94 protein-coding genes and 3 pseudogenes (1 of these 97 running past the window's edge) are annotated in these 115,343 nt (G+C 39.6%); 44 read left to right on the top strand and 53 right to left on the bottom strand.

The genetic code is table 11. The features are described 5' to 3' along the window. Positions 1-135, bottom strand: the start of a protein-coding gene (locus ISP07_RS12235; RefSeq protein WP_209327784.1) for a DUF2938 domain-containing protein. It extends 354 nt beyond the left edge of the window; 135 of the gene's 489 nt are visible here — the first part of the coding sequence; the start codon lies at positions 133-135; the stop codon falls past the left edge of the window. Between the two features lie 100 nt (positions 136-235). Between ISP07_RS12235 and ISP07_RS12230 the strand changes: the two genes are divergently transcribed. Beyond that, the gene (locus ISP07_RS12230; protein ID WP_209327783.1) at positions 236-1,117 is read left to right on the top strand and encodes a LysR family transcriptional regulator; all 882 of its coding nucleotides are present in this window, start codon (positions 236-238) and stop codon (positions 1,115-1,117) included. Here the strand turns inward: ISP07_RS12230 and ISP07_RS12225 are convergent. After that, on the bottom strand, positions 1,112-1,687 hold the full coding sequence (locus ISP07_RS12225) for a DJ-1/PfpI family protein (protein ID WP_209327782.1): 576 nt from the start codon (positions 1,685-1,687) through the stop codon (positions 1,112-1,114). The genes ISP07_RS12230 and ISP07_RS12225 overlap by 6 nt on opposite strands. Positions 1,688-1,813: 126 nt before the next feature. Here ISP07_RS12225 and ISP07_RS12220 point away from each other — a divergent pair, with 126 nt between their 5' ends. Next, a complete protein-coding gene (locus ISP07_RS12220; RefSeq protein ID WP_209327781.1) occupies positions 1,814-2,518 on the top strand; it encodes a hypothetical protein in 705 nt (234 codons plus the stop codon). Between the two features lie 38 nt (positions 2,519-2,556). Here ISP07_RS12220 and rmuC read toward each other — a convergent pair whose 3' ends face one another. From rmuC to ISP07_RS12200, 4 genes are all read right to left on the bottom strand, one after another. Then, positions 2,557-4,023, bottom strand: a complete 1,467-nt coding sequence (gene rmuC, locus ISP07_RS12215; RefSeq protein ID WP_138599771.1) for a DNA recombination protein RmuC — start codon at positions 4,021-4,023, stop codon at positions 2,557-2,559. A gap of 228 nt (positions 4,024-4,251) precedes the next feature. Further along, the gene (locus ISP07_RS12210; protein ID WP_209327780.1) at positions 4,252-7,395 is read right to left on the bottom strand and encodes a DEAD/DEAH box helicase; all 3,144 of its coding nucleotides are present in this window, start codon (positions 7,393-7,395) and stop codon (positions 4,252-4,254) included. A gap of 415 nt (positions 7,396-7,810) precedes the next feature. Further along, complete coding sequence (locus ISP07_RS12205) at positions 7,811-8,773, bottom strand: transcriptional regulator (protein WP_209327779.1); 963 nt, start codon at positions 8,771-8,773, stop codon at positions 7,811-7,813. 14 nt (positions 8,774-8,787) lie between these two features. Beyond that, a complete protein-coding gene (locus ISP07_RS12200; RefSeq protein ID WP_166341018.1) occupies positions 8,788-10,026 on the bottom strand; it encodes an AAA family ATPase in 1,239 nt (412 codons plus the stop codon). 769 nt (positions 10,027-10,795) lie between these two features. On the opposite strand from ISP07_RS12200, the gene ISP07_RS12195 reads away from it, so the two are divergent. Next, complete coding sequence (locus ISP07_RS12195; protein WP_054553336.1) at positions 10,796-12,010, top strand: hypothetical protein; 1,215 nt, start codon at positions 10,796-10,798, stop codon at positions 12,008-12,010. A gap of 53 nt (positions 12,011-12,063) precedes the next feature. Here the strand turns inward: ISP07_RS12195 and ISP07_RS12190 are convergent, their stop codons facing one another. Then, positions 12,064-12,939 carry a DNA replication terminus site-binding protein gene (locus ISP07_RS12190; RefSeq protein ID WP_209327778.1) on the bottom strand — a complete coding sequence of 292 codons (876 nt, stop codon included), beginning with the start codon at positions 12,937-12,939 and terminating at the stop codon, positions 12,064-12,066. A 433-nt stretch (positions 12,940-13,372) separates the two neighbouring features. Between ISP07_RS12190 and ISP07_RS12185 the strand changes: the two genes are divergently transcribed. Next, positions 13,373-14,722 (top strand): class II 3-deoxy-7-phosphoheptulonate synthase, encoded by a 1,350-nt coding sequence (locus ISP07_RS12185; RefSeq protein WP_209327777.1) that lies wholly within the window; start codon positions 13,373-13,375, stop codon positions 14,720-14,722. 63 nt (positions 14,723-14,785) lie between these two features. On the opposite strand, the gene ppsR is transcribed toward ISP07_RS12185, so the two are convergent. Beyond that, the gene (gene ppsR / locus ISP07_RS12180; RefSeq protein WP_209327776.1) at positions 14,786-15,595 is read right to left on the bottom strand and encodes a pyruvate, water dikinase regulatory protein; all 810 of its coding nucleotides are present in this window, start codon (positions 15,593-15,595) and stop codon (positions 14,786-14,788) included. 152 nt (positions 15,596-15,747) lie between these two features. Between ppsR and ppsA the strand changes: the two genes are divergently transcribed. Continuing rightward, the gene (gene ppsA / locus ISP07_RS12175) at positions 15,748-18,123 is read left to right on the top strand and encodes a phosphoenolpyruvate synthase (RefSeq protein ID WP_054553332.1); all 2,376 of its coding nucleotides are present in this window, start codon (positions 15,748-15,750) and stop codon (positions 18,121-18,123) included. Positions 18,124-18,217: 94 nt separating this feature from the next. On the opposite strand, the gene ISP07_RS12170 is transcribed toward ppsA, so the two are convergent. After that, complete coding sequence (locus ISP07_RS12170) at positions 18,218-18,427, bottom strand: PGPGW domain-containing protein (protein WP_054563100.1); 210 nt, start codon at positions 18,425-18,427, stop codon at positions 18,218-18,220. 147 nt (positions 18,428-18,574) lie between these two features. On the opposite strand from ISP07_RS12170, the gene ISP07_RS12165 reads away from it, so the two are divergent. After that, positions 18,575-21,619 (top strand): FAD-binding and (Fe-S)-binding domain-containing protein, encoded by a 3,045-nt coding sequence (locus ISP07_RS12165; RefSeq protein WP_209327775.1) that lies wholly within the window; start codon positions 18,575-18,577, stop codon positions 21,617-21,619. Positions 21,620-21,655: 36 nt separating this feature from the next. Here the strand turns inward: ISP07_RS12165 and ISP07_RS12160 are convergent, their stop codons facing one another. Then, complete coding sequence (locus ISP07_RS12160; protein ID WP_209327774.1) at positions 21,656-22,843, bottom strand: cation:proton antiporter; 1,188 nt, start codon at positions 22,841-22,843, stop codon at positions 21,656-21,658. Beyond that, the gene (locus tag ISP07_RS12155) at positions 22,843-24,054 is read right to left on the bottom strand and encodes a tyrosine-type recombinase/integrase (RefSeq protein ID WP_209327773.1); all 1,212 of its coding nucleotides are present in this window, start codon (positions 24,052-24,054) and stop codon (positions 22,843-22,845) included. Before ISP07_RS12155 ends, ISP07_RS12160 begins: the two co-directional genes overlap by 1 nt. A gap of 134 nt (positions 24,055-24,188) precedes the next feature. Here ISP07_RS12155 and ISP07_RS12150 point away from each other — a divergent pair, with 134 nt between their 5' ends. The 3 genes from ISP07_RS12150 (at position 24,189) to ISP07_RS20730 (ending at position 27,463) form a co-directional block, all read left to right on the top strand. Continuing rightward, positions 24,189-24,752 (top strand): YSC84-related protein, encoded by a 564-nt coding sequence (locus tag ISP07_RS12150; RefSeq protein ID WP_209327772.1) that lies wholly within the window; start codon positions 24,189-24,191, stop codon positions 24,750-24,752. A 617-nt stretch (positions 24,753-25,369) separates the two neighbouring features. Next, complete coding sequence (locus ISP07_RS12145) at positions 25,370-25,678, top strand: excalibur calcium-binding domain-containing protein (protein WP_209327771.1); 309 nt, start codon at positions 25,370-25,372, stop codon at positions 25,676-25,678. A gap of 225 nt (positions 25,679-25,903) precedes the next feature. Continuing rightward, positions 25,904-27,463, top strand: coding sequence for a methyl-accepting chemotaxis protein (locus ISP07_RS20730; RefSeq protein ID WP_209327770.1), 1,560 nt, complete (start codon positions 25,904-25,906; stop codon positions 27,461-27,463). A gap of 17 nt (positions 27,464-27,480) precedes the next feature. On the opposite strand, the gene ISP07_RS12135 is transcribed toward ISP07_RS20730, so the two are convergent. The 5 genes from ISP07_RS12135 to ISP07_RS12115 all read right to left on the bottom strand — a co-directional run bounded on the left by ISP07_RS12135 (position 27,481) and on the right by ISP07_RS12115 (position 33,055). Then, positions 27,481-28,530 carry a patatin-like phospholipase family protein gene (locus ISP07_RS12135; protein WP_209327769.1) on the bottom strand — a complete coding sequence of 350 codons (1,050 nt, stop codon included), beginning with the start codon at positions 28,528-28,530 and terminating at the stop codon, positions 27,481-27,483. Positions 28,531-28,557: 27 nt separating this feature from the next. Continuing rightward, entirely contained in the window at positions 28,558-29,967 is a 1,410-nt protein-coding gene (locus tag ISP07_RS12130) for an alanine/glycine:cation symporter family protein (RefSeq protein WP_209327768.1), read from the bottom strand. A 120-nt stretch (positions 29,968-30,087) separates the two neighbouring features. Then, on the bottom strand, positions 30,088-31,044 hold the full coding sequence (locus tag ISP07_RS12125) for a patatin-like phospholipase family protein (protein ID WP_063530327.1): 957 nt from the start codon (positions 31,042-31,044) through the stop codon (positions 30,088-30,090). A gap of 174 nt (positions 31,045-31,218) precedes the next feature. Further along, positions 31,219-32,214 carry an LLM class flavin-dependent oxidoreductase gene (locus ISP07_RS12120; protein WP_209327767.1) on the bottom strand — a complete coding sequence of 332 codons (996 nt, stop codon included), beginning with the start codon at positions 32,212-32,214 and terminating at the stop codon, positions 31,219-31,221. Positions 32,215-32,281: 67 nt separating this feature from the next. Continuing rightward, positions 32,282-33,055, bottom strand: coding sequence for a siderophore-interacting protein (locus ISP07_RS12115; protein WP_209327766.1), 774 nt, complete (start codon positions 33,053-33,055; stop codon positions 32,282-32,284). A 102-nt stretch (positions 33,056-33,157) separates the two neighbouring features. Between ISP07_RS12115 and ISP07_RS12110 the strand changes: the two genes are divergently transcribed. The 3 genes from ISP07_RS12110 (at position 33,158) to ISP07_RS12100 (ending at position 35,313) form a co-directional block, all read left to right on the top strand. Continuing rightward, complete coding sequence (locus ISP07_RS12110; protein WP_209327765.1) at positions 33,158-33,592, top strand: MarR family winged helix-turn-helix transcriptional regulator; 435 nt, start codon at positions 33,158-33,160, stop codon at positions 33,590-33,592. 63 nt (positions 33,593-33,655) lie between these two features. Beyond that, complete coding sequence (locus ISP07_RS12105; RefSeq protein WP_054552219.1) at positions 33,656-34,069, top strand: LexA family protein; 414 nt, start codon at positions 33,656-33,658, stop codon at positions 34,067-34,069. Continuing rightward, positions 34,057-35,313 carry a Y-family DNA polymerase gene (locus ISP07_RS12100; protein ID WP_209327764.1) on the top strand — a complete coding sequence of 419 codons (1,257 nt, stop codon included), beginning with the start codon at positions 34,057-34,059 and terminating at the stop codon, positions 35,311-35,313. Before ISP07_RS12105 ends, ISP07_RS12100 begins: the two co-directional genes overlap by 13 nt. On the opposite strand, the gene ISP07_RS12095 is transcribed toward ISP07_RS12100, so the two are convergent. The 3 genes and pseudogenes from ISP07_RS12095 to ybaK all read right to left on the bottom strand — a co-directional run bounded on the left by ISP07_RS12095 (position 35,310) and on the right by ybaK (position 38,237). Next, positions 35,310-37,130: a DUF4105 domain-containing protein gene (locus ISP07_RS12095; RefSeq protein ID WP_209327763.1), complete on the bottom strand. Its 1,821-nt coding sequence runs from the start codon at positions 37,128-37,130 to the stop codon at positions 35,310-35,312. The genes ISP07_RS12100 and ISP07_RS12095 overlap by 4 nt on opposite strands. A 45-nt stretch (positions 37,131-37,175) precedes the next feature. Continuing rightward, complete coding sequence (locus ISP07_RS12090; protein WP_054552216.1) at positions 37,176-37,658, bottom strand: DUF3015 domain-containing protein; 483 nt, start codon at positions 37,656-37,658, stop codon at positions 37,176-37,178. A gap of 118 nt (positions 37,659-37,776) precedes the next feature. After that, positions 37,777-38,237: pseudogene (gene ybaK / locus ISP07_RS12085) on the bottom strand (Cys-tRNA(Pro) deacylase). A gap of 456 nt (positions 38,238-38,693) precedes the next feature. On the opposite strand from ybaK, the gene ISP07_RS12080 reads away from it, so the two are divergent. Continuing rightward, a complete protein-coding gene (locus tag ISP07_RS12080) occupies positions 38,694-39,038 on the top strand; it encodes a DUF3302 domain-containing protein (RefSeq protein ID WP_054552213.1) in 345 nt (114 codons plus the stop codon). A gap of 3 nt (positions 39,039-39,041) precedes the next feature. Beyond that, complete coding sequence (locus ISP07_RS12075; RefSeq protein WP_187490382.1) at positions 39,042-40,172, top strand: HlyD family secretion protein; 1,131 nt, start codon at positions 39,042-39,044, stop codon at positions 40,170-40,172. Between the two features lie 62 nt (positions 40,173-40,234). Here ISP07_RS12075 and dnaJ read toward each other — a convergent pair whose 3' ends face one another. Continuing rightward, positions 40,235-41,374 (bottom strand): molecular chaperone DnaJ, encoded by a 1,140-nt coding sequence (gene dnaJ / locus ISP07_RS12070; protein ID WP_209327762.1) that lies wholly within the window; start codon positions 41,372-41,374, stop codon positions 40,235-40,237. 183 nt (positions 41,375-41,557) lie between these two features. After that, entirely contained in the window at positions 41,558-43,480 is a 1,923-nt protein-coding gene (gene dnaK, locus ISP07_RS12065; protein ID WP_138599790.1) for a molecular chaperone DnaK, read from the bottom strand. Between the two features lie 239 nt (positions 43,481-43,719). Between dnaK and ISP07_RS12060 the strand changes: the two genes are divergently transcribed. After that, positions 43,720-44,520, top strand: a complete 801-nt coding sequence (locus ISP07_RS12060) for a thioesterase family protein (RefSeq protein WP_209327761.1) — start codon at positions 43,720-43,722, stop codon at positions 44,518-44,520. On the opposite strand, the gene ISP07_RS12055 is transcribed toward ISP07_RS12060, so the two are convergent. Then, positions 44,509-45,285, bottom strand: a complete 777-nt coding sequence (locus ISP07_RS12055) for a substrate-binding periplasmic protein (protein WP_235373655.1) — start codon at positions 45,283-45,285, stop codon at positions 44,509-44,511. The two genes, ISP07_RS12060 and ISP07_RS12055, sit on opposite strands and share 12 nt — an antisense overlap. 140 nt (positions 45,286-45,425) lie before the next feature. On the opposite strand from ISP07_RS12055, the gene ISP07_RS12050 reads away from it, so the two are divergent. From ISP07_RS12050 to ISP07_RS12040, 3 genes are read left to right on the top strand one after another with little or no spacing between them, the layout of a single operon-like run. After that, entirely contained in the window at positions 45,426-46,664 is a 1,239-nt protein-coding gene (locus ISP07_RS12050) for a PqiA/YebS family transporter subunit (RefSeq protein ID WP_209327760.1), read from the top strand. Next, positions 46,661-48,316, top strand: a complete 1,656-nt coding sequence (pqiB, locus tag ISP07_RS12045) for an intermembrane transport protein PqiB (RefSeq protein ID WP_054552207.1) — start codon at positions 46,661-46,663, stop codon at positions 48,314-48,316. Before ISP07_RS12050 ends, pqiB begins: the two co-directional genes overlap by 4 nt. Next, positions 48,316-48,927, top strand: coding sequence for a PqiC family protein (locus ISP07_RS12040; protein ID WP_209327759.1), 612 nt, complete (start codon positions 48,316-48,318; stop codon positions 48,925-48,927). The genes pqiB and ISP07_RS12040 overlap by 1 nt, the downstream gene beginning before the upstream one ends. Here ISP07_RS12040 and ISP07_RS12035 read toward each other — a convergent pair. Then, positions 48,910-49,401 (bottom strand): GNAT family N-acetyltransferase, encoded by a 492-nt coding sequence (locus ISP07_RS12035; protein WP_209327758.1) that lies wholly within the window; start codon positions 49,399-49,401, stop codon positions 48,910-48,912. The two genes, ISP07_RS12040 and ISP07_RS12035, sit on opposite strands and share 18 nt — an antisense overlap. Positions 49,402-49,404: 3 nt before the next feature. Then, a complete protein-coding gene (locus ISP07_RS12030) occupies positions 49,405-49,809 on the bottom strand; it encodes an NUDIX hydrolase (protein WP_209327757.1) in 405 nt (134 codons plus the stop codon). Positions 49,810-50,097: 288 nt separating this feature from the next. Between ISP07_RS12030 and ISP07_RS12025 the strand changes: the two genes are divergently transcribed. Next, positions 50,098-51,480, top strand: coding sequence for a Na+/H+ antiporter NhaC family protein (locus ISP07_RS12025; RefSeq protein WP_063703701.1), 1,383 nt, complete (start codon positions 50,098-50,100; stop codon positions 51,478-51,480). 49 nt (positions 51,481-51,529) lie between these two features. Here ISP07_RS12025 and ISP07_RS12020 read toward each other — a convergent pair whose 3' ends face one another. Beyond that, positions 51,530-54,415 carry an insulinase family protein gene (locus ISP07_RS12020; protein WP_209327756.1) on the bottom strand — a complete coding sequence of 962 codons (2,886 nt, stop codon included), beginning with the start codon at positions 54,413-54,415 and terminating at the stop codon, positions 51,530-51,532. A 166-nt stretch (positions 54,416-54,581) separates the two neighbouring features. Between ISP07_RS12020 and ISP07_RS12015 the strand changes: the two genes are divergently transcribed. After that, a complete protein-coding gene (locus tag ISP07_RS12015; protein WP_209327755.1) occupies positions 54,582-54,995 on the top strand; it encodes an MAPEG family protein in 414 nt (137 codons plus the stop codon). 123 nt (positions 54,996-55,118) lie between these two features. On the opposite strand, the gene ISP07_RS12010 is transcribed toward ISP07_RS12015, so the two are convergent. Then, the gene (locus ISP07_RS12010; RefSeq protein ID WP_365995970.1) at positions 55,119-55,796 is read right to left on the bottom strand and encodes a peptidylprolyl isomerase; all 678 of its coding nucleotides are present in this window, start codon (positions 55,794-55,796) and stop codon (positions 55,119-55,121) included. Between ISP07_RS12010 and ISP07_RS20780 the strand changes: the two genes are divergently transcribed. The 3 genes from ISP07_RS20780 (at position 55,765) to ushA (ending at position 57,990) form a co-directional block, all read left to right on the top strand. Beyond that, positions 55,765-55,872 carry an AgrD family cyclic lactone autoinducer peptide gene (locus ISP07_RS20780; protein ID WP_365995968.1) on the top strand — a complete coding sequence of 36 codons (108 nt, stop codon included), beginning with the start codon at positions 55,765-55,767 and terminating at the stop codon, positions 55,870-55,872. The genes ISP07_RS12010 and ISP07_RS20780 overlap by 32 nt on opposite strands. A gap of 231 nt (positions 55,873-56,103) precedes the next feature. After that, positions 56,104-56,301, top strand: coding sequence for a hypothetical protein (locus ISP07_RS12005; RefSeq protein ID WP_054563072.1), 198 nt, complete (start codon positions 56,104-56,106; stop codon positions 56,299-56,301). Positions 56,302-56,376: 75 nt separating this feature from the next. After that, positions 56,377-57,990, top strand: coding sequence for a bifunctional UDP-sugar hydrolase/5'-nucleotidase UshA (ushA, locus tag ISP07_RS12000; protein WP_209327753.1), 1,614 nt, complete (start codon positions 56,377-56,379; stop codon positions 57,988-57,990). Positions 57,991-58,059: 69 nt separating this feature from the next. Here the strand turns inward: ushA and ISP07_RS11995 are convergent, their stop codons facing one another. Then, a complete protein-coding gene (locus ISP07_RS11995; protein ID WP_054552197.1) occupies positions 58,060-59,007 on the bottom strand; it encodes a hypothetical protein in 948 nt (315 codons plus the stop codon). After that, positions 58,994-59,896: a hypothetical protein gene (locus ISP07_RS11990; protein ID WP_054552196.1), complete on the bottom strand. Its 903-nt coding sequence runs from the start codon at positions 59,894-59,896 to the stop codon at positions 58,994-58,996. The genes ISP07_RS11995 and ISP07_RS11990 overlap by 14 nt, the downstream gene beginning before the upstream one ends. A gap of 218 nt (positions 59,897-60,114) precedes the next feature. Between ISP07_RS11990 and ISP07_RS11985 the strand changes: the two genes are divergently transcribed. Both ISP07_RS11985 and ISP07_RS11980 read left to right on the top strand, forming a co-directional pair. Continuing rightward, a complete protein-coding gene (locus ISP07_RS11985) occupies positions 60,115-60,978 on the top strand; it encodes a S1/P1 nuclease (RefSeq protein WP_209327815.1) in 864 nt (287 codons plus the stop codon). Positions 60,979-61,012: 34 nt separating this feature from the next. Next, positions 61,013-64,129, top strand: coding sequence for a TonB-dependent receptor (locus ISP07_RS11980; protein ID WP_209327752.1), 3,117 nt, complete (start codon positions 61,013-61,015; stop codon positions 64,127-64,129). Between the two features lie 462 nt (positions 64,130-64,591). Here ISP07_RS11980 and ISP07_RS11975 read toward each other — a convergent pair whose 3' ends face one another. From ISP07_RS11975 to ISP07_RS11955, 5 genes are all read right to left on the bottom strand, one after another. Further along, positions 64,592-65,602, bottom strand: coding sequence for an ABC transporter ATP-binding protein (locus ISP07_RS11975; RefSeq protein ID WP_209327751.1), 1,011 nt, complete (start codon positions 65,600-65,602; stop codon positions 64,592-64,594). A gap of 11 nt (positions 65,603-65,613) precedes the next feature. Continuing rightward, positions 65,614-67,113: an ABC transporter permease gene (locus ISP07_RS11970; RefSeq protein WP_054552193.1), complete on the bottom strand. Its 1,500-nt coding sequence runs from the start codon at positions 67,111-67,113 to the stop codon at positions 65,614-65,616. Beyond that, a complete protein-coding gene (locus ISP07_RS11965) occupies positions 67,113-68,153 on the bottom strand; it encodes an extracellular solute-binding protein (protein ID WP_209327750.1) in 1,041 nt (346 codons plus the stop codon). The genes ISP07_RS11970 and ISP07_RS11965 overlap by 1 nt, the downstream gene beginning before the upstream one ends. Continuing rightward, the gene (locus ISP07_RS11960) at positions 68,153-68,965 is read right to left on the bottom strand and encodes a hypothetical protein (RefSeq protein ID WP_209327749.1); all 813 of its coding nucleotides are present in this window, start codon (positions 68,963-68,965) and stop codon (positions 68,153-68,155) included. Before ISP07_RS11960 ends, ISP07_RS11965 begins: the two co-directional genes overlap by 1 nt. 95 nt (positions 68,966-69,060) lie before the next feature. Beyond that, positions 69,061-69,516: a MarR family winged helix-turn-helix transcriptional regulator gene (locus tag ISP07_RS11955; protein ID WP_209327748.1), complete on the bottom strand. Its 456-nt coding sequence runs from the start codon at positions 69,514-69,516 to the stop codon at positions 69,061-69,063. Between the two features lie 103 nt (positions 69,517-69,619). On the opposite strand from ISP07_RS11955, the gene hmgA reads away from it, so the two are divergent. Together hmgA and maiA are read left to right on the top strand one after the other, a co-directional pair. Continuing rightward, entirely contained in the window at positions 69,620-70,924 is a 1,305-nt protein-coding gene (gene hmgA, locus ISP07_RS11950; protein WP_209327747.1) for a homogentisate 1,2-dioxygenase, read from the top strand. After that, positions 70,924-71,553 (top strand): maleylacetoacetate isomerase, encoded by a 630-nt coding sequence (gene maiA, locus ISP07_RS11945; RefSeq protein WP_209327746.1) that lies wholly within the window; start codon positions 70,924-70,926, stop codon positions 71,551-71,553. Before hmgA ends, maiA begins: the two co-directional genes overlap by 1 nt. Before the next feature lie 53 nt (positions 71,554-71,606). On the opposite strand, the gene ISP07_RS11940 is transcribed toward maiA, so the two are convergent. Next, the gene (locus ISP07_RS11940) at positions 71,607-71,837 is read right to left on the bottom strand and encodes a TIGR02647 family protein (protein WP_054552187.1); all 231 of its coding nucleotides are present in this window, start codon (positions 71,835-71,837) and stop codon (positions 71,607-71,609) included. Between the two features lie 77 nt (positions 71,838-71,914). On the opposite strand from ISP07_RS11940, the gene ISP07_RS11935 reads away from it, so the two are divergent. Both ISP07_RS11935 and ISP07_RS11930 read left to right on the top strand, forming a co-directional pair. Continuing rightward, positions 71,915-72,214: a DUF1496 domain-containing protein gene (locus ISP07_RS11935; RefSeq protein ID WP_209327745.1), complete on the top strand. Its 300-nt coding sequence runs from the start codon at positions 71,915-71,917 to the stop codon at positions 72,212-72,214. Positions 72,215-72,270: 56 nt separating this feature from the next. After that, a complete protein-coding gene (locus tag ISP07_RS11930; RefSeq protein ID WP_209327744.1) occupies positions 72,271-72,537 on the top strand; it encodes a VF530 family DNA-binding protein in 267 nt (88 codons plus the stop codon). Between the two features lie 4 nt (positions 72,538-72,541). On the opposite strand, the gene ISP07_RS11925 is transcribed toward ISP07_RS11930, so the two are convergent. Next, positions 72,542-74,164 (bottom strand): diacylglycerol kinase family protein, encoded by a 1,623-nt coding sequence (locus ISP07_RS11925; RefSeq protein ID WP_209327743.1) that lies wholly within the window; start codon positions 74,162-74,164, stop codon positions 72,542-72,544. Positions 74,165-74,499: 335 nt separating this feature from the next. Between ISP07_RS11925 and ISP07_RS11920 the strand changes: the two genes are divergently transcribed. The 6 genes from ISP07_RS11920 (at position 74,500) to ISP07_RS11895 (ending at position 79,509) form a co-directional block, all read left to right on the top strand. Further along, a complete protein-coding gene (locus ISP07_RS11920; protein ID WP_138599809.1) occupies positions 74,500-75,030 on the top strand; it encodes a sigma-70 family RNA polymerase sigma factor in 531 nt (176 codons plus the stop codon). Beyond that, positions 75,027-75,716: an anti-sigma factor gene (locus ISP07_RS11915; RefSeq protein WP_209327742.1), complete on the top strand. Its 690-nt coding sequence runs from the start codon at positions 75,027-75,029 to the stop codon at positions 75,714-75,716. The genes ISP07_RS11920 and ISP07_RS11915 overlap by 4 nt, the downstream gene beginning before the upstream one ends. Before the next feature lie 122 nt (positions 75,717-75,838). Next, positions 75,839-77,431 carry a DUF4331 domain-containing protein gene (locus ISP07_RS11910; protein WP_209327741.1) on the top strand — a complete coding sequence of 531 codons (1,593 nt, stop codon included), beginning with the start codon at positions 75,839-75,841 and terminating at the stop codon, positions 77,429-77,431. A 14-nt stretch (positions 77,432-77,445) separates the two neighbouring features. Further along, on the top strand, positions 77,446-77,958 hold the full coding sequence (locus ISP07_RS11905; RefSeq protein ID WP_209327740.1) for an Ig-like domain-containing protein: 513 nt from the start codon (positions 77,446-77,448) through the stop codon (positions 77,956-77,958). Between the two features lie 39 nt (positions 77,959-77,997). Next, the gene (locus ISP07_RS11900) at positions 77,998-78,990 is read left to right on the top strand and encodes a tetratricopeptide repeat protein (protein ID WP_138599812.1); all 993 of its coding nucleotides are present in this window, start codon (positions 77,998-78,000) and stop codon (positions 78,988-78,990) included. A gap of 9 nt (positions 78,991-78,999) precedes the next feature. Beyond that, positions 79,000-79,509 (top strand): hypothetical protein, encoded by a 510-nt coding sequence (locus ISP07_RS11895; protein ID WP_138599813.1) that lies wholly within the window; start codon positions 79,000-79,002, stop codon positions 79,507-79,509. A 126-nt stretch (positions 79,510-79,635) separates the two neighbouring features. Here ISP07_RS11895 and ISP07_RS11890 read toward each other — a convergent pair whose 3' ends face one another. From ISP07_RS11890 to ISP07_RS11860, 7 genes are all read right to left on the bottom strand, one after another. After that, on the bottom strand, positions 79,636-80,253 hold the full coding sequence (locus ISP07_RS11890) for a TetR/AcrR family transcriptional regulator (RefSeq protein WP_209327739.1): 618 nt from the start codon (positions 80,251-80,253) through the stop codon (positions 79,636-79,638). 128 nt (positions 80,254-80,381) lie between these two features. Beyond that, a complete protein-coding gene (locus ISP07_RS11885; RefSeq protein WP_209327738.1) occupies positions 80,382-81,785 on the bottom strand; it encodes an efflux transporter outer membrane subunit in 1,404 nt (467 codons plus the stop codon). Further along, positions 81,785-84,916: an efflux RND transporter permease subunit gene (locus ISP07_RS11880; protein WP_209327737.1), complete on the bottom strand. Its 3,132-nt coding sequence runs from the start codon at positions 84,914-84,916 to the stop codon at positions 81,785-81,787. The genes ISP07_RS11885 and ISP07_RS11880 overlap by 1 nt, the downstream gene beginning before the upstream one ends. 12 nt (positions 84,917-84,928) lie before the next feature. Further along, complete coding sequence (locus ISP07_RS11875) at positions 84,929-86,092, bottom strand: efflux RND transporter periplasmic adaptor subunit (protein ID WP_054552174.1); 1,164 nt, start codon at positions 86,090-86,092, stop codon at positions 84,929-84,931. Between the two features lie 213 nt (positions 86,093-86,305). After that, entirely contained in the window at positions 86,306-87,394 is a 1,089-nt protein-coding gene (locus tag ISP07_RS11870) for a 6-phosphofructokinase (RefSeq protein ID WP_209327736.1), read from the bottom strand. A gap of 71 nt (positions 87,395-87,465) precedes the next feature. Next, positions 87,466-87,879 (bottom strand): hypothetical protein, encoded by a 414-nt coding sequence (locus ISP07_RS11865; protein WP_138599817.1) that lies wholly within the window; start codon positions 87,877-87,879, stop codon positions 87,466-87,468. Positions 87,880-87,966: 87 nt separating this feature from the next. After that, positions 87,967-89,661 (bottom strand): cyanophycinase, encoded by a 1,695-nt coding sequence (locus ISP07_RS11860; protein ID WP_209327735.1) that lies wholly within the window; start codon positions 89,659-89,661, stop codon positions 87,967-87,969. Positions 89,662-90,004: 343 nt separating this feature from the next. Here ISP07_RS11860 and ISP07_RS11855 point away from each other — a divergent pair, with 343 nt between their 5' ends. The 3 genes from ISP07_RS11855 to iadA all read left to right on the top strand — a co-directional run bounded on the left by ISP07_RS11855 (position 90,005) and on the right by iadA (position 95,656). Then, positions 90,005-92,932 carry a TonB-dependent receptor domain-containing protein gene (locus ISP07_RS11855; RefSeq protein ID WP_209327734.1) on the top strand — a complete coding sequence of 976 codons (2,928 nt, stop codon included), beginning with the start codon at positions 90,005-90,007 and terminating at the stop codon, positions 92,930-92,932. A gap of 142 nt (positions 92,933-93,074) precedes the next feature. Then, positions 93,075-94,478: a putative basic amino acid antiporter YfcC gene (gene yfcC / locus ISP07_RS11850; protein ID WP_209327733.1), complete on the top strand. Its 1,404-nt coding sequence runs from the start codon at positions 93,075-93,077 to the stop codon at positions 94,476-94,478. A gap of 11 nt (positions 94,479-94,489) precedes the next feature. Next, entirely contained in the window at positions 94,490-95,656 is a 1,167-nt protein-coding gene (iadA, locus tag ISP07_RS11845) for a beta-aspartyl-peptidase (protein ID WP_209327732.1), read from the top strand. A gap of 15 nt (positions 95,657-95,671) precedes the next feature. Here iadA and ISP07_RS11840 read toward each other — a convergent pair whose 3' ends face one another. The 4 genes from ISP07_RS11840 to ISP07_RS11825 form a co-directional block, all read right to left on the bottom strand. Continuing rightward, complete coding sequence (locus ISP07_RS11840; protein ID WP_054552168.1) at positions 95,672-96,958, bottom strand: hemolysin family protein; 1,287 nt, start codon at positions 96,956-96,958, stop codon at positions 95,672-95,674. Between the two features lie 138 nt (positions 96,959-97,096). Then, positions 97,097-97,789 carry a substrate-binding periplasmic protein gene (locus ISP07_RS11835; RefSeq protein WP_209327731.1) on the bottom strand — a complete coding sequence of 231 codons (693 nt, stop codon included), beginning with the start codon at positions 97,787-97,789 and terminating at the stop codon, positions 97,097-97,099. A 125-nt stretch (positions 97,790-97,914) separates the two neighbouring features. Beyond that, a complete protein-coding gene (locus ISP07_RS11830; protein WP_209327730.1) occupies positions 97,915-99,024 on the bottom strand; it encodes an arginase family protein in 1,110 nt (369 codons plus the stop codon). Positions 99,025-99,313: 289 nt separating this feature from the next. Next, complete coding sequence (locus ISP07_RS11825) at positions 99,314-100,093, bottom strand: DUF2189 domain-containing protein (protein ID WP_054552165.1); 780 nt, start codon at positions 100,091-100,093, stop codon at positions 99,314-99,316. Positions 100,094-100,238: 145 nt separating this feature from the next. Between ISP07_RS11825 and udp the strand changes: the two genes are divergently transcribed. After that, positions 100,239-100,994 carry a uridine phosphorylase gene (udp, locus tag ISP07_RS11820; protein ID WP_054552164.1) on the top strand — a complete coding sequence of 252 codons (756 nt, stop codon included), beginning with the start codon at positions 100,239-100,241 and terminating at the stop codon, positions 100,992-100,994. On the opposite strand, the gene cdd is transcribed toward udp, so the two are convergent. Together cdd and ISP07_RS11810 are read right to left on the bottom strand one after the other, a co-directional pair. Next, positions 100,991-101,923 (bottom strand): cytidine deaminase, encoded by a 933-nt coding sequence (gene cdd / locus ISP07_RS11815; RefSeq protein ID WP_209327729.1) that lies wholly within the window; start codon positions 101,921-101,923, stop codon positions 100,991-100,993. The two genes, udp and cdd, sit on opposite strands and share 4 nt — an antisense overlap. 163 nt (positions 101,924-102,086) lie before the next feature. Then, entirely contained in the window at positions 102,087-102,455 is a 369-nt protein-coding gene (locus ISP07_RS11810; RefSeq protein ID WP_209327728.1) for a hypothetical protein, read from the bottom strand. Positions 102,456-102,796: 341 nt separating this feature from the next. Here ISP07_RS11810 and ISP07_RS11805 point away from each other — a divergent pair, with 341 nt between their 5' ends. Beyond that, positions 102,797-104,827, top strand: coding sequence for an ATP-binding protein (locus tag ISP07_RS11805; protein ID WP_209327727.1), 2,031 nt, complete (start codon positions 102,797-102,799; stop codon positions 104,825-104,827). Here ISP07_RS11805 and ppc read toward each other — a convergent pair. Further along, positions 104,824-107,469, bottom strand: coding sequence for a phosphoenolpyruvate carboxylase (gene ppc / locus ISP07_RS11800; protein WP_166340936.1), 2,646 nt, complete (start codon positions 107,467-107,469; stop codon positions 104,824-104,826). The two genes, ISP07_RS11805 and ppc, sit on opposite strands and share 4 nt — an antisense overlap. A 423-nt stretch (positions 107,470-107,892) precedes the next feature. Between ppc and ISP07_RS11795 the strand changes: the two genes are divergently transcribed. Beyond that, positions 107,893-108,639 (top strand): SDR family NAD(P)-dependent oxidoreductase, encoded by a 747-nt coding sequence (locus tag ISP07_RS11795; protein ID WP_209327726.1) that lies wholly within the window; start codon positions 107,893-107,895, stop codon positions 108,637-108,639. Positions 108,640-108,649: 10 nt separating this feature from the next. Beyond that, a complete protein-coding gene (locus ISP07_RS11790; RefSeq protein ID WP_209327725.1) occupies positions 108,650-109,258 on the top strand; it encodes a flavin reductase family protein in 609 nt (202 codons plus the stop codon). A gap of 14 nt (positions 109,259-109,272) precedes the next feature. On the opposite strand, the gene ISP07_RS11785 is transcribed toward ISP07_RS11790, so the two are convergent. Continuing rightward, positions 109,273-110,352, bottom strand: coding sequence for a M24 family metallopeptidase (locus ISP07_RS11785; RefSeq protein WP_209327724.1), 1,080 nt, complete (start codon positions 110,350-110,352; stop codon positions 109,273-109,275). A gap of 129 nt (positions 110,353-110,481) precedes the next feature. On the opposite strand from ISP07_RS11785, the gene ISP07_RS11780 reads away from it, so the two are divergent. Further along, positions 110,482-111,702, top strand: a complete 1,221-nt coding sequence (locus tag ISP07_RS11780) for a M24 family metallopeptidase (protein ID WP_209327723.1) — start codon at positions 110,482-110,484, stop codon at positions 111,700-111,702. 152 nt (positions 111,703-111,854) lie between these two features. Next, the gene (locus ISP07_RS11775) at positions 111,855-113,261 is read left to right on the top strand and encodes a YfcC family protein (protein WP_209327722.1); all 1,407 of its coding nucleotides are present in this window, start codon (positions 111,855-111,857) and stop codon (positions 113,259-113,261) included. A 222-nt stretch (positions 113,262-113,483) separates the two neighbouring features. Here the strand turns inward: ISP07_RS11775 and ISP07_RS11770 are convergent, their stop codons facing one another. From ISP07_RS11770 to ISP07_RS20725, 3 genes and pseudogenes are all read right to left on the bottom strand, one after another. After that, entirely contained in the window at positions 113,484-113,813 is a 330-nt protein-coding gene (locus ISP07_RS11770) for a HigA family addiction module antitoxin (RefSeq protein WP_209327721.1), read from the bottom strand. 10 nt (positions 113,814-113,823) lie between these two features. Then, a pseudogene (locus tag ISP07_RS11765) lies at positions 113,824-114,061 on the bottom strand (type II toxin-antitoxin system RelE/ParE family toxin); the annotation flags it as partial. A 356-nt stretch (positions 114,062-114,417) separates the two neighbouring features. Further along, positions 114,418-115,060 (bottom strand): annotated as a pseudogene (locus ISP07_RS20725) (tyrosine-type recombinase/integrase). Positions 115,061-115,343 lie beyond the last annotated feature (283 nt).

Below are 115,343 nucleotides of genomic sequence, written 5' to 3'. Positions count from 1 at the left end.
GCCCCAACGGCCAACTAAACAAAAGTTTAATGACGGTATCTTAAACACTTTAGCCAGCAGAAAAGCATAAAGATCAATGAACAAAGTCGCCGCTATGCCTACAAAAGTTATCACATAAATATCATTAACACTCATAATTAGATGCTCTTAAATGATTTAATAAAAGACATGATATCTAATTGCAAAAATGCTAAAAATAGCAAGATAAACAAACTATGATTACATAAATGAGAACATGATTGACGATATTGCTCTATTCATACAGATTGTTAAACAAAGCGGCCTAAGTAATGCGGCTGAGAGCTTGTCGTTACCTACCGCGACAGTGTCGAGACGCTTACAACGACTTGAGCAACGCTTAGGTGAGCAGCTATTAAATCGCTCAGCAAGGCAATGCACATTAACGCAAGCAGGGGAGGTGTATTTTCAAAGTTATGTTGAATTAATTGAGCAATTTGAACAAACTCACCGCCAACTTAATGAGCAAAAAGCACAATTGTCAGGAAAGCTTAAAGTTTTAGCACCTCTGAATATTAGTCATGGTTTCTTAAAGCCGATGTGGCTCGCATTCACTAAACAGTACCCTGATATTCAACTTGAGCTACTGCTTAATAACCAACTTGAAGATCTCAGTAAAAGCCAAGCTGATATAGCAATAAGAGTAGGGCCGCAGGCTGATTCTATGCTCCATCAGAAAAAGTTAGGCAGTGTTGATACCTTATTTGTAAGCACTAAAGCATACCTTAATTCGGCATCTGCCATAGAAGAGCCTGCTGATTTAAAACAACATAGGTTAATTGGTACCACGTTGCGAAATAAGTGGCAGCTAACCAATACACAAACGAATGCAACTTATACTCACATGTGCCGATTTGCTAGTACTTTTAACGATACTGGATTTGTAAAATACTTAGTTTGTGATGAGCAAGGTATCGCTTTGTTACCTCGGTTTGAGGTTATAGATGAATTAAAATCTCAACAGTTAGTTCAAGTACTGCCACACTGGCGAGGGGAAAACCGCGACATTTATGCTATCTGGCCAAGCGCACGTTTACTGAGTAAAAAGGCTGTATGTTTAAAACAGTTTATAACCGATTACATTGCTGAGAAATTATAACGTCTGCCATTTATATTCCATCTGTTTAGCAGTTAGTAGTGCGTGTTCGTAACTAATAAACTCAGCGACTAATGCTAGGCTCATATCAATGCCTGCAGAAATCCCCCCAGAGCTGGTAAACTTACCGTCGGTGACCCAACGAGTATCTGCAATCACGGTAAGATCAGAAAACATAGCAGCCAGCTCAGGTTGATCTTGCCAATGAGTCGTGACATTTTTACCGTTTAAAAGCCCAGTTTTAGCAAGCAAAAACGCCCCCGTACAAACACTCGCAACACGCTTGGTGTTAGTGGCTGTGTGTTTTAACCAAGTAATAACCTCTGCTTTTTCGAGCTCTCGTGTATGGTCGCCACCAACCACAACAAGGAGATCAAGCAAAGGGCAATCAGCAAAGCTGTAATGGGGGTTTACACTATAACCACCACGGGCAAATACAGGCCTATCATTTTCGGCAATTAAACTCACTTGCCAGTCATTATTCGCTAGGCGCTTGGCAGTACTAAACACCTCAAACGGACCTGAGAAATCGAGCACTTCGGCATCATCATAGATGTAAATTCCAATATTCATACAATTGTTCCTATTACGTGGATTTATTTCTCAAGTAAAAAAACGTACTATGCCATTTTTGCAGTTCGTTAATGACATATTATTAAATTGCGCACTGTATACAAACAAAACTTCAAGGCATTGTTAATGCGTTTTTTATTATTATTGAGCGTGCTGCTGGTTGGTTGTAAAACAACACAGCAAAGCGTTGCTGAAATTAGTGAAGTATCGCCGGGCACTATTTATTTTCAGGGCGAAACATCAAAGCAAAATGTTGAAAAGTTTGAACAATTATTAGTAAATAGCGATCAGCAAATCAACACTTTAATTATTAATAGCGAAGGTGGTGATGTGATGGCAGGTCTCCATTTCGGAGGCTTAGTTCATGAATATCAACTCAATGTTGTGGTACGCGAGCTTTGTGCATCGTCTTGCGCTAATTATATCGTTACCGCAAGTCCACATGTCCTCGTTGAAGAGCAAGCCGTTGTAGGCTGGCATGGCGGCTCATTACAGCCACTATACGTGCCAATGGAGCAGCCGCCCGAGGTCGCTAGCTATATAGCAAAGTGGCAAACCGCAGAGCGACAATTTTTCGATATTATCAATGTTGAACAAGCGGTTACTATCATAGGGATGATGCCAGGTATTACCGAGAAACGTGATGCGGCTATTTATAGTTACGATACCCAAACCCTGAAACGTTTAGGGTTACATATTGAGTTTGCTGGTGCGCAAACAGGGAAGTCAGCAAGTGGCGAAAAAATCGCGCAGGTATTCAAACTTGAAGAGTCTGTACTTAACCACTTTTTAATGCTCAACGATATCGTTTCAGCCGAACTTATTAACTAATAAAAAGCCAACATGACGTTGGCTTTTTTGTATCGCATTTAATCTAACTCTAATTGGGCTTTTTCAACAGTTTCCGCGGGTAACTCTTTTTGAACAGAAACCCCCAATTCTTTGAACTCAGAGGCCTGTTTAATCAAGTTTCCTTTACCACGATACAGCTGAGAAAATGCTTTATCATAGCTTTCTTTGGCGCGGTCTAATTGCTTACCAACCCCTTCCATACTGGTTAGGAAACCATTCAGTTTGTTGTAAAAACGCTCTGCACGAGCGGCAAGCTCTTTTGAGTATTTAGTTTGCTCTTCAAAACGCCACAGTTGTTTTACGATATTCAAGCTAGTCAATAAGGTCGTTGGCGTAGCAACTAAAATGTTTTTTTCGATTGCTTGCTGATAAATATCACTTTGGTACTTAAGCGCTTCAACAAAAGCCGACTCTATTGGTACAAACATGATCACCACTTCTGGTGAGTTAATACCAGGTAGTCTGTCGTAGGCTTTGCTTGCTAACTCGTTTATACGTGATTGCACCGCCATAACATGCTCTTTTAGCGCTTGCTGCGCCTCAAGCTCTGTATCGGCATTGACATAGCGTGTATACGCGTTTAAAGAGGTTTTAGCATCGATAACTAAATGTCGTTGTTGAGGTAAATACACCACAACATCTGGGCGTAAACGGCCATCTTCGGTGTTAAACGATACTTCACGTTGATAATCTACCCCAGCACGCAGCCCAGCGCTGTCTAGTACATTTTCAAGCATTAACTCACCCCAATTACCTTGGGTTTTCTTTTGCCCTTGTAAAGCGGTGCTCAGCCTATCAGCTTGTTCGGTGATGGCTTGGCTTTTAGCTTGCAAATGCAATAACTCAGTTTTTAGTGCTGCACGCTGCTTTAGATCTTCGACGTGGATCAATTCCATCTTATCGCGAAAGCCTTTTAACTCACCCTGAACAGGTTTTAATAGTTGCTCAATACTTTCTTGATTTAAGGTTTTAAAACGTTGCGATTTTTCTTCAAGGATTTGATTAGCGAGATTTTCAAACTCTTTTTTGAGTTGCTCTTTGCTTTCTTTGATATGGCTAAGCTGCTCTTTAAAATGCAGTTCTTTTTGCTCAACTGTGCTTCGTAAGGTACTTAGATCAACATCGCGCTGATTAAGCGCAGCTTTTGTATCAGCAAGCTCAGCTTCGACCTTGCGCCAAAACTGACTGTATTGTTGTGCTTGTTTTTCTTGTTCTACAAAGCGGGTTTTAAAATGTTGAGACTCATCACGTTGTTCTGCGTAATCTTGCTGTAACTGCGAAAGTGTAAGCTGGCTTTGTTCAAGTTGCAGCTGCTTTTGTTCTAAATGATTTTGCAGGATTTGCTGGCTATTTTGCAGTTCGGTTAACTGATTTTTTAAGCGACTATTTTGTAGGGCAAAAATAACACCACTTGCAACAGCACCTACAGCAGCACCAAGCACACCACTTTGCCAATTAATCTGTGCAATCAGCTCTGTAATCATAACGAAAACTCAATAACTTAAAGACACATCATCATAACGAATTAGTGCTCAGCAGAGTAGGGGGTTTAGGCATAAAAAAAGCCAGCTCAAAGTGAGCTGGCTCTAACATTACTAAAATTTAGTAACCAAATGGGAAATCAACATAATGCTTATGTAAACTGCAATTTAACAACAAGCATAATAATAGACGCCCCAAAATTTGATTAGTTCAAAAAACTTTAAAAAAATTTAATTTTTTATCAGTGCAAGCATTTGCTCTTCATCAAACTTAGTGAAACTCATTGATTTTTCAGTAAATAATGCATCGACAAGAGCTTGCTTATGTTGCTGCATTTTAAATACTTTTTGTTCAATTGAGTTAGCCATAATCAATTTATAAACAAACACAGGGTTAGTTTGGCCAATGCGGTAGGCACGATCTGTCGCTTGTTTCTCTACAGCAGGGTTCCACCAAGGATCAAAATGAATCACAGTATCGGCTTGAGTTAGGTTTAATCCGGTGCCGCCGGCTTTAAGGCTGATTAAGAATACGGATGTATCACCTTGAGTAAACTCTTCAATTACACGGTCGCGGTGTCTTGTTTGCCCGGTAAGCATACTAAAACTGATGCCTAATTCATTTAATCGCTCTGCTATGACATCAAGTGCCATGGTGAATTGACTGAATATGATCACCTTACGACCTTCGCTAAGCATGATAGGCAAATGCTTAGATAACCATTCAAGTTTAGCGCTACCGGCCTGTGAACTAGGGTCGATCAATTTTGGATGACAGCAAATTTGTCTGAGCTTTAATAATGCATCTAAAAAGGCTAGCTTACTTTTTTGTACACCTTGCTGTGCAAATAGGTCGACTAATTTCTGCTCTAAAGATTCAGTTATACCGGTGTAAATTTCCTTTTGTTTGCTCTCAAATTCAAACTCTTTAACTAGCTCTGTCTTCTCTGGGAGCTCTTGCGTTACCTGTGCTTTAGTACGACGCAAGATAAATGGCATGATCAACGACTTAAGTTCTTCTGCTCGGGCAACGTCGTTATCACGCTCAATAGGCGTTTGAAAATAGCTCTTAAAGTGTGCTTGCGAACCAAGCAAAGAAGGCATTGCAAAGTCGAGCAAAGATTTAAGCTCAAATAAGTTATTTTCGATAGGCGTGCCACTTAAGCAAAGCTTAAAGTCAGCATTAAGGCGCTTAACCAAGCGTGAAACCTGTGCGGCATCGTTTTTGATATATTGCGCTTCATCAAGAATGATGTTTTCAAAATACAGCGGCGAATAAAAGGCAATGTCCCGCTTTAATAGTGGGTAAGTTGTTAAGATACAATCTGCTTGCGACAACTGTTGTAATTGGTCGCTGCGCGCAGCACCAAAGACAGTCGTAATTTTTAAGTTGCTCGCAAATTTATTAATTTCACTTTGCCAGTTACCAACCAAGCTGGTTGGGCAAACAATTAACGTGGGGCCTGCTTGTGGTGATTGCTTGGCATTAGCTAAAAAGGCAATAACTTGTAGGGTTTTACCTAGCCCCATGTCATCAGCCAAAATACCACCAAGCTGGTGACGTTTTAAAAAGTTAAGCCAATCAACACCGTGTTGTTGATACTCACGCAATTGCACACCCTGGTTTAAGCCTTGAATATCGGACTTTTTAATAAGCTGTTGTGAGCTATTTAATTCAGATAGGTAAGCATCTAGAGCATCGTCAACAATATTAACCTTAATTGCTTTTTGCTCGATAAGCTTAGGCAAAAACGACAAAGGCATTAAGATTTCGTCACGGGTTTTAATATGCTCAAAACGTTCACGATAATCATTAAGCTGCATCATCGCGGCCTTTTCAACCACCGCAAAGCGTTTTCCTACATTAAAGTAATAAAAGCGCTCACTTTGCCTATTAAGCGATTGATAAGTATTGTTATCAGTGACAAACAACTGTTGAGTTTTAACACCAGAGATCACGATTTTACTTACTATCTGATGACCTTTACCACGTTCAACTTGCAGTGAAAGTTGTTTTAGAACTTTGCCGACGTCTAACTCATCATTAATTTTCCAACCACGTTTTAATAAGTTTGGAATTATTTCGAACTTTAACCAGTGCTCATAAATAACTGATTGTTTATTAAAGACAAACTCTGACTGTAAAGCCCCTTTACATAACTCAAAGCCAAGGTTAGTTAACTCATTTACAACGGTGTTTTCTAATGACTGATTTAGTATATCCGCTGGGGCTTGGCTTAAGTCATACAAAGAGTTTTGATAATTAAACTGCAATGATAAACGAATTGTACCCTCGTCATTATTAATACTGATGACTGGGAATACAGTTCGAGCTAGGCTTTTTTTGCTTTCCTTAAATGCATGAGGGATCACACCTTCACCAAAATTATCATTGAGCTGTTGATAAACGCGGTCAAAGTTCTCGGTGTGAATAGCTGGCATATTAGCTAGTAACGCTATTTCATCGGCTGTTAACGGAGTACGAATTCGGCCCACTTTTAGTTTTTCAGGGTCAAGGTAAGTAGGGGGGGTTGTTTTTAACAATAACCAATTATCTTGACCAGCAAGCGTCATGCTCAATGATGTTAAGTCTTTGTTTTGTTTCCAATCAAACTCTAACGCTTGCATACTGTCAGCTTTAATTGCTTGGCGCGAACGGCCTAAAAACAAACGCTGGGTGGCAATTAATTGCTGTAGTGCTGCAAAGCCCCATTGACCTTTAAGCTCTAGTTTTCCAAGGGCATTTTGAGAACGGATCCAGCTATATAAACGAAAATCCGATTCTAATAAATCAGTGGGGGTTACAAAACTATTTAATTGCTGCTCGGTAAGGTTACGACCAAGCGTATAGTTATGCTCAGCGTCATAATTAGCTATTTTAGGAGTAAGGGTTACAACAGATTTCTCTACATCAAGAACAAATAATAAAACCTGTTTGGCATTGTCATTAGTAACTTGCTTAAGGGTTTTTAGCTCACTAAACCAATCGTTAATGATGTAGTCTTCACCGTAGTCACCTGAATGTTCAATTTTCAACTTTAGGAGCACAGCCGCAATATGACGGCATTTGGTTTTAGAGCCACAAGTACAATGCGAATCGACCGAAAAGCCACTTGGTAATTTACTGATCTCAATATGCTGAGTGAAGGTATTTCCTTCGTTACCAAACATAGATGCATCGATAACACTAAAATCACTGTTATGTTCTAACCAATTGATTTGGCCGTTCTGGTGATACTCTTTTGCTTTACTTAACACATGTGGCTTAAACAGCTGTTTGATAAAGCGCTCAGACAGAGGAAACTGAGTTTCTTGCTCTTGCTTGATTTCTTCAAAGATAGCTAATAAGTCATTTTTGGATAAGTTAGCAGACATAACGCTTTTGGCAGTAAAAACAAAAAATAATTCTGCCAGTATATGATCTATCGACCCAGAGCTAAAGCACTATTGGGCAATATTGGACTGGTTGGAGCTGATTAGTTAGTAAAAAAGTGCTTTAAAATAAAATCAAAGTTGAAAAGTGACATACTGAGCATTTAACAAACAACAATCGCACAAGATATAAACAGGTTAATAACAAGGAAGGGGCTTTACAGATCGATTTTTTACTAAGCAAACAAATTTACAGTGCAACAGAACTGTAAAGGGGCGATTAGTTGGTAAAAAACTGATCTGAGAGTGTAATAACGACCAAATTAGCCAACCAAAGATCACTATTTTACTAACGAAAGGGGAGGGGAGATCACGCTTTTACTAACTGTAAAAGCGTGAGAGATCATTATTTTACTAACTAGTTAAAGCTATTTAAAAGTTTAGTTAGCTGCTCTAAGCGTTTGTCTGTCATCACTTTATTATCGATTTTGACAGATAAATCACCGCTTTTAATATTACGCTGTACGCTAACAAACTCACTATCAATAAGGGCTTCACGACGGCTTGGCGCTGCTGGCTCAGCAGTTAATAGCTTGGTAATTGCAAGAGCACGTTTATCATCGCTGCTGATTTGCGCTATTTCGCTATTACTACTTACGTCATTTACAAGCTTGGTAAACAGCTGCTCATCACGCTCTTTGGCACTAATAAGCTTTTTAGCTACTTCACGGCCAACATGATTTGCTGTTGGGTAAAGGCTTAAAACCTCTGAAGGTAGGTTCTCATACGCTTTGATAGCATCAGCAATAGCTGTGTGTGATACCCCCTCAATTGCCGCAATCTCACGATAAGAGCCTTTTTTACCTTCAGCAATAAGCTCATCACGGGTTTGTTGATACGCTTGACCAAGCTCCCATAGGCTCGGGGCAATGTATTGATCAGATGATACAGCAAGTATTTTAGCATCTTGATCTGTAAAGTCTTCCGAGCTTAAAACTAAGTAATCAGAATTGCTTAAAATACATGCTTTACGACGACGAGAGCCTGCTAATACAAGCATTTCGTCACCTTTATCCCAACATAAGGCAGGATGCTGATTACGACCGTCTTCGGCAATTGCAGGTAGGATATCGGCAACTGACTTTTCATTTAATAATGATTGCACACGGCGGTTTTTACCATAGACCTTTGTTTTAGCTTCAATTTCTGAGCTTGGAATAACCTTACACACCAAAGTAATTTGACGTGTAGGATCGCTTGGAGCAGGCATACTGATGACATCACCAGCTGAAGCTTGCTCTAGCAAAGCATCTAAACTGCTACTTTCGATAGACGTTGAAAAAGGGTCTAAGCTGGTATCGTTTTTACGTTTTTTAGCCATTTTTATTAATTACCTTACTTAGCTGTATTTAGAGACGATTGAGTTGACTGCCAATTAGAACGGATCAGCATTTCAAGTTCATCAACAACATCTTTGATATTTTCTTGCGCACGAAGTAGTGACTCACGACTAGCTAAGCTGTCTGATGTTTTTTGATCAAAAATGGTATTAAAAGAAGATGAGCTGGCGGTAATTGCCGAGCTATGATTGATTGGATAACTCATTACTTGACGACCAAATGCACTACGAACATCTTTAACGATGTCGCGCTGTGAATGGTTCCCTTTAACATAGTTAGTTACTAAGAATTGCATGAAATCCCAACCTTGGTGGCCAAGAGCAGCAACTGTATGGTAAATCTCGCCTAATCGCTTTAAGTATTTATTGTTTGCATCAAAGTCTACAGCTTCAGGATGAACAGGGATAAGCATCGAAGTAGAAGCCATTAATGCATTATAAAACATAAAGTTAAGTGATGGAGCTGTATCAATTAGAATAATATCAAATTGATCTTTTACCGGTTCAATAACTTTTTCTAGCAATTTATGATAGTGACGAGTTTTATCATAACTAGAGCTATCTTTTAATAAAGTTGCTGTTTCATGCTCGAAGTAAAAGTCATCCATACCAGAAGGCAAAATACGAATATTAGGTATATGGGTAGGTAAGAAAGAGTTTGATACTAATTCATCCCAGGTTTCGTTTTCATCGAGTTCAATACAGTCACGCATTAAGTCACCCACAGTAATTGGATCAGGCTCACTAGGTGGGAAAAAGCTTGATGAAGAACCCTGTGGATCAAGGTCGATAATACCAATTCTGTATCGTTTAATATTGGTAGTAGCAAGTGCAGCGGCAATGTTCACCATGCTGGTAGTTTTACCACAACCACCTTTTAACGAGTTAATAACGATAACTTGTAATTTATCATCAACTGTACGGTGATCAGGCTTAATATCCATGATATCTGCCATAGCAAAGATATTTACCAAGGTATAAGCGTAGTGGCCATTTGCACCACGTTTGATATTTAGTTCATCAAAGTCACCATTATCATGACGTCGTTTTAAGGTACGATTATTACAGCCTAATAAGTCAGCAGCTGCTTTTTGCGTGTAAGTACGAAGTTCTTTTTCTTCAGACTTTAAATGGGCACGATAATGTTGAATACGTCCTTCTAGCGATTTTTCAGCAACTTCTGCTGTCGCTTTTAGTAACCTATAAGTGGCTAGCGCATTATTATTGATAGACATACTTTCTTCCTCAAAGTTATGCTTTAAGTATAATGTCCATTCAAATTGCTGTAAACAAGTATTTAAGACGACATCCCTTTTATTTATAAGACATTTAATAAAAATTTGTAACTTTACTGATGCTAAGTATAAATAAGTAAGTTTAATATCGGTTAAGTATATAGGTATATAAGGTTAAGATGCTAAAATAGTGAAATATATTACTGATTCTATTGAATATTTACTAAAAAGCCAGATCGTGTTTTTACTTGGTAAAGATCAGATCTATAATGACTTGCAGATCAGCATATTACTAAGCAAAAAATAAGCTTTCGACTTATGCACAGCTTAGTCACTGATTTACACACAAAAAAGCTTGTGTAGATCAAAATTTTACTAACTAAATTATAAAGTTATACACTAAGAGCATAACTAAAATGCGCAATAAGTTGGTATGGATCTGATCTGTAGTTGGTACAGATCAGATCTATGCTAACTAAAGAGCTGTTTATCCACATGCTGTTTTAAAAGAGCAATTTTTGTCGTGTTAATTTGCTTCAAAAAGGTGATTAACAGGACATAAATTGAACTGAGTTAGTAAAATTGCGACCTATCAACTATAACTTAGTAAAAATCTGATCTGAAAATCAGCAATTACGAAACAGTTAGTATAAAACTGATCCGAAGAAATTAATTATGATCGGATCAAGTTTATACTAACTTAAACATTTAACTTTTGAAGTTTTATGTGTTGTTATTAACTGTCGAAGAAAAATTGGAAATAAGAACAATGAGCCGAAAGGTCAACATCTCGGTAGATAACTTACCCGATACATTACGCGGGCAGATCCACGGGGTGGAAAGTGCAATAGACAATGAAAGTCTTGCACTATTTACAGACAACAAAGATGTGCGTGTTTCAATTGAAAATGCTGCACATGGTTTGAGAGCTTACTCAAATACATTTAATCATTATGATTTATGGGGACGTTTTGTCCGTTCTGGTCATAAGAAGCTTCCGGTTGAAGAAGCACCAAAGAAAACCATCGTCACAAGAAGAATCTCTGAAAAAGTAGACGGCATTCTTTATGATGGCGAAATCAAAATTACACCTGCGGTAGTAAGCACAAGAAAAGATGGTGAAGATGTTGAATATCTTGTTTGGCCATCTGATCGAGAAGAAAAAGTCGAACGTGCCTTAATTCGTTTAGCCTCTAAAGGTAAAATTGTAAAAATCAATTTTAAGTCTGGCATTCAATACGCAGTTGTTTTTTCAATGAATGAATTAGCGCAAGAGCTGAAAGCGGTTGGCCAGTCGATGCCTTATCCGCAAATCAAAGAATCATTAGAAGCATTACAAGGCTCTAAACTTTCTTTTAAATATTCAGCAACAGATACGCGTAATTCTGATATTGATGACTCATTTTACGAATCGAACATGAACTTTTTATCGTCACTTCATTTTAGTGGAAAAAAAGGTCAAGGTGGTAACGTAAAATGTGTAGCTTGTTTGAATGCCTTCGTTCATAACATGATCGATAACCTTGAATACAAAGGTTACTACTTTAATAGTGCTCAAGAATTAAAACGTGGTTTATCTCGTTGGATGATGCTTCGTTTATATCATTTATGGCGTTATGCGGCACCGGGTAAGACCTACCATTTCCGACTATTATCGATTATGGAAAAATATGGCTCTATTTATTCAACAGACGAAATTACCGAGAATAAATTAAAAGCTTTGCGTCGTGATATGACTACGACAATGAAAGACTTAATTGAGAAAGGTGCAATCTCTGAATATAACATTACCAATGTCAAAGATGACAAAACGGGTAATATTATTGATTACACATATGAAATGCATCCATCTGATCAATTTTGTGATGAGATTCTTACGCTTAATAAGCATAATAAACGAATCGAAATTCAAGGTGGGAAACGCATTGTTGAGAATGCGGTATTAATCGATGAAGATAAAATTGAAGAAATAGTCGAAGACTAATTTCTTTTATATACTATATACAAAAGGCCACATACGTGGCCTTTTTAACATAATCAATCTGTCACTTGTTCTAAGTAAAGTCTATCAACTAAGAAATCATATTCTCTTTTTCGAGGGTGGCTTTCAGGTTTTTGATAATCAGTTAATGTACCAAGTTTTACATCTGGTTCTGGGTTTATCAAAATAAAAGGTAAAGCAGCACTAACATGATATCGATTTTTAGCTGTATATCTTACATTAACTTGTGGGCTAACTCTTGTTGGTCTACGAATTCGTAGTTTTTCTTTATCACCTAAACTTGCAACACGACTTTGCTCTTGTGCAACTAGCGCTTGCCAAGAGTGTTGGTCGATCATTCTTGGATTAGAATAACTAGCCGATTTATCCAACATTGCTAAGGCCATTTTTTTAGTTAGCGTTTTACTTGCGTGTTTGTGCATCCAAGTAAAACGAACAGAGTAGGGCGATTCAGTTTCAAAATGGATCTTACGATATGCTGCAAGGGTAATGAGATTTGGAACAGCATTGTGAACAGCTTCAAACCTCGCATCATTATTATCGATAGCTATAACACTATTTTTAAAATCAGCTTTGGCTTTATTTAATTGATTTATCCTTGCAATGAAATGTTGCTTATCGACATCTTTTAAAACTAATAAACCTGGATGTCTTTTTAATACTCGACTACTTAATCCTGACTTTTTATAAAAATCACCAAAGGAATTAAGAATTAATTTATGAGCATCATCGCCTTCAATTTTATGTACACTAATTGAAGAAGGAACTTTCTTTTCGTCGTTTACATCGATATCTGGCAGTTGATAATATGATGCCTTATCAAAACCCACTTCTTTTAATTCTTCACAAAACAAATGAGTCAACTCACTGACTAAATCAAACTGACTGCGTATTTCTAACTTGGAACTCATAGGAACACATCTTACTTGAAGTTAATTCAATTCTAACCTTATCTCCTGATAACATAAAGTTAATTTTTTATCGTTGCCGACCATACATTTAACGAAATTAAGTATGATGTGTTCTTGCTATTGTTTGCTAGTACAACTTTTGAATTTGATCAATGTAAACGTAAAAAAGGATGTTTTTCACATGTAAAGCTGAGGTTACACTATGGCTTGATTAAGGTAAGATGTGTTCTTTTATGATGCATCAACGAAAACATCGTGAAACAGGTGTAACTAACTGGTTTAGAACAATAAAATCATGGAGTTCTAATTGTTAATATCGAATCTGTTTATCAAATAACGAAATAATCGTAAATAGCTGAATATTGTCCTTGAACTTAGTACGTGCAATAAGTTAGTTTTCGTAAATGGTCTATGTTAGGAATGAGGAAAGAACATGCAATCGTGGAACCCAGACAGCTGGAGAAAACTGCCGATACTTCAGCAGCCAGAGTACCCAGATCAAGAAGCCCTTAAATCAGTTGAAGGGCAATTAAAAAGCGCACCACCTTTGGTATTTGCTGAAGAGACGCGTAGCTTATACAAACAACTAGAAGCTGTATGTGAAGGCAGAGCCTTCTTATTACAGGGTGGTGATTGCGCAGAGTCATTCAGTGACTTTAATGCAGCAAATATCCGCGATACATTTAAAACACTTTTACAAATGGCCGTTGTTTTAACTTATGGTGGTAAATGCCCTGTAGTTAAAATTGCGCGTATGGCAGGTCAGTACGCTAAACCTCGCTCATCAGATTACGAAACGATCGATGGTGTATCTCTACCTTCGTACCGTGGTGATATCATCAATAACTTCGAGTTCACTGAGCAAGCACGTGTACCCGACCCACAGCGTTTGATGACAGCATATCATCACAGTGCAGCAACGCTAAATTTATTACGTGCATTCGCGCAAGGTGGTTTAGCCGATTTACATCAAGTAAACCGCTGGAACATGGGTTTTGTTGCTGCAAATCCGCTTAAAGAGAAATACCAACAGCTAGCTGACAGAATTCAAGATGCGCTTGAATTTATGGAAGTGTGCGGTATCGACTCAACTGTTGCACCAAGCTTAAAAGAAACAGACTTATTTACATCACACGAAGCATTATTATTAGGCTACGAAGAAGCACTAACACGCCGCGACCACTTATCAGGTGACTGGTACGATTGTTCTGCACACTTTGTTTGGATTGGTGAACGTACACGCCAACTTGATCATGCACACATCGAATTCTTTAAAGGCATTAAAAATCCAATTGGTGTGAAAGTTGGGCCAGGTATGGACACAGATGAGCTAATCAAACTTATCGATGCAGTTAACCCAGATAACATTCCAGGTCGCTTAACGTTAATTACGCGAATGGGTGCTGATGTACTGCCAGAGAAACTACCGGCACTAGTACGTAAAGTACAACAAGAAGGCCGTAAAGTTATTTGGAGCTCAGATCCAATGCATGGTAATACTGAGAAAGCGAGCTCAGGGTATAAAACACGTAGCTTTAATAATATTCTTCGTGAAATTAGCCAGTTCTTCGCAGTACACAAAGCTGAAGGTTCTTACCCAGGTGGCGTTCACCTTGAAATGACTGGCCAGCACGTAACAGAATGTACCGGTGGTGCGTATGGTTTATCAGATGAAGATTTAGCACAGCGCTACCGCACACAGTGCGACCCACGCTTAAATGCAGATCAAGTTTTAGAACTAGGTTTCTTAGTTGCTGATTTATTAAAAGACGCACGTAAGTAACATCAACTTATCCAAAGAAGGCTACATATTGCAGCCTTCTTTAATGTCCGATACTAAAACAAGTTAGTACTTACGTCTTTCAAGTCCAGTATCAGATATAATCTTAGCAGAAATTTCTTCTACTGAATGATGAGTTGAATTTAAAAATTGAATCTTCTGTTTTTTATAAAGCATTTCTACTTCACGCACTTCGATACGACACTGTTTTAAAGACGCATATTTTGAATTAGCCATACGACGCTGGCGAATATCGGCAAGGCGAACAGGGTCAATCGTTAAACCAAAAAGTTTATGTTTGTAAGCTTTTAAACACTCAGGCAGTGTGCCTCTTTCTAAATCATCTTCTGTCAGCGGGTAATTCGCCGCTTTAATACCATATTGTAATGCCAGGTACAAACTAGTTGGTGTTTTACCGCTTCTGCTAACACCTACTAAAATAATGTCGGCTTCAGCATAGTTTTTAATGTTAGCGCCATCATCATTGGTCAACGCATAGTTAACCGCATCAATACGAAAATCATAACTTTTCTCGTGCATCGAATGCGTTCTATGAACCCTTGGTACTGGCGCAACTTTTAACTCCTGAGAAATTTTATCACTGTATTGTGATAAAAAGTCATAACACACCGCGCAAGACGATTTAATAATTTCACTTAGCTCGTGGTTTACAAACGTGAAGAACACGAGTGGCTGTTCTCCATCACGTTGCGCTGTTGAATTAATTAAGTTCTTAACTTCAATTGCTTTTTTTTCTGTTTCAACAAAAGGAATTGTTTTGTGATTAAACTCAACAGGAAACATAGATAAGGTCGCATGACCAAAGACTTCAGAGGTGATTGCTGTTCCATCAGAAATATAAAATGCAGTTCTCATATTTAACCTTTTTATTACCTTTATCTGCAAAATAGGGGCTTCACGGTTTACGTGAGGTCTGTTGCCAGTGTAGAATGACTACGACCTTTTTAGAAGGTTTTCTTTCTTAACTCTCACAGTTAGTACTACAATTTGTTTATGGAGAAAGATCCGTGCAAGAATACGTTCTCTGGTATCAAGAGCTTGGTATGCAAGATGTTCCTCGTGTTGGCGGTAAAAACGCTTCACTTGGTGAAATGATCTCAAACCTAGCTAACGCTGGTGTTCAAGTGCCAGGTGGTTTCGCTACAACCGCTGATGCATTCAATGAGTTTCTAGAGCAATCTGGATTAAACTCAAAAATCCACGATATTTTAGACACATTGGATGTGGATGATGTAAATACACTCGCTAAAGTCGGTGCCGAAATCCGCCAATGGATTATCGATACACCATTCCAACCTAACCTAGACCAAGCCATCCGCGACGCATATAGCCAACTACACGGCGACGCATCACAAGATGTTTCATTTGCAGTTCGCTCATCTGCTACAGCAGAAGACATGCCAGACGCTTCATTCGCAGGACAACAAGAAACGTTTTTAAACGTACGTGGTATTGATTCAGTAATGACTGCAATCAAACACGTGTTTGCCTCACTATTTAATGACCGCGCTATTTCTTACCGTGTTCACCAAGGTTATGATCACCGTGGTGTTGCACTTTCAGCTGGTATCCAACGCATGGTTCGTTCAGATAAAGCAGCTTCAGGTGTTATGTTCAGTATTGATACTGAATCTGGCTTTGAAGATGTTGTATTTGTAACTTCAAGCTATGGTCTTGGTGAAATGGTTGTACAGGGTGCTGTAAACCCAGATGAATTTTATGTACATAAACCAACGCTTGCTAACGGTAAACCAGCGGTAGTTCGCCGTAACATTGGTTCAAAAGCAATCCAAATGATTTACTCAGCGGATGAATCACATGGTAAGCAAGTAGAAATTGTTGATGTAGATTCGTCACTTTCAAACAAATTCTCAATCACAGATGCTGAAGTTCAAGAACTTGCAAAGCAAGCTGTTATTATTGAAAAGCACTACGGTCGTCCAATGGACATCGAGTGGGCAAAAGACGGCAACGACGGTAAACTTTACATCGTTCAAGCACGTCCAGAAACAGTTCGTTCAAACGAAGACGCTAACGTTATGGAGCGTTTCCAATTAAATGGTACAAGCACAGTTGTTGCTGAAGGCCGTGCAATTGGTCACAAGATTGGTTCAGGTACTGTACGCGTACTAGATTCAATTGATGAAATGGACAAAGTACAACAAGGCGACATTCTAGTTACTGACATGACTGACCCAGACTGGGAGCCAATCATGAAACGTGCCGCTGCGATTGTTACAAACCGTGGTGGACGTACTTGTCACGCGGCAATCATTGCTCGTGAATTAGGTATTCCTGCAGTTGTTGGTTGTGGTAACGCAACTGATTTAATTAAAGCAGGCCAAGATGTAACTGTATCGTGTGCCGAAGGTGACACAGGTTATATCTACGAAGGTATTTTAGATTACGAAGTACTTACTTCACGTGTTGATGAAATGCCAGAATTACCAATGAAAGTTATGATGAACGTAGGTAACCCTGATCGTGCATTCGACTTTGCTCGCTTACCTCATGCCGGTGTTGGCCTTGCGCGTGTTGAATTCGTAATCAACCGAATGATTGGTGTTCACCCTAAAGCACTTCTTAATTTTGATGCGCAATCTGACGAGCTAAAAGCTGAAATCTCAGAAATGATGGCAGGTTATGAATCACCTGTAGAATTCTATATTTCTAAGCTTGTTGAAGGTATTGCAACACTAGGTTGTGCGTTTGCACCTGAGCGTGTCATTGTTCGTATGTCTGACTTTAAGTCAAACGAATATGCAAACCTTGTTGGCGGCCAGCAATATGAGCCGGAAGAAGAAAACCCAATGATTGGTTTCCGTGGTGCAGCACGTTATATCTCTGAAGATTTCCGTGACTGTTTCGCGTTAGAGTGTGAAGCGATTAAACGTGTTCGCAACGAAATGGGTATGACTAATATTGAAATCATGATCCCATTTGTTCGTACGCTTGAAGAAGGTAAGCGCGTTATTGAATTACTTGAAGAGCATGGCCTTAAACGTGGCGAAAATGGTCTGAAAGTAATCATGATGTGTGAATTACCATCAAACGCGTTACTTGCAGATGAGTTCTTAGAATATTTTGATGGTTTCTCTATCGGTTCAAACGACTTAACTCAGTTAACATTAGGTCTTGACCGTGACTCAGGTTTAATTGCGCATCTATTTGATGAGCGTAACCCTGCAATCAAGAAACTATTATCAATGGCTATTCAAACTGCTAAAGCAAAAGGCAAATACGTAGGTATTTGTGGTCAAGGTCCTTCAGATCATGAAGACTTTGCAGCTTGGTTAGTTGAGCAGGGCATTGATTCTGTTTCTCTAAACCCAGATACAGTATTAGAAACTTGGTTGTATCTTGCTAAGAAATTAGCCGACTAAGTACTTTATTTAATTAAAATAAAGATTCTGATATAAAAAATGCCAGCACTTAGCTGGCATTTTTGTTACTTCGAAGGGCGTGTTGTCCTTTAAATCAGCGAGCAAGTTTTTTATCGATATAAGCACATGACTTAGTCAAAGCCTTTTGGCACAAGCTTAAATAATCACGCGCTTTAGGATAGTAAAAAGATAAACAGAAAAGTCCTGCAATAAAGAAGATCAGCGACGGTCCGGGAATAATAACAAAAACTAAACCCAATAACATGCACAAGGCACCTAAACTGATTAATGCAATTTTTTTCATCTGACTATCTCATTTGCTGCTTTAATACACAGTATAAAAGTAATCCCCCCGAAATCGATAAAAAGAGTGTTACAAACTGTAAAATCTTCAATTTATCTTAGCTATTAGCATGATATAATTTGCAAAATGCCTTAATTTATCACCGTCATGATAGCAACAGTAAGCCAACAACAAGCCACCACAGAACTCGTTTCTAATTACTTAGATACAATACAAAAACAAGGTTTTAGTGGTGATACCGATGCAAGCTTTTCTACGCGTTTAAGTTTATCGACCGATAACAGCGTTTACCAACAGGTACCTCAAGGTGTCATCTTTCCAAAGTCAGCAAAAGACATACAACTTGCTATGCAAATTGCTTCTCGTGATCCGTTTTTATCACTGACTTTTGGTCCACGCGGAGGCGGTACAGGTACTAATGGTCAATCGCTAACCCCGGGTATAGTTGTTGATTTATCTCGCTACATGCGTGAAATCTTAGAAATCAATGTCGAAGAAAACTGGGTGCGCGTGCAAACGGGTGTAATAAAAGACCAATTAAACGACTTTTTGCGTCCTTACGGTTTTTTCTTTGCGCCCGATTTATCAACTAGTAACCGTGCAACAATCGGTGGAATGATAAATACAGATGCATCAGGTCAAGGCTCTTTGGTTTATGGCAAAACAAGTGATCACGTTTTAGGCCTAACAACTTATCTTGTTGATGGCACTGAAATGTCAACAACCCCTATGCCTGTTGAAAAAGCAAAAGTTATTGCTGAGCAAAACACGACTGTAGGCAAGTTATATAAAACAGTTCTTGATATTGGTCTTGAGAATCGAGACGCTATTTTAGAAAAATTCCCTCGTTTAAACCGTTTTCTGACCGGCTACGATTTAGAACATATTTTTTCTGATGATTTACAAACCTTTGATATGAGCCGATTAATTACAGGCTCTGAAGGTTCATTAGGTATTGTAACTCAAGCAAAACTAAATATTACGCCCATTGCTGAATTTAAAACATTAATAAATATTAAATACGATAGCTTTGATTCTGCACTTCGTCATTCACCATTTCTAGTTGCAGCAAATGCAACTTCGGTAGAAACAGTCGACAGTAAAGTACTTAACCTTGCTCGAGAAGATATTATTTGGCATTCAGTATCGGACTTAATAACCGATGTTGAAAACAAAGATATGCAAGGACTCAACATGGTTGAGTTTAATGCGGTTTCACCAGAAGACATTAAAGATAAAGTAGACACTCTTTGTAAGCTACTCGATGAATGTGTTGAAAAACAAACTAATGGGGTGATCGGTTATCAGTTAACGAATGACAAAGCTGATATATTAAAAATTTATGCAATGCGTAAAAAGTCAGTGGGCCTTTTAGGAAATGTAAAAGGCAGTCAAAAACCGTTAGCTTTTGCTGAAGATACTGCAGTACCACCAGAAAACTTAGCCGATTTTATAGTCGAGTTTCGTGAACTTCTCGATAACCATAATTTGCAATATGGTATGTTTGGTCATGTTGATGCCGGTGTATTACACGTACGACCTGCTTTAGATATGTGTGATCCAGAGCAAGAAAAATTACTTCGTCATATTTCAGATGAAGTCGTTAAACTGACTGCAAAATATGGCGGATTGATGTGGGGTGAGCACGGAAAAGGATATCGAAGTGAATATGGCCCTGAATTTTTCGGCGAGCATTTATTTACACAACTTCGAAAAATCAAAGCGGCATTTGATCCAAGTAACAGAGTAAACCCAGGTAAAATCTGTACGCCAATTGAAAGTAAAGACTCACTCGTTTCTGTAGATGATCAAAAGCGTGCCTGGTTCGACAAAGAAATTTCTATCGATGTTAAAACAGAATTTAATAACGCGATGACCTGTAATGGTAATGGTCTATGTTTTAACTACGATGAAAAATCACCAATGTGTCCATCTTATAAAGTAACAGGTGACCGCCGTTATTCACCTAAAGGTCGCGCAAGTTTAATGCGAGAATGGTTGCGACTTCAAGAGTCTGAAAATATTGATTTACTCAATGTCGAAAAAGAATTAGTTAATGGTGAAGTAATCACTTGGTGGGAGCGCTATCAACATAGTCGCGATAAGAAAAAAGGTGTTTATGACTTTTCTCACGAAGTGAAAGAATCAATGGATGAATGTTTAGCTTGTAAAGCATGTACTACTGCATGTCCAATCAAAGTTGATGTACCAACATTCCGTTCACGCTTTTTAAATTTCTACCACAGTTATTATGCGCGCCCAGCAAAAGATTACTTAGTGGCAGGCATCGAACAAACTGCGCCGGTGATGGCAAAATTTGCTAAAGTGGTAAATCCAATAGTAAATACAAAACTTGTTTCAGGATTAATTAAAAATACTATTGGTTATGTTGATACACCAAGTTTAAGCATACCGCAACTTTCAAAACGTATTTCTAAAGATCAACAATTCAATTTTGAATTACTGAATTCACTTTCAAAAGAACAACAAGCTGAATATGTATTGATAGTTCAAGATCCATTTACGAGTTTTTACGAAGCCGAATTAGTCGAAAGCTTTATTAAAGTCATTAAAGCGTTAGGCAAAAAAGCAATGCTATTACCATTTAAACCTAATGGTAAAGCACAGCATGTAAAAGGGTTTTTAAATGAATTTAAAACAACAGCAAAAAATGCAGCTGAGTTTTTAAATTCACTCAGTGAAATCAATGCACCTTTAGTTGGGCTCGATGCATCTTTGGTTATGTGTTACCGAGATGAGTATGTATCAATTTTAAAAGATGACCGTGGAGATTTTAAAGTTGAACTTGCACATGAATGGCTTCAAACGCAAAACTTTAAACAGGTTACTCTTGCCAGTAAAACCGATTCGACATTTAAATTATTAAGTCATTGTACTGAAACAACAGCTATGCCAAATGCGTCTAAAGTTTGGCAAACCATTTTTGCTGATTTAAATTTACAACTAGAGACGACTAGTACAGGTTGTTGTGGTATGGCAGGTACGTATGGCCACGAAAAACAAAACCAAGAAAATTCACGCGCACTTTATGAAATGAGTTGGCAACCAATTATTTCAAGTAATGAGCCTGAAACTATTTTAGCAACTGGCTTTTCTTGTCGCAGCCAAGTGAAGCGCTATGAAAAATTTAAACCAAAGCATCCACTGCAATTAATTGCAGAGCTACTTTAAGTTGTAAAAATAAAAAAGGCGCTCAACGCGCCTTTTTTATTGGTAACTTTTTGCGATGGGCTTGGTACTCATGCCATGAATGAACACACTAAATAAAATGGTTGTTAATGTTATTGTGGCAATTTGTTCTTTGTTTTCAATTGCTGTATCCATCACCATTAAAGTGAAAACGATAGACGCCAAACCTCTTGGACCAAACCACGCAAAAGTAAATTTGTCTTTGAAATTTAGATTAGTAAACATAAGTGAAAGGAGTACCGGCACAATTCTAAAAATCGTCACACTTAATAACGCATAAAAAACAATTGGCCAAGTGATGTCATTCACAATTAAGTGACCACATACAAAACCGAATAAACACCAAATTAGTAGGGCAACAAATTCAGCGATATGCTCAGAGTCTTTAACTAATGTTGAACGTATTTTTTTAGGTGCTAAGTAATCAAATAAAAGTCCCGCAACAAAAACAGCAATAAAACCACTGCCATGAAAATTTTGTGTTAAAGAGAAAATAGCCATGACTAAGCCAATCAATAAAAATGGACTACTATTATTTGCAAAGTAATGACGTGCTAATGCTATTTTTAAAAGTGGAATAAATACTGCTATCGACACGCCTGCAATAACCAGTGCAACACCTAATTCTCTTGCAAAAACAAGTAAAGTATCAATTGTCGTTACAGCACTTTCTGGGTTTTGAACTAATAATAGTAAAACTAAAAAAATGGGAACACAAAGGCCATCGTTCAACCCGCTTTCCGTATTTATCCCTTCCCGAACTTTCTCTGGAACCGATGTGCATTCTAAAATTCCTTTGCTAAGCGCAGCATCCGTAGGTGTTAAAATAATCGCGATCAAGGCAGATTGAAAAAGTGATAACTCCGAAAAGAAAAACAACCCACCAGCTACACCTAACAGTAATGTCATCGGCAAAGCCACAAAAAGTAACAGGCTAGGGTACTGATAACTATGTTTTAATACGGGAAGTTTTGATTTGGCGGCATCGGTAAATAAAAAAATACTTAAGGTTAATTCAACCAAAGGTAAAATGTCACTGAGTCCGGCTTCGCCTAACTTAAACTCACTCGGCAAAAAGTAAGACATTGCAATTCCGACCAACACAAAAAACATTGGCCCGGTAATTTCTGTTCGCTCTAATTGCCGAATCGTCAGTGAGTAAAATAATAAAGCTAAACCGACTAACGCCAGTATTGTATATTCCATTAAACTTTCCTTTTTATTCCAGACTTTGCACGTTCTTTTATATTTGTTTGAATATAAATTTGATCTGTCGTAGCAATTTTTGCATGACCTAAATCTTCAGATAAATGTTTTAGCGGTCTTGTTTGAGCATCGTGTGTTGCACCAGTATGCCTTAACCAGTGAGCAGTAGCTGCTTCAAGTTGTTCCGCATCATCTTTAAAGCCGTCATCTAAAAGAGATTGTTTTGCTAAATCAAAACTTTGCTGAACCAAACGACGAATTTGACGAACAGTCATTCCCCCTTTGCCACGAATTTTATGAACTAGCGGCTCAGCTTCATCAACACGGGGCAGGGCAGGTAAACCTCGGTAAAGCCTATAACGTTTTAGATATGATATAAAATCTTCACTTAAGGTAACATCACGTAATTTGTTACCTTTACCCATAATTCTTAAAAACCAAAAACCATCATTATCTTGCCAAAAATGTGACATAACCGGCGACCACTGAGGGCGCTCGGATAACTCAGAAATTCGTAGATACAATCCTTTTAAACAAGCGAGAGTAAATAAATTTCTTTCTAGATCAGGTCGTTGTTCACATAAATCCCGAGTAACACCAAATACATACTCCCATTGAATATCACTGAGTGTGTCAGGGATTTTTATTTGCGATTGCACAACTAAGTATGGGCTATTCTTTTTTACTACCGGTACGAAGTTAGCAAAGGTTTTTTCTTCTAAAATTGCGAACTTATAAAAAACATTTAAAGCTGTAAACATAGCGGCAAGTGTTTGTTGGCTAGCAATATTTTCTTTATTTATGAAAGGGCGCCAATTTGTATTGAGTCGTCTTATGCCTTGTTCATCTTTATAACGCCATTGCACTGAACTTGATAACCAGGCTGAATCTGGTTCAACCATAAAATCAACATAGGCTTCAATATCTTCACGTTTTAGATCAAAAACTGATTTTTCAGCAATTAACCATGACCATAAACAAAACCGCTCAAGCTCATTTCGAAAACGATTAAATGTGGCTTCTGATTTTCGGCCATACACATATAGAAACTGATAAACAAAAGCTAAGTCATTTTTTGATTCAGCAACAGTCAATCCAACATGATGTATAAAGTTATTAAGTTCTGGATATTCTGTTGCAAGAGTATCATCTTCAAGATGGGCAATTTGGTAACGCAGTTGTTTAAGTGTATCAACAAGAGCAACGAGCATAATGATGTAATATATTGTAAAATAACTAGTTATAAGATTACCATAAAGTCCGATACTGTCTAGTATTGGACTTAATATATCTATAGTATTTGCAACATTAACTAGATTGCCATACTAATATTCAAGGAATATGTATGAAAAAGTTTATCGCTATTAGTTTAGTTTTAATCACTACAATTTTAACCGGTTGTGCTACAACAGGAAGTGCATCTCCCGATGAAAAACGTGCTTTAGTACAAAGCATGAAAATCAATACATTAAGTGAGCTTTACGCTCAAAAACCTGATGTTAAACAACAAATTGCTAATTCTGCTGGTTACGCGGTTTTTGATAATGCCAATGTAAATGTTGTTTTAGCCAGTTTTGGCGGTGGTTATGGTGTAGTAAAAAATAACCTAACCGGTAAATCAACTTACATGAATATGGGTGAAGCAGGTTTAGGCTTAGGTTTAGGTGTTAAAGACTTTAATGTTGTGATGGTTTTTCATAACCAAGCAGCTGTAAATCGCTTTATTGAACATGGTTGGGCATTCGGTGGAAATGCAGATGCAGCAGCAAAATACGAAGATAAAGGTGGCGCTTTAGTTGCCGAAGCAATTGCCGACCAAGTAACTGTTTACTCTTTAACCGAAAATGGTCTTGCACTACAAGCTGTACTTAAAGGCACTAAGTTTTGGGTAGATTCTGAGCTAAATTAAGCTATTTTAAACCCTTCTAAAAGTGGGCTAGTTAGTAACCTAACTCCCACTTTTCATTATTTTATGTAATTTAACATAACGTAATTTATGGGTGATTAAGTATTATTTGTTTCTAGTTGTTAATTTACTTGTTTATATCTATTTTACAATTTTTATGAGTTCTCATTTATCGCTCTTTCAGTTAATAAGTTCTTTGAACAAATAGCTACTTATTTTTTATAGTTCTCAAGAGATTAGTTTGTTATGCGTAATTATTTTAATGTATTACTCTAACTGTTTAGATGTTAAAGCTTTTTATATTCTTAGCATTTAAACCTATCTCGTATATCTGCTCTGGCTTTGCTTACACAATGGCTGATTCAAAATAAACGACCTAATTTTGATAACTTTATATCTTTTCATTTTATGTTCCACATCAGAAGTAGTTCGGGGTTTTTTAAGTTATCTCCTCTTACACCTCCTAGGAAAATTCAGATTTCATGGATAAACCATTAATTAAACTTAACTTTTCATTTTCATCTTAGTAGCATATCCATACTTTAATACTAGAAGAGTTACTCGTTTAACATTTCATGCATTTTCTTCAAACTTTATAACTATAAATATTAGCAGGTCCTATGAGAAAGTTTATTTTGCTGACAATTTTTTTGTATTTGGGATGGGAATATTACGTTACAAATAATGGTGGTACATCTATTACTGAGGTAGTCAATAGCCGTGTTATAACACCTTTAAAAGCACGCTTTAATAAGAGACAACAAAAACGCTTCTCTACTAATGAAAGTTATTTCGAATGTGATGGCAGACAATACTGTAAGCAAATGACATCCATTGAAGAAGCCTATTTTTTTAATAGGCATTGTCCAAATACTGATTTAGATAGTGATTATGATGGTGAGTTATGTGAAGGTGATCCTAGGTTTTAATTTCTATAGTTTAACTTTAATTCTAAATTCTATTTAGAATTAAAGTTTTCCTCCTCATTTACGAAAAAATATGAATTTTCTTAATTCCATATCAATTACTTAGGTGTAACTTGATATAGAACAAAACTTATTTAAGTAAGACTTTCCTTGTTTATTTCACAATAATAATATCGGCAATAAACAATACTTTACTATTATAATTATTCTAAAAAAGTGAACAGCACTGTGAATAGCCAACTAATAAATAGCAATGAAGTTAAATTTCCTGAATCATCTATCCTATTATCAACTACAGATTTAAATAGCAATATTACTTATGCCAATGATGAATTTTGTAAAATAGCCGGATATTCCCTCGACGAAATGGTGCATAAACCTCACAATCTCGTTCGTCATTCTGATATGCCAAAGCTTGCTTTTGCTGATTTATGGCGCCATCTTAAAAATGGTCAATCTTGGATGGGACCTGTTAAAAATCGATGTAAAAATGGTGATTACTACTGGGTGAATGCCTTTGTAACACCTATTAAAGATAAAACTGGTAATATCATTGAATTCCAATCAGTCAGAACCAAACAGAGTGATGAAGTTGTACAAAGAGCAACTGCTGAATATGCAAAAATAAACAACAACCAAAAGTCTCATGCTACAGCAGTAAAGTATGATGCCACTCTTTACATAAGTGCCCTGTTGCTAATTAGCTTTTTAGGCTCGCTGGCTGCCCTATTCAGTGCTGGATTTAATATTTTTAATTGTGTACTTGTACTATTTTTAGCATCAGCTAATGGGCTTATGTATTTTTGGCGCCAAAAATATTTAGCACTTATTAGTAAAGCAAAACAAGTATACGATAATCCCTTAATGGCTTACCTGTATTCTGGTACCAATGATCAATCTGGCTTTGCATATCTAGCACTTGAGATGCAAAAAGCAAAACTAAAAGCAGTTGTTGGCCGTGTGAATGATGTTAGTGTGGGTGTTAATTACAATGCCCAACATTGTGCCGAGTCTGGCCATAATGTTACGGAGCTTTTAAATAAACAAACTGACGAAGTTTCGCAAATTGTTGTAGCAACAGAACAAATGACCGCTTCTATTGATGAACTTTCGTCTAGCACGATGAAATCAAGCCAAACTGCTGAGTTAACGAATCAAGCAACAGAAGACGGTTCACTTGCTGTTAGACAAACTATAAATTCAATTAGTGAACTTGACGAAAAACTCAATGCCGCAAGCAATTATGTAGAAAACTTAATCCAAGGAAATCAAGATATTGTGGCAATTCTTTCTGAGATTAATGCCATCGCAGATCAAACTAATTTACTTGCTTTAAATGCGGCAATTGAAGCAGCCCGAGCAGGTGAGCATGGCAGAGGGTTTGCGGTAGTTGCAGGAGAAGTACGAGCTCTAGCGTCTAGAACTCAGCAATCAACAGAAGAAATTAGCAATGTATTAAATCAACTCACCCACGCTTCGAAACAAGCACAAATTGCCATGAATGACGGACTAAATTTGTCGGCCAAAAGTGTTAAGCTTGCCCATCAAAGTGGCGATAGTTTAGACCATATTAAAGCGCAATCAATCAAGCTAAGTGAGCTTAATAGTGTTGTAGCCCAAGCAATAAAAGAACAGCTAACGGCAAGTCAATCGATCGCAAGAAATATAACAGCAGCTCAAGATTTTGCTCATGACTGTAAAGAGCTTGGCCAAACTTCGCAGCAACTTTGTGAAGCATTACTCAGTAAAGTGACAGAACAAACATCTTTGATTAGCCAGTTTAAGTAGTTAAAGCAAAACCACGATTATTTGATAAGGTTTATTTTCGGTGTGTGCTTATTAGTACATACCGTATCAAATGCCTCTGCTAGCCGTTCGGTTTCTTTGAATACTTGTTGCCAATATTTGATTCGTATATCAGCATCAAGTTCTGTAAAGTCTTTACGATCGGGGATTTTTCCATAAGGTAATGAAGCGACAAATTCCGCTGATGGGGTGATCATCACTACGTTATCATAGTTACTCGGGGTAATACCGCGCTTTAGGTTCTTATCAAACCAACCTGCCTTTGGGCTATTATTAAAATGCGGATATAATATGAGCCCGTCATTATGAATACTTAAGTCAAAGTGATAATCGATAATACCGCCATCACGATACATACCTGGTGGTGTTCCTGTTATATTTTTAATGCCTTGCATCACTAATGGAATAGAGCCTGAAGCAAGCAAAGCATCTGCTAAATTATCTTCGTTTAACTCTATAGTATGGGTATTGAAAGTATTATTATCGGAAAAAGATAACTGACTATCCGCAGGCTGAAATACATAACGTTCATATTGCTTACTTAACAAACGCCTATTCATTCGATTGACTAAGTAGCTTTTAGATAACCCCATTAACTGCATCACTTTGTTTTCTGATGCTGTAAAGCCATTCGATTTTGCAACTATAAAGTGGGCTTTAAAAATCGGGTTGTTAATGATTTCGTGAATACCATTTTCAGCAAATACAGTGGTTAATAACTCTCGTGCTTTTGTTGTTATTTCTTCTGGTTTTGCTTTATTCGATGAATAGCGTGTTTCAGAGTAAGACTTTGCTAATCGAGATATTGCAGCAACAGGGTCATTTTGTGCAAAACAAGCAGATCTAAATGCACCGGCACTTGACCCTAATAAGTTTAAAGGTGTGGTACGGTCTTTAAAAAATTCACCAAATAGATATTTATCCAAACCAAATAATGTAAACCACTTGGGCCCGCCGCTTGCTCCTAAAAAGGTATTAAACAAATCGGCAGACAGGCCTTGCTCTTGAATTACTTTTGCAGCACTAGGCCCTGCATAAATATCTATCATGGTTACTTTTCTCGTTATTGTTTTAGCTTATTTGCGCCATATACCTTGCTCTGTTTGACCTTGAACCTGTACTTTTTCAGAATCAAAACTTGGCTCTAGCCCTACTTCACGTTGACTATGGTAGTCTTTTGTCACAGATAAGATGGTTGGCGTTAAGCGTATGATAGCGATAACGTTCACCACTGTCATTAAACCTAAAGCAATGTCTGCAAGATCCCACACTTGTTTAATGGTGGCCGATGCGCCCCAAATCATCATTGATAAATATAAACAGGTGTAAATTCCACGGCCGAGTTTATTATCTAGTTTAAATAAATGTAGGTTACTTTCTGCATAGGCATAGTTTGCAACCACAGAAGTAAACGCAAATAAACAAATTGCAGCCGCTACAAAGTAAATGCCACCAGCAGCCATATGCGCTGTCATCGCTGTTTGAGTTAAGCGTATTCCTTCCATTTCGCCGCTAATATCAATATCAGCTAATAAAATAATCACCGCCGTACAACTACACAGCACAATAGTATCGAAGAAAACCCCAAGCATTTGAATATAGCCTTGAGTGACTGGGTGATTTGGTACTGGCGATGCACAGCCTGATGCATGAGGCACACTACCCGCTCCGGCTTCATTTGAATACAGCCCTCGCTGAATACCATTTTTAATTGCTGCCCCCATAGCCCCTGCGCCTGCCTCTTGTAAGCCAAAGGCTGAAAGTAAAATATCTTCAATCATCGCAGGTACTTTACCGATATTCAGTAAAGTAATTATGATAGCGGCAAGTACAAATAAAATGCCCATGACTGGCACAATACGTTCAGCAAAGCGGGCAATAGCTTTAAAGCCGCCTAAAATAATAGAGCCTGCCAGTATTGTGATCACAATACCTGAATACAGTGTTGGAATTTCAAATGCGTAATTGAGAGCATCGGTAATGGTATTCGTTTGCATGGCACTAAACGTAAAGCCATAACCAAGAAACAAGCAAAAAGCAAAACACACTGCAAGCGCTCTACTGCCTAAGCCTTGCTGAATATAATAAGCAGGCCCGCCTCTAAACTCGCCATTGGCATCCCTAACTTTATAGACTTGCCCAAGTACGCTTTCGGCAAAACCAGTGGCCATGCCCAAAATGGCAATCACCCACATCCAAAATATTGCGCCACTGCCTCCTAACGAAATAGCAACGGCAACCCCTGCAAGGTTACCAGTACCTACTCGTGCTGAAAGACCAGTACATAAAGCTTGAAACGAACTGATTGAGTTTTTATCGGTGCTGCTACTCGACTTTAACAGGCTAAACATATGGCGAAACTTAACCAATTGAATCGCTTTTAGTCTTACCGAAAACCAGAACCCAGCAAACAGAAGAATATAGATAAGAATTTGGCCCTCTCCCCAAAGAAGACCATTGATTGTCGATACAGCACTGTTAAACATGGCAAGCCTTTATTGCTTTTATAGATAAAAAGTCACAAAAAGTGAATAGCTAACCACTTTAACTCTATTTACAAATATCTCAAGTAGGCAATGGGATTAATTACCCGAGCCTGCTCCCAACTAATTTAGCAGTTGTTGCTGTAAAAAGGCACGACCTGCCGCTAAGCCTAATTTGTGATCATAGCGGAGATCTGAATCTGTACTACCCAGCAGTTTACTGCGTAATTTATCACCTGCAAAAATTTGTGTGATACGGGCATCACTTGGCGGGTTTGCAATGAAATCTAATTCATCTTGATAAGCTTGTTCGTGTTGAACCAAGTAATCAATGGTTTTAGGGCAATAACCCGATACGCAAACGAGTGATTTTAACTTATTTACCCATTCAGATTGCACTTGAAAGTTTTCATCAACAGTACGAATAACCACAATATCACGAGCACCACGATTATAGGCCTCTTTCACAGGTAAAGGTGCAGCTAAGCCCCCATCTAAATACATATCATGGACTAAATCAGTATTAGAGCTTTGAATAATGGCATCATTTGCGGCCTTGGTTGTTAGCCAAGGCGTTAAGTTAACGCCATCTTTATATAAAAACGGTAATGCGCTTGATGCTTTTAACAAGGCCAACCATTGCGTATCTTCACCATTCGGGCTCAAGTAATAGGGTTTACGATCAGCTGCGTTAGTGGTTGTGATCAACAGTTCGCGTTTGCCTAGGCTTTGCGTTGCTGTTTTAAAATCTAAGGCACGGTTTACTTCTTTGGTTTTATCAAAATACCAATCAAGGTCAACAATGCTTTTACCAAACAGCCCGCGGCCAAGTTGGAAAAAACGTTTATGCCGCGAAAGTCCTCTGATCAAACGTTTTGCATAGCCTTTTTGACGCGCTAAATAACTTGTTAAGTTTTGTGAGCCTGCTGATGTACCAATGAATAAATCGAATGGATCGTAATTATTTTCTAACCACGCATCGAGTACACCTGCGGTAAAAATCCCTCGTTGCCCACCACCTTCAGCGATTAATGCTGTTTTTGTTTGTGGTTCTACTGCGGCAATTGTTTGAGATTTCACGGTGCACCTTCCTAGGGTAATGGTTAATAAATGTATTGTATAAAGTTAAATTCAATCCTTAAAACGGATTATATAAATTGAATTAATCTATAAAACCGTTTGATAAATGAGTGTCAGGGCTTAAGCAATGCGCATAAAAACTCATTACACGCATTCACTATTTGCTAAACCGTATTAGCGCATGATGTATGCTAATATTTCCAGCGCATGTTGTCTGTCACTCAATTCATACAGGTCATTTGTAAAAATAAACTCATCAACCTGTAGCGTTTGTTTAATCATACTCAGCTTATGCTTAACGCTCGCTTGACCGCCAACGACTGAAAGACCTAAAAAGTTTTCTACTTGCATTTTTTCTTGCGCTGTCCACAACCCCTCCATTGTTTCAACTGGCTCTTTAAGCCAAAGTGGCTTGCCGCGCATAAGTGCTAAGATACGTTGTTTCGCTGTGGTTGCTAAAAACTGTGCTTGTTCGTCGGTGTCAGCGGCAACAACGGGTAAACCAAGCATGACGTATGGCTTATCTAATACCTCAGATGGTTGAAATTCTCTGCGATACAATGCAATGGCATCTTCAACAAATCGTGGCGCAAAATGCCCAGCAAATGCATATGGCAAACCTTTTTTTGCCGCAAGTCCAGCACTATAAAGACTTGAGCCCAGTAACCAGATTGGCACATTAGTATCTTCACCTGGGATTGCGCGTACTGGAGAATCACCTTTATATGGGCCAAGTAAAGCTTGCAGCTCAGTTACTTCATCATTGAAGTGCTCAGCGCGTTGTTCATCACGGCGCAAAGCACGGCTGGTAATTGGGTCACTACCTGGGGCTCGGCCTAGCCCTAAATCAATGCGACCGGGGTATAAACTCTCTAGGGTGCCAAATTGCTCAGCAACCACCAGCGGTGGGTGGTTAGGTAGCATCACTCCACCCGCACCTACGCGGATATTCTGAGTTTTACCTGCGATATGACCTATCAGTACTGAAGTTGCGGCACACACGATACCGCGCATATTATGATGCTCTGCCATCCAAAACCGATTAAAACCCAGTTTGTCGGCTGTTTGTGCATAGGTAACGCTATTTGCTAGTGTTTGCGAAACGGTTTCGTGCTCTTTCATTGGGCTCAATTCAAGCAATGAAAAAGGTGTGTTGCTAAGATCTGACATTCGCTCTCCAAAGTTTAACTCTTTATAATTAGTTAATGAGAGCGAATGGCTTTTTTTCAAATGCTAATTAGGCACGGCTTTGTTGCTGTTTTTCCACCTTTAGGCCATCAGCATCAATACCACGCTTCCAATAGGCCGATGCAACAATGTGTTCACGATCAATTTCAAAACTGCTTGTAATTAAACGGCGAATTGCCTTCACCAAATTTGCTTCTAGCGCCATAAACACCATAGGTTGCGCGTTATAACCTGCGCATAAGCGTGTTACTTGGTCGAGTAGATCTGTTTCTGGCTCATCTGTAACTAGCCATTCAACACTATGTTGGCTGTGTGCCTTAATTTTCTCAAGCTCAATGATGTCGGTTTTATCAGCAACATGAATAATAACATCGACAGTGGCATCTTGTGGCAGGGCTTGTAAGTAGCCATTGATTGCATTTACAGAGGTTAAATCTGCCAGCATTAAATAATGTGTTTGCGTAAAATCAGTGAGTTTTTTAGGGCCTGGACCTGCTATACCTACCTCGTCGCCTACACATGCATTTTGTGCCCAGTTGGTTGCAACACCTTGATGTTGGTTAACCACAAAATCGAGGGTAATTGCACCGTTAATGGGGTTGATATCACGAATAGTGTAAGAGCGCATTAATGCAGGATGCTCAGCGTGTAAATCAAGTTCAACCTTAGATTCACCGGCATGCGGGAGTAATACCTTTACGTACGCACCTTTTGCATCTTGTGGAAAATCGGCAAACTCCTCTGAGCCAACAACAATTCTTTGTAGATGCGGGGAAATACGTGTAGTACTTAATACGTTTGCACGACGAACTTTTCTAGCCATCTTTCTCTCCTAGCTGGTTAAATTGCACAACGCCCAAATAGTTGATATAGTCAACTATACGCTTTTGATTGACTTTGTCAACTAACTGAACTTAGGTGAACCATGCCACAAACCTCGCTTTCTTCTGCTTTATTTACACTGGCACAAAGTTACCGTGTCACTGTACGCGAAGCCATTAACGCCAACGAGCTTGGTCTTAATGCGCTGCATGTACGCTGTTTACATATCATTGCCGAAACACAGCACTGTACCGCTAATGATATTGTTACCAAAACAGGGCGTGATAAAGCACAAATAGCACGCTTAGTAAAAGAGCTTATAAAGCTTGAACTGGTTTCTAAATGTGCCGACGAAAACGATAAGCGCTGTTTAATTTTATCCTTTACTGATCAAGGTAACGCCCTGTTCTCGCGTTTAGAAGTTGCAGAGCAAGAGGTTGATGCCAAACTTTGCCACGGTTTAACTGATCAACAAGTACGTGATTTCATCGCTATTGCCACAACCATGATCGAAAATATCAATCACAACACGCTGTGATCTTATTGGCAAGATAACCACAAACCACTATACTGTACAAACGTACAGTATAGTGGTTTTGTTATGCGTGTTATTCCTATTTATATCGAAGCTGGCGTATGTGGTTTTGAATCACCGGCAGCACAATACAAAGAGCTAGGCTTATCATTAGATCAGCTATTGATTAAACACCCTGATGCAACATTTATTGGTATTGCCTCTGGCGAATCAATGCAAGGTGTGGGGATTTTTGATGGTGACTTATTACTGGTTGATCGCGCCGAAGATGTTAAAAATGGCGATGTCATTGTCGCGAATCTAAATGGTTTATTTGTTTGTAAGCTATTAGATAAACACAATGCTCAGTTATTATCAGCCTCGCCTAAATACCCCGCGGTGCAACTACGCCAATCGGATGAATTTCAGTTAGAAGGCGTTGTTACTCGCTCAATTCGCTTACATCGCAGTAGTAAAGAGCTATTAGCATGTACGCCTTAGTTGATGCTGTGGCCTTTTATGCCAGCGCCGAAAAAGTATTTGATCCGGCTATTCGTAGTAAACCGGTTGTGGTGCTCACCAACAACGATGGCTGTATTTGTGCCGTGTGCCCTATTGCACGAAAGCTGGCTATTCCAAAATTTCAGCCTTATTTTCAAGTAAAGAAAATACTCGAAGATAACCAAGTGGTGATCCGCTCATCTAACTATGAGCTGTATGCGGATTTAAGCGAGCGAATGATGAACGTGATTGGCCGCTTTTGCGATAATCAGCACATATATTCTATTGATGAATCATTTTTAAACTTTACTGGTTTCAATAAGCTTATTCACGACTGGCATCGTTATGGCCATGATATTCGCCGTACCGTATGGCGCGAAACAAAGCTACCTGTTGGGGTTGGATTTGGCCCAACAGCCACCCTTGCCAAAGCCGCCAATCATGCAGCTAAAAAACTCCCCGGCTTTGATGGCGTTGCAGTGATTGACTCAGAAGCTTCACGGATAACCATTTTAAAAGCCATGGAGGTACAAGATGTTTGGGGCGTTGGTCGACGCTTAGCTAAAAAACTCAAAGCAATGAATATCAATACGGCTTTTGATTTAGCCGAGCAAGATCCACGAAAAATGAAACGCCTGTTTAGTATTGTATTAGAGCGCACAGTGAACGAGTTACGCGGAAAAAGCTGCTTAGCCTGGGATGAAGTACGCCAAGACAAAAAAGAAATTTTTTCGACCCGCAGTTTTGGGGAGCGTATCACTGACGCCACCGCGCTGAAAACGGCACTAATCAATCATTGTGTCATTGTAGCAAGAAAACTACGTGCGCAAGGCTCACACACTCAACGCTTATTAATGTTTGTGGCCAGCTCTCCTCATCAAGATGGCTATTATAAAAAGTCCTATATTTATGAGTTTAGTGTCGCCACCGCCGATAGTTGTGTGTTTGCCAATGCTATCAGCGAGGTATTTGATCATCTCTATAAACCTGGGGTACGATTTTATAAATGTGGTGTAGGTGCCCTAGAGTTATCGAGCCACATGTTTCAGCAGCCTGATTTATTTCAAGCGCCTATCGATAACCCAAAACTGATGCAGTGTCTTGATAGCATTAACACCCGTTATGGCGTGGGTACTCTTGCCATAGCCAGCGAAACTCCTACGACCCGTTGGCATATGAAACGCGCGTACTTATCGCCTCATTACACAACCCGCTGGCATAACCTACCGAAAATACATTGTTAAAAGTAATGGAATAACTGTAGTTTTAACTGCTGCTCAGTACTTTGTTGGTTCTGATAAACATATGAACTTCTTAATCCCCAGTTTTGAGCAAGTGCAATTTGCCAATGAGCAGCAAGCTCAATTTGATGATTTGTGCTCGAATCATTAGCAAGCCAAAATCCCTGTGCTGTTAGTGCAAGTTTTTGCGCATCACTTGCTTGCCAAATTAAACCAAATTCTGTGCCAAGGCCAAGCGAGACTGAATCAGTAAGCTCTCCAGCTTGTAATAACGAAGACGCAAGAAAGTAACTTTGAAAGCCTGATGCATCACCGAATGATTTTCCATAACCGCCTTGTATGAAGGCTCTTCCCTTACGTTTATCGTCAGTAGGTTTACGGTCAAAACCAACACGCATGTTCCAAGACCAAGAGTCAAACAAACGATTATCTGGAGCTAACGACATTGCATCAATAAAATACACATGCTCTAAATAGACATTCCCCTCAGAGTCTAGATCTCCCTCTATATCAAAAAAGCTAATTTGCGCGCCAGGTATAAATCCACCAGCGTTATCTAACAAGTCATGGTACGCCATTCGATAACTAAAACCGTAGCGATTTTCTGAATACTTAAAATTATTAAATACTATTCCAAAACGACTAGAATCATGACCTTTTTCAGGGCTAATGCTGGGTGTTACAGGTCTTGCAAAGGGCGAAGGCAAAAGTAATTTACTACGCTGGTGCAGTAAGGCCGTTAATCTAGGCGCAATTGCTTCACGTTCTAAACCTTGGTCGTAGTATTGATAATTTAACCACTCGTATGCCATTTCAAGTACGGGCACAGCTTGTTCCGCTGTTAAAGAAAACCCACTGAGTGGTTCGCCATTTTTTAATTTACGTGCAATATCAATTTGTTCATCAGTCAACTGGCTTTCGTAGTTAATTAGCATGGTGCCAGATGCAGGACGATATCGAGGCATAGATAAAAGTTTGTGTTCAGCAAGTGCTTTGACAGTATCAGAAGGAATAGCATGACTAGAAAAATTATTAGTTAAGTTAAGATCATCACGTGCCACTTGCAATAGCGCTAATAATTGATAAGAACAATTTTCATCAATAAAAAAATAGTCAAATGTAGCCCATTGCAGTTCCCATAAATGTAGTAAAACACGTTGAATTTCAGATTCAGACAAAGCTAATTTATATTCCCACATATCACGGGATTCCAAATCATTATATTCACGAACCTTGCGATAATATGGCATTAATGTGAACTTACCAGGATACTGACCTATAAGCCCCTTAAGAGCATATAAAGCTGCATTATCAGTTGCATCAGGTTCAGCAGCAAAATTGACTGCAAAAGCAATCAGTTCTCTACTGCGAGTTTGATCTTTAGCATCAATTCGTAACAAGGTATGACCAAACATAGAAGCTGGATCATTCATAAAAGCGGTAGGAAAAACTAAAGTCATCCCCTTTGGGTTTATAAGCTTTTGCCATGTCTTAATTTCAGGGCAAGCTAACTCAGGCCACTCCGAATAAAAGCTTTGCTTTAACCATTGATAACGAGCAGGGAACTGACAAGTAACATCATTATTCTCACTCTGAAACGCTTCGATAGTAGCTAAAAGTTCAGCATGAGGATCAAACTTTCCATTAACCGAAAGAAAAAAGTTATGGCTATCAACCTCACTTTCATATGAACCCGAGATTGATTGCTGATAATGGCCTAATTTAAGCCAGTATGGATGGGATGCGATATTGTGTATTGTTGTAGCAGAATAAGCCGAGCTACTCAAAACAAACGAAGCAACAATAAGAAATTTAAACATAAAATAAAAAAGCCCTAAACGGGCTTTAGATAAGAATATTAACACTTAAGATAAAGTGTAAGAAGATAGCTGTGAGTCACTCGCTACAAGGTTATTAAGGTTTTCTAGTACAGTTTGAGAAGTAACATTTTCAGAAGTGAAAACGTGAGTAAACTGAGCCTGTACTAATTTATTAAACGCCGCTTTATCTTGAGCTTGAACACCCCAAACTTCCGCAAGTGTATCTAGTGATTCGCCTTCACCACGAGACATATCGCGCGCAAGTTGTTCCATGTTGCCATCAATAAATGTTGCTACTTTAGTTGACGCCGTAACAGTACCTGTACCATCACAACCTAACGTACCAAATGTGATACCAAAAGTTTGGTTACCAGATGTACCGTTTGTCGTCGCACCTAATACTTTAACAACTTTACCTTCTTGGCCTGCGAAAAGTTGCGAACCTAGACCACAGCCGATATCTTGATCAGCCATCGCATTAGAAAGTGGGAGGAGAGTAAGTGCAGAAATAGCAATAATTTTTTTCATATCCTGAATCCTTTAAGATAATTCGTTATTAGAATTAATAACGCATGAACAGCTTATCTATAAATAGCCTCAGTACAATAAGTAATTTCCGAAATTAGGAAAAAACACCGTTATATGATTAAAAATCAGCCAACTTAGCACCTAACAAAACACATAAATCGTTAGGGTCTATAGAAATCTCTAATCCACGTTTACCCGCGGAAACATATACTTTTTCATAATTAGATACTGATTGATGAACAAACGTCATTAATCGCTTTTTCTGACCTAGCGGACTCACCCCCCTAAAATATAACCTGTCGTGTTTTCGACTTTTTGTTGTGGAGCCATCTGCACTTTTTTAACCTTTGCCGCCTTTGCTAGCATTTTCAAGTTAACTTGCTGGCTAACTGGCACAATAGCAACCAAAAGCTGATGCTCAGTATCTTCAAGTACTAAAGTTTTAAATACTTGCTCAGCAGGGAGCTTTAGCTTCTCAACCGCTTCAAGGCCAAACTGTTGCTTTGAAGGATCATGTTGATAGCTGAGCACATCAAAATTAATACCTTTCTTTTGTAATAAATTAATAGCCGGTGTCATTACTTCTTCCAAATACTGAATGCTGAACGATAAAAAACATAACGTGAACGGTAATCTAAAAGCAATTAATCAAAACCTACAATCGTACTAATTTAAGTAAAATGAACTACACTTAAGTATAGACACTACGCAAGGTAATGAACATGTCTAGAGCTAATGGACTATATCTGGTTAAGCAGTTACTTATCATACTCACCCTGTTGTATACGATTAATTTTATCTGCAACGAATACTTAGCGTGGAACTCCTTTATTGATTGCCAAAATAAATGTCAAACACTTGGTCTAAATAAAGGGAAGATTCAAAAAACGGTATTCTCTGATGATGTAACATTGTGCAGATGTCTTGATGATTCTGCCTATTATGTTGTATTAGATTAAATCTGAAAATGCCGATTAGGAATAGGGTCAATTTAACGTATTATAAATTAGGTATTAATTTAACAAAGGAAGATAGATGTTTTTAGACTACTTTGCGCTGGTCATGCTAGTGTTTGTAACGGTAGTAATATTTTATGGTGTTATTGCCATTCACGATATTCCCTACGAAATTGCCAAAAAACGTAATCACCCTCACCAAGATGCCATCCATTATGCAGGCTGGGTTAGCCTGTTTACCCTACATGTGCTGTGGCCATTTTTATGGGTTTGGGCCACATTATGGCGTGATGACCGCGGCTGGGGGTTTAACCAAATTCAAAAGGAACAGGAAGACTTAGCTGAGAAAGTAGCAAGCCTGACAGCCACAGTGGCAGCACTACAAGCACAAATAAATGCTCAATCGAATAATAAAGAGAAATAGACTATGGATTTGTTATTAATACTCACTTATACCGCATTGTGCATTGGTATCTTTAAAGTGTTTAAAATCCCACTTAATAAATGGACAGTACCCACCGCGGTACTTGGTGGTGTGGTGCTGATAGGCGCTTTGATCCTGTTAATGAACTATAACCACCCACATTCAAATATGGCCAGCAGTGCCTATGTCACAACACCCATTGTGCCAAATGTACGTGGTACCGTTGAAGAGGTTGCAGTAAAGCCAAATCAGCCGGTTAAAAAAGGTGACTTATTGTTTCGCATAGACGATACCTTATATCGAGCCAAACTAAATCAAGCGATTGCCGCTTTGCAGGATGCAAAACAGTCTGTGCTCGGTTTAGAAGCGAGCTATAAATCAGCACAAGCCAGTGCCCTAATGGCTAAAGCTGAATATGATCGTAGCAAGAAAGAATACGAACGTTATGAAAAAGGCGCAAAAAGCGGTGCTTACTCAAAAGGCCAAGTTGATAATAAATTAGGGGTCTATTTAGCAGCAAAGGCAAGCTACGAAGCAGCACAAGCCGAAGAGTTACGTCAAAAACTAGCATTTGAGTCTGAAATAAACGGCGAACAAACTAAAATTGCCGCAGCTCGCGCTAATTTAGAGCAAGCTCAATTTAACTTAGACAGCACAAGCGTTTATGCACCTACCGATGGCTATGTAACACAACTAACATTACGCCCTGGGATGATTGCAGTCCCTATGCCATTACGCCCAGTAATGACCTTTGTGCACAAAGAAGATACCGTTTACGTCGCTGCATTTAGACAAAATTCACTATTAAGACTCGAACCAGGCTACAAAGCAGACTTTATCTTTAAAGCTATTCCTGGCAAAACCTTTGCAGGCGAAGTAATCGATGTATTACCTGCGATTGGTGAAGGGCAAGTGCAAGCACAAGGCACACTGATGGGCACTGAGTTTTTTGCTCGTCAAGGGCGCGCAATTGTCACCTTAAAAATCACCGATGACATGAGTGAATATCACCTGCCACAAGGAACAAGCACAGAAGTTGCAGTTTATTCAGAACACTTCGAACACGTATCAGTGATGCGTAAAGTATTGATCAGAATGAAAAGTTGGCAAAACTACCTATTCTTAGATCATTAAGGCATAAAAAAGGCGCTTATCAGCGCCTTTTTATTCTCGAACTCAAGTTACTTAACTAGAAGTTACTTAGTTAGGTCATCGAAGAATTTCTTCACACCATCAAAGAAACCTTTTTCTTTTGGACGGTTTTTAGAGCCATCTTTACCCATGCTTTGCTCAAGCTCTTCAAGCAATTCACGTTGACGTTCATTTAGATTCACTGGCGTTTCAATAACCACTTTACAGATCAAGTCACCTTGAGCGCCACTACGTACAGACTTAACACCTTTACCACGCATACGGAACATCTTGCCCGTTTGGCTTTCTGATGGGATCTTCAGTTTTGCACGACCATCAAGTGTCGGCACTTCAATTTCGCCACCCAGTGCTGCTGTCGTAAAGCTAATAGGCACTTCACAATACAGGTTATTACCATCACGTTGGAAAATCGGGTGTTCACGAACAGAAACCTGAACGTATAAATCACCTGCTGGCGCACCATGCATGCCCGCTTCACCTTCGCCTGATAGACGAATACGGTCACCTGTATCAACACCCGCTGGGATCTTCACTGATAAGGTCTTAGTTTTTTCTACGCGACCTTGACCATGACAGCTGTCACATGGATCAGAAATAATTTGACCTGTGCCCTGACACGTAGGGCATGTTTGCTGAACCGCGAAGAAACCTTGGCGCATTTGTACTTGACCTGCACCATGACAGGTAGTACATGTTTTTGGTTTAGAACCCGCTTTTGCACCGCTACCATCACATGGCTTACAGCTAACCCAAGTTGGTACTTTAATTTCGACATCTTTACCACGAACGGCCTCTTCAAGGCTTAAATCCATGTTGTAACGTAAGTCCGAACCACGTTGTTGACGCGATTGACGACGACCACCGCCACCACCAAAGATATCTCCAAACACATCACCGAAAATATCACCAAAATCACCATGACCGCCGCCGAAGCCACCGCCATGACCGCCACCACCTTGTTCAAAGGCTGCGTGACCATATTGATCATACATCTGACGTTTTTGGTCATCAGTTAGTACTTCGTAGGCTTCTTTTACTTCCTTGAATTTAGACTCAAGTTCTTTATCGCCTGCGGTACGGTCTGGATGATATTTCATCGCTAAGCGCTTATACGCTTTTTTTATGTCTCGTTCGCTGGCATCTTTGCTCACGCCGAGAACTTCATAATAATCGCTTTTTGACATATCTATCACACTACTCTTTTTACTGCAGTTACACTGCGTAAGGTAAGTCAAACGACTTTACCGTTTATATACATGCAAAAGGCGCGTCAAGCGAAATCGCTGGCGCGCCTCAATCATTTCATCCTAACTTAATTGGCTAAACAAAGCAGCCATTAATGCGTTAGGCAGAAGCGAAACAAGCAATTACTTGTCGTCTTTCACTTCTTCGAACTCTGCATCAACAACATCGTCGTCTTGTTTTGCAGAAGATTGTTGTGCACCTGCATCCGCACCACCTTGTTGTTGCTGTGCTTTAGCTTGTGCAATTTCCATTAGCTTTTGTGACTTCTCAGCAAGAGCTTGAGTTTTCGCTTCAATCTCTTCTTTGTTGTCACCTTTAATCGCCGCTTCTAGCTCAGTAAGCGCAGCTTCGATTGCTTCTTTATCTTCTGCAGGTAATGCATCACCCGCTTCTTCGATTTGCTTGCGTGTACCGTGAACCATTGCATCAGCTTGGTTACGAGTTGCTACTAGCTCTTCGAATTTCTTATCTTCTTCAGCGTGCGCTTCAGCATCACGAACCATTTTTTCTACTTCATCGTCGCTTAGACCTGAAGAAGCTTGGATTGTGATCTTCTGTTCTTTACCAGTATCTTTATCTTTAGCAGATACATGTAAGATACCGTCCGCATCTACGTCGAATGTTACTTCGATTTGTGGCGTACCACGTTGTGCTGGGCGAATACCTTCTAGGTTAAATTGACCTAGTGATTTATTATCGCTTGCACGCTTACGCTCACCTTGTAATACGTGAATCGTTACCGCTGATTGGTTGTCTTCGGCTGTTGAGAAAACTTGTGATTTCTTAGTAGGAATCGTCGTGTTTTTCTCGATTAGCGCAGTCATTACTTGACCCATAGTCTCGATACCTAGTGATAACGGAGATACATCAAGTAGAAGTACGTCTTTAACGTCACCAGCTAATACACCACCTTGAATCGCTGCACCTACTGCAACTGCTTCATCAGGGTTAACATCTTTACGTGGCTCTTTACCAAAGAACTCTGCAACTGTTTTTTGAACTAGAGGCATACGTGTTTGACCACCAACAAGGATGATGTCATTTACGTCGCTTACTGATAAATCAGCATCAGCTAGTGCACGCTTAAGTGGCTCAATTGACTTAGTTACTAAGTCTTCAACAAGTGACTCAAGTTTTGCACGAGTAACTTTCACGTTCATGTGCTTAGGACCTGTTGCGTCAGCAGTCACGTACGGTAAGTTAACTTCTGTTTGTTGTGCAGAAGAAAGTTCAATTTTCGCTTTTTCAGCAGCTTCTTTAACACGTTGCATTGCAAGCGGGTCGTTTTTAAGGTCGATACCTTGATCTTTCTTAAACTCTTCAACTAAGTAGTTGATAACACGGTTATCGAAATCTTCACCACCTAAGTGAGTGTCACCGTTAGTTGCTAACACTTCAAACGTGTGCTCGCCTTCAACTTCGTCGATTTCGATGATAGAGATATCGAAAGTACCACCACCTAAGTCGTATACTGCAACAACGTTTTCACCTTTATTTTTGTCCATGCCGTATGCAAGTGCAGCGGCAGTTGGCTCATTGATGATACGTTTAACTTCAAGACCAGCAATACGACCAGCATCTTTAGTCGCTTGACGTTGTGAGTCATTGAAGTATGCAGGTACTGTGATTACTGCTTCAGTAACCGCTTCACCAAGGAAGTCTTCTGCTGTTTTCTTCATTTTTTTCAGCACTTCTGCTGAAATTTGTGGTGCAGCACGTTTCTCGCCACGCGCTTCAACCCATGCATCACCGTTATCAGCTTTTACAATTTTAAAAGGCATGATACCGATATCACGTTGTACTTCTTCGTCTTCAAAACGACGACCAATTAAACGCTTGATTGCAAATAATGTGTTAGTTGGGTTAGTTACTGCTTGGCGTTTTGCAGGTTGACCAACTAATGTTTCACCGTCTTGCGTGTATGCAATGATCGATGGTGTTGTGCGATCGCCTTCCGCGTTTTCAATAACGCGTGCTTTATCACCGTCTAGTACTGCTACACAAGAGTTAGTAGTACCTAAATCGATTCCAATAATTCTACCCATGAATCTTCTCCAACTTCAAAATTCGTTAATACGTTCGATGACTAGTAAATAGGGATGCAGGAAACTGAATTCAACTATAAAAATGAAAAATTTTACTTTTTTTTGAAATTTTTTTTGAAATGCCTGTTTTTTCCTCAAAAAGCACTGTATTTGTACGCCTATTGCGGAACAAACAAACTGGTCTGATGACTTTGGCTGTGCTATAACCTAAACCATAACAATAAACGTTAAGGAAAATTATGCATTTTGATCAATTACTCGCCATGGCAGCTGAACTTGGCAAAGACAAAACAAAAACAATGCAGTTTCCAGAAAACTGGTGCCAAGGACGCACAGCGTTTGGTGGATTATCAGCCGCTTTACTGTATCAAGCTATTCGTCAGCATATCGATAACTCTCGCCGTTTATTATCTTTAAGCACTAACTTTGTTGGGCCATTAATCGCTGACTGTGATTTTACAATCGACGTTGAAGTCTTACGTGAGGGAAAAAACAGTGCACAAGTACTCGCAAAAGTAATTCAAAATGGCGATGTTTGTGTGATTACACAAGCCTGTTTTGGGGCTGAGCGCCAATCAAGTGTACGTGTAGATGTCACTAAAACCATGCAGCTAAAACCGGTTGATGAACGTTTTACCCTACCTTATAAAGAAGGCGTGATGCCGGCATTTTTCCAGCACGTTGCACTGTGTTTACAAGACGGCAATATGCCTTTCTCTGGAGCAGACACCTCACATTTAGGTGGTTGGATGAAATTCAAACATGTACCAGAGCAAATGACTGAAGCCCATATCATAGCCCTAACAGATGCATGGCCACCGACTCTATTACAAATGTACAAGCAACCTGCACCAGCAAGTAGTATGTCGTGGTACATAGAATTTGTAGAAGAACCTGCAATTGCCCATGATGCTTGGATTGGCTACGAGGCTGTTACCCATCATAGTAAAGATGGCTATGGTCTTGAAGATGGCTGTATTTGGAGTGAAGACGGTAAGCTAATTGCATTGAGCCGCCAAACTGTTGCGTTATTCGCGTAACTCTGGCTCTGAAAGCTGCGCGTACTCAGTACCATCAAGGCGAATAATTGCTTGGTATTCGCCTGATTCTATGATCTCACCAAGACCCAAATTAAACGTGTTTTTTAACGTTTTACTGTAAAAAAACGCAGGTCTTGGTGCTTCTTTAAAGATTGCATGCACAATAAAAGGTTTTACCTCAGCGCTTTGTTTATATTTTTCTAAATAATATAAAAACACCCGGCGCTCTAGAATAATAACATCAACCCAGCCTTTCATAAGGTGATCGACCTGCGCTTCTTGGTTAACCACTTCTTCGTAAGAACGTAAAATATTGGTAACCGACTTAAAAGGTGCTTCAATAAAATTAGTTGCGTTTTGAAAGGCAAGTACACTTTTACCTGCTAAATCATAGATAGTGCTAATTTTTAAATCTCTATTAGCAAGGCTGACCGCAACATTTTGATAGCGCAGTAGTTCATCACTTTTATAAACATGTGGAGTGAGAACTGGAGGAAAGTTTAATGCAATATCAACCTCTCCCTGCATAAGCTGTTGCTCTGCACGTTTATTAGACATGTAATGGATATGAATATTAGAGATGCCTTGTGACTTAAAAGCTGCTTTTAAAATTTCAAGTTGAATACCGCTATTGGTATCTTCGATAACATAAGGAGGTAAAGAGGCGCTTGCAGCAACCACAATAGGTTGTTGTATATTTGGCTCAGATAAACACTCACCTTTAACACTAATAAACAACATTAAAAGGGTAAATAATTGCTTCACTAATCACCATAATGAATTAAATGTATTAAAAAGCGTAATCGCTTTGTACAAATATTAGCTTATATTAAACAATGCTGCATTTGTATTTATGCAGTATTTGGTGCAAACTTAACTAAGTTCTTGTTTATGAGACCCTAAGTTTGCAAACAGCCTGCCCTAGTTGTGATCTGGTCGTTGAGATCCCACATTTAAATGCAAAACAAGTAGCGCTTTGCCCACATTGCAATACTAAGTTATCAACATCACAAGCTTGCCAAGACAGTACAGTGGTCGCATTGAGCTTAAGCGCAATAGTCATGCTTTTAAGCAGTATGTTTTATCCTTTTTTATCTTTCACGAGTAGCGGTATTACACAAACCATTACGCTTCCTGATGCTGCGCGTATTTTATTCAATTACGATAACGATTTTTTGGGTCTATTTATTGACATAAGCATCATAGGCTTACCTATGTTGTTATTACTATTGATTATTCCGCTACATTTAGGTGTATTAAAAGTACTACCATATTTGTGGGGCAAAAGATTGTTAAAAACCACCTTTGCTTTAGAGCCTTGGATCATGTCCGAAATTTTCTTAATCGGGGTGATGGTCAGCATGGTCAAAATAATGTCAATGGCAGACATTGAATTTGGTGTAAGCTTTTGGTCCTATGTGGCATTTGTGGTTCTATATGTAGCAACCATGGCGAAGTTAAATAAACACTATCTTTGGAAGCAATTAAGAGAGCCCGCATATATAGATCAAACAATTGCAAACACACGAGCTATCGATCAAGGACTGCGTGCTTGTCATGTTTGTGGCCAATTATGTAATACTGAAATTTGCTCGCGATGTGACACAAAAACCTTTACCCGCAATCCTTATAGTGTACAAAAAGCGTTTGCTTGGTTGATCACATCTGTCGCTTGTTACATCCCAGCCAACGTCTACCCAATTATGTATACCACCAGCCTCGGTGATGAAATGCCCTCTACGATTATTGGTGGTGTGATGATTTTGTGGAATAGTGGTTCTTATCCAATAGCCATGATCATATTTTTGGCCAGTGTGGTTGTTCCCCTTGCCAAAGCGCTAATCTTAAGTTTTTTATGCTATATGGTGATGAAGCCTGCAAATAGACAAACAAAAGGCTATACACGTATCTACCAATTAACTGAATTTATAGGCAAATGGTCAATGATTGATGTATTTGTTGTCGCGATTCTAGTAGCCTTAGTACAACTAGGAAATTTAATGTCTGTGACACCAGGCATAGGCACAATATTTTTTACCACTATGGTAATTTGCCAAATGTTGGCAGCCCATGCATTTGATCCACGCTTACTGTGGGACAGCCCTACTAATTTAAAGAAAGTAAAACAAGAGACTCTGGCATGAGCGAAAACGCTAAAATAAAATCAGCGCCAAATATTTCAGCTATATGGATAATTCCGTTAATAGCCCTACTAATAGGCGCATGGATGTTATACCAGTATCAGGCAAATAAAGGCACCACTATCTTTATAAAAATGCCTCATGCGGAAGGTATCGTTGCTGGCAAAACTGAAATAAAAGTACGTAGTGTAAAAATCGGCCAAATTAATCATGTACGTCTGTCAGATCAGCAAAATAGTGTAATTGCAAGAGCTCAAATCGATAAACACTATGATGACCTATTAACTGACGATGCAAAAATTTGGGTCGTTAAACCACGAATTGATGATACAGGTATTACTGGAATGAGCACTCTGCTCTCAGGCGTATACTTAGAATTTGCACCGGGTGAAAGCAAGAAGCTAGCGGATAAGTTTGAACTTCAGGATGAACCCGCATTAATTGGCAATGATGTTAAAGGTGGTCGTTTCACACTGCTTAGCTATAACGCTGAAGTACTTGATGTAAGTACGGGTATTTATTTCAAAGATTACAAAATTGGCCAAATAGAAACTGCAACCTTTGACTGGAAAAATCAGGCCATGAAATATGGCATTTTCATTAATGAGCCTTATCAAAATTTAATTACCTTAAATTCTATATTTTGGGTGAACTCAGGTATCGAAATAGACCTATCAGCTGATGGAATTAATGTAAATACAGGTTCATTAAGTAAGTTACTCAAAGGTGGAATTTCTGTAGGTATACCTGAGCAGCAATCTCCTGGAGAAGTCGCCACTAATGGACACAGTTTTTCATTAAGTAATAGTTATAAAGCCGCGTTAGAAGAGCGCTTTTATGACTTTGATTATTACTTAATCGATTTTGAGCAATCAATTCGTGGGTTAAGAGCTGGGGCACCTGTTGAATACCGTGGTATGCGTATTGGTAGTGTGGTTGAAGCACCAGCAAGTGTCATGATCGACGGCAAGCCTGCACACTTTAGAACTGACAATACCGCAGTACCTGCCCTTATTAAAATTGAATATGGTCGTCTTTACCACGACAGTACAGCTGCACGCGAGTTTTGGCATTCAAGCTTAGATAGCTGGATTAAAAATGGCCTTAGAGCCTCTTTAAAGCCAGGTAACTTACTTACCGGCGCCGTATACGTTGACTTAGACATTTATGATAACGCGGAACCTGCCGAATTAAAGACTATAGCCGATTATACCGTATTCCCAAGTGTATCGAGTGGTATTACGGTAATAGCTGACCAAGTATCCGATGTGTTAAATAAAGTGAACAACCTTAAGATAGAAGACAGCTTGGCACAAATGCAAACTACGTTTTCTGAGTACCAAGAACTTGCTCATGACATGCGAGAATTGATCAATAAACAAGATACCCAAGATTTACCCGGTGATATAAATCGCAACTTTGCAGAAATGACTAAAAGCATGCAACAGTTCGATAAAACAATGAAACAATTTGAAAAAACCATGGCAAGTTACGAACAAGGTTCGGCTTTCCATCAGCAGTTACAAACTACCTTGTCCGAATTTAAACGTTTAAGTGAAGAGCTACAACCACTTACACGTGGCTTGAACCAGCAACCTAATATGTTGATATTTGATAAAGAACTACCCGCAGATCCAACGCCGAGGAAACAATAATGAATTATAAACGCTGTGTTTCAATCGCAGCAGTGCTGTTACTTTCGGCCTGCAGTCAAACGTCATTCTCAACTATTGAGTATTATCAATTCTCGCAGCCAATCGTGAATATGCAGCGGTTAGCTGAAAATACGCAAGCTCAGCTAAGGATCAACACAGTACAATTACGTGGTGCGCTTAATAATCGCGGTATTGCTATGGTACTCGAAAATAATCGAGTCAATGCTGCTAACTACCATTTATGGAGTGAATCACCCGATTTAATGTTAACAGCGAGTGCCCATCAACAGTTATACACCGAACTTGATAATTGGATGGTAATAAAAGGCTTGCCAGTGATCACCGATTTAGATCAACAAAGCTATTATGAATTAGAATATGAGCTACATCACTTTAATGGCGATGAGCAAGGTAATGCCAACATTGCAGGGCTTTGGCGTTTATACTATACAAGCCCTAAATCGGGCCGAAAGTTAAAAGCGGTTAATTACTTCAATGAGCTTACACCATTACAAGCAAGTGATTACGAAGGGCTTGTCGCGACACTTGAGTCAACATGGTTAAAGGTAAACAAACAAGTTGCAAACAAAGTATCAAAGCTTACTCTTTAAAAAGAGTTTTAGAGGCTGATTGTCATCGTTAATGATGACATCGCCTATAAGCTCAAAGCCAAGTTTCTGTAACACCTTTTGTGAGCCAATATTTGTTGGCGAGGTTATTGCTGCAAGTACACCAAGCTCTAATACGTGTTTTTTGGCCATCAATAACCTAGCAGCAGATGTAATAATACCATTGCCTTCATAGTTAGCTAACAAGGCAAACCCTAAATCGGGGATAGCTAACGCATCACGCTGAAAGAGCCCTATCATACCAACCGGTGTATCATCAGCTAAACAAACAATATAACTGCCAAAGCCAAATTGATGGTGGCTATTTATAAACGTTTGTTGAATATAATGCTCTGCTTGTGCGGGCGTATTAATGTTTTTATTACCTATGTGCTCTAAAAATGTTGCTTGGTTTAAAAGCTCAACGATAAAGCTCGAATCATCTGGCTGCCCAGCGCGCAAATATATATCTAACATTTATTAAAAAACCTTACTCACGACATCATTGGTAAAATTAAGGCAATCAAGAACCCGCTCTTTTTGTACTTTAGATAACTCATCAATATCAAAATAGCCATACTCTGTGTGCTGATCGCTCAACATTATCTCAGCGTCCTCAGCCATATGAGCACGAAAAATAAACGCATGAGAGTTAAACGCTGTGTGATAATAAACGCCACTTAAATAAGCGATATCTACGTCACAATTAAGTTCTTCTTGGCATTCGCGAAGTAACGCTTGATGAATGGTTTCACCTTTATCTAAAGCCCCACCAGGTAGCCCCCAACTTTTTTGACCGTAATCAGCTTTTAGTAATAACACCTGACCTTGGTTGTTGGTGATAACTGCATGACTACTGAGTCTGTAAGTATCTGAAAATGCCATAAACCTTTTACTCAATTAAGTTACAAAAGTGACGTTGTTGGTGAGTGTAAATTAATAACTATCACAATAAAAATTGTTATTGACTAAATTAATATTCAGGATTATTTTTCTTGCGATGTTTTGGGCAAAACAAAAGCAGTATATCCTCTATACTGTCTGGCGCCAGCCAACGCAGGCACTTTCCCTAAAGGGTCCATAAAAGTGTGTTCGCGTAAAGCAGTTAATTGAGTCAATAGACTCTTGATTTCTGTAAGCAATCTCGTATTGCTTAACTGTGTGAAAATTATAATGCAAGAACCTTCTGCGTTAAGTTTACTGCCGCCAGTATTGGTGGTGGTTTTGGCCGTATTTTTACGCCGCCCTATTTTATCTTTACTGATTGGTGCTTTATTTGGTTTAGCCATGCTAGGTCCGACCGCTGTGTTAGCCAATTTTGCTGATATTTCATTAAAAGTAATGCAAGACGAAACCATTGCCTGGCTAATTCTAGTCTGTGGTGGATTTGGTGCATTAATCGCTTTATTAGTGAGAACCGGGGGTGCAAGTGCATTCGCCGAATTAGCGTTAAAATTTGCCAAAGGCCAGCGTTCATCGTTAGTAATGACCTTTGTGCTAGGTGTAATTATTTTTATCGATGATTACCTAAATGCACTAACCGTCGGTGAAACTATGAAGCGTATCACCGATAAGTTTAAAATTAGCCGCGAAATGCTCGCTTATGTTGTTGACTCAACGGCTGCGCCTATTTGTGTGCTTGTACCACTCTCTACATGGGCCGTTTTTTTTGGTGGCTTGTTAGTTGATAATAATGTTGCACCAGAAGGTCAAGGTATTGCCGTCTACATTCAAGCAATCCCTTACATGTTATATGCTTGGTTTGCAGTCATTGTTGTATTACTAGTTAGCTTAAATGTCATTCCTGCTTTTGGTCCGATGAAAAAAGCACAACTACGTGCCATGAATAATCAAATCGAAATATCAAATAGCCAGTACACAGATGTTCAAACAGCGGATGAATACGCAGTAAAAGCAGCGGAAGAAAACTTTGAAACAGCCGCTTCAAACGGCAAACTGTATAACTTTTTAGTGCCGATAGTTTTACTTGTCGCGTTTACTGTTTACTTTGACATTGACGTATACAAAGGATTGCTTGCAACCTTTGCCGTTGTTTTGCCTTTTTATATGTTACAAAAGTTGATGACATTGTCAGAACTCGTTGAGCGTATGCTTGATGGTTTTAAAAGTATGATCCCCGCTATTGGGACTGTGGTTGCAGCATTTATATTTAAAGATGTGTGTGACCAATTAATGCTTCCGCAATATGTCATTAATACCTTGAGCCCTTATATGACGGCCCAGTACTTACCTGCAGTGGTGTTTTTGGCAATGGCAGTCCTTGCTTTTGCAACAGGTTCAAGCTGGGGGATTTTCGCAGTAACTATCCCTATTGTAATGCCTCTGGCTTACGCAATTGATGCCAATATTCCTTTAGTGATTGGTGCTTTGTTGTCAGCGTCGTCATTTGGTAGTCAGGCGTGCTTCTATTCTGATTCCACGGTACTTGCCGCGCAAGGCTCAGGGTGTGATTTAGTCAGCCATGCTATCACGCAACTGCCTTATACCTTACTTGCAGCAAGCGCTGCATTTATAGGGTTTTTGCTTATCGCATAAATCAAAAAGCCCAAGCAATTGCTTGGGCTTTTGTTTATAAGCTAATAAATTAGTTTTGGAATTTAATGCCTTTGTAAAAACTCTCTAAGTTTTCGACTTTTGTTTGGCTTTTCAGATCTGCAAATGGCTTGTCTGCAAACTTACTACCACGCATTTGAATATTTAAACGCGCAGCTTCACTATTGAGCATCGTTTTCTTGTAATAATCTTTCAGATCAGCCAAGGTTACTTTTTCAACTTCAGCGATAAGCTTTTCTTTAGAGTCAAACTTAAAGTTCTCACGATACCAGTCTGTAATAAGTGGCGACATTTCATCACTTAAATTCTTAGGTTGCTCTTTTAAAGACACAAGCGTTGCATTTTTAAGTTGTGCAAATGTTTCTTCTGTCATGTTATCAAGCTCAACTGCGTATTGCTTTTTAAACTCATCAAAGCGCGCCTGCATCTCTTTAGGGCCTTTAACCGGTGTTTGAATGTAAAGACCTAATGCAGAATAATCTTCGATTGGACGCGCTAACGCACCAACCGCATAAGCTAATTGCTCTTCAGTACGTAACTTATCAAACGCTACGGTTCTAAAGTGGCTTTGTAAAATTTGTGCCTGTGCTTTTTGTTTATAGCCAGGGGTTGGGTGAACAACCATGTCAATGATTGCTACATCAGCTACATCAATATCTTTTTGTAAAACGATACGCTCACCAGGCTGAGGCAACCAGGCTTTACTTCTAGCAAACTCGGTCGCTTTATGACCCTTTGGTAAAATAGCGGTTAGTTTACTCGCAATAGCGTCAACATCATTTTGGTTATAGTTACCAAATGTGAATACGCGTAAGTCATTGGCAGCAAGTGTTGATTGCTTAATAGCCGTAAAATCAGCTAGGGTAAGCGCATCTGCCGCAGCAATCAAGGTTTCGGTATCAAATTTACCACTACGAGTAAGCTTAGAGTACTCACCGAATGCTTGATAGAACGGGAACTGTTTTTGCTGATTTAGTAAATCACGCTTAAAACGATCGATTGCTTGGGCAAAACCTTCTTCAGACACCTCTAAGTCTAGATTTTCAAGCGCCTGAGCTAAAAGGACATCTTGTTTATCAGTGAAACCACTAAGCGATAACACAAGGCCATTACTTGACTGTAGCCCTAAACTCATACCTGCAACAGCGGCTTCTGTGCTTAATTTACTTTGTTGTAAGTTATAAAGATCAGCCCAAATTGAGTAAAGAACTTGTGATTTAACATTCACAAGGGCATCTGGCGTATTAATATAAACTTCAACAAGACCTTTAGGCTGCTCAGCAAACTGCTGACTTGCTTGACGCCAAACTTTAACGCCTTGCTTATCAAATACGAGTTCAGGGTGCGCTTGTTGTTTAAACTCAGCTGTTTTAATTGCAAAGCTTTCAGGTAATAAGCGGTTAACTGTTGGCAATGCTAAAGCGTATTCGCTTGGTTTATTCCAGCTTGCAACTTCTGCTTCGCTGATGTCTTCAATACGATATTTACCATCGTAAAAATGGAGCTGTGAATCTGTCTCTTCTTGTTTTGAAATATACCAAATACGTAAAGTATCTTCGTTTAATTGCGAAAGGACATTTTGCACCGCATCTGCATCAAACTTTGCATAATAATAAGGAGCGTTAATTGCGTTGTTCACAGGGAACTTTTGCATGCTATCAGTTAAGTTACTTACATAACCAAACTCATCCCCTTTTTCTAGGAATTGAAACGAATTGTTTAACGATGTACGAATTTCATTAAAGTATTTGCTATTAACACCCTGCTCTTTGGTAAGTGCAATATATTGCATAACCATGGCAACAATTTCTTCGCGGTTTTGCATGCCGGCATCAGTCAATTCAATATCAACTGTTAAGCTGCCGTAGTTCCCATATTGCGTTGGTGAAGCAGAAGAAGATAAACCTGATACCCAACCTTTATCACGTAGTATTTGTGCTGGGCTGCCTTGCATTTCGTTACTTAAAAGGTAAGAAACAAAACGGTTTGGTTTAACTGCAAATTGTGAACTGTTATCAGCAATAGTGAATTCTAATTGCAGTTGTTTTACGTCTTCGTTCGGTGCGTAATAAACACGTTTACCGCCAGCTTCAGAGAAGTCTAACTTATCAGTCACCGTTGGCTTTTCGATATTTTTATTTTCAATATCAGCAAAGTACTGTTTTGCTTTTGCTTCCATCTCAGCAAGTGGACGATTTGAGATCATCGCCACTTTCATGATGTTCGATGAATAGTATTTGTTATAAAAAGCAACGGTTTCTTTATGAAGATTGCTGCCTTCTTTATCACCTAGTGTTTCTAAGTTACCAATCAAGAAGCGGTTAGCAGGATGTGAGCCCATCATTTGACGTGCCAATTTAAATTGGCCAAAAAAGTCCATTTCACGACGCATTGACCACTCTGCGTTTACCGCATTTTTTTCTTTGTCTGTGTACTCAGGGTAGAGCTTTGGTGATTTAAAGAAATCCGCAAAACGGTCAAGTGCTTCATCGTAGGCATCATTGTTCACTTTGAACATGTAGTTTGTGATATCTAACCAAGTGTAAGCGTTATGAGCACCGCCATTTTTAGTCATAAAATCACTGTAACCTTTGGTGTCTGGGTAACGGTCCGTACCAAGGAACAGCATATGCTCTAAATAGTGCGCCATACCTTGTTGCGACATAGGGTCATGCAATAAACCAACACCAACACTCAATGCAGCAGCTGATTTTTCAGCACTTGGATCTGAAATTAAAATTACATCAATTTCGTTATCAAGTTTTAATGTTTTGTACTCACGGGTGTCGTTTGGGCTGATAACTAACGAGTCAGGAATAAGGTTAGTATTAGCTGCAGAAGGCGTTGTGGTAGAAGTAGAAGAACAACCTGCTAACACTGCAAAAGCGATTGCACTGAGTCCCATTATTTTTTTCATTATTTTGTATCCATTAGAAATTGAATAAATTTTTATTTATCATGTGTTTTCAAGCGCCGCAATTCAATGCTTTTCAGTTAAGTTACAGCAAAACTTTGTAACACATTGTGAAAATGCAGTACTTACGGTTAAGATTAATAGCAATAACTATAACAAAGGATGAGCTATGGAAAAGTGGCTAATTGTAGCAATGTTCACTCAAGTCTTTCTGACTTTTACTGTCATGTACATTATGGGTAAGCGCCGTTTTCGTGCGGCAAAGCAAAAAACCATTGAGATGAAAGACTTCTTAACAATGGAACTTGAAAAAGCTGGGGATAATGTTCGCGTAGCAGATCGTAACTTTATCAATCAATTCGAAATGCCTGTGCTGTTTTTTATTGCCTGTTTAACAGCTCTGCAAGTCAATGCTGTAGGTACTGTTTTTGTTGCCCTTGCTTGGGTTTATGTTGCATTAAGAATTGTTCATAGCGTAATACACTTAACTTCAAATACCTTGAAGGCGCGCTATTATAGTTTTGTTGTCAGTAGCTTTATTATGCTAATAATGTGGGTGCTGATTTTAGTTAGAATCTTCTAATAATCATCAATACAAAGAAATAAGGCGCTTTTAAGCGCCTTATATATACCCAAGCCACCTCAAGATGCAGAATTCAGCGTTTCACAGGAGCTTAATATCAAGGCGTTACTTTGTTGGTTGGAATCATTTACGACGAGCAAAGCCTGCTAGGGCTAATAAAGATAGCATCCATGCAAGACTACCACCTGAACTACTACCGCCGTTGTCTGAAGCGTCATCTTCATCAATCAGCGTGTTTTCTTTTGGTGATAAAGAAGCAGATGAATTAGGGTCATCGTCAATCACAGTTACACTGTTAATGTAAAATAAGTTTTCACCACTAAAACCTGATGTTGTATCTGGGCACTGCTCTTCATTTAAGTTTACTACTGGGATCTCTCCACAATGTACTAATTCTGTGATTTGCTCTATCACAGCCATACTCTGGACAGTTACCTCGCCAAAAACGGTAAAGCCACCATTTTGTAAGTCAAGATTTGCGCTGTTATCTTTTAAATTAAAAAACCACTGACTGGTTGCACTGTTAGCATTGCCACCAAGCTTAGCCATTGCAATGGTACCTTTCACATTAGACAACTCTGGTTCATTAGTAATAGCGTCTGCGGTGTCTATCGCATCAAAGTCAGTACCAAATTTAAAACCTCCACCTTGTAAAATAAAGTTATCAACAGAACGATGGATAACGGTGCCATCGTAGCTACCATCTGCAACATAATTTAAAAAGTTTTCAACGGTAACAGGTGTCTGTTGATCATAAAGATGAACCGTAATGCTGCCCAGATCCGTTTGCATTTCGACAATAGTTGCATTCGCTGTAAAACTGCTAGCCAATAAAGCTGTTGCAAGTAGATGTTTTTTCATTGTTTATCTTTCCTGATAATTTTTATTATAAAACTGCAAGAAGCTTAAACAAAATAGACAGGTGCTTAAATAGCAAACAAAACAGTTACACAAAACGCGTCAAATCAATTACATCTCAGTTACATTAATTTACACCGTGTATTCATTATGGTTATAAAAAGTTTAAAGATTAAATCAAAATCGTCTTATCAAATAGGCTCAGTTTGTTAGTATCTGCACGACAACAATGAACATACAGGAATGAACCATGGCGAATGAAGAGAACGCAATATGCGATTTTGGCCTACACCAAGGTGAGCCTTATAGTAAGTTACCCGCTAGTTTTTTAAATTGGATGGTCGGCAATAATCATCAAAAGTCTCATTATGCAGAACAAGAACTACAACGAAGACAACTTGCCGCAACAGGACAACTAAATACAGAAAATAGCGACAAAAGTTTATAAAAGACATTTAATTTAAACTTAAGTCGTTTAAACTAAGCGCATAATTAACCTACTGCTCTATTCAGGCAAACAATTATGCGTTTTTTTTTACTAACATCGCTACTGGTTACCCTAACCGCGTGTAGCTCCTCTTCTAACAATACAGATTCAGCCCAATATTTCACTCTGCTCCATACTAATGATAATCACGGTCGTTTTTGGCATAACGAACATGGTGAATATGGTATGGCTGCTCGCAAGACTTTAATTGATCAATTAAGAGCCGATGCTAAAGCACAAGGACATGCAGTTTTACTGCTGTCTGGTGGCGATATCAATACAGGTATTCCTGAATCAGATCTACAACACGCAGAACCGGATTTTAAAGGTATGTCTGTAATTGGTTACGATGCCATGGCAATTGGTAACCATGAGTTTGATAACCCGCTGGCTGTACTCGATAAACAGCAAAAATGGTCTAACTTCCCTTTTTTATCAGCCAATATCATAGATAAAACGACCGGTGAAACTCGTTATCAAGCATACAAAATCTTTGAAAAAAACGGACTCAAAATTGCTGTCATTGGTTTAACCACAACAGATACAGCAAAAATAGGTAACCCGCAGTATATCGGTGGCCTAGAATTTAAAGACCCTACAGAAGTGACTGCAAAGTTAGCCCCAAAAATTGAAAAACAGTACAAGCCTGATATCACTATTGCTGTAACGCACATGGGTCACTATGTTGATGCTAACTTTGGTATTAATGCACCCGGTGATGTGACTATGGCGCGTAACTTACCAAAAGGAATGCTAGATATTATTGTCGGCGGTCATTCACAAGAGCCGGTGTGTATGAAAGAAGCCAATGTTGCTGACGAAAGCTTTATGCCAGGTAAAGCGTGTAAGCCTGACCAACAAAACGGTACTTGGATCATGCAAGCCCATGAGTGGGGTAAATATGTGGGAAAAGCTGAATTCAAATTAGAAAACGATGAATTAACTCTGCTCAATTACTCACTTATTCCGGTCAATCTTTATATCGATGATGAAAATGGCAATAAACAGCTAGCGGCTGAGTACATCGAGCCAAACAAAAACTTACAAGACATGCTCGCGGTTTATCAGAAAAAAGGTGCAGCACAAATTGCTGGTAAAATAGGTAACGTGGATGCAAAACTTGAAGGTGACCGCAATAAAGTACGCTATGAGCAAGTAAACTTAGCACGCGTTATTATTGCTGCACAAATGCAGTCAGTGGGTGCTGATTTTGGTTTGATAAGCGGTGGCGGTATTCGTGATAGCATTCAAGCTGGCGATGTCAGTTATAAAGATATTTTAAAAGTTCATCCTTTTAAAAACCGTATCACCTATATTGATATGACAGGCCAAGAGCTATTAGACTACTTACAGGTTGTTACTTCTTTCCCACCTGATTCTGGTGCCTACTTACAATACTATAAGCTAAGCTTCAAACGCGATAACGACACTTTATCTGATGTTAAAATTGCTGGTAAACCACTTGATATGACTAAAACATATCGAATGAGTATTAATAGCTACAACGCCTCTGGTGGTGATGGCTACCCTACGCTTACCAATAAAAAAGGCTTTGTAAGTACAGATGATACCGATGCACAGGCATTAAAACGTTTCTTTGAGCAAAATAGCCCTGTTAAAGCGGCTGATTACACTCCTAAGCAGTTTTAGATACCTAATCATCAATATCTAATTAGATAAAGGGAAGTCAGTGACTTCCCTTTTTACTTTAAAACTAGATTATTTCCCTATGACTTCAATATCGGTGATCTCAATCGACTTCAATCCGTAATGATGTAATCGAGAGCGTGAACCTTCACCATGGGCTTTAGGCGGATAATAGGTTTCTTTTATCTCAAGCTGGTCTTGCCAAACTTCATCAAGGGCTGCCCGAATTTCGCTTAAAGTTTTTTCTAAGCTATTAGTAAAGTTTGGTCGTTTACGTATTGTGTGACCAAGCTCAACTAACCGGTAAAAATACTTGTTCGCTAAAGTCAGTAATTCTTCTGGTACATCTTTATTTTGATTAAGCACTACGTCTGGTTGTTCAATACAAAACTCAACTAAAGCAAGATAAAAACACAATGGTTTATTCGCAAGTGCCACTGTTTTATCAACATCGCAACTAGCAGCCAAGGTTTTATTTTGAAGATCGACTATCAATTTAGGTTTCTCTTCTATCTGAACTGCAACTTCAGGTTCGTTTTTAGCTATTTGAATCTTGGTTCGTTCACTGATAAATAATAAGTAGGTAAATGTAGATGCAAATAAGCAGACCAGAATGAACACAGCTATATCGTTTTTATCTAATAAAGAAGATGCGATAACAAAGCTAACCGTTAATGATTTTTGAGGTGCATGTAATTGCTTAGTAATTAAATCAGCACGAGCAGGATATTCCGAAATACCTTCAATAGAGTAAACCATCACGCCTGAGTCTGCTAATTGAGCATTAAGACGCGTGATATAATTGAGTACCATGTCTCTACTACCGGAGTGCTTCAAAAAACCATCTGGTAAATTTAAATGGTTTAAATCAAGAGCAATACGGTTTTCAACTTTTGCTAAAGTCAGTGCATCATTAGTTGTTGTCTTATAAGCTTTTGCAATAATGAAGGTAGCAAATAATACCAAGCAGCAGCTTAAAAATATTGCGCCATAAACAAGCTTAATTCTAATTGGCAGCATTGCTATCCCCTACTTTCATTGTTTGCTGAGTCGAGTCACATTCCCAAAAAGACTCAACATGATTAAAGTAATGAGAATTTTGATTGTGTGCCAATAGGGTTAACTGCGCTTGAACTGCACATAAAAGGTCGGTGTTCTCGTCCTGCATTTTTAAATACCAACGACTGCCACTTATATTGTCGCGTATAGGCGTAATATAATTTTTAGAAAAACGTTGCTGATCACTGTCTTGCCAATAAGAAGAAATTAAATCAACCTTTCCGCTGGCAAGCAGCTCTCTTAACTCAGTATGGGAACTAGCGTAAGTTATATCTAGGTTTTCTAGGTTGATATCTAATTTTTTAAATAGCTGCTTTGGTAAAATATGTCCTGAGCGACTGGTTGGGTAATCAAGTAAACCAATGCGTTTATCTAAAAAGTAGCTCTTATCAATTCTAGGTTTTTCTTTACTCGAAATTAAATAGGCAGTGTAATCAGGAAATCCAACAACAGCTTGATAGTTGTAAGTTGACTCCGCCATAAAAGCGTTAATTAAATTTTCTTTAGCAAGGATTAAATCAGCAATCCCTTTGCCTAAAAACTCAATCGTGTCTGAGGTTTTATAACCCCAATAAGAGGTTACCTTGCCATATTGTTTACTTATGATGTCATCATTGCATAAGGTTTTAGCAACATCCTCAGCCAACACTTTGCCCGATGAATACACCACTAACTCGTTAAGGTTAACCTCTGATTTGGTATCACATTGAAAAGACGTTTCAATAAATGCATCGATATCAGAAACAGCCGGTTTACCCTGCAAAATTCCGATATAAAAAAACAAAATAACTGATAGAAACAAAAATGTAACAATCGACGATTTTTTTATTAGTATTGTTCTTAAATTCAATTTTAATAGCCAACAACGCTCCGTTGTCTCTATTTGAACAATTATTCTTACTTATTACAACAAGTAATTTTACCTGAATAATTTAAACTATTGATAAATAACATATATGAACAAGAAATTATGAATCTTATTGAGTCCTTTCTATTTGATTTTAAATTCAGGAAAATATGCCACAAGAAATCGTGCTTCATTGCACATTCATTTTGGACACTGAGTCAATGTTACAAAAAACAATAAAAATGTTGCTGTTATCAACACCAGTTATTTCAGCAGTGTTAAGCAACCCTGCAAATGCATGGGGGCAAAATGGTCATCGTATTGTTGGTGAAATTGCATCTAAGCATATTACAGACACCACTAAACTAGCATTAGTTCCTCTACTCGATGGTGACTCACTACCACAAGTTGCAACGTGGGCTGATGAAATGCGTTCTGCTCCAGAAAATTTCTGGCAAAAGAAATCTTCGCGCTGGCATTACATTAACTTTAAAGAAGGCGATGCTAAACCCCATTACGATTCAGATGCCCATCATAATAAAGAAACCGTGTCAGATATCCTTGAAGGCATGGAATACTCAATCTCAGTTTTACAAAACCAGAAAGCCTCACTAGCTGAAAAACAGTTCGCACTGCGTTTTTTAGTTCATCTAGTTGGTGACAGCCACCAACCTTTTCATGCCGGACGCGGTGAAGATCGTGGTGGCAACAATATTTCTGTCACATTCTTCGGTCAAGATACCAATTTACATAGCCTATGGGACACAAAACTCATTGAAAATGAAAATTTGTCCTATACTGAGTTTGCGCAATTTATAAATACAACAAATCAAGCGTTAATCACGGACTATCTTGCCAGTTCACCTAGCGATTGGTTAGTCGAATCAAATAATATTGCAAATTCACTGTATAACGAAAATGAAACAAACGTAAGTTATAGTTATATCTACAAAAACTTACCAATTGTGAAAAATCGCCTACAGCAAGGCGGGATAAGATTGGCTGGTTTATTAAATACGTTATTTGATAAATCAGCAAAACCGTTAGTAAAGGCACTTAAGATGCCAACTGACAGCAAACTATAAATGAAACATAACCTCTAACACGGGAAATAACATAATGAAAATCCAACTCCGCAAAACAGCTCTATCACTTGCTATTGCAGCATGTGTTGGTGTGAGTGGTGCAGCGTTAGCAAATGAAACAACATCTGCTATCAAGGGTCAAATCAAAGGTCCTAGCGGCAACCCTGCTGCTGGCACTAAGATCACTATCGTTCACTTACCTTCAGGTTCAACTAAAGAAACTGAAACGAACGATGCGGGTTACTTCACAGCAAAAGGCCTACGTGTAGGTGGTCCTTACCGCGTTGTTGTAGATTCTGACGTATTCGCAGATCAAACATTCAATAACATTAACCTACAAGTGGGTGCTGACTACCCAGTTAATGTTACGTTAGAGAGACAATCTGATGTAGAACAAATCGTAGTTACTGGTCGCCCTATCAGCCGTATGTCTGGTGGTACAGGTCCTGCTGCAACGTTCACTCTTGAAGATTTAGAAAACCAACCAGCTATCAACCGTGATTTAAAAGATATCGTTCGTATCGACCCACGTGTAACAATCGATGATAGCCGCGGTTCAATCAACTGTGGTGGTGGTAACCCTCGCTTTAACAGCTTAACGCTTGACGGCGTTCGTATGAACGATAACTTCGGTTTAAGCTCAAATGGTTACCCTACAATTCGTACTCCTTTCTCTTTCGATTCTATTGAGCAGGTTGCAGTTGAGCTAGCGCCGTTTGATGTTCAATACGGTGGTTTTACATCTTGTAACATCAATGCGGTTTCTAAATCTGGTGGTAATGAAGTACACGGTGGTGTGTTCTTTGATTACACAAATGATTCAATGAAAGGCGACAAAATTGAAGGAAAAGATGCGGATCCTGGTGATTACACCGAAAAGCGTTATGGCTTCAATGTTGGGTTACCTCTAATTAAAGATAACCTTTTCTTATTTACTTCGTATGAGAAACTTGAAGGCGTAGAACAATATAATTATGGCGCATTAGATACAGGAAGTGTATCTACTTCAGACTTAGCACGTATCCAACAAATTTCTCAAGACGTATACGGTTATAACGCTGGTACTACACCATCAAGCCAACCCGTTGAAGATGAAAAAATCTTAATTAAGTTAGACTGGAATATCAACGATGAGCACCGTGCCAACCTAATTTATAACTATAACGACGGTAATAGTTTTAAGCAGTCTGACACTGGTAGTACACGCTTATCCTTAGATAGTCACTTCTTTGAAGAAAGTGCAGAATATACATCAATCATCGGTTCACTTTACTCAGATTGGACTGATAACTTATCAACTGAAATTCGTTTAGGTAAATCAGAAGTTGATAAAACTGTACAATCACTTGATGCAGCAAGTAGCTTTGGTGAAATGCAAATTGATGCAACAGATGGTGGTACAGTATATATCGGTCCAGATGACTCTCGTCAATCAAACGACCTTGATTACGAAACGACGACAGCTAAATTTGCTGCAACATACTACCTTGATCAGCACACGATCACAGGTGGTTACGAGTATGAAGAAATCGAAGTTTTCAACCAATTCGTACAACACACCCAAGGTGAGTGGCGTTTTGATTCTATTGATGATTTTGAAAATGGTTTAGCTTCAGCTATTTTCTACAACAACGCAGCAGGCACAAATAATCCTACTGATGCAGCGGCAAACTTTGCCTATGCTCAACATACATTCTATGTGCAAGATGAGTATAGTTTCACAGATTTAGATGCAACATTAACGTTTGGTCTACGTTACGACAAATACACAAGCGACGACAAACCTAACTACAATGAAAACTTTACAAACCGTTACAAGTTCAGCAACCAAGCAACATTTGATGGCATTGACCTACTACAACCGCGTGTTGGCTTTGAATGGTACGCAACAGATGCATTAGAAGTACGCGCCGGTTTTGGCCTATTCTCTGGTGGTAACCCGAATGTTTGGCTATCTAACTCATACTCAAACGACGGTATTACAAATATTGGTACTAGACGTTTTGGTGTAGATTTATTTAATACACCAAACGTTAACGGTGGTACACCAGGTTTTGAAGTACCACAAGAAATGTATGATGAAGTTGCGCAAACAACCATTGGTGCAGGTGACTCTTCAGTAAATGCTGTTGATCCTAACTTTGAAATGCCATCTGAGTGGAAATACTCAATTGGTGCAACATACACAACTGAAGATGAGTATGTATTCTCTTTAGATTACTTACTAAGCAAGCGTAAAGACGCAGCAATTGTTCAAGACATCGCACTTCGCGATTCTGGTAATACTACATTTGATGGGCGTCCAATTCTTGAGTCTATCGAAGGTCGTGATGGTGATTTACTACTTACCAACGTTGATGGTAGCAACGGTGAATCTCATGTTATCTCTGCTGCGATGAGCAAACGCTTTGATAATGGTATTAGCGTACAACTTGCTTATGCTTACACTGACTCAACAGACGTTAACCCAATGACTAGCTCGGTAGCGAGCTCAAACTACGGTAACATGGCGACCTACGATCCGACAAACCCAGGTGCACACACATCTGATTACGAGATCCCTCATCGCTTTACTATGACATTAGGTTACACAACTGAATTGTTTGATGGTTATAACACACGTTTCAACCTATTTAGCGAAACATACAAAGGCCTACCTTACAGCTATACATATAATGGTAGCGACAGTGTTTGGGGAGATAGCAATTCAAACCGTAGCCGTCAGTTAATGTATATCCCTGAGGTTGATGATCCTAATGTTGTTTACGACATGACACCTGAAGAAGTAACTGAGTTTAACCAGTGGATTTCAGCTCAAGGCCTTGAACGCGGCGAAATCGTTGGCCGTAACAGCCAAAATGCAGATTGGTTCACTAAAGTTAACTTCAAGATGACGCAAGAGTTACCTGGATTCATGCCTGGTCACAAAGGTGAAGTCTTCTTCGTTATCGATAACCTAACTAACATGTTAAACGATGACTGGGGTGTACTTAAAAAAGGTAGCTTCGTTGGTAACCGTATGATCAAAACATCAATCGATGACCAAGGTCGTTACGTATACTCAGACTTCAACCCTAACAATGGTAAAACTGCAACACAAAGCAGCGCATCAGTTTGGGAAATGCGTGTAGGTGTACGTTACACATTCTAATAACGAGTTAACCTTGTTATGAAGCAAAAGCCCGCCCCTACTGGCGGGCTTTTTACGTTTGGGGGAAAGTTAGCAAGAGTAAAGCTCCAAAAGTAAAGTTAGAAAGTTGCAAGGTAGCAGCGATTTTACATCGCGCCCTTCTACATAAAACCTAGAACCTAATACCTGATAAATCTTTTCGTAGGACTGGCTTTAGCCGGGAATGGTTGTAGAAATGAGATACGAGATATAAGAGTAAAATAAGCCAGTACCAAGATTAAAGCTTGAAGTAACAAATTAATGCATTTATATGTAGCAGATTTTATATCGCGTCTGAGGGCTGATGTTTAACTGGATCTAAGATTGTTATGTAGGTCGTCATTTATGGCGACAAATGTTTAAACACTGAATGATGACGGGCTAAAGCCCGACCTACATTGATATAAAAATGCAGGCCAATGAGACCTGCACAGTTATGTTTATTTAAGCTGCGTAAACCGCAAGTGGGTGTGTTGTGTTAATAGATACATGTACTACATCACCTGGGCGTACCATCACTTCATGGCTAACACGGCTTGTCACCACAGTATCACATGCCAGTTTAACAGCGCATAAACGGCTGCCACCTTCGTAACGTACCCAAGTCACTTTTCCATTACTGGTATCAGCATTTTGAATAAGGTGAATATCATCAGGGCGAAGTAATACATCAACCTTCGCTGTATCATGATCAACCTTAATAGCTGGGGCATTACCTAAATCAGTGGTGGCGATATCACCTTCACAGTTACCGGCAATGAAACTTGCTTCACCTAAGAAACGCGCAACAAAGCGATTGCTTGGTAAGCTAAAGCAGCGTTCAGGGGTATCGATTTGCTGAATAATCCCTTCTTTCAGTACACCAACACGGTCACCGACAGATAAGGCTTCTTCTTGGTCATGGGTTACCCAAATAGCAGGTACACCCGCATCTTTTAGAGCATTACGAATATCCCAACGAAGGGTATCTTTCAAAGCTGCATCAAGGTTTGATAACGGCTCGTCAAGCAATACGAAGTCAGGTTCGTGAGCTAGAGTACGCGCAAGTGCTACACGCTGCTTTTGACCACCCGATAAAGTAGCGGGCTTTTTATCACGAAATGCTTCAAGACCCAGTAACTTAATCCAGTGATCTGCTTTAGAGGTATCGGTTAATCTAAAGCAAATATTTTGCTGTACCGTTAAGTGCGGAAATAACGCAAAGTCTTGAAATACCATCCCTACTTTACGCTTTTCTGGTGGTACTTTTAATTTGGGTGTTGCCCGCCATGAGCCTAAGTTAATTTCGCCTTCGCTGATAGGAATAAGCCCTGCTAACGCTTGTAAAATTGTACTTTTACCACAGCCAGTTGGACCAACTAGCATGAGGATCTCACTTTCCCCAAGTGATAAGTTAAGTTCACTTACCACACGATTGCTACCATAATCGATAGACAGCTTACTAACTGATAGCATTAAACTGATCCTTAATGTTCTAATTGACTGCGCTTTTCACCTGAAAGCATTATAGCTAAGCCACATGCTGATATCACTACTAACAAGAGCCCAGGAATGGCAGCGCGACCGAAATAACCGGCTTCATAAACTCGCCACAAATAGGTTGATAGGGTTTCAAATCCTGTTGGGCCGAGTAACAATGTTGCTTCAAGCTCCCGCATTGATTCTAAAAATACCAAGGCTGCACCAGCAATGATACCGCGCAGTGTTAAAGGCAAGGTAATACGCATAAATGCTTCACGAGGGCTTGCGCCTAATACGCGTGCTGATTTAATTAAACTCGAATCTAAGTGTTCTGTGCTGGTTCGCACAGAGCCAACTGCCAACGGTAAGAAGCGCAGCACATAGGCAATCACTAATAATGCCAGAGTTTGGTATAAAAGCGGTAATTGCAGGCCACCATAAACAAGTGCAGTACCCATTACGATACCTGGAATACCAAATCCGAAATAAGTAACCCGTTCCATAATGCGCCCTACTTTACCGCTTAAGGCAGCATGCGCTACAGGCACAGCAACCACAACAGCGACAATAGCCGCAATGCCAGATGCATAAGCTGAGTTCCACGCAATGCTGAAATCAAAATCAGCAACACCATCACGGGCAAGCCAAAGGGTAAAAATGGCTAACGGCAAACAAATAGCCAATAATAAAACAGGTAGAAAAGTCACCAGCATGGCTAACTTTTGCCCGTTAGATGGGAATAACATCAGCGGTCTACCGTGACGCTCTGAAGCCGTTTTAATTTGTGATTCGATGAACAGTAAAAAGCCTACTATTACCATTAATTGAAGCGACAACATCGCTGCACGACTTAATCCAAAGGCGTTATATTCAACATAGATTACCCGAGTAAAGGTATCTAGGCGCATCATCGCCGGTGTACCAAAATCTGATAAGGTATAAAGCGCAACCAGCAATGAGCCCGCCGCAATACCGTTTATTACGCGCGGTAATATGACTTTAAACACACTCATCGGCATCGACATGCCTAAAGTGCGAGCTGCGTTTACCATGCTAGCATCGAGACTAAGTAAAGACGAACGCGTAGTTAGCATCACAAACGGGAATGTGTATAGCGTCATTACAATGGCTGCACCCGTTAAGCCATACATAGGCGGGGTTTCAAAGCCTAGCAGCTGATTAATTTCACCACCGGGGCCAAATGCTGCATATAAAGTAAACGCGCCAATATAACTTGGAATAGCAAGTGGCGCTGCAAACAAAACAAGCCAAAGCTTTTTAAAAGGAAGTTGAACATAGGCACTGATAAACGCCAGAGGCACGCCAATTAAAATAGAGCCTAAAACAGTTAACACCATAAGTGATAAGGTGTTACCTAGAATTTTTAAATTATGACTATCAAAAACAGCCGTCGCATCACTGGCTAAGGTGATCAGAATATAAACTGGCACTAACGCCAAAAGCGCTGCAAGCAGCGCCATGGGATAAGAAGCAGGTATGCGCATTATAAAATACCGCTACTGCGCATAAGGTCGAGTGTTGGCCTTAAATCTGCCAATTGAGTTAAATCGATTTTCGGTGGTGACACATCCGTTAATGCTGGTAACCCAGCTGGTTGGTCAATACCTTGGATCAATGGAATTTCGTAGGCTTCACGTGCTAAGTAACTTTGTACTTCAGAACTTAGTAAGTAGCGCATAAAGTTCATTGCATTTGGGTTGTCTGTCAGTGATAACACACCTGATGCATTAACTAAACAACCGGCATCTTGATTGGTGAATGCTAGATCAAGATTAGCATCAGGTTTACCTGACTTAAGACGTAACGTGTAATAATGGTTTGCAAAACCAATATCCACTTCACCACGCTCAACAGCCATCACTACGCCAAGCTCGCCTGCATAGGTTTTCGAACGTTTTTGAACTTTCTTAAGCCATTTAGCGGTTTTATCTTCACCTTCAAGAATACGCATTGCCGTGACAAATGATTGGAAAGAAGCATAAGCCGGTGCCCAACCAATAGATAAATCGCTATCAGCAATGGCCATTATGCTATCTGGGATCTGATCTTTGCTTAAACGCTTAGTGTTATAAGGCAATGTACGAATACGACCTGTCACTGGTGCCCAGCCCGGATAACGAAACTGCGGTTGTAACTGCGCCTCTAAGTCAGATGGTAAGGCTTTAGCTAAACCTGCGTCGGTGACTAGACCAATTGCACCAGAGTCAACAGCCCAAAATAAATCAGCACGTTTAACACCCGCTTTCGCTTCTGCCACAATCATGTTGGCAAGTGCAGCAGTTGGGCCACGGCGAATAGATAAATTAAGTTTTGGGTTTTTCTTTTGGATTGATTGCAGTACGTTTTCGTACAAACCACCTTCACCACGGCCTAAATATAAAGTTAGGTCACCCTCTAGGGCTGGTAAGTCTTTCACTGAAATTGGGCTTGCAGCTGTTGCTGCAAAGGCACGAGAAAGAGGTAGCGGCATTGCGCCTACTACCCCAAACGCAGCCAGGCCTTGAATAAAGGTCCTACGCTTCACTAAAATACATCCTTACGTGCTTTTTCGGCTTCTTCTAGTAACACCTTAGCGCGATCTAGTTTTTCTTGCATATCAACAACCACTGCACGGACTTGGTCAACAGACCCTTTATCAGAAATAGCTTTAGGCAGGGTTACGTTAAAATCTTTTTCGAGTACTTCTACTAACTTCGCATCTTTTTCGATAAGTGTACCTTCAACACCTTCAAATAAGTGAAGGTAAGTATCGTGTACAATTTGCGTTGCTTCATCGCTTAAACGTTCTGCGTATTTTGCAACAACACGGTCTAATTTATGTTTGATCTCATCGATAGTAGCGCTTTGCGTCATTGTTTCAGAAGCAGTTGCTTTTACAGCTTTTAATAAGCCTTTTTGCTGGAAGTCGGCAGCAAGTTTAACAGCTCCAAGACCCTGCCACAAGGCAGCATTTAGGGCCTTTTGGTGCTCACGTACTTCGCTTGCTGGTTTTTTGTCATCAATAGCCATTTTGATACCATAAATGCCTTGCCAGATTGATGCATAAACCGGCACATAATTCGTTTCAATCGCACTGTGAAACTTTACTGATTCCCAGTATTCAATTAAATCATCGCTTTTAACTGCTTTTGCGCCTTTTGTTTCATAATCGGTAACCATGGTGTCAACTTTACCGACCATCCACTCAACGTCTTCTGAGTAATCTTTTAAATTTTCTTTTAGATGATTAACGTGCTCACCAATTGGGCCATTTGCCAATACAGGTTGGGCAATAAAAGTAGATGCTAATACTAGGCTAAGACCTAGTGTTTTAACGGTGTTTAACGCTAATTTCATAGGGGGGACATCCAAGTTTCTAATTGTAAATGATAGCCATTATCATATATGTATCGATTGTCTAAATCAATTGCTATAAAGCCTTGATTACAGATTTAAACATTTTTATTTAAGTGATTGGAAAGCTTACTAAGAGTGCTTATAAATTGTTTAAGTTCTTGGCTATCTAAGTCACTCACTAAACCTGCTTGCCACTCATTTGCTAATGGCACAATTTGTTCATGCAGACGGTTCCCCTCAACGGAAAGTGATAACAAACTTGCGCGTTTGTCCTTAGGGTTTTCTTTGGCCATTATGAGGTTTCTGGTCAATAGCGACTTTACTGCTCGAGACACCGTTGATTTATCCATTTGTGCCATATCACATAATTCTTTGGCAGTGCACTCACCATACTGCGCTAAATTCGCAATTATCCGCCATTGTGGCACGGTTAAGTCGAACTGCTGTTGATATAGCTCACTAAACTGTTCACTCATTTGCATTGCAATATTGGTTAGTGAATAAGGTAAAAACTGTTGTAAATCGAGCGTTGTTTTATTATCTATCGTCATAGCTGCACTACTGTCAAAAAATATTTACACAAGCAAACTTAGTGTTGTTTGAATTTAGTCTCACATGAGAGTATCTTACCTAAAACCTTTCAGGAGTCTAGTGATGAATAACGAATTACAATATATGACAGGCTTTGGTAATGAATTTGAAACCGAAGCATTACCCGGTGCATTACCTATCGGTCAATTCAGTCCGCAAAAAGTTAAATATGATTTATATGCTGAACAGTTCAGCACAACTGCATTTACAGCGCCCCGTGCTGATAACCGTCGTACTTGGTTTTACCGCATTCGCCCGTCAGTAATACAAGGTGATTACACACCAATCGATAATGGCCTTATTCGCACCGCTCCTATTACAGAAGTGCCAACACCACCGACAATGCTACGTTGGGATCCAATTGAAATTCCAGCACAGCCAACTGATTTTATAGATGGTTTAGTCACTATGGCTGCCAACGGCAGTGCCAATTCACAAACAGGTATTGGTATACATATTTATGTCGCTAATAAATCAATGCAACACCGTTACTTTTATAATGCTGACGGTGAAATGTTATTCGTGCCGCAACAAGGTGAGCTATTACTTAGAACCGAGTGCGGGATACTCACCGTTCGTGCAGGCGAAATTGCAGTAATTCCTCGTGGCATTAAGTTCGCAGTTGATTTGCTTACTGATACAGCCCGTGGCTATATCTGTGAAAACTATGGCCATGCCTATATTTTACCAGAGCGCGGCCCTGTCGGAGCCAATGGTTATGCTAATGACCGTGACTTCCACTACCCTGTAGCCGCTTTCGAAGATATTGAAGGTGATTTTGAACTCGTTGCTAAATTCAATGGCAATATGTTCCGTTGTGATATTGGCCACTCGCCATTAGATGTGGTTGCTTGGACGGGTAACAGTGCACCTTACAAGTATGACCTTGCTAGATTCAATGTTATGAATACAGTAAGTTACGATCACCCAGACCCATCAATCTTTACTGTATTAACATCACCATCGGGTACAGAAGGTGTCGCTAATATCGATTTTGCTATCTTCCCTCCACGCTGGATGGTGGCTGAAAACACATTCCGTCCACCTTATTACCACCGTAATATCATGAGTGAGTTTATGGGCCTAATCGAAGGTGTCTACGATGCTAAAGAGCATGGCTTTGTACCAGGTGGTTCTAGCTTACATAATTGTATGTCGCCACATGGTCCAGAAGCCGATGTATTTGAAAAAGCATCAAATGCTGAACTTGAACCACAACGCTACGAAAACACCTTGGCATTTATGTTCGAATCGCGTTACGTTATTTCACCAACTAAATATGCCCTTGAAGGTAAAGAGCGTCAGCCTAATTACACTGACTGTTGGCGCACTATTAAAAAACATTTCACAGGTAAACAGGACGTATAATGAAACTTTATAGCTATTTTCGTTCATCAGCTGCATATCGAGTACGCATTGCGCTTAATTTAAAGAACATTGATCACGAGTTGGTGACAGTTAATTTATTAAAATCAGAACAACAAAGTGACGAGTACCTAGCTAAAAACCCACAAGGGTTATTGCCAGCACTTGAAACTGATCAAGGTGTACTTGCGCAATCGCTGGCTATTTTAGAGTGGCTAGAAGAAACTCATCCAGAAACGCCTCTTTTAACGGGTGATGCATGGCAAAAAGCTCAGATCCGTAATTTATGTTATGCCGTAGCGTGCGATATCCACCCTATCGATAATTTGCGCGTATTAAAATACTTGGCTAACGATCTGGGTGTTGATGAAGAAGCAAAAACAACCTGGTATAAGCATTGGGTAGAAGTTGGCTTTGAGAGTATCGAAAAGCTACTTGATAAAGCGAACACGTTTTGTGTGGGCGACAAACCAACGCTTGCAGATGTGTGCTTAGTGCCGCAAGTATTTAATGCCTTACGCTTTAAGGTTGATATGACCAAATACCCTAAAATTGCTGCTGTTTATGAGCAATGTAATAAGCTTGATGCCTTTATAGATGCTGCACCACAAAATCAGCCAGATGCAATTTAAGCTTTAGAATTTGTTGTTAAAAAGGCCCGAACACTTCGGGCCTTTTATATTTGTTATCTTAGCGCTGAGTTAATCACACTCACATGGTTGATTAAATCGAGCCCTAAGTCCGTTAAGTAGCCCCCATCAGGACTGTCAGTAATACCTTTATCATAAAGCCGTTTTGCTGCATCTTTAATTGAGTTTTCGGCATCGGAGTGTATTTTAATTCCCTGCATTTGAGAGTTACGAGGAAATTTTGCAAGCAGGGTTAGTTCATCGATCATATTTTTATCAAATTGCATGTGTTCACCTTTTTATTATTTATTCCTTGTCATAAGCTTAGTGTAGTTATACAAATCTGCCCAACGGGAGGCGTATTTTGTTAAAGATAATTTTACTGTTAAGTACTTTGTTTACTTTAGGGTTTCTAAATCAAGCGCACGCTAAGGAAAAACCATTAATCGTGCTTGATGGTCAAGAGGCATTAAACAACCAAAAAGTGTGTTGGTATGAAAATAAACGCTATACCGAAGGTGCCTATATTGTCGTTGGCGAGATGACCTTAATTTGCAGCGCCAAACAGCCTAATTTTTCAAACAGTGATTTGGCGTGGCTCAGACTAAATGCTAATGGCGAGATTATTTACCCTAAACAAACGAAAACGATTCACGTCAATTAGATTAAAACGCACAGATAGGGTACTATTGCGCGGTTGCAAATAACCTAAGATTTATCATGGACAATCAACCAAATAATCCGTTACATGGCGTTAAATTAGCCGACATCGTTACTAAACTTGAAGAAAAACTTGGTTGGGAAGGTATGGCAGCGCACGTAGATGTACGCTGCTTTCAGAATGACCCAAGTGTAAAGTCGAGTCTTAAATTTTTACGAAAGACCCCTTGGGCACGAGAAAAAGTAGAGCAGTTATATATTGATACCTTTATCAAGAATGACCAAGCTGATGATGGCACTTTCCAATGGAAAAGCATCAAAAAGTAACTACTTATTCTTCAGCAGCTACAATCACCGAAAGCGATTTCGGTGATATCTCTACCTCTAGTTTATCTGCGGTTTTCACCTCACCATCAATAACATAGCTCAACCCTTTTGCTGCTTGTACAGTCACTCGTTTAGCATTTGTGTGGTGACTGTTAATAGCAAAACTAGTTTGCGTAATACTCGAGAATACTAACTCCGCAATACTTAAAGTACTCGCTTTAGAATCGGCACTCGGTGTTAGCCAGTTAACATCCAGTAAACCATCTTGGTGATCTGGCTGACCTGCAGATTGAGCAAGTAAAGTAGTGAATGGCGCGGCGTTGGCGATGATTAAACTGGTGGTATTGATTGTTTGCTCGTCGTTATTATCAAGAGAGACAACATAGTCTTGCGCTTCATGCTCACCTAATGCTTGCCAAAATCCTTGTAAATAAGCTAACTGCCCAGACTCATTTTTTGCATCACGATGGGCTTTTTCAATCATCTTTTGTTCAAAACCAATCCCTGCAAGTAATAACATACGCTCACCATTACACACAGCGGTATCTATTCGACTCGCCTGCCCTTCAATTATCAACTCACACGCCTGCTCTACCGGAATAAGCTTCGATTTTATACCCATCAACACATGAGCGAGGGCATTGGCAGTACCTAAAGGAATAATACCCAATTTACAGTCTGTATTAACAAGTACACTTGCCACCTCTGTTACTGTACCATCGCCACCACAGGCGATGACAACATCAGGGTTTAATTCAAGTGCTTCTTTAGCTAACTCAGTACCATTTACCTGTTCCGATGTTGTATAAACAGTTAAATCATAATACTCAGACAAACGAGCGGTAATTTGCTTACGTTTGGCTTCCCACAGTTTTGTGCCAGAAACAGGATTAGCAATTAGTATAGCTTTATTTTTGATTAATAAGTCACCTCTGCGGTGGCGGCGCACAAGATGACGCAGCTGGCGCTTGTTTAAATTTGCAGTTTCTCGTGTCTCTTTAATTTGTGCGAGTACTTGGTGTACATCGGCATCTTTATTTTGGCTAAGTAAGTAAGCTGCCATCACAAATACTGAACGGCCTCGTCCTAAAGCGCAATGCACTATCACACGTCTATCAGCTTTTACTTGATGGTCAATCCAATTAATTGCTTGGTGCAATTGGGCGCGTGTTGGCACGCTATGATCAAGAACAGGGATATTTAAATAACGAATATTCTCTTGGGTAGAAGACCATTCAAGGCCATCAAACTCACACGTTACGTCTAAAATAGCTGTAATGCCCATTTCTTTCATGGTATCTATATCGGAAGGAAATAAACGACAAGCTAAAAATAAATGCTCATTAATTTGTTGTAATGGCGGCACTTTGTCGTGTTTTCTCGACCAAGCATTGTAAAGCTGTGCACCCAATAAAAAGGGGATAAAAGCCCAACGAATATAGATAGGAATAACGCCATTTTCGCGTTTTCTAAAAATACGCGCGATATTAAAAAAATATGCGCCACTGACTAATAGTAACGACAGTGCAGTCCAATAAAAAAACAGTGCAAAGTACACAGTTTCTACGCGAATAGCCGCAATTATAAATACAATCGCTAATGCTAAGTAACTAAATGCTGCCCACATAATCACTCCTTGTTATTCTAATTGCACAATACCTTGCAAATTTCACTCCATATAAAGCCATTTAAATAGCTTTATAGACTATGAAAAATCAGCAACTTAGCAATTATTAAAAAGCTTACCAATTTAGTTTAGGACATTTTTTCACTACTTTATGAATAACTTACACAAATTTACATAATATTCACATGCAAGTTTGCCTTGTCTTGCAACCCTGCTACGCTAACTAATGGAAAAGAATTACTTTTACAAAATTAAACCATTCTTTTTGTAAAAACATAAATGAATTGCATCTAAAACTGTCAGCTAATCGTTATTAATAATAACAAAGGAAATCTATGGAAAACGATGAATTATTAACCCTATTAAGTGCTACAGCTAAAGGCGATAAAATTGCTTTTGGTCACTTATATCAGAAGACCAGCGCAACACTTTTCGCAATAAGTCTTAAGATGCTTGGCAATCGTGCGCACGCCGAGGAAGCTTTACAAGATGCTTTTGTTAAAGTTTGGCATAACGCAAGTGAATATCAATCATCTAAAGGCGCTGTTATGTCTTGGATGATCAGCATAGTTAGATATCGAAGCCTAGATATGATTCGCCATCACAAAGTGCGTAAGGAACAAACTCTTGTTGATGAAAATGATCATTTAGATGATTTACCTATTGATGTTAATTATGAAGACAACAGCAAATTGGTAGATTGTATCGAACAGCTTGATCCTCAGCAAAGACAGGCTATTCATTTAGCATACTATAGAGGTTTGACTCATCACGAATTAGTTGACCACATCGCGACACCGCTTGGAACAGTCAAAAGCTGGATCCGACGTGGTTTACAGCAACTACAAAGGTGCTTAACGCTATGAATTATGAAAATCAAACACTCATTGATATGTTAGCGGCTGAATATGTACTGGGGACATTACGTGGTTCAGCAAGAGATAGATTCACTCGGTTAATGCTAACTTCAACGCGGGCACGTGAAGCAACTTGGATGTGGGAACAACACTTGAACAACCTTGCAAGTTCAATAGAATCTGTGCCTCCAGATGAACATGTTTGGCAGAAAATTGTTAGCAGGATCGATCCTCAGGTAATACCTATAACGAACAAGCCAAATAAATCTAAATCATCGATATTACAAGCTTGGTCACTCATCGCTACGGCTGCATGTATAGTGTTAGCTTTAATTATTTGGCAACCTCAGGAAATAACGAAAGTTAAATCAGAACAAATAGCCCTTTTTAAAAATGAGGCTGAACAACCCCTTTGGTTTATTGATGTAAAAGATGAAAACTTATCGATTCGAGCTGCAACAGCACTTGTTCCGCGCACTGATAAAGATTATGAGCTATGGATGATCTTAAAAGGTAAAGATGCGCCGGTTTCTTTAGGTTTACTACCAAAATCGGGAACACTTGAGTTATCAAAACACATAGAGTTTGATGCGACAGAAATCTCGCTACTCGCTATCAGTTTAGAACCTCTAGGAGGCTCGCCAAATGGCTCTCCAACCGAGGTACTTTTCACTACAGAACTCATTATTTTGTAAATTAAAAGCCGTGTTTAAACACGGCTTTTTACTTTTTTCTAAAAAACTTTAACTTTTTTGCATCCAATAAGATTACCAATTCGTTACTAGCAATGACTTATTTTACAACTAAGGAAAAAGTCATGAACAAAGTAATACCATCTCTAATCACTATTGTAGTATGTAGTACCTTATTCACTTCTATTTCTGAAGCATCTAGCCACCGAGAAGCCCCTAATATTACGCGCTTTCCAACGTTAGATTCGACTGACTTTTATGCTTTTAATAGTTACGAAGAAGGTCGGAGTGACTACGTAACCTTTATTGCCAATTATATTCCTTTGCAAGATGCCTATGGCGGACCAAACTACTTTGCGATGGATCCAGACGCGACTTATAGCATCCATATTGATAACGATGGTGATGCTGTTGAAGATATGACATTCGCATTTAATTTTAAAAGTATGTTACCGAACAACAATATGGGAGTTGCTCTTACCGTCGGTCCCGAGGGTAATCAAAGAACAGTCGCAGTTCCTCTAAAAAATGTTGGTGGCGTTTCAGCAGGCAATAATGCAGCCGTTAATTTCAGTGAGTCATATACTGTGAGTGTAATTTCTGGCCCACAACGTTCCGGTACAAAAAGCATGCTGACAAACACCACCAATAGCAGCAACGATTTTTATAAACCTCTCGATTACATTGGTAATAAGACATTCTCTTCAATGGCTTCATACCAAGAGTACGCAAATCAATTTGTTTATAGTGTCGCATTGCCTGGGTGTGATGGCATGGGCAAAGTGTTTGTAGGTCAAAGAAAAGACCCATTTGTTGTGAATCTAGGCAAAACATTTGATTTAGTTAATTACGTCCCTGTTGAAGGTGATAGTGCGCCAGGTGCAGGCGATGGTGGTGGATTCCCTGGCGGGATTACACAAACAGCTGATAATGATGACTTAGCTATGAAGAATGTCACTGCAATTGCTGTAGAAGTACCAAAAGAATGTGTAATAGGTGAAGGGAATGGCACAATTGGTAGCTGGACAACCGCAAGTTTGCCCCAAGCACGCATTTTAAATCCTAATGCAGCATTTGCAAAAACTTCGGTAAATGGCGGAGCTTTAACGCAGGTTTCGCGTCTTGGTAACCCATTAGTGAACGAATTAGTAATTGGCCTTAAAGATAAAGACACATTTTCTACTTCAGCACCTGCCGATGATGGTCAATTTGCCGACTATGTTACCCACCCTTCTTTACCTGAATTATTAAATATTCTCTTTAAAGACGCTGTTAATACGACGTTGGGCACAGATATTGAAACATTGGCACCGACTAACTTCCCACGAAATGATTTAGTCACCGCATTTTTAACGGGTTTCCCTGGTGTAAATCAACTTGCTACAGTAACGCCATCTGAAATGCTGCGCTTAAACACAGCAATTGCCGCAACACCTCAAAATGAGCAATCAGCATTTGGTGTCGCAGGTGATGATTTAGCTGGCTTTCCGAATGGCCGTCGCCCTGGTGATGATGTAGTTGATATCGCATTACGTGTTGTAATGGGCCGCTTATGTTATCCGATCCCAGTTAATGGCACAGACACAGATCTTGGTTTGTGTACATCAGATGATGCAAGTGTTGGTAATGTACCTTTCACAGATGGTGCGCCTCTTGATGCAAGCATGATGGATAGCAGTTTCCCATACCTTGCTACTCCAATTGCTGGTTCTAAATAAACAGGAGAGTCATTATGTGTAAATTACAACTCTCAAGTATCACACTCATTGTATTGTCTGGCTTACTAGTCGCTTGTAACGATAGTGATAGTAAGAAAAATATGGATACTGAAGTCGTTAATTCAGCACCTAGCGCAGAAGATGCAATGGTAACCACTCAGACTGAAACCGTTATTAACGACATGCTCGAAGGCTCAGACCCTGATGGCGATACGTTAACGTTTAGTTTAGTGAGTGAGCCAAGTTTAGGTACTGTAAATGTAAATACGGATGGTAGCTATATTTATACGCCAAACTTAGAGACTGTCGGTTCTGATAGTTTTCAATTTGCAGTCAGTGATGGTGTGAATAGTCAGGTAACAGCAACAGTAAGTATCACGATAGAGACCTTACAAGTTGACTTTGCAACGCTTGGTCGCGCCGCATTTATTCAAGATGTAAATGCAGACCCTCTTCGATTGAATGGTCGAGAATTTATTAATACAGGTTCTGAGGCAAATTTTGATGATCTATTAAACGGGAATTAGTTTTTAGCTTGGCCACGGATGGCTATTTCTGGAGCAATCATGAAATATCTTTTATACATAGCTTTCGTTTTTAGCACTTACACTCATGCGGACCCATATATACCCAATGATAAAGATGTTATAGCCTTATCAAGCAAACCGAAAGAAACTGAATTCACTAAAGAACAACTAACCGCCTTATTTAATAAAAGCCAATTTGTTGGTCAAACAGAAACAAATCAAGGTATGTTAAAAAGCTATTTAGAAAAACAAATTACTCTAACCGAAGATCCCGATATACATTATTTTTATGCTCGCTTACTACAAAGAGAACATGAGTTTGAAACAGCAATTAATATTCTGACAGAAGTTATCTCACGCAAACCTGATCATACGAATGCTATTTTATTAAAAGCAAATTTACTGATGGTTAAAGGTCGATTTGAACAAGCACTTGCACAGTGTTTATCATTATTTGGTTTAGTTGGACTGGAAACTATTTCTACCTGCTCTCTCGATGTTAAGAGTCAAACAGGTGAACTTGAGCAAAGTTATCAAGCTTTACAAACCATTGTAAAAGAATCGTCAATGACTAGAAACACGCGTCATGTGCTCGCCGAGATGGCCTATAGGTTAGGCAATCCAGAACAAACGATAACTTACCTCAGTAACCTTGACCTAAAAACAGCCCCTGTCAGTTTAGTTGTTCTATGGGCTGACGCTCAGATGGCAAAGAAAAACCACCAGCTAGTATTATCAACGTTAGCACGTTTAACTGCTGAAAATACTAATTTGGAAGACGCTATATTATTACGCCTAGCGCAAGCTGAAAAAATTGAGAACCAATCAGATAAATGGCAAGAAAAAATGAGAAAGCGAGTGATACTAAGAGAACGGCGTCAAGACACCTATCATGCCAGTGATTTAGCTTTGTATTACTTAACATTAGATAAAAATAATGTAAAAGCTAAATACTGGGCAGAAATGAACTGGCAACAAGCTAAATTAGACAGTGATAAAAAACTTTTAGCACTCACTAACACTAGCAATTAAGGAATTATCATGAAAATCTTAGCAGCGGCTCTTTTATTTTTAATAGCATGTAGCTTTAAAATAAACGCCCATCAATTAAGTACAGCGTATCTTAACTTAACAAAAACCGAAAACGAGCAGTTAGTGTTAAAAGGGCAATGGCAAGTTGCTGTTATTGACTTAGAACATGTTATACCTTTTGACATTAACACAAATGATGTAATTACATGGCAAGAGATCAAGAGCCAAAAAGAGAGTATTTTAAAATACTTAGCTAAACATTTGGTTGTGAATCAGAATGACATAGGCTGTAAGCTGCATAATAAGGGGGATTTAAAAATCGACTCACATTTTAATGAATCATATATTGTCGTGCCTGTTCAAATAACATGCCCTACAACACAAGCATTCACCATAAACTACAGTGCGTTGTTTGAAGTTGATGCTAATCACAAGGCAATTGCTGACATTGCAAACTTTAGTAGAGTGTTCACGTTAAGTGAAAATAATCAATCATTTGATACCAATTTACCTAATTAGTACGTCGATTGATAGGTATGAAAACCCTATGCTACTAAGGCAAAATTTCGTTTTGTAAATCGATTTATTGCCATGAAATTTAGTTCGTAACTATCTAAAGCTTTAGTAAGCGCTAGTAGATGCGCTTTATTCAAAAGGTAGTAACAAGGTTTTCATTGTTGGGCGAAGTGCTTTAAGTAATTCATTAATATCTAGATCTGGGTTCAGCATTTTGCGTAGTAAAAGCCCCCCCATCACAGAAAACATCACTTCAATACGAGCATTCACTTCTTCAAGTGCCGTTCCTTGTAACGGCCCTCTTTCACCCACTAATAATTCGCGCATTGAATCACGGGCGTGGCTATCTGACTCACGCAGTAGGTTAGCCACTTTTTCATTACGAGCAGCTTCGGCAAGCATTTCTAAATCAAGCGCACCTTGATTCAAATCGGTATGGCGTTCAACGCCTCTGCCTAGACCATCTAGCAGAACAGTAACACGATCGCCGGGTTTATCAGCAAACTCTTTAAAGATTGAGAACATTTCTTCCATATCACGCTCAACAATCGATTCTATAATTGCTTCTTTACTGGCGAAGTAATTATAGATATGGCCAGCACTCATACCCGCGGTTTTAGAAATTTCGGCCATTCCCGCGCCATGATAGCCTTTACGTCGAAAACAATCTGCCGCGGCACAAAGCACTTGATTACGTCTTGCCTCGGCAAGCGCAGGGTCATTGTGTCTTTTTGTTTTTTGCGTCATGGTGTCTCCAAGCTTTACTGACTATGGTTAACTTTAATTTAAACAAGGTTTACAGGATCTTAATCTTAGAGGAGAGTCAAAACAACTAAGAACCTGCAAAACCTTAAATAAATTATGCTTTCGCTTATTTATTGCACAGCATTTTGTGCATTCCAGCCGCCGCCCAGTGCTTTATACAAATTAATTTGGCTCGCCAAATACGCTTGCTTACCCAAAATTAACTGTTGTCCTGCACTGTACCAATTTCGTTGTGCATCCAATACTTGCAAGTAACTGTCTGCGCCTTTTTGAAAACGCGCATCCGATAAAGTAAAAGATAGCTCATTACTTTGGTACAAATCATTAAGGGCATCTAGCTGGTGCATATAACCTTCACGGTCAGCAAGGGCATCAGATACTTCTTTAAATGCCTGTTGAATGGTTTGTTCGTAACTGGTTATTGCCATTTCTTGCTGTGCTTTTGCAACATCAAGATTAGCTTGATTACGACCCATATTAAAAATAGGCAAGTTTACCGAAGGTACAAAACTCCAAGTACCTGAACCTGAATCAAAAAGATTACTCAAGTCAGAAGAAGCTGTCCCCGCATTCGCGGTTAAACTGATACTTGGATAGAATGCCGCTTTTGCCACACCAATATTTGCATTGGCTGCCAGTAAATCATGCTCTGCAGCTTTGATATCAGGTCGCTGAGTCAATAGCTCAGACGGTAACCCTACTGGCAAATCAGGCAAACTAAGTACATCATCTATACTTTCACTTGGTAATAAATCTGCAGTGACGGTTTTACCTACTAGAAAATCGAGGGCATTTTTATCGCGCTTTAATAAACGCTGATAGCTTGCAATATCGACCTTAGCGGTTGCTACTGTACTTTCAAGTTGCGATAGCGTTAACTGAGAGGCAGCACCTAGAGCAAATGTTTTACGGGTTAGCTCTAAAGACTCCTGCTGAGACTTTAAAGTCTCGTATGCTAAAGCCAATAGCTCTTTGTCAGTCGCATAGTTAAGCCATGCATTCACTAATTCTGAAATCAAACTAATGCGAACACTGGTTAAACTGTACTCAGCAGCATACAGGTTTTGCAAAGCTTGCTCTGATTGGTTGCGGACTTTGCCCCAAAGATCAATCTCATAAGCGGTTAGGCCTACAGTTGCTGAATAGTTTTCAGAGATAGTTGCTTGACCAGTACCAGATAAATCTGCCGGAAGACGCTGACGAGTTCCCGATGCATTGAGATCAATGCTTGGGTAAAGTGCAGAATCTTCAATCTGATACATTGCTCTAACCTGCTGCACATTCAGTGCAGCAGTTTTAATATCTTTGTTGTTTTCAAGCGTTAGCGCAATTAGTTGTTGAAGTTGCGCATTACTGAAAAATGACTGCCAATTGAGCGCATTTATATCGCCCGCTGTACCTTGAATATCATAGTTTTGAGCAACGGGTAATTCACGTTGCTCCATATCTGGCGCCATATTACAGGCAGATAACATAAGTGCAGCAACAGACACTGAGATAAGTTTAGCTTTCATTATGCCTGCTCCTCATTAGTTGATTTTGTTTTGCCTGGGAATACTCGGCGCACCAGTACAAAGAACAGCGGCACAAAGATTACCACAATGGTCGATGACGCAAGCGTACCGCCAATAACAGCAATACCTAGTGCGTTTTGTGCACCTGAGCCTGCACTTGATGCAATTGCCAGTGGTAGTACACCACACACAAATGCCATTGATGTCATAAAGATTGGACGTAAACGAAGGCGAATAGCTGCTACCGCGGCATCGACAAGTTTCATACCTTCATCCATTTTATGAATTGCAAACTCTACAATTAAGATGGCATTTTTTGATGCCAGACCTATGGTGGTTAATAGACCCACTTGGAGATAAATATCGTTTGATAAATTAAATACAAATGACGCAATCGACGCACCAAAGACCCCAAGCGGTACAATAAGCATTACCGCTGCAGGAACTGACCAGCTCTCATATAACGCCGCTAAACATAGGAATACAACCAACAATGAAAGTGCATACAGTAATGGCGCTTGACCACCACTTAAACGTTCTTCATATGAAATACCTGTCCATTCGAACGATACACCAGGTGGTAACTTCTTAACCATTTTTTCAACTTCAGCCATCGCTTGACCAGTACTGTAGCCCGGTGCAGCCGCACCTTGGATTTCCATCGCTGAAAAACCGTTATAACGCTCAAGACGAGGTGAGCCATAAGTCCAATAAGAATGAGCAAAGGCAGTAAATGGCACCATGTCACCATTATTGTTACGTACATACCACTCATCTAGGTCTTCTGGCACCATGCGTGATTCAGGCGTACCTTGTAAGTACACTTTTTTCACACGACCACGGTCAATAAAGTCATTCACATAGCTACTACCCCAAGCCGTTGATAACGTATTATTGATATCTGCTTGCGTTAGGCCTAATGCTTCGGCTTTTGCTAAATCAATATCAAGCTCAAGCTCTGGCTTATCTTCTTGACCATTCGGGCGCACACCTGATAACACCGGGTTTTGTGCAGCCATACCTAAAAACATGTTGCGTGCTTCAAGTAGTTTTTCGTGACCTAGACCAACCCTATCTTGTAAGAACAAGGTGAAACCGTTTGCAGTACCAAGCTCAACAACAGCAGGAGGTGGGAAAGCAAATACGAACGCTTCTTTAATCGTTGAGAAGTATCCCATGGCTTTACCCGCAACCGCACCGACGGTTAAATCAGGACGCTGACGTTCATCCCAGTGTTTTAAACCCACAAAGCCGATTGCCGCGTTTTGACCAGAACCTGCAAAACTGAAACCTGTTACCGTAAAGATAGACTTAACCGCTTCTGATTGTTCTTCTAAGAAGTGATGTTCCATCTTTTCAACAACTTTTAAAGTTTGCTCGGTTGTTGCACCGGCAGGTAGGCTTACTTGGTTAAACAAAATACCTTGGTCTTCATCTGGTAAGAATGCCGATGGTAATTGTGAGAAAATAAACACCATGCCACCCACTATTAAACCGTAAATAAGTAAATAGCGTTTACTGTGCTTGATCATGCGAGACACAAAACCTTGTGTACCCGAGTTCGTTCTTTCAAAACCACGGTTAAAGCCAAGGAAGAAACGACCAAATAAAGATTTATCGTTATGTACATGACTTGGTTTTAGCATTGTCGCACATAAAGCTGGCGTTAAAATCAATGCGACAAGCACTGATAAACTCATCGCAGTTACCAAGGTAATTGAGAACTGGCGATAAATAACCCCTGTTGAGCCTGGGAAGAACGCCATAGGCACGAATACTGCCGAGAGCACCATCGCAATACCAACAAGGGCACCTTTGATTTCATCCATTGATTTACGTGTTGCTTCAAGAGGAGATAAATTCTCTTCAGTCATTACACGTTCAACGTTTTCAACGACGACGATGGCATCATCTACCAGTAGACCGATGGCAAGTACCATCGCAAACATGGTTAGGGTATTAATTGAGAAACCAAACACTTGTAAAATGGCAAATGTACCGAGTAATACAACAGGTACTGCAATAGTAGGAATAAGTGTTGCTCTGAAGTTCTGTAAGAATAAGTACATGACCAAGAACACCAGCACAACAGCTTCAATTAGAGTGCTTACAACTTTCTCAATTGAAAGTGATACGAATGGCGTCGTATCGTAAGGAACAACCGTTGTTAAACCTTCAGGGAAGAAAGGCTCAAGTTCAGCAAGAGCGGCTTTTACGCCATCTGCTGTATCAAGTGCATTAGCACCACTGGCAAGCTTAACACCTAAACCTGATGCCGGTTTGCCGTTAAAACGCGCAACAACACCGTAATTTTCACCACCTAATTCAACATCAGCAACGTCACTTAAACGAACAACTGAACCATCAGCATTTGTTTTTACAAAAATATTTCTAAATTGCTCAGGTGTTTGTAAGCGGCTTTGTGCAGTCACCGTTGCATTTAATTGCTGGCCACTTACCGCTGGCAACGCACCTAATTGACCTGCTGAAACCTGCGCATTTTGAGCACTGATTGCAGCACTAATATCAGCAGGAGTTAACGAGTATTTAAGTAACTTAGCTGGGTCTAACCAAATACGCATTGCATATTGAGAACCAAACAGCTGTACTTCACCTACACCGTTTACGCGCGAAATAATATCAAGCACGTTTGATGAAACATAATCACCGATATCGATGTTGTTCATACTGCCGTCTTCAGATACAAAGCCTACAACCATTAAGAAGTTACGAGCAGATTTTGCAACCGAGACACCTTGACGCTGTACTTCTTCTGGTAATAACGGTGTTGCAAGCGACAATTTGTTTTGTACTTGAACCTGTGCGATATCTGGGTCTGTATCTGCACTAAAAGTTAAAGTTAATGTCGCTGAGCCGTTAGACTCAGAGGTTGAAGACATGTAGAGCAAGCCATCTAGCCCTTTCATTTTTTGTTCAATAACCTGTGTAACCGTATCTTCTAAAGTACGGGCCGACGCACCAGGGTATGTGGCTTGAATACTAATTGCAGGTGGTGCAATTGATGGATACTGCGCAACCGGCAAACTTCTAATTGCTAAGATACCTGCCAGCATCACAACGATAGCAAGTACCCATGCAAATATGGGCCGATCAATAAAAAATCGTGACATTAAGTTTCTCCGTTACTGGCTGTTTGCTGCTGATTCTGCAGGCATTGCATTGACTGGTGCACCTGGGCGGATTTTCTGTAAACCTTCAACAATTAACTTATCGCCACTGTTTAGGCCATCTGTCACTAACCAATTTGAGCCGACAGTACGATCAGTTTTAAGTACGCGTGCTTCTACGGTATTGTTTTTGCTTACAACCATGGCTGTAGGCTCACCTTTGGTGTTTCTGCTTACGCCACGCTGTGGTGCTAAAATCGCATCACTTTTCACACCTTCAACAATCACTGCACGAACATACATACCAGGCAACAGTAATTTTTCAGGGTTAGGAAATTCAGCACGCAAGGTTACTGAGCCTGTGCTTGGATCAACAGTCACTTCAGAAAATTGCAATGTACCTTTATGTTGATAAGTACTGCCGTCTTCCATCTTTAATTCAACTTTTGAATGTAAAGCGGCATCTTTATCAAGCTCACCCGCAGCAATGGCTTTTTTCAAACGTGTTAGTTCACTGCTTGACTGAGTTAAATCAACATAGATTGGGTCTAATTGAGTAATGGTTGCTAATGCTGTTGCTTGATTAGCACTCACAAGGGCACCGGCAGTGACATCTGATTTACCAATTTGGCCACTAATTGGCGCTAATACTTTGCTGTAGTTTAAATTGATTTCAGCGGTTTTAAGCTGCGCTTGAGCCGTTAGTAAATCAGCTTTTGCACCTTTGTATGCTGCATCAGCTTCGTCGTAATCTTGTTGGCTTACAGCTTTGATACTTAATAGCTCTTTATAGCGCTCTGCTTTTGCCTTGGCATTAGCAATACTGGCTTGAGCTTTAGTAATAGCAGCTTTACTAGTTGCTACTTCAGCTTCAAATGTAGATGGGTCAATCTGATATAAAGCTTGGCCTTTTTCAACCTCAGCACCTTCAACAAACATACGAGACTGAATAATACCGTTAACCTGCGGACGAATTTGCGCAATACGTGAAGCAGCCACACGACCTGGTAACTCTTTAGTTAGTGTAAGTGGTTTACTTTGCATCTCAATAACGCCAACAGGAACAGCTTGAGCTGCCTGCGTTTGCCCTTGAGCCGATTCTGATTGGCCGCAGCCTGATAATAAAACAGCACCAGCCAAAGCTGACAGTGCAAAAAATGGAATGCGAGAGCGCTGCATGTGTAGTTCCTTAGTTTAGAGTGAACGATCATTCTAAACCAAAAAAGGCACAGATCAACCATCTTTAAAGAACTTTACATTAAATAAAATGCTTGCTTTAACGCATGAATTTTGTGCAATAAATAAATTGCTAATTGAATTATTGCGAACGTAACTGAGAAAGTTGTTTTAAAACTATTAGTTATGCGAATTGAAGTTATATCAATTCGCAGATTATTCGCCTAAACACATGCCCATAGCGCGGGCACTTGTTATTAAAGGATGTTCTAGAGGGATGACACGATATTCAGAAGTAGCTTCTTTTAAACTGATTGGTTTAATTTCACCGTCTTTACTGACAGGGATAAAACCAAATTGGCCTTGCTTTACTAGCTCAAATGCTTGCACCCCAAACTCTGCTGCAAGCACCCTATCAAACGCATTAGGTGTGCCACCACGTTGAATATGCCCTAATACGGTTACTCTTACATCAAGGTCAAGCGCTACACGTATTTGTGAAGCAAGCTGCTCAGCAATACCACCTAGTACAGGGTTTTCGTAACCGAGTTCATTTGATTGTTTACTAACAACACCACCAGCAACAGGTTTAGCTCCTTCTGAAATGACAATATTGGCAAATCCGTGGCCTTTATCAAAACGTGATGTTAGTTTGGCTTTAATCGCTTCAATATCGTAAGGAATTTCTGGAATAAGCGCGACTTCTGCGCCAGCTGCAATAGCAGAGTGCAAACAAATCCAACCGGCATCGCGTCCCATTACCTCAGTCACAATCACTCGGTTATGACTTTGCGCTGTTGGTATTAATCGATCAATTGCTTCGGTGGCGGTGTCGACAGCAGTCTGAAAACCAATTGTGTAATCAGTGCCATATAAATCATTATCAATGGTTTTTGGTACGCCTACGATATTTAAGCCATGCTCAAATAAATGCTGAGATACCCTATGCGAACCATCACCACCAATATTTATAACGGCATCAAACCCAAGTTGCTTAATAATACTGATTAACTCATCAGAGCGGTCAATAAACACTTGTTCGCCTGCTATTTCAGCAGGAAAAGCGGTTGGATTCCCTTTATTAACAGTTTCGAGAATTGTTCCACCACGAACATGAATACCCGCCACCACTTCACTAGTTAAGTGTATAATATCATTTGGTTTTTCAAGCACACCACAGTAAGCTCTTCGGCTACCATACACCTGCCAATTGCCATCATGCTCGGCTGCTTTAACCACCGCTCTGATCACCCCATTAAGCCCAGGGCAATCACCCCCACTTGTTAATAGCAGTAATTTTTTCATTGTGTTATCAACTTCGTTCACTGATTAATTACAGATTAGCTTATATGTTGAACTTTCTCGTATGACTTACATCAACTAAAGTTCGGTTTCTTATGAGTAGAAAAAAGCGCAACAAAAAGCACTAGTAATAGATACTTAGGCAGACTAGTCAGTAAAGTGGTGTTATCAATATTTGCAGAAAAGCTGTTAACAGCAAAATATAAATGCAGCGCTAAAAATGGTGTCAGCAATATAAAGTATGAATACGCTTTATCTCTAAGGTACAGGGACTTACTAATGAGTAAAAATACTAAAAGTAACGCTAACAAAGGAAGGCCTAAAGTAACGATATCAACCATTGATAAAGCAAAGTTAGGTGACAAGTCATAAAGGGCTGAAAGTACTTCGGTTGGAATCGCAATAGCTGAACCATAACCTATGACTGGTATAGATAAATAGGCAAATAAACAGCCAAAAATAAATAAAAGTAGTACGTTATATTTCATAACCCCATTCCATGGTTTGTTCATTATTAGTCTTACGCTAACTAATAATGAACAAATAATCCACTACTTTTTCAGTACCTTACACCCTTAAAATGTCTTAACTTTAAAGGCTAGGTTTTCTACCGCACAGCCTGTACTACTGGTGTTTACACGGTAATAATGAGTATTGTCAGTGGCATTTAAATCCAATAAAAACTCATCATGCTGAGCGACTGCTTGTTGCTCTTGTGTTAAGCACATAGCTTGTACAAGCGAACGTAATTTAGCATCTGAAAATATAGTGCCAAAACGCTGCATCGGCAGTGGCGGAATTTTAATACTAGGGAGTGCATTATCAACAGTTCGTTTAGCTAGAGTAAAACCATCCTTTGTTACATCAATAACTGCACCAGCAGGCCAATAACTGATTGCGCCGCTGTTTTTAGCATCTGATTTAACATGCACGACACCGCCTTTACCAATCACCGTCATTAGTGCAGTTTCACCAGCTCGAATTGATACAAGGGCGGTGGTCTCATCAATGCCAAAACCATGCTGTTGCCCGGTATCTGCCAGTAATCTTGCCAAACGCATTGTTCTGTTGCGCTCGCTAAAGTGTGTATCAAGAACACCATAAGTAAAGCTGCCAAGCCCACCTTGTTTTTCATAGGTAAGACTATCAGCCGAAAGCTTATCACCGCATTCATTTTCACAGCGCTCACTTGGCGGTGATACCGCAAACGAGCCTTCTCTCATTGCCGCTAAACTTGTACCATTTGAAATCATCGGCACTGTGCCATATGCATTTTTACCACCACTTTGCACCGCTGTACCTGCGCTTGTGCCAACAAGTAATGGTCTTTGTAAAATTGCCTGAGTCCAAGGATATTGCTTAGCGTTATCATCAAACAGTACTTTTCTGGTTAAACTCTGATCGCCACCGTTAAACATAATACCCGTCGCGTTTTTAATCAGCTTAACTAAATGATCGACCCCTTTATCACAAAGCGCTTTTTCGGCCTTGATTCGATCAGGGTAAATAGTCTCACGATTAAAAACGCCCATAGACTCTGTACGTAAAGAATCCAAACTGTCACATTGCTTACTGGTAATCGCTTTTGCTAAGGCAGGAGTAAGAGGTAACCAGCTTGATTCTACACCAGTAAAGTTTAATAACCCTTCATAAAAGTCAGCTGATTCATATGGATCTCTGCTTGATGCTGTAACCGCTAAAATTGTTGGTGATTCGGTGGTTGTTTTTAATGAAGCAGTAACAAAGTCTAAAATATCATTGGCTGCACTTTCGTCATTATCTCTTGTACTAACCTGCTCTTTTTGACGGGTTGAATCTGTATTTAATACAGCGACTTCAAGTGAGTCTATGACAAAGTTGTATTCTGAATCAGTAAGCTCGTTTAGTAACTTGTTATCTAAATCACGCCATGCCCATAAAATATCACTTTTGGTGATCACACCTGACTTTAGACGTGCAATCTGTGCTAACACCTTTAGCGTTTGCTGACGATTTTTTTTATTCTTGGTTGGCCAATTTGTCTTTATTGCAGATAAAGCATCATTATTTAATCGATATTGATTAGTCTGTTTACCACTAATCTGTTTATTCGAAAGACAATTTTTAGGGCTCATACTTGAGCAGGTGGTCAAAGAACCGCCAATTAAAACTAACGTTTGCTGTTGATCATTTGCATAAACTTTGCTGCCAAATGATGCGAAAAACAAACTAAATACCAACGATAAAGCTGAAGTTTGATATTTAGCCTTTTGCTCCTTAAGGATGTTCATATTGTTACACTCTTGTAAAAAAATATTAGAAAATTGCTTGCGCAGCTTTTTGTTGCTTGCTATAAAAAAAAGGAACATTTAAAAACGCGAGTAAGCTAGCACTGTATCGCTAGCTTTGTCAAAAGACCTTACGGATTGGAATTATGTTGAAAAACGCATTATCGCTTTGCACATATTTCTACTCTCCACACTACCTTTCGGAGTGGTTTGACGAGTAGCCACACCTCACTTCCTGTGAGGGGCTAGTTGTGTCTATAATTCACTGCCCTGTCTAAAAAATTATAACAATTATTCAAAACGTCACGGTTTTGCCGTGTGTTTTTTAAGGCAAAGGTAAATCAATATGTTTCGTCAGTTATCAATTGCTGTAGCAATCAGTGCTGTGCTGTGCCCAGTACAAGCTGTGTATGCTCAAAACGACCAACAATCAGAAAAAATTGAACGAGTAGAAGTAACAGGATCACGAATTAAAGGGGTTGATCTAGAAGGAACCATCCCGCTTACAGTGCTTGACCAAGATGCAATCAAGCGCTCAGGAGCGAACACTATTCATGAATTATTAAAAGATTTATCCGTTTTTAAAGGCGGATCCGGTACCTTTTCAACATCTGAAAGTGGTGGTACATCAACCTCAACGCCAGCGGGTCAATCCGCTGCGAGCCTTAGAGGTATGGGTCCTTCTGCAACATTAACGCTGATTAATGGCCGCCGTGTTGCACCAAGCTCGTTCGCAGCAGGCACTGAAAACTTTGTCGATGTGAACTCAATTCCACTTGCTGCAATCGAGCGCATTGATATTTTAGCCACTGGCGCATCAGCAATTTATGGTGCTGATGCTGTCGCTGGTGTTATTAACTATATTCTTAAAGATGACTATCAAGGAGCTGAAGTAAATACTTCTTACACCAATAGTTTTGACAGTCATGACGAAGCTAAGAAGCAGCTTAACTTAGTCTACGGAACCAATATCGGTGAAAGTAACTTAACGGTATTTGCTGATATTTACGACCGCAATGCCTTTAAAGCGACCGACAGAAGTTATACCGCAACACCTAATCTAGTGAATGGTTACTCATATTTACCGAAACTTGAGAACTCACCAAACATTTATTATTACAGCAGCCGAGATGGCAATGAACTACCAGCGCCAAACTGTAAAACAGAGCTTGTCACGACTGAGTATGGTGAGCAAATTTGTGCTTACTATGCTAACCAAGATGATTACCTAGAAACCCCATTTGAAAGCCTTTCAACTGGCTTTATGTTTAACAGCACCTTAGGTGATTTAGATTGGCATACCGATTTCTTCTATAGCCAAACTAAATCAAAAGCCTATTCATCACCTGCACCAATCAATCAAATAAACGATGATGATGGTCCGTTTATCATAGAAGATGCGCTATTCATTTATGATAACGCTGATGGCAGTAATGACTTAATGGACCAGCTTTATATTGATCCATTTACCACTCAAGCAGGTCGAGATGTTTATGGCTTTGCATTTGATGCACGTTTTAATTCACCGCGTACTGTTGAAGTTGAAACTAAAAACTTTCGCTTAGTCAGTAGCCTAGCTGGTTACATTGGTGATTGGAGTTGGGAGTCAGGTGTAACATTTTCTCGTTCTAAGTCAGAGCAAGAAGCGATTGATGGTATTTACAACCGCTACCAATTTCATGCTGCAATCACTGGTGAATTATGCTCTGACGGTTCAACGGCTACATACGATGGAACACAGCTCAATTGTGCGCAAGGTCAGTTAATGCCATTCTACAACCCTTTTTTACAGGGTGATGCTAATAATGATGCGGTGCTTGAGCTTGCAAAAGCAAACCCTAGTAGAAGTGGTGAAAGTACAGTTTACGGATGGGATTTAAACTTTAATGGCGACTTATTTACATTTAATGAGTTACCCATTTATGCTGCATTTGGTGTTGAGGCTCGCCGAGAAGAGTTAAAAGATATTCCGTCTTTAGACTCTCAAGCGCGTGCTGAAAATGGCTACTTAGTTGATGTACTTGGTTTTGGTTCTAGCTTATCAGAAGCAGACCGCACACAGTACGCTGCATTTGTAGAGTTGAATATGCCAGTTACTGAGCAGCTAGAACTGCAAGTTGCTGGTCGTTATGACCATTACGATGACTTTGGTGGAACATTTAACCCTAAAGTGGGTTTAAGCTACCGCCCTTCAGATTCTCTGATCATTAGAAGCTCTTGGTCAACGTCGTTCAGAGCACCTTCATTAACTCAAGCTGGCGTAAAATTACGTACCACACAATCAAGCTTTGATTGCGGCGCAAATCAGGCTGTTGCAGATTTATACTGTATAGGTGATGGTACAGAAGTCAGTGTTAACAGCCTAGAACTTGGTAATCAAGCACTCAAAGCCGAGGAGTCTGAAGCGCTCAGCATTGGCTTTGCATGGAGTCCATCTGTAAATACCAATCTAACAGTCGATTATTGGCATTTTGATCATGAACAGGTCATCGATACCAATATGACTGCCGTGCTAGATAGAGCAATTACGGATGCTTCTCTTCGTCACTGTGGCTTAGTACCACAAGGACAACAAGGTATTTCCTACGAGCAGCAGCTGTGTGAAGTAACCGATAATGCAGGCCTTAATATCGAAAGTGATGGCGCTAATCTTTCAGAGATCCTAACAAACTATATTAGTGAGTTTGACCCGCGAGAAGATGAGCTATTCCTGCCACTATTTAGAGACCATGTTATTCCTCTTGAAAATACCGGCACACAAACCTTAGCGGGAATCGACTTTAAATTTGATCATCGTTTTCGCTTAGCTGAAGGTGATTTAACGTTTGCCCTTGATGGTACACACTATTTAGAGTTTGAGAGAAATAAACCAGGTTCAGATGCTGTAGAAAAACTCATCGGCACTTATCGCTACCCTGAAAATGTTGGCAGATTCTCTATCGATTGGGATGCCGAGAGTTATTATTTAAACCTAGGCGCCAATTATACCAGTAGCTATGAGGATGATATTGAAGGGCTTCGTGGCCGTGAAATAGATGAGCTAGAAGAACTTGGCGAGCTTAATGATGAGTTAAAGCGTGATGTTGATGACTGGCTAGTATGGGATTTATCTGCCGGGTATTTTATCAATGATTCATTATCAATCCGTGCTCGTATCGATAATATCTTCAATAAAGAACCGCCAAAACTATATGGTTCAAGTCGAGGTTTTGATTCTATTAACCATAATGCTTATGGCAGTCGCTATACGTTAAGTTTGAGCTATCGATTTTAGCAAAGTATGGGCGGCTTAATAGCCGCCCACACTTTTGAGCTTACGTTATCTTAAACTGACGACTCTCAGTATTAATCTTTCTTAGCAAGGGCTACAATACCTTGCTTATCTTATAAACGTCGAATGACCTTTAAGTGACTTTATGAAAAACAAACAGTTTGCGATGCCAGATGCGAGCATCATTTTGTTGTGCGTCGCAGTTATCGCCTATTTTGCCAGCCTATTTATTACCCCCGGTGTATTTAATGCCGAAAAAGATAGCCATAGTGTTGAATTATCACAATATCAAACAGCCTCAGATCATACCCCGCCAGCATTATTTGCAGAAGGTGGTGAAATTGGCCTCGCTAATGTCTTATTTGAAGGATTAGTGTCAGGTGATAAGTATGGCGCAGCGATTGGTGTGATGGCGTTTATTTTAATCACTGGCGGTGCGTTTGGGATTATCTTAAAAACCGGTGCGGTAAATAACGGCATCATGGCACTGATCAATAAAACACAACATATTGAGTGGGTATTCATTCCTCTCTTGTTCGTGCTTTTCTCTTTAGGTGGTGCGGTTTTCGGCATGGGTGAGGAAGCCATTGCCTTTTGTATTGTGTTATTCCCGATTATGAAACAACTTGGCTATGACGCAAAAGTAACGGTATTAACAACCTATGTTTCTACACAAATTGGCTTTGCCACCTCATGGATGAACCCGTTTAGCATTGCCATAGCTCAGTCTATAGCTGAAATTCCCGTTTTTTCTGGCGCAGGGTTCAGAATGTTTGCTTGGCTTGTGTTTACTTCATTTGGCCTTGTATTCACTATTCGCTATGCCAACTCTATCAGAGCCACTAAACAACAATCTAACCAAGACAGTGCAATAAATTTAGATAACGCAGATAAACTAATCTTACTTACTTTTATTGCTGGCATTGTTTGGGTTATTTGGGGCGTGATGGCTAGGCAGTATTATATTCCTGAATTAGCAGCGCAATTCTTTTGCCTAGGTATTGCTTGCGCAGGAGTCGCCAGCCTATTTAAAAAACAAACTGCCAATGAAAGCGCAAACGCATTTAAAGAAGGTGCTCAAGAGCTCCTACCTGCAGCGCTTTTAGTTGCTCTGGCAAAAGGCGTTATTTTAATACTTGGCGGTAGTGACTTAACCTCGCCTTCAACTCTAAATACCTTGCTGTACTACAGTGCCACCAGCATTTCAGTTGTACCCGACTATATTGCGGCTTGGGGCATGCTATTATTTCAAAGTGTATTTAACTTCTTTGTTTCGTCAGGCTCTGGACAAGCAGCCATAACGATGCCGCTAATGTCACCGCTCGGTGATTTATTAAATATATCACGTCAAATTGTGGTGTTAGCATTTCAGTTGGGTGATGGTTTAACCAATATTTTTATTCCGACTTCTGCTAGTCTCATTGGCTGTTTAGGTATTGTTAAATTAGATTGGAGTGAATGGGCACGTTTTATTTGGCGCTTCACTTTAGCTTTGTTTGGCCTTGCTAGCTGCTTTATTTTTCTCGCACACTTTATTAACTATCAGTAAAAGATTTAATTATGTTAACACTTATAAAAGGCGCAGACGTTTTCGCCCCCTCACCTTTAGGCACTCAAGATGTTCTTATTGCTGGCGGAAAAATAGTTGATATACAGCCTGAAATCACCATCGATACTTATCAGGGGGTTACCACGGTCGATGGCACTCATTGTATTTTAGCCCCAGGGTTTGTAGATTCACTCGTTCATATAACTGGCGGAGGCGGCGAAGCTGGCTTTGCAAGCAGAACACCAGAAATGAACCTGACTGATGCAACATTGCATGGCACAACAACCGTTATTGCAGCCCTTGGCACTGACTCAAGTAGCCGAACTCATAGTAACCTGATTGCTAAAGCAAAAGAGCTGAAAGAGCTTGGGCTCAACGTGTTTTGTCATTCGGGCTCATATCATTTACCTGCGAAAACACTGACTGGCTCAGTCACCAGCGATTTAATGTACATTGATGAGTTTATTGGTGTGGGTGAAGTTGCTATATCTGATCATCGTAGTAGCCAACCCACGGTACAACAGCTGGCAGAGCTTGCCGCTGAGGCAAAAGTGGCAGGCATGTTAAGTGGTAAAAAAGGCACAGTCAGCATTCATGTTGGCCCTGTTGATACACATTTATCGTTATTACATGAGGTTGATAAGCTAACCGATATTTCACTGGCACAATTTTACCCAACTCATATGAATCGAAATATCGACTTACTTAATGCTGGGGTAGAGTTTTGTAAAGCCGGTGGCACTATCGATTTTACAACAAGTACAACCGAGTATGACCTTGCTCATGGTGAATACTCTGCCGCACACGCACTCGCTTATTGCCTAGAGAATAAGGTCGACCCAACAAAGCTCACTATGAGCTCTGATGGCCATGCAAGTCTCCCTATTTTTGACAAAAGCTATAATCTGCTTGGCCTTGAAGTAGGTAAAGAGTCTACATTGCATGGTTCGTTTGTAGAAGCAGTGCAAAAATATAATGTTTCGATTGAACACGCTTTAATGGCGATTACATCAAACCCTGCACAGATACTGGGTATCAATAAAGGTGTCATTAAACAAAATGCAGATGCCGATCTTGTGCTACTTAATAAAACAACGCTTGCGCCAACAGAATGCTGGTCAAAGGGTGTTCATATGGTAAGCAAAGGTAACGCCCTTGTGAAAGGCGCCTTTGAGTAAGGCCGCATCGGCGGCCTAAACAGTATCCGAAATGCGAGTAACGAGTAGTTGCTCGACTTTCACTCCTTCAACATCGACAACTTCAAACTTATAGCCACCAAAATTGATAAACTCAGCGCGTTTAGGCAGGCGTTTCATGGTGTAGATCAAAAACCCTGCGACTGTTTCGTAATGAGATTGCTCAGGGAACTCTTCAATTTCAAGTACCTTAGCAAGCTCAACCACAGGTGTTAAACCATCAACCAGCCAAGATGAATTATCACGTTGAATAATTAACTCTTCGCCTTGATGGCTAATTAAATCCCCCATAAAGCCTTTCATTAAATCTTTGACAGTGACAATACCTACCATGAGTGCATACTCGTTAACCACAACGGCAAATGGTTCAGCCGCTTTTTTGAAGGTATTTAAGGCTTCAGACAAACTCAATGTTTCTGGAAGATAAAAAATATCTTGGCTTATCAATTCATTATCAATTTCGGCGCTTTGCCCTTTTAGTACTTTGCGCAAAATATCTTTTGATTCAACTGAACCTATTAATTTATCTAAATTACCATCACAGACTAAAAAGTGGTTATGTGGATGTTCGATAATTTTGGTCGCCACTTCTTGAGCATCTGCTTTAACATCAAAATAGACAATTTGATCACGTGGGGTCATTACACTCGATAAAAAACGCGCTTCTAAATCGAATACATTGCCAATTAACTCATATTCTTGTTGCTGTAAGCTACCGTACTCTGCCCCTGCATCCATCATCGCCACAATGTCTTCTGTCGTAACAATGTCTTCTCGTTCAGCGGGTACTTTAAACGCGCGCAAAATCAGGTTGGTAATTCCATTAAAGAAAACGACAAAGGGTGTTAGCGCAAAAGTTACCCAGCGCATTATAGAAACCACATTAACTGCAACAGCTTCCGGCATAATCATCGCTAACCGTTTAGGTAATAAGTCAGCAAATAGAATAAACAAAGAAGTAATACTCAAAAACGAAATCAAAAAGCTGATTTGACTTAGTAAAGGTCCTTGATAAATCATACCTAAGATTTGTTCGATATAAGGCGATAATGCTTGCTCACCAACAATACCACCCAAAATGGCAATTGCATTTAGGGCAATTTGTATCATGGCAAAGAAAGCACCAGGTTGCTCTTGCAACGCCAGCACCGCTTGGGCTTTAGAACTCCCCTCGTCCACCATTACTCGTAATTTAATCTTGCGTGAAGCTGCTATTGCAATTTCGCTCATAGCAAACAACGCACTGATCAGAATTAAAATAATAATAATGAGTAAGTCACTCATTGTAACTCCTAACATTTAAACGCATTCAGAGTGTTGAATGCAAACAACTTTTTGCTCGTTTTGCTAGCTAGAGTTTGGCGAGAATGGACAAAAAGCAGCTGATTATAGCCGCTTTATTACAATCAACAAGTGCTATTTTTAATCGTAATCAGCAAAGGCTTTACTTAACTTCTCAAGCAATGCAGTGTTCATATTTTTATTACAAGCAAAATATAAGTCAGGATTAACAACAGGAATACTAAACACTGGTTTTAGTGAGTTGAGTGTAGAGTCTTTTTGTAATTCAAAATTAAATTGTTGATCACTTAAAACGACTAAATCTATGCTCGTTCGACGACTTTTTAACACATCATAAATATTGTCAAAACTATCAAGTAATATCAGCTGATTTGTTTCATCAAAGCCATGTTCTTTTAAGAAAATATGAGAGTAATTATCTTTTAGCACCGCAATACGGTATTGCTTAGCTTGTTGTAAATTACTAATTGAAATTTGCTGAAAATTAAACGAATAAAATGAAGCAGAGAAACGTCCAAGTTTTGACAACCAGATAAAATCACGCTCCCTAGCAGGTAATCTAGCTATTGAGAATATACATGTATTTTCATCTCTAAGAGCCGCATTGTAAGAAACAGACCAAGGATTCACAGAAATTTCATAGTTGATGTTACTTTGCTTGAGCGATGTTAGTACTTTATCAACTACAGTCCCCACTAACTCACCATTCTCATCTTGATACTGTAACTGCGGTAAATTTTCAGTGACCACTGTAATTGCAGAGAATACAGGTAGAGACACTAGTAAACAAAGTAAGTTAAAGAGCTTATGCATAATCGCTATACCGGAAATTATAATTATTTTTTATACAAATATAGCGCGAGGTGATGAAATTTGAAATGTAAAATAGAAATAAACAATTAGCGGAAACTAAGTTTCCGCTAATCTTGCAAAATGAATTACATATTCATTGCACCAATCAAAAATGCAGAGATTTTAGCACCTTCTCTGAGTGTCGTTTCAGAACTTGTTTGGCCGATTAGTGAGCTGTCGGTGAATGGCGCAATTTCCATCATATCAGCACCTGTAATTGGGAACTCGTCAGCCAATGCAACAAGAATGTCTAATGCATGCTGAGGTGTTAAGCCACCGGCTTCTGGTGTTCCTGTCGCTGAAGCAAAGCTTTCATCAAGCGCATCAATATCAAAGCTCACATAAAGCTCATCAACATTATCTGCTTTAAGCTGTGCAATCACTTCTTCAGCAACTGCCTTAGAGCCACGTTCGATGATTTCGTGGGCCCAATGTTGTTTAACACCAAACGTGTCTTCCCAATGTTGCTTAGGCTTACCACTAGAGCGGATACCAAATTGAATTAGGTTACGTGGCGCTGGTAAGTACTCAAGAATATGTGTACACCAAGAACCAAAGCATAAATCAATACCAAGACGCTCTACTAATAAATCTGTATGAGCATCAAAGTGAATGATTGCAGTGCGTTTACCAGCATCACGTTTTGCTTTTAAGTAAGCTTTAGTTAGCGGGTAGCTAATTGAGTGGTCGCCACCGATACCAAAAATACCCTTATCAGGGTAGTTCGCATAAAAGCCGTCACAGACATCTTCAGTGATAGACAAAGGTGATACATGGTATTCACTGTTTTCATCAGCATATAACGCTTTTTGGCAGTTTGTGATGGTCGCATCGTTAAGGTATTTATCATGCAGTAAATGTGGGATCACACGCACATCACCCAAATCAAAAACGCGTGCTTGCGGTTGTTGATCAATCAAGGTAGAGCGTAAAAAAAGAGGTCCCCAGTTAGCACCACGTAATATACCACCGCCGCAGTCAGAGCTAATACCTAAAATAACGGCTTTGTGCTCAGACTCTGCCAGTGTTTCAAGTGACTCTTTCCAAAGCACATCAACATTGTCTGTTTGACCGTATAATTTAGTACGCAGCGCATCTTTACGCTCTTTTGCTGTATTTACTGTAAATACACCATCGCCAGGAGGACAAAGACACTGACTTAGTTTTTCGTGGAATGCTTTTTGTGTGTTACTCATCTCTACTCCGCTGATTATTATCTGCATATTCATGCGTAATTAAAAAACTTGCGCAATCAGGTTTGTGTATAGTTAAGATTTTTAAGACTCAACAATCACTTGCTCAACTAAACCTATAACTCACTGATATTAAATGGTTATATTTTCAATGCAGATGAATTTAAACTGCTCTACTCAAATTAGAACGCTGTACTTTGGCAGGTATAACATGCGCGAAAAGAAAGTCAAATTTTGCGGCAACCTAGGCGATTGCCGCTATAGATTTATATTCAAACGAAGTGAATACTCATTATTCGTAGCCTCTTGGCTTTTTGGTTTTGATAACCGCAATGTATGCATGCCAACTGGCGTAGCTTAATAAAGGCATAATCACAATAAACCCAGCAGTGCCTGTAATAAAACCTACAAACACTAAACAGAGTATTATCCCAGCCCAAACAACCATGGCAGCAAAATTGGTTTTAACCGCGTTCATCGAAGAAATTACCGCAGTCATGATATCAACTCGGCGCTCCATCATAATTTGCGGGGTAAACGCAGAGATAGCAAATACAGTGACAAGTAAAATACCCCCAACAATACTCCCGAGCGTTAAAAACGCCGATAATTGCTCAAAACTTGGATTGACAACATTCGGATATAGGGCATGGATGAGCGCAGCTAAACGCATCCAAACAATCATAATCACCATTAATAACACCGCAAAGCCCCATTCACCTGCAGGGTTTCTAAACATCGATTTAAGGCTATGCATTAGAGTAGGTTTATGGCCTTTTTCAAGCTCCCACGCCACATCATAAAGGCCAGCAGCAAAGGCAGGTCCTATTAATGCGAAGCCAACCACAGCAGGCAAAATAACTAAGTGCGTATCAAACTGATATACAAAATACATAATTGTCGCTGGTATCAAGGTAAATACTAATCCGTAGACAAGGCTCAGTATTGGCGCATTAGCGATATCCTTAAATGCAAGTGCTAACCAATGAAACGGTGCAGATGCAGATATTTGAGAGCTCTCTAAACAACGAGCAAATTCGTGATTTTTGTTCATAGAAGATGATGCTGGCATAATGTATCCTCATTAAAGGTGACATCTTTAGGTTTAGGTTAACTGTGCAATTCTTGCAACATTGTTAAGCTAATCGGACATCTGTCCTGTACTTTAAACACGTATGATTAAAGTATTACGCTTTAGACAAAAATAAGGTTTAATAATGGAAAAGGTATTTCACTTAGGGATCACACGTGACGACTTAAAAGGGGCAACTCTTGCTATCGTACCAGGCGATCCTGACCGCTCAGCACGCATTTCTACGCTTCTTGATAACCCTGAATGCTTAGCGAAGACTCGTGAATTTCATGTTTACCGTGGTGAGCTAAACGGCCACAGCGTTGTCGTTTGTTCAACCGGTATTGGCGGCCCATCTACTTCAATTGCTGTTGAAGAGCTTGCCCAACTTGGTATTGATACCTTTTTGCGAATTGGCACGACCGGTGCTATTCAGCCCCACATCAATGAAGGCGACATTTTAATTAGCCAAGCATCTGTTCGATTAGATGGCGCAAGTCAGCATTTTGCACCACTAAGCTACCCTGCTGTGTCTGACTTTTTTGCTACACAAGCAATGGTCAATGCATGTGATAAATTAGGAATTAATTTCCATATTGGTATTACTGCATCAAGTGACACATTCTACCCAGGTCAAGAGCGTTACGATACCTATTCAGGTTATGTTCCGCGCTCATTCCAAGGCAGCTGTGAAGAGTGGCAAAAACTAGGTGTGATGAACTACGAGATGGAATCAGCAACACTATTTACTATGTGTGCTGCCCTTGGCTTACGCGCAGCATGTGTTGCAGGTGTTTTAGTAAATCGTACTAAACAAGAGATTCCGAATGTTGACCACGGCGAGATTGAGAAAAAATCAGTCGCCGTCGTCATTGAAGCTGCAAAACTGTTACTTAATTAAGCGTTACTTAATTTCGCAACACAGTGCTCAAATGCTGGTGGGTTTGCAAAGCTTGCCAGCACAGATTTAGCCACCTCATATTGATTTTCGGCCCCTTGTGTTTCTAACAAGGTTATCGACTTAACTGTCTTATCATCAAAAGTTAAGCCCGCAAGATAAAACTGACTCAATGCACTTTGCAATGGCGAAAGGCTTGGGCTATAAGCAGCATTTTCGGCATAACTTCCGTAAAAATCCCCTTCGGTAAATGTACTTAATTTAACAGCACTAAAATTACCTGTGTATGGCACATATGCATTGAGTGCTAATTGAATAAGTTTTGCGTCATCAATGGTAAGGTCGGAAAATTGTTGATCACTTTGCTTATGCGAGAATAAACACGCATCATTACCTAAATCTTTCGGACCAAATGAATAAGGCAATAACTCATGAAGGTTAAAGTCACGCTCTGGCAATAAAATCTCAAGTGAGTCTGCAGTACTCAATTCATTCATAAATTGACGGCAATAGCCACAAGGAGCGTCACTGATTGCAATTCTTTGTACTGCTTGCGCGCCATTAAGCCATGCATTATTAATCGCTGATTGCTCAGCATGTACCACTAAACTCAAGGCTTGATGAGAAAACTCAACATTAGCGCCAAAATAGAAATTTGTTTCGCCTTGCTCATTTAACCCAACTGCAATAGCGCCCACGTAGAATTTAGAAATAGGCGCCACAGAAAATAAACTTGCGACGGGTACACAGGCTTTTAGTAACTCAATTTGGCTAACTTTAAACTGCTGACAAAGAGAAGAAATGTCTGATTGAGATAAGATGCCTCGTTGCTTTTTTAGCCGGGCAAAAAGAGAATTTTTTTGTTGTTCATTGAAGCTAAACGACTCTGTATTTTGAGCTAGTTTGCTTGCATCTATCCTAGTTGCTGTCATAACAAATTATAATTATTAATTGGCTAAACAGTTTAAAAGGTTACGTTTAGAATTACTAGTTATAGACGTTGCAGAATGTTATTAATAATGCAAAAAGTGTTACATAAACACGATAATTTGTATACTCAGGTATACAAGTAATGGTTGATATTCTAGTAACCTTTTACTGTCTTACTAGCCAATTTTTCGCCATTTGATAACACTCAAAATTTTCGGCTTGTAAATTATAACGCTTTGCTTTTTGCACAAATAAATCATGCATAAAGCCATCAAAGCTTACAACAATCGCTAATACAGCTTGCTGAAGTGAAGTCGCAATGATCGGCATAATTGTGAATAAATCTGCAGGAGCAAAATTATGCGTTAATTCAGATACATCAACAAGAATTTTCTCTGATCCATATAATACTGAATACTGATGAGCGATCTGGTAAAAGTTAATCACATCCTGTGCGCTTGCCGTCCCTCTTAACGTCATCATAACTAACGACGTAGATGCATCATAGGTAATGCAAGTAGACACGTTTGACATAAAATACTCTTAAACTGCGTGAGTGGTTAGGGGTTAACTCTAGCTCTCAGAGTTGAAAGCCAGCATATTTTATTTATAACCCTAACCGAGTCAATAGCTAGCAATTAAATAGGTATGACCAGCACTAAATATAAGAATTTATAACTAGAAAAATACATTTTTGACGTTACCTTAAATTAACCTTTAATGCTTTTTTTAAACATGCACGAGAATTCTGCCTTTAATTTAAGCCTTTTCAGATGCCCTTAAAATGAATGAAAACTTACAATGAACATCATCTTAAAGCAGTAGTGTAAACACGTATTATCTGTTGATACATGTTTCAAGGATAGGGAAAAATCATGAGATTCATGGTTCAAATTATCGCAGGCATGTTATTGTCAGTTCCTTTGCAAGCAACTGCAATTACAGCGATAGAATTTGAAAAACTACGCAACCAAGTTAAAAACACTTACGCAAACTCAAGACAACTAGGTTTAGAAGAAGTAAGTAAGATACTAGCTAATACTGAGTTGAATCTTGAACAGAAGATCATTATGACCAACTATAAAGCGTGGTTTTTATCTGGTAATAATAAACTAGATGAAGCGATGACGACGCTTGTAGAGTTCGAGAGTATGGTTGCCAAATCGAAAGATAAGAGCTTGATGTATGGCTACTTTAATATTTCGGGAAATATCTATTCTCATTTAGGGTTATATCAAGAAGCACTTAATCAATACAAATTAGCCCTCCCTTTTGCAAAGATGAGACATAATAACCTTGTAATGCAAACTGAAAACAACATCGCTGTTATCTACTTAAAATTACACTTCTATAATAATGCGGCAGACATATTTAAAAGATTTAAACAATATAGTAAAACAAACAAACACACCTTTAATGAATCAATTACGACCAATCATCAGGCAATAGCTTTGCTCGGTTTAAAAGAGTATGAGCAAGCATTAGAGCTACTTACTGACATATATGACTTTCAAAAAGACAACAACTTTGTTTTGCATCAGGTAGTTAACCTAACCACTCAGGGAAAAATTTATAACTCTCAAGCACAATTTAAAAAAGCAGAAACAGTATTGAAAAAAGCACTCAATTTAATAAATGAGGATAATCTTAAAAGCGATAAACTTGCTGTAGTATTAGAACTTGCTAAAACATATGAAGCCCAAAGCAAACCTGCTCAGGCTCTAGCACAAATTCAGTCAATTGATTTGAAAAATAAAAAAATCACTGACTATGAATTATTGCTAGCTACACAAGAACTATCGGCCTCTTTGCATTTACAACAAAAAAACTACCATGCAGCAATTGATGCATACAAACAGCTCTATGAAACTAAAGACAAAATTCTGAGAAGACAATCCAGTACTAATCTTGCCAAAGCGTTGGCAGAATTAGATATAACGACTAAAGAAGCAGAAATAGAACTTTTAACTAAATCAAATCAAGTTCAGGCTGCAAACAATAAAGCAAATAAAGTGATCTTTATGGCGATTGCTTTTACGTTATGCTCAATTTTAATCGTATTAACGTTGATGACAGTGAGGACGAAGCAACAAAAGAATGCCCTATCTAAAACATTAACAAAACTTCATAACACACAAGCACAACTTATTGAAATCGAAAAAATAGCATCTTTAACCGCATTAGTATCTGGTATGGCGCATCAATTAAATACGCCCATTGGCACCATTGTAACCGCTAGCTCTTTAATTGATGATCAACTAACACTTATTTGCCAAAAGTTTAAATCTCAAGAGCTATCTAGCAAGCACCTTCATAGCTTTTTAAACGATACAAACGATGCAAAAGATTTAATACAGGCTAGCATCGCTCGACTTGCCAGTATTGTCGAAGAATTTAAGGCACTCAATGTGTCTATTGATTTAGATAAACCGCTAGTCCAGTTTAACCTAACAGAAGAAATATCACGCAGAGTTCTGCCTTTCTCAAGTTATTTAGGAAAGTGTATTAAATTCGATATTCAGGGTGATAATGTTGTAATAACTTCTTACCCTGCAATTATTGGTGACATATTAAAAACCTTAATCATTAATTCCTGCGAACATGGTTTTGCAATAAAGCTACACGGTTTAATTGAGATCGAGATTAAAGGTTTTCCTAAGCATGTCGAAATTATTTATCAAGACAACGGGGTAGGTATTAAGGAAACTATCTTGCATGATATCTTTACTCCTTTCTATACCACTAATATGGGCGATAAACACCTAGGACTTGGGTTAAATGTTGTTTTTAATGCAGTTAAATTTAATTTGAAAGGAGAAATATGCGCCGAGCCTTATGAACACGGCGCACGATTTGTTATTAGCCTACCAATCGATGCTCGATTGGTTGATGATACTTGCTATTAACCGGTATTACGCATACCAGCAGCGATACCTGTCATAGTGATCATCAAGGCATTATCAATATCGCCTTCAGAGCCCACGTCAGCTTCGCGTGAACGACGCAGTAACTCAACTTGTAATAGGTTAAGTGGATCTGTGTACGGGTTGCGAAGCGCTATTGACTCTTTGATCCAAGGTTGGTCTGCAAGTAAGCTCTTTTGTGGGCTAAGCGATTGCACAAGCTCAATAGCCTCGCTCAATTCCTGACGAAGTTTTACGCCTAATGGCTTATATTGCTCAGTTACTAATGCATCATCGTAATGCGCACTTAACCATGAATCGGCTTTACTAAATACCATTTCTAGCATCTCTAAACGAGCACGGAAGAATGGCCATTTTAAGCTCATTTCGTGAAGTGTCTCGATGCCATACTTATCTAAAGCAGCTTTAAGACCTGTTAATGCACCTAACCAAGCTGGCAGCATTAAACGGTTTTGGCTCCATGCAAAGATCCATGGAATAGCACGAAGACTTTCTACCCCACCGTTCGGGTTGCGCTTCGCAGGGCGAGAACCAAGTGGTAATTTAGATAGCTCTTGCTCTGGCGTTGCCATTCTAAAGTAAGGTACAAAGTTTTCATCATGGCGCACAACTTGGCGGTAATGCTCACACGAATCAGCACTGATCAGTTCCATAACATCACGCCATTCGCTCTTCGGCTCTGGCGGTGGTAGCAAGTTACTCTCTAGAACTGCACCAGCATAAATATTTAAGCTTTGCAGGGCAACAGCAGGCAAACCAAACTTAAAGCGGATCATTTCACCTTGCTCTGTTACACGTAGGCCACCTTTTAATGAACCTGGAGGCTGTGAGCGAAGTGCTTGTGCAGCTGGCGCGCCACCACGACCAACAGTACCACCACGGCCGTGGAATAAAATAAGCTCAATACCGCGATTTTCGGCTAATTGAACAAGTTTATCCATAGCTTCATATTGTGCCCAACCAGCAGCCATCATGCCTGCATCTTTTGCTGAGTCTGAGTAGCCGATCATGACATTTTGCTGGTTTTGAATATGACCACGGTACCAAGTGTTATCAAGTAAACATTCGATAACCTCTTTACCATTATTTAAGTCGTCTAACGTTTCAAATAATGGCGCAACCGGTAAGTTAAACTTACAACCACTTTCTTTAAGCAGTAACTGTACTGCCAGTACATCAGATGCAGTTCGTGCCATCGAAATAATATACAAGCCAAATGTTTGAGCATCTTGCGCTGCGATTACATCAAATGTATCTAGCACCTCTTGTACTTCTGGGCTTGGTTGCCAATGTTTTGGAATGAGCGGGCGGCGAGAGTTTAGCTCAGCAAGTAAAAACGCTTGTTTGTCTTCCTCTTGCCATTGATGGTAATCACCTAAACCTAAATAACGTGTTAACTCAGAGAAAACATCACCATGACGAGATGAATCCTGACGGACATCAAGTTTTGCAAGGCGTAGACCAAAGCTATTAATGCGGCGCAGAACATCAAGCAGCAAGCCATCGGCAACTACTTTCATGTTGGTCTTAATAAGCGAGCGATAGCACACTTCGATTGGGTGTTTAATTTGCGCGATATCGGTAATTAAATCTTCAGAATCAGTGCGCTTATTCTTAATTTTTGCGCCCAAATGGGTCACAGTTTCGGCAATTTGATTCTTTAATTTTTTAAGTACCGCACGATAAGGTTCAAAGTCTTGACCTGCAAGCTCAATGAGCTCATCGCTTGCATCCGACATTGATAGCTCATTGCTTAGCGTTTCGATATCACGGGAATACAAATCGAGTGCCATCCAGCGGCCATGATCAAGTACTTGCTGTGTGACTTCAGCGGTGACGAACGGGTTACCATCACGGTCACCGCCCATCCAAGAAGTAAATTCTATTGGGCTGAAATCAATAGGCAGCTCAAGATCAAGCTCTGATTTTACGTCTTCGCCAAACTCCCGTAAGAAACGTGGTACGGCATGCCATAAGCTATTCTCAATAACCGCAAAACCCCATTTAGCTTCGTCAATTGGCGTTGGGCGTGAGCGACGAATGTCGTCGGTATGCCACGCTTGGCTAATAAGTTGGGCAATGCGGTTTAATAAATCTGCACGTTCACTTGGTAAGTTGTCTTTACGCTCTAAAGAGGCAAGGCAATCACTTAATTCAACGTGTTTATTGATCATTGTACGGCGTGTCACCTCAGTTGGGTGAGCCGTCAGTACTAAATTGATGTGGAGTTTTGAGAGTGTTTGTGCCAAGTGATTCGGATCAACTTGACCTTGCTTTGAAGCTGTTGCTAACGCTTTTAATGTTTGAGTGAGAGGGTTTAGTTGGCAAAAGCCAACATCATTAAAGCGCGATACGGTATGAAATTGTTCAGCAACATTAGCAAGATTCAAAAAATGATTAAATGAGCGTGCAACCGGTAATAGTTCTTCATCTGTGAGAGCGTGTAGTACTTCGATAAGCGCCTGTCTGTCGGCTTCGTTACCACTACGTGACGATTTAGATAAAGCGCGAATCTCTTCTACCTTATCTAAAATGGCTTGTCCTTGTGCATCTTTAATGGTTTGACCCAGCATTTGTCCAAGCATACTAACATTACCGCGAAGTGCAGCGTATTGTTCACTCATTCTCATACTCCTTTCTTTAACTAAGTTGAAAGTACTTACTGCACAGTATTTAGCCAAGCACGAGCGCAGCTAAATACTGATCCCTTTTATTAATATCATTGTCAGCGTTAATTTAATAGATCGAATTTTCTAACATACTCGTAAAAAAGAATAACCAATCTATAAACATAAAAGTGTAATAAATACGCAGCTTAGTCAGCTACAAAGCGTTAAAGCTAGCTCAATTGGTAAAATGGACTTACCAATTTAAAAGGTAAAATCCCCGTAAATTAAGGCATCCTTAATGTTTGCATGGTCAAATCTTTACCCGCCTTTTTTATATGTTTGTAGGGTTAGCTCAAGACAAACAGAGCTACTATCATTTTATTAGTTGGTGATAGTTTGAGCGAAATTTTTTTCAAATATTTTTATAACAGGTCAAAAATGCAACTCTATATTTTGTGTGGTGCACGCAGTGAAATTGCAAATGCCTATTTCACTACTCTTCATAAACAAATCAACACGGGTCATATCGTCACCATCAGTCGAGATGAATTTAAGGCAAGTTTTAATGAGTCATCAAGCAATGAGATAAGTCACCAGCATTTTATTACTGATTATTCAGAGCAAAGCTTAAGTGGCATTGCTAAAGAACTTGCCGGTGGCCACTATGATTTAGCCCAGTTGATGATATTTAACGGCCTATTGCATGATCCAAATAATGCGCCTGAACGTAAACTTGAGCAAATATCTGAGCAGCACTTTATAAATAGCATGACAACAAATGCTCTACTGCCAATTCGCTGTGTGACTTTATTCTCAATACTTTTAAAGCCACAAGCTTCAACTGTGGTGTGTGCTCTTAGTGCACGTGTTGGTAGCATTAGTGATAACAAGTTAGGCGGTTGGTATAGCTATCGGGCATCGAAGGCGGCATTAAATATGTTATTTAAATCTGCAGCGATTGAACTTAGCAGACGCTATAAAAAGTGCCACTGCCTGTTATTTCACCCAGGTACCACTGATACGCCTTTATCAAAACCCTTTCAGGCAAATGTACCCAAAGGAAATTTATTTACCCCTGAGTTTGTAGCCGAGCAGCTGTATTCATTGATAAGTGATGCTGACTATTTACAACAATCACACAACCCTGCCTACTTTGACTGGCAAGGAAAACCCATAGACTGGTAACAGGAAATTTATGCATTTTACAAAACAGGCCATTGCTGATTTAGAAAGCCGCTACCGCGCTCATTTAATTAATAGTTTGTCGGGATTTAAAAGTGCCAACTTAATCGGCACACAAGATAGTAACGGCCAAACTAACTTAGCGATTGTAAGTTCAGTATTTCATCTTGGGGCACATCCCCCTTTAGTGGGTATGATAATTCGCCCTCATTCAGTGCCTCGCCATACCCTAGAGAACTTATTAGCCACTAAACAGTACACGATTAACCACGTAAACAAAGACATTTATAACAAAGCACATCAAACATCAGCACGCTACGACAAGGACCAGTCTGAATTTGATGCAACAGGGCTCAGTACTGAATACCTAAATGACTTTACAGCGCCTTTTGTAAAAGAAAGTAAGCTTAAATATGCGCTTGAGCTGAGAGAACACCACCACCTTGCCATTAATGGCACTGAGCTGATCATAGGTGAAATAAGCGATATTTACTTAGATGAGGCGTGTTTGCAAGAAGATGGCTTTGTTGATATTGAAGCCATTGATACAGTCGCAGTAAGCGGGCTTGATAGTTACCATGTAACTGAACGTTTAGCCCGCTTAGCGTATGCTAAAAAGTAACCTTTAATTTAGCACTAGATTATAAATGGCTTAGGCGCATGGGTTAACACCTCAAAACCAGATTCGGTGACAACTATGTCATCTTCAAGGCGTACACCACCATAGCCTGGTATATAAATGCCAGGCTCAATGGTGATCACATTACCAACTTCAAGGTTGTAGTCTGTCAGAGTGTTGATGAATGGCACTTCATGTAAAAACAGCCCTAAACCATGGCCAAGCCCTTTACCGGCGTATTCGCCAAAGCCCGCCTCAGTAATCACCTTGTTTGATATAGCATTTAAATCTAAACAGTTAATACCCGGTTTAACCATTTCAAGTGCCGCATTTTGTGCATCAAGTACAGTATTATAAATACGGGTTTGTTTTTCTGACGCTTCGCCAATGATGTAACTGCGGGTCATATCAGAGCGATAGCCATTTACAACCGCACCAAAATCAAGGGTTACAAAGTCACCTTGCTTTAAAACCTGATCTGACGGGTTACCATGCGGCAAGGCTGAGCGCTCTGCAAACAGCATGATGGTGGCAAACGACATTCCTTCTGAACCAAGCTTTTGCATTCTAAATTCAAGCTCTAAGGCAAGGTCACGCTCGGTTACACCCGGTTTAAAATAAGGCAGCGTTTGTGCTAATGCTTCATCAGCGATGGCCGCAGCAGCTTTAATTTGTGCAACTTCCCAGCTATCTTTAACGCGCCTTAGTTTTTCAATTAAGCCGTTTACCGCTGTTAATGTGTGGCCGCTTAGCTCATCTGCCACACCTTGCCAAATTGCTACCGTGACATAGCTTGCATCAAATGCGAAATGGCTGTTTGGGTTAAGGTGCCTATTTATACAATGGCCAAGAGTTTCGTTGTCTCTGTCTCGGCAAACAATTTCGAACCCTGTTGTTTCAGCAATTGCGCGTTGATGGTAACGATAATCAGTGATCAACACACACGCATCTTGAGTAATTAATGCATAAGCAGCATTACCGCTAAAACCACTTAAGTAACGAATATTTTCATGACCAAGTACTAACATGGCGCTGTAACCTTGTTGCTCTAGCAAGGCTTTAAATTCAGCTTGTCTTTTTAAGTAATTAACTTGCATTGTCGCTCCTTATTTTTTGCGCATGCTAACAGTTATGTCCATAAATACGAATATTATGCGATTAGTCGCAGTGAGTTTGCATCAACTGTTTACTCAAGCCACAATGCAGAAAAAACCAAGGAGTACACAATGACAACATATGGTATTGGCACACAAACGCCCGAACAGGCGCTTGACTCTTTGTCAGATATGACAACAGACTTAACACCTATTCAAAATGACGAATTTCATGTGCGTATCGCAAAAGCACAAGCGTATATGCAAGCAAACAATATTGACGCAATTTACTTAAATGCAGGCACTAACCTAGCCTACTTTACAGGTATGCGTTGGTACGCAAGCGAGCGTTTAGTTGGCGCTATTTTACCTGCAAAAGGTGATGTGCAATACATAGCGCCGTTTTTTGAAATCGGCAGCTTAAACGATTTTATGGTGATTGATGGCCCAATTCGTGGTTGGCAAGAACACGAAAACCCTTATCAATTGTGTGTAGATGTTCTTACAGAAATGGGCATTAGCAAAAATGGCACCCTTGGTATTGATGAAAGCGCGCAGTTTTTTATCTACGACGGCATTAATAAAGCTAACGGCGATTACAACATTGTTAACGCACAGTGCGTTACAGCTCACTGCCGTATGCATAAATCAGCCAATGAACTTGCCTTAATGCAACGTGCAATGGACATGACTTTAGAAGTACACAAAGCAACGGCAAGTATGCTTTATGAAGGCATCACCACAACTGAGGTTGAAGCCTTTATTAAAAAAGCGCACCAAAAAGTCGGCGCACCGGGTAACTATTTTTGTATTGTGCTATTTGGTGTTGCGTCGTCTTTCCCGCATGGCGTTAAAAACCCGCAAACCCTTAAAAAAGGTGATGTGGTACTGATTGATACTGGCTGTAAAGTGCATGATTACCTCTCTGACATTACCCGTACTTATGTATTTGGTGAAGCAACCGAACGTCAACGCATGTTTTGGCAACACGAGAAAAATGCCCAGCTTGCTGCTTTTGCTGCCGCAAAAATTGGTGAGCCATGTGGCAAAGTAGATGATGCTGCAAGGCAGTATCTTGCCGAAAATGGCATGGGACCAGAGTATCAAACACCAGGCTGCCCACATAGAACCGGCCATGGCATTGGTTTAGATATTCATGAATGGCCATACCTTGTGGGTGGTAACCCTACTCCACTCGCAACAGGTATGTGTTTTAGCAATGAACCTATGATTGTCGTACCTGATGAGTTTGGTATTCGCTTAGAAGATCACTTTTATATGACAGACGAAGGTCCGCGTTGGTTTACCGAGCCTGCTCATAGCATCGATGACCCATTTGGGTTAGCTAAATAAAATTCAAATAAACTTTATAAGGCCAGTTTTCTGGCCTTTTTTGTATCTGAATTATTACAATCTTTAACAGTGTGGACATTTTAGAGACAACCTATCCGCTTTTATCATGTTATGATTTCAAGAATTTAACCTAACATAATTACGGAGAATAAATGGGTTTACGTTTTAAAGTTCCACATACCCTGATACTGCTGCTGGGCATGATGGTTGTTGCGCTTATTGCTACTTGGTTAGTACCACAAGGTTTTTTCACTACTACATTAAGTGAATCAGGCCGAGAAATGGTTGTTGCGGGCACCTATCAAACGGTTGCTGAGCGCCATTACTTAACCCCATGGGATTTGTTACAAGCCATACCTCGCGCTTTTGCTGCTGCTCAAGATGTTATTTTCTTTGTGTTAATTGTTGGCGGTGTATTAGCTGTTGCACGTGCCACAGGCACTGTTGATGCGCTCATTGGTAGGCTTTTAGAGCGACACGGTAAAAAACCGCAACGATTAATCTTTATGGTGGTGTTTTGCTTTGCCTTAGCATCAAGCAGTATTGGTACCGCCGGCGAATATATTCCTTTTGTTATTATTCTCGTCGCGCTTTGTAAAGCAATGCGCCTAGATGCAATGACCGCCGTAGGTATGATAGTCGCAGGTTATGGTATTGGTTATGGTGTTTCGGCATTTAACCCATTTACGGTATTAATCGCACAGCAAATTGCAGGTATTCCTGTTTACTCTGGTCTGTGGTTACGTTTAGCTATATTTATTCCATTTGTACTCATTGGTTTTCATCATGTTTGGCAATACACCAAAAAGGTATCGCACGATCCGTCTAAATCAATGATGATTGGCGTGCCTTGCCCACTGGAAAATCAAACAGCAACAAGTTACCCAGCACTTGCCCTGCGCCATAAACTAGTTTTAGGTAGCTTTATTATTACCCTAGCAATTGCAGTATGGGGCATCGCAACCAAGGGCTGGTACTTATACGAGCTAGGTGGTGTTTTTATTGCTTGGGGTGTGGTTGTAGCCATTTTAGGCAAACTATCTGCTGATGAAGCAGCAAACAAATTTATAGAAGGCGTATCTGATCTTGTTACCACCGCAGTGTTAATTGGTGTTGCACGGGGTATCGCCCTTATTTTAGAAGACGGCCAAATCCTGCATAGCCTTGTACATGGCATGTCGTTACCGCTTTCTTATGTATCAGCAGAAATATCAGCAATTGGCATGTTGGTTATTCAAACCCTGCTTAATACCTTTATTCCTTCAGGTTCAGGGCAAGCTTATGTCACCATGCCACTCATGGCCCCACTCGGTGATTTAGTGGGTGTACCAAGACAAGTTGCCGTACTTGCTTATCAATTTGGTGATGGCTTTTCAAATATGATCATTCCGACCAATGCTGTACTTATGGGCATTTTAGGCATGGCTGGTGTGCCTTACGGCCATTGGTTTAGATTCTGCTTACCACTACTAATTAAACTAATGGTCGCAGCATCGGTTGTATTAGTATTAGCTGTAATCTTTGGCTATGGCTTAGATGTGCAACCCACCCTAAATTAAGTTAGTTGAGTGAGCTAATTGGCTCCTAAATTAATGATGCACGCTAACACCTATGTGTTAGCGTGGCTCTGAGCATTACTTGCCACAAATTATTGTCAGATGAAAAGCTAATTATAAAAACTTCTGTACGAAAGCTTTTAACTCGTCTTTCTCAGCTTCACTAGCAAATCAATGTGCCGTAATGATCAAGATTGTGGATTAACAATATACGTTATGAGTTCTTTAAATAGTTTGTGATGTACGTAGTGAAGTTTCTTGAGCAGAAAGTAAGGGTTTTACAGATTTAGCCTCTTCTTGATAACGGTTTCTCGTATCCCATAAATCTACGGAGTGCTGGATATTAAGCCAAAACTCTGGGGTATTCCCTAACGCAGCAGCTAGCTTAATTGCAAGTGGCGCCGTTAAGCTACCGCCATTAATCAAATTACTAACTGTATTTCTATGCACACCCATTGCTTCAGCTAAAGTTTTTGATGTAATGTCCATAGGCTCTAAAAACTCTAGCTTCAGCATTTCACCTACACTCACTGGACGACGCTTTGTAATACGCATAAACCTTACCTCAATACTTATTAGGGTCTAAATAAGTGTTTTCTGCTACACCATCAACCCACTTAAAAATCAATCGATACTGTTTGTTCACGTATTGAACACCAATCTTTCAAGTTACCTTCAAGATGTTCAAACCGGTTACCTGGTGGTACTCTTAAGTCAGATTCAGCCTTTGCTGCATCTAATATTTCTAGCTTACGATATAAAGCATTCTCGATAACCTTAGGGATTAATCGATGCCGCTTATCCTCTTCATAGAATGCTTAGAGCCACTCATCCTTAAAATCTACAGCCATATCCTTGCACTGTCCTATTGTGCATCAGTACAGAAATTGTAGCGCACAGTCATAATGTGCACAACATATACGTTTAAAAATCACTCTGGGCACTTTTGTCGCGTATAAACTTATTCGTAGAAAACCATTTTTGGATATAAATGGGTTGGTGCTGAAGGACAGTTTTGTGCCAAAATCAGAAAATAAGCCATACCTTGATTATGCCCCAAAATAAGTTAGGTTAAATGCTCTAACTGCTGCTTTGAGCAATCAAGAAACGGTCCAAGCCCTATACATTGAATGATAAGTTAACACATCTTTAATAATAGCTAGAAAATTTTGCTTAATGGGCTTACAACACCGTTTGCTCCTTGTTGTAAAACATGGGTGTAAATCTGTGTGGTTTTGACATCAGAATGGCCCAATTGTGCTTGAACGGTGCGAATATCGGCGCCACTTTGCAATAGGTGCGTTGCAAATGAATGGCGCAAGGTATGAGGCGTAATAACCTTTGTAATCAAAATCAATCTCCTTTACTCGCAATTGCACCGCTTCCATCACACGCAAACCACTTCCATACATTAACCCCGTGATTAAGTAATATCGCTTGGAAAGATGACTCATCAATTGCTTTACTTCATCAGGCGTCATCACTACAGGCAGCTTAGGTTGTCGATTACTTCGTGCAAAATTCAAGTTTAAAGAAAGCTCATTTTTGACAATATGTTTATATAAAAAAGCGAGCGCATTTAAAGCTGCACTTTGTGTTCTAGGTGACATATTACGTTTTAATACAATATGGTCTAAAAACGCTTTGACTTCTGCATCTCCCATTGAGCTTGGGTGACGTTTGTTGTGAAAGTGAATAAATTTTGCGATCCAACCTAAATAAGCATTAATTGTTCTTAATGAATACTGACGAGTGAGTATATAGTCTGCAATGTAGTTTAAATAAGGAGAGCGAGTTTTCATTTTCATTCCTTTGAAATGAAGCTGTATATATATACAGTCTTAGCTCAGTCGCTCGTATAGTCAAGAAAACGACCCAATCGCTCGTTTTTATCCTGAGGTAAAAGCGAGAACTCCTAAATTTTAATAACACTGGTAATTAGTTAACAAGTTTGTTAGAAATAATCTAATAAGAAAAACGAGCTACGCTGTGGTAGAAAAACGCGCGATTAGCTCGCTATAAACATGTTGAACTAAGCCGCTACGCGGAGATCCTATTCTGATCATTTGAGCCACACTTACCTTG

The organism is Pseudoalteromonas sp. PA2MD11 (assembly GCF_017808125.1).
Taxonomy (GTDB): domain Bacteria; phylum Pseudomonadota; class Gammaproteobacteria; order Enterobacterales; family Alteromonadaceae; genus Pseudoalteromonas; species Pseudoalteromonas simplex.
This window is presented reverse-complemented; position numbering and strand designations above follow the sequence as displayed.

Coding starts and splice junctions, on each gene's coding strand:
- ISP07_RS12230 (WP_209327783.1), top strand. CDS start 236: ATGATTGACGATATTGCTCTATTCATACAGATTGTTAAACAAAGCGGC.
- ISP07_RS12225 (WP_209327782.1), bottom strand. CDS start 1,687: ATGAATATTGGAATTTACATCTATGATGATGCCGAAGTGCTCGATTTC.
- ISP07_RS12220 (WP_209327781.1), top strand. CDS start 1,814: ATGCGTTTTTTATTATTATTGAGCGTGCTGCTGGTTGGTTGTAAAACA.
- rmuC (WP_138599771.1), bottom strand. CDS start 4,023: ATGATTACAGAGCTGATTGCACAGATTAATTGGCAAAGTGGTGTGCTT.
- ISP07_RS12210 (WP_209327780.1), bottom strand. CDS start 7,395: ATGTCTGCTAACTTATCCAAAAATGACTTATTAGCTATCTTTGAAGAA.
- ISP07_RS12205 (WP_209327779.1), bottom strand. CDS start 8,773: ATGGCTAAAAAACGTAAAAACGATACCAGCTTAGACCCTTTTTCAACG.
- ISP07_RS12200 (WP_166341018.1), bottom strand. CDS start 10,026: ATGTCTATCAATAATAATGCGCTAGCCACTTATAGGTTACTAAAAGCG.
- ISP07_RS12195 (WP_054553336.1), top strand. CDS start 10,796: ATGAGCCGAAAGGTCAACATCTCGGTAGATAACTTACCCGATACATTA.
- ISP07_RS12190 (WP_209327778.1), bottom strand. CDS start 12,939: ATGAGTTCCAAGTTAGAAATACGCAGTCAGTTTGATTTAGTCAGTGAG.
- ISP07_RS12185 (WP_209327777.1), top strand. CDS start 13,373: ATGCAATCGTGGAACCCAGACAGCTGGAGAAAACTGCCGATACTTCAG.
- ppsR (WP_209327776.1), bottom strand. CDS start 15,595: ATGAGAACTGCATTTTATATTTCTGATGGAACAGCAATCACCTCTGAA.
- ISP07_RS12170 (WP_054563100.1), bottom strand. CDS start 18,427: ATGAAAAAAATTGCATTAATCAGTTTAGGTGCCTTGTGCATGTTATTG.
- ISP07_RS12165 (WP_209327775.1), top strand. CDS start 18,575: ATGATAGCAACAGTAAGCCAACAACAAGCCACCACAGAACTCGTTTCT.
- ISP07_RS12160 (WP_209327774.1), bottom strand. CDS start 22,843: ATGGAATATACAATACTGGCGTTAGTCGGTTTAGCTTTATTATTTTAC.
- ISP07_RS12155 (WP_209327773.1), bottom strand. CDS start 24,054: ATGCTCGTTGCTCTTGTTGATACACTTAAACAACTGCGTTACCAAATT.
- ISP07_RS12150 (WP_209327772.1), top strand. CDS start 24,189: ATGAAAAAGTTTATCGCTATTAGTTTAGTTTTAATCACTACAATTTTA.
- ISP07_RS12145 (WP_209327771.1), top strand. CDS start 25,370: ATGAGAAAGTTTATTTTGCTGACAATTTTTTTGTATTTGGGATGGGAA.
- ISP07_RS12135 (WP_209327769.1), bottom strand. CDS start 28,530: ATGATAGATATTTATGCAGGGCCTAGTGCTGCAAAAGTAATTCAAGAG.
- ISP07_RS12130 (WP_209327768.1), bottom strand. CDS start 29,967: ATGTTTAACAGTGCTGTATCGACAATCAATGGTCTTCTTTGGGGAGAG.
- ISP07_RS12120 (WP_209327767.1), bottom strand. CDS start 32,214: ATGTCAGATCTTAGCAACACACCTTTTTCATTGCTTGAATTGAGCCCA.
- ISP07_RS12115 (WP_209327766.1), bottom strand. CDS start 33,055: ATGGCTAGAAAAGTTCGTCGTGCAAACGTATTAAGTACTACACGTATT.
- ISP07_RS12110 (WP_209327765.1), top strand. CDS start 33,158: ATGCCACAAACCTCGCTTTCTTCTGCTTTATTTACACTGGCACAAAGT.
- ISP07_RS12105 (WP_054552219.1), top strand. CDS start 33,656: ATGCGTGTTATTCCTATTTATATCGAAGCTGGCGTATGTGGTTTTGAA.
- ISP07_RS12100 (WP_209327764.1), top strand. CDS start 34,057: ATGTACGCCTTAGTTGATGCTGTGGCCTTTTATGCCAGCGCCGAAAAA.
- ISP07_RS12095 (WP_209327763.1), bottom strand. CDS start 37,130: ATGTTTAAATTTCTTATTGTTGCTTCGTTTGTTTTGAGTAGCTCGGCT.
- ISP07_RS12090 (WP_054552216.1), bottom strand. CDS start 37,658: ATGAAAAAAATTATTGCTATTTCTGCACTTACTCTCCTCCCACTTTCT.
- ISP07_RS12080 (WP_054552213.1), top strand. CDS start 38,694: ATGTTTTTAGACTACTTTGCGCTGGTCATGCTAGTGTTTGTAACGGTA.
- ISP07_RS12075 (WP_187490382.1), top strand. CDS start 39,042: ATGGATTTGTTATTAATACTCACTTATACCGCATTGTGCATTGGTATC.
- dnaJ (WP_209327762.1), bottom strand. CDS start 41,374: ATGTCAAAAAGCGATTATTATGAAGTTCTCGGCGTGAGCAAAGATGCC.
- dnaK (WP_138599790.1), bottom strand. CDS start 43,480: ATGGGTAGAATTATTGGAATCGATTTAGGTACTACTAACTCTTGTGTA.
- ISP07_RS12060 (WP_209327761.1), top strand. CDS start 43,720: ATGCATTTTGATCAATTACTCGCCATGGCAGCTGAACTTGGCAAAGAC.
- pqiB (WP_054552207.1), top strand. CDS start 46,661: ATGAGCGAAAACGCTAAAATAAAATCAGCGCCAAATATTTCAGCTATA.
- ISP07_RS12040 (WP_209327759.1), top strand. CDS start 48,316: ATGAATTATAAACGCTGTGTTTCAATCGCAGCAGTGCTGTTACTTTCG.
- ISP07_RS12035 (WP_209327758.1), bottom strand. CDS start 49,401: ATGTTAGATATATATTTGCGCGCTGGGCAGCCAGATGATTCGAGCTTT.
- ISP07_RS12030 (WP_209327757.1), bottom strand. CDS start 49,809: ATGGCATTTTCAGATACTTACAGACTCAGTAGTCATGCAGTTATCACC.
- ISP07_RS12025 (WP_063703701.1), top strand. CDS start 50,098: ATGCAAGAACCTTCTGCGTTAAGTTTACTGCCGCCAGTATTGGTGGTG.
- ISP07_RS12020 (WP_209327756.1), bottom strand. CDS start 54,415: ATGAAAAAAATAATGGGACTCAGTGCAATCGCTTTTGCAGTGTTAGCA.
- ISP07_RS12015 (WP_209327755.1), top strand. CDS start 54,582: ATGGAAAAGTGGCTAATTGTAGCAATGTTCACTCAAGTCTTTCTGACT.
- ISP07_RS20780 (WP_365995968.1), top strand. CDS start 55,765: ATGCTGCCCAGATCCGTTTGCATTTCGACAATAGTTGCATTCGCTGTA.
- ISP07_RS12005 (WP_054563072.1), top strand. CDS start 56,104: ATGGCGAATGAAGAGAACGCAATATGCGATTTTGGCCTACACCAAGGT.
- ushA (WP_209327753.1), top strand. CDS start 56,377: ATGCGTTTTTTTTTACTAACATCGCTACTGGTTACCCTAACCGCGTGT.
- ISP07_RS11995 (WP_054552197.1), bottom strand. CDS start 59,007: ATGCTGCCAATTAGAATTAAGCTTGTTTATGGCGCAATATTTTTAAGC.
- ISP07_RS11985 (WP_209327815.1), top strand. CDS start 60,115: ATGTTACAAAAAACAATAAAAATGTTGCTGTTATCAACACCAGTTATT.
- ISP07_RS11980 (WP_209327752.1), top strand. CDS start 61,013: ATGAAAATCCAACTCCGCAAAACAGCTCTATCACTTGCTATTGCAGCA.
- ISP07_RS11975 (WP_209327751.1), bottom strand. CDS start 65,602: ATGCTATCAGTTAGTAAGCTGTCTATCGATTATGGTAGCAATCGTGTG.
- ISP07_RS11970 (WP_054552193.1), bottom strand. CDS start 67,113: ATGCGCATACCTGCTTCTTATCCCATGGCGCTGCTTGCAGCGCTTTTG.
- ISP07_RS11960 (WP_209327749.1), bottom strand. CDS start 68,965: ATGAAATTAGCGTTAAACACCGTTAAAACACTAGGTCTTAGCCTAGTA.
- ISP07_RS11955 (WP_209327748.1), bottom strand. CDS start 69,516: ATGACGATAGATAATAAAACAACGCTCGATTTACAACAGTTTTTACCT.
- hmgA (WP_209327747.1), top strand. CDS start 69,620: ATGAATAACGAATTACAATATATGACAGGCTTTGGTAATGAATTTGAA.
- maiA (WP_209327746.1), top strand. CDS start 70,924: ATGAAACTTTATAGCTATTTTCGTTCATCAGCTGCATATCGAGTACGC.
- ISP07_RS11940 (WP_054552187.1), bottom strand. CDS start 71,837: ATGCAATTTGATAAAAATATGATCGATGAACTAACCCTGCTTGCAAAA.
- ISP07_RS11930 (WP_209327744.1), top strand. CDS start 72,271: ATGGACAATCAACCAAATAATCCGTTACATGGCGTTAAATTAGCCGAC.
- ISP07_RS11925 (WP_209327743.1), bottom strand. CDS start 74,164: ATGTGGGCAGCATTTAGTTACTTAGCATTAGCGATTGTATTTATAATT.
- ISP07_RS11920 (WP_138599809.1), top strand. CDS start 74,500: ATGGAAAACGATGAATTATTAACCCTATTAAGTGCTACAGCTAAAGGC.
- ISP07_RS11915 (WP_209327742.1), top strand. CDS start 75,027: ATGAATTATGAAAATCAAACACTCATTGATATGTTAGCGGCTGAATAT.
- ISP07_RS11910 (WP_209327741.1), top strand. CDS start 75,839: ATGAACAAAGTAATACCATCTCTAATCACTATTGTAGTATGTAGTACC.
- ISP07_RS11905 (WP_209327740.1), top strand. CDS start 77,446: ATGTGTAAATTACAACTCTCAAGTATCACACTCATTGTATTGTCTGGC.
- ISP07_RS11900 (WP_138599812.1), top strand. CDS start 77,998: ATGAAATATCTTTTATACATAGCTTTCGTTTTTAGCACTTACACTCAT.
- ISP07_RS11895 (WP_138599813.1), top strand. CDS start 79,000: ATGAAAATCTTAGCAGCGGCTCTTTTATTTTTAATAGCATGTAGCTTT.
- ISP07_RS11890 (WP_209327739.1), bottom strand. CDS start 80,253: ATGACGCAAAAAACAAAAAGACACAATGACCCTGCGCTTGCCGAGGCA.
- ISP07_RS11885 (WP_209327738.1), bottom strand. CDS start 81,785: ATGAAAGCTAAACTTATCTCAGTGTCTGTTGCTGCACTTATGTTATCT.
- ISP07_RS11880 (WP_209327737.1), bottom strand. CDS start 84,916: ATGTCACGATTTTTTATTGATCGGCCCATATTTGCATGGGTACTTGCT.
- ISP07_RS11875 (WP_054552174.1), bottom strand. CDS start 86,092: ATGCAGCGCTCTCGCATTCCATTTTTTGCACTGTCAGCTTTGGCTGGT.
- ISP07_RS11870 (WP_209327736.1), bottom strand. CDS start 87,394: ATGAAAAAATTACTGCTATTAACAAGTGGGGGTGATTGCCCTGGGCTT.
- ISP07_RS11865 (WP_138599817.1), bottom strand. CDS start 87,879: ATGAAATATAACGTACTACTTTTATTTATTTTTGGCTGTTTATTTGCC.
- ISP07_RS11860 (WP_209327735.1), bottom strand. CDS start 89,661: ATGAACATCCTTAAGGAGCAAAAGGCTAAATATCAAACTTCAGCTTTA.
- ISP07_RS11855 (WP_209327734.1), top strand. CDS start 90,005: ATGTTTCGTCAGTTATCAATTGCTGTAGCAATCAGTGCTGTGCTGTGC.
- yfcC (WP_209327733.1), top strand. CDS start 93,075: ATGAAAAACAAACAGTTTGCGATGCCAGATGCGAGCATCATTTTGTTG.
- iadA (WP_209327732.1), top strand. CDS start 94,490: ATGTTAACACTTATAAAAGGCGCAGACGTTTTCGCCCCCTCACCTTTA.
- ISP07_RS11840 (WP_054552168.1), bottom strand. CDS start 96,958: ATGAGTGACTTACTCATTATTATTATTTTAATTCTGATCAGTGCGTTG.
- ISP07_RS11835 (WP_209327731.1), bottom strand. CDS start 97,789: ATGCATAAGCTCTTTAACTTACTTTGTTTACTAGTGTCTCTACCTGTA.
- ISP07_RS11830 (WP_209327730.1), bottom strand. CDS start 99,024: ATGAGTAACACACAAAAAGCATTCCACGAAAAACTAAGTCAGTGTCTT.
- ISP07_RS11825 (WP_054552165.1), bottom strand. CDS start 100,093: ATGCCAGCATCATCTTCTATGAACAAAAATCACGAATTTGCTCGTTGT.
- udp (WP_054552164.1), top strand. CDS start 100,239: ATGGAAAAGGTATTTCACTTAGGGATCACACGTGACGACTTAAAAGGG.
- cdd (WP_209327729.1), bottom strand. CDS start 101,923: ATGACAGCAACTAGGATAGATGCAAGCAAACTAGCTCAAAATACAGAG.
- ISP07_RS11810 (WP_209327728.1), bottom strand. CDS start 102,455: ATGTCAAACGTGTCTACTTGCATTACCTATGATGCATCTACGTCGTTA.
- ISP07_RS11805 (WP_209327727.1), top strand. CDS start 102,797: ATGAGATTCATGGTTCAAATTATCGCAGGCATGTTATTGTCAGTTCCT.
- ppc (WP_166340936.1), bottom strand. CDS start 107,469: ATGAGTGAACAATACGCTGCACTTCGCGGTAATGTTAGTATGCTTGGA.
- ISP07_RS11795 (WP_209327726.1), top strand. CDS start 107,893: ATGCAACTCTATATTTTGTGTGGTGCACGCAGTGAAATTGCAAATGCC.
- ISP07_RS11790 (WP_209327725.1), top strand. CDS start 108,650: ATGCATTTTACAAAACAGGCCATTGCTGATTTAGAAAGCCGCTACCGC.
- ISP07_RS11785 (WP_209327724.1), bottom strand. CDS start 110,352: ATGCAAGTTAATTACTTAAAAAGACAAGCTGAATTTAAAGCCTTGCTA.
- ISP07_RS11780 (WP_209327723.1), top strand. CDS start 110,482: ATGACAACATATGGTATTGGCACACAAACGCCCGAACAGGCGCTTGAC.
- ISP07_RS11775 (WP_209327722.1), top strand. CDS start 111,855: ATGGGTTTACGTTTTAAAGTTCCACATACCCTGATACTGCTGCTGGGC.
- ISP07_RS11770 (WP_209327721.1), bottom strand. CDS start 113,813: ATGCGTATTACAAAGCGTCGTCCAGTGAGTGTAGGTGAAATGCTGAAG.